Below are 115343 nucleotides of genomic sequence, written 5' to 3' on the forward strand. Positions count from 1 at the left end.
TGGGCGCCTGCCTGACCCAGTTCCGCCAGGCCGCCGAGGTGCTGGTGATCGAGGCCAACGCGGTGTCGGATAACCCGCTGGTATTCGCCGCCGAAGGTGACGTGATCTCCGGCGGCAATTTCCACGCCGAACCGGTGGCCATGGCCGCCGACAACATGGCGTTGGCCATCGCTGAAATCGGCTCCCTGAGCGAGCGGCGTATCTCGCTGATGATGGACAAGCACATGTCGCAGCTGCCGCCGTTCCTGGTGGGCAATGGCGGGGTGAACTCCGGCTTCATGATCGCCCAGGTGACCGCCGCGGCACTCGCCAGCGAAAACAAGGCGCTGGCCCATCCCCACAGCGTCGACAGCCTGCCGACCTCGGCCAACCAGGAAGACCATGTGTCGATGGCTCCGGCTGCGGGCAAGCGTTTGTGGGAAATGGCTGAAAACGTTCGCGGCATTCTGGCCGTGGAATGGCTGGCGGCGTGCCAGGGCCTGGACCTGCGCGAAGGCCTGAAGACCTCGCCGAAGCTGGAAAAAGCACGCGCTACCCTGCGCGGCAAAGTGGCGTTCTACGACAAGGACCGCTTCTTCGCCCCGGACATCATCGCGGCCACTGAACTGCTCGCCAGCCGCTGCCTGAATGAACTGGTGCCGGCCAAGTTGCTGCCGAGCCTTTGAAAAACCCTCCGCCCCTGTAGGAGCGAGCTTGCTCGCGAAGACCCCCCAGGCGCCGCGAGCTATCAGGTAGCACGCGTTATCGTTGAGGTTTTTCGCGAGCAAGCTCGCTCCTACAGGCAACAGCGACCACCTTGGGAGGTATTGATGAAAGTCCTTTGGCAACACTGCCACATCGCAACCATGGCCCACGGCAACTACTCGATCATTGAGGACGCCGCCCTGGTCACTGTCGGTTCGCTGATCGGGTGGATCGGCCCGCGCAGCGAAGTGCCGACGGCGGATTACGCCCAGGTGCATGACCTGCAAGGCGCGTGGGTCACCCCCGGGCTGATCGACTGCCACACCCACACGGTGTTCGGCGGCAATCGCAGCGGTGAGTTTGAACAACGCCTCGAAGGCGTCAGCTACGCCGACATCGCCGCCCAGGGCGGCGGTATTGCCAGCACCGTGCGCGCCACCCGCGCCGCCAGCGAGGATGAACTGTTCGAAAGCGCCCACAAGCGCCTGCGCAGTTTGCTGCGCGACGGCGTGACCACGGTGGAGATCAAATCCGGCTACGGCCTCGACCTGGCCAGCGAGCGCAAGTTGCTGCGGGTGATTCGTCGCCTCGGTGGCGCGCTGCCGGTCAGCGTGCGCGCCACTTGCCTGGCCGCCCACGCCTTGCCGCCGGAGTACAAGGACCGCGCCGACGCCTACATCGATCACATCTGCGGCGAAATGCTCCCGGCCCTGGCCGCGGAAGGGCTGGTGGATGCGGTGGATGCGTTCTGCGAATACCTGGCGTTCTCTCCGGAACAGGTGGAGCGCGTGTTTAAAGTCGCCCGACAACTCGGCCTGCCGGTGAAGCTGCACGCCGAGCAACTGTCGTCGCTGCACGGTTCCAGCCTGGCCGCGCGTTACCAGGCGCTGTCGGCGGATCACCTGGAATTCATGACCGAAGAAGACGCCATCGCCATGGCCGCTGCCGGCACCGTCGCGGTATTGCTGCCGGGCGCGTTCTACTTCCTGCGCGAAACCCAATTGCCGCCGATGGACGCCCTGCGCAAGCACGGCGTGAAAATCGCCATCGCCAGCGACCTCAACCCCGGCACCTCGCCGGCCTTGTCGGTGCGCCTGATGCTGAACATGGCCTGCACCCTGTTCCGCATGACCCCGGAAGAAGCCCTGGCCGGCGCCACCCAACATGCCGCCACCGCCCTGGGCATGGGCGCCACCCATGGGTCGCTGGAAGTGGGCAAGGTCGCCGACTTTGTCGCCTGGCAGATCGATCGTCCCGCCGACCTGGCCTACTGGCTGGGCGGCGAGCTGGATAAACGCGTCGTGCGCCACGGCGTCGATGTCACTGTTTAAGGAGTCGCGCTGTGGATAAGGTTCTGAGTTTCAAACAAGGCCGCGTACCGCTGCTGATCAGCATGCCCCACGCCGGCCTGCGCCTGACGCCTGCCGTGCAGGCCGGGTTGGTCCCCGAGGCACAAAGCCTGCCGGACACCGACTGGCACATCCCCACACTGTATGACTTTGCCGAAGCCCTCGGCGCCAGCACCCTGGCGGCGGAGTACTCGCGGTTTGTCATCGACCTGAACCGGCCGTCCGACGATAAACCCTTGTACGTCGGCGCCACCACCGGCCTGTACCCCGCGATCCTGTTCGACGGCGTGCCGTTGTTCCGCGACGGCCTGGAACCGTCCAAAGAAGAGCGCGCCACCTACTTGGAACACATCTGGACGCCATACCACCGCACCTTGCAAGACGAACTGGCACGGCTCAAGGCCGAATTCGGCTACGCGCTGTTGTTCGATGCACATTCGATCCGCTCGGTGATCCCGCACCTGTTCGACGGCAAGCTGCCGGACTTCAACCTCGGCACCTTCAACAACACCGCCTGCGACCCCGGGCTGGCCAGCCAATTGGAAGCCATCTGCGCCGCGCATCCGCAGTACACCCATGTGCTCAACGGGCGCTTCAAGGGCGGGCACATCACCCGGCATTACGGCAACCCGGCGCAGGACATTCACGCCGTGCAGTTGGAGTTGTGCCAGAGCACGTATATGGAAGAGTTCGAGCCGTTTCGTTATCGCGAGGATCTGGCGGGGCCGACGCGGGGGGTGTTGAAGCAGTTGTTGGACGGTTTTCTGGGGTGGGGGCAGAAGCGTTACTGCTGAAGCAGGTGGTCAGTTGGGGCATTCGCCCACGATCGCCTGCCATGATCCCGCTAGGTGGAACGGTTTTTTGAGAGAACCTGTAGTTGTACTTATTCCTCGTCGACATCTTCCTCATCAATCAGCCCCTGAACGAATCTGAGGAAATTTGAGCAAATGGGTTTTTCGGATTCAGCATGGTTTTCTTCAGAGCTGAGGTCGCTATCAAACGTATCAGTTGTGAAATAACTGACTGTCCCGGTATCGAGATTCAGGCAAAAAAAGTTGCCGCCCCAATCGTTCGCGAAAGGTAGGAGGTGTGCAGGAATAACCTTTTTTTCCAACATTAACTGATAAGTGGATAGCACCGTGGATTCGCCATCCGAAATCGGCTTGAAAACGGACACTTCTACGGGCTCTTCAAAGTCTTCATCTTGCCAATAAGTTCGTTCAGGGGTGCCGCCGTTGTATTTGAGGTAGTGATTTCGGAAGGGCGGCGGCAGCGTCTTGCCGATAGCAGACTCCAGGTGGTCCAAGTCTGCTGCGGTGATAGCTGAGCTACTACCTGAGAATTTGTTTTCGATCATCATTATCTCCAATCATGAGCAGCGCCCAGGTTTGAGTTTGTTTTTGGGGATTTTGTTCGCCAGCCAACCCTTTTTGGAGGCCGCAAGGACTGCTTCGCCTTTGTCGTAGTTAACCTTGAAGTGTTTTTCGAACTGCGCGACCGATCCGCCATGCGGGAACGTGGCTTCATGGGCAGAGGTTTTGACCAACTGCATGGTCGTTGTACCCGTTTTGGGGTTGAAGTCATCAACATGGTGCCAGGTGTAGCCCGTTGCAGCGCTTTTGGGAATGCCTGCCTCTTTGAAGGCTTGCGTGAAATCTCGCGTTCTGCGGCCTTGCATCTTGATGGTAACGATATTTCGTTGTAAGCCTGTGGTTGGGAAAAGGTCACTGCCGCCAGTAAAGTCCACCCTTGCATACGCCCAGCCCCATGGATCGGCCCATCCAATTGGGTTTGGCGCGTATTGGTATAGGTTCAGACCGCCCGCCAGACCAATCGGATCCGGCGTCGTAAACCGCCCCACATCCGGGTCATAAAACCTGAACGTATTGAAGTGCAGCCCCGTCTCCCGGTCCAGATACTGTCCCTGAAACCGCAGGTTCTGCTCTTCAATGTAATAAGGCTCACGCACCTCTTCTACCGTGTTTCCCCACACCCGATAAGTCGCCCGCCACACCGTTTTCCCATCAGCTTCCGTCAGTTGCTCCGGCAAGCCATTCAAGTCGTTGTGGTAATAGCGCACGCTCTGGTGTTCGCCCACGTCATCAATCCGTGTGGTTCCGGCTTGTAGGTCATTGTTAAATAAATCTGTCCCGTTTCTCGTCCGTTTGCTATTAAGTAATATTCATTTTGCTGTCTCTGTCGCTTTATACAGAGACTGTCTTCAGTCTAGACTTGTTTTTCTGTGTACATGTAAAATACATCTTCCGAGCAGTAGAATACTTTTCTCTTTTGATGTGCTTGGGTTGGAGAAATTAATAACTCCCTCAATTCATCTGAATCTATGGCCTCAAAAATAAAATTCAACAAGTCGTCCTTTTTTGCTTTATACAGCCTTCCTTTGAAGATTGTTTTTTTTCCTTTGCGTGCGGTTAAATTATGTGCCACGTAGTAGCAGTCCGAATTTAAATATGACTTCATATCTGCAAGCGAGTCGAAAATTTTTACCATATCCCCGTACAGTATCGGATTTTGCATCATTGAGTAGATATCTTCCCTACTTTCGGTTGGGCCCAATTCCGACTTTATAAGTTTTTCAAAGCGATAGCTGTTTTTCATTTTAGTTTGGGATGTCATAAAAAATATGACCATCCCCTCCATTTTTATACCACTTGATGTGAGGTGTATCCCCGAAGCCGCCCTCTGGAGCCATATGCTGCTCGTAACCTTTTGGGTATTTTGCTACACCGTCGGCGCGGGCGCTTTGGGTATGAGCCTTGTAACGGTTCATATTACCTTGCGATTCTTTCAAGAAAAATTTTGCATCTGAGCTTGATTTCACCTTAACTTGAAACTTCCCCCCATTTGCCATAGCCATCTTGCTATCTGCAACCGCTTGCTTCCACTCTTTTGAACCTTTAGTTAGTGCGTGCATCTGCGATGCTTTTTGATTCAGTTTTCCCTTGTAGGTACTGCACGCCAATCCTTTGGGATCGACCCACCCGAAAGGGTTCGGAGCATATTGATATAGATTCAATCCGCCCGCTAACCCTATCGGGTCAGGCGTGGTGAATCGTCCGATATCCGGATCATAAAACCTGAACGTATTGAAATGCAGCCCCGTCTCCCGATCCAGATACTGCCCCTGAAACCGCAGGTTCTGCTCTTCAATGTAGTAAGGCTCACGCACCTCTTCTACCGTGTTTCCCCACACCCGATAAGTCGTCCGCCACACCGTTTTCCCATCAGCTTCCGTCAGTTGCTCCGGCAGCCCATTCAAGTCGTTGTGGTAATAGCGCACGCTCTGGTGTTCGCCCACGCCATCAACCCGGGCCAGCGGTGTATAGCCATCGTCCTCATAGAGATACAGGCTGGTTTGACTATGCCGATGCTCCTGCAGCAGGCGCAGGCCATCCCAGGTGAAGCGGGTTTCTCCCAGCGCATAACCCCGGCTGTCGTGTTCGGTTTTAGTGATGCGTCGACCGAGCGGGTCGTAGGTCATGTTCACGACCGTTTCTCGCTCGCCTTTTTGGCTGCGCACTTGGATCAAGCGGTGTTCAGCGTCGTAGGCGAAATGCTGCACACCTCGTGCGGCGCTGCGTTTTTCGATCATTCGGCCGAAGCCGTCGTAGCGGTAACGCTTGTCCTGATAGGTCAGCAGTTTGTTATGCACCACCAGCCCGGCGCCGGGTTGTGGGCCGTCGAGCAGGTTGGCGGCGGCGTCGTAGGCGAAGGTTTCGCGTTGGCCTTGTACGTTGTCCTGGGTCGCGATGATGCGGCCGGTGGCGTCGTAGTGCAGCAGTTCGCGGTGTTCGTCTTCCCGGCGGCCGATCAGGTTGTCGGCGGGGTCGTACTCGAAGTGCTTTTGCGCCGCTGCCGGCATCAACGAGGGCTGGCTGGCGTGGCGGCGCTGGCGGGCGCGCAGGCGGCCGCTGCGGTCGTATTCGCTGCGGGTGGTGATCTGGCCTTGGGTGCGCAGCACTTCGCGGTGTAGACGGTCGCGTTCGAAGTCGCTGATGACGTGGCCGTCGAGGTTGAGTTGGTGCAGGTGGCCGCTGCCGTAGTACAGGCGATTGAGCCAGCGGCCGTCGGGTAGTTGGGTTTGGATCAGGTTGCCGAGTTCGTCGTAGTGATGATTCAGGCTGCCAGCGGCGCTTTGTTCGGTAAGCAGTTGGCCCAGCGGGTCGTAGGCGAAGGCCAGCGCCTGCGTAGTCTCATCGTTGCCGGTGAAAGTGACGGCGGTGAGTTGGTCCAACGGGTTGTAGGCGTATTCGGTACGACCGTCGTCGGTTACTTTCGCCAGCAAGCGCCCGACGGCATCGCGCTCCAGGCGATGCACTATGGAAGACGCATTATTCAAGGGCGCGTATTCGACGGCGGTCAGGTTATCCAGGGCGTCATAGGTATAGCGCCGCGCACTGCCGTCAAGGTCTTGTTGCTCGGTCAACCGATCCCCGGCATCCCAGGCAAACCGATAACGTTCGCCGTTCTCGTTGGTCAGCGCTTGCAGTCGCCCGTAGCGGTCATACCCGAATTGCACCTGCCGGCCATGGGCGTCGGTGCGCTGGCGTACCTGGCCGCGCCGGTTGTGCTGGTAGAACGTGGTGTGGCCGGCGGGGTCGGTATAGCCCACCAACTGACCGCTGGCATCACGCTGATATTGCTCGGTGCGCCCGTCCGGCAGTTGGCTGCTGAGTAAGCGTCCTTGAGCGTCGTAGCTCAATTGAGTGCGCTCGCCGAGGGCGTCGGTGATGACCTGCAAATAGCCGCGCTCGTCGTAGCGAAAGTTCGTGGGGTGGCCTGAGCAATCGACATGCTCGACCAGTTGCCCGAACGGGTTCCAGCGCAGCTTTTTACTTTTGCCGGTGGCATCGATGATTTCCACTGCTTGGCCGAAGCGGTCGTACCGATAGCGCGTGGTCTGACCAAGTGGATCGATTTCGCTGACGCAGTTGCCGCGCGGGTCGTACCGGTATTGCCAAGCCTGTCCGGCGGCATCGGTCTCTACCAATGGCAGCGACCAATGCTGCAGCCACACGGTGGATTCGATCCGGCCCAGCGGATCTTGCGTCTCGCACAGGTTGCCGGACTCGTCGTAACCGAACTTCCACTGACCGCCCAGGGGATCGGTAGCGCTCAGCAACTGGCGCTCGTCATTCCATTCGAATTGCCACATTTGGCCGAGGTTGTCGGTGTATTCGGTGATCTGGTACTGCGGGTTCCATTGGCGGGTGCTGACCCGTTGCAAGCCATCGGTAATCCGCGTGATCCCGGCGTGTAGGTCATAGTCGAACTGGTAGTCGTCGCCTTCGTTGGTCCAGTGTCGGACTACGCGCCATTCGGCGTCGTCCACACAGGCCCATTGGTAATAGCAGCGCAGCCCGGTAGGTCGTTGGTGCTCGACCATGCGTTGGCCGCTGTCGTAGGCAAAGCGGCGCTGTAGATGCCCGGCAGCATCGCGAACTTCGGCCAGATCGCCATGAGCGTCATAGGCATAGCTGACGAGGGTTTCGCGGCTTTGATCGGGGAACAGCCGTTCGATCTGCTCGACCCGACCGAGTTTGTAGCTCAGTTCAATTCGCACATCATCGAAGGAATCGTGTAACCGGCTCAGCCGACCTTGGGCGTCATAGTCGAGGAGGATGCGGTTGTCGTTGCGGTCCCCTAACTGGCTCAGGCGCAGGTGCGACGGGTTGCCGGGCGTAGGCTCAAACAACCTGTAGAGCCCATCGACGCTCTCGATCAGCACCTGCCCGTCGGCATGGCGCCGCACGCTCAGGCCTTCGCCCGCGCTGAACACCGCGCCGCCCAGGGGGATCACGCCCATGTCGATCGGCCGGGCCTGTTCGTCGGTGTAGATCAGACGCTCGCCGCCCTCAGGATGCCGCCCCAGCTCGACGAAGACGTCGTAGATCACACTCCAACCGGCGCCGAACAGGCCATCGCGGCGTTCGTCCCGGCTGCTGTAGTAGCGCTGCCACTCGATAGGCAACAGGCCTGGCAGGGCGAAGTCCAAGTCGTCTTCACCGTCGAGAACTTTCGCGCCCGTGGCGCTGTGTACCGGGTTGGGCGAACCTGCGACCGCAGCGGTCAACGCATGGCTCACCTGGCCGCTGCCCCACGACACCAGCCCGCCCACGGCCATGCACGGCAGCGTGCTGAAGAACTTCGCGCCACCGCCGCGCAAGGTCAGCAGTGCCGTCACCGCCAGCCCGACACCGGGCGTCTTGCCGCTACGGATTTCGCGAACCACCACGGGTGGGCCGCCGATAAACACATTCGGCGAAATCTGTACCGTCCCAACCTTGGCCTCGCAGGTGCTGCGATCCCCACTGCGCACGGCGGGCTGGCCATTGATAAAGACGCGACTGGAACCCTCGGCCATGTATTGCTCTGGCATCGGCGGGTGTTTATGGCAGTCGACTTTATCGCCAGGACAAGGCACGGCGCCCAAGGCCGGCGTAGCGACTGTCGGGCGCCATAGCTGAGCGAAAAAGCCTTCAGCAATATCCAGATAAGTAGGCTCACCCTCTGACGCTGCGATTACATCCGAGATTTTGCCGGCGGCGCGCGCCGCGGGTTTACCGTTGATGAATACGTTGGGCGAACCGCTGCTGATGAAGGCGTCGATGACGGGAGGAAACAGGGCATTGGCGAAGTACTCACATAAGCGTGAGAGGCCTTTATCCGCGCCGGTTTTGCTCATGCCGACGCCGACCACCGCCCCCACCACGGCGCCGAGTACCACGCAGCCGAGGCCGCCAGTCGCCACGGTGACACCCGCCGCCGCAACCACCGCCGCTGTGGCCAAGGCGGTCACGGCCACATTGGCGGCAATCTCCAGGACGCCGCCTAAAACGTCGGCCAGCATTGAACTGTGCAGAAGCGCATCGCCCTCGCGGGCAGCCCAAGGCGTGTCGGTCATGCGTAACGATCCGTGTCTGAAAAAGACCCGGATCAAATCACGCAGTGGCGGTATTGATCAGGTGAGACTTTCCGATGCGCTTGTAGGAATGCTCCTGAGGTTGATCGGCCAAACTCTCCACTCGTATGCCAGGCACCTGCACGCGACGGGCGTGAACGCGCTGCTGTACTGCGGCCAAAGTCTGGTCCATGGCTGTTTGCGGGCGCAGAGCGAGGTGGAGGAGGGCGACCGGCACTGATAGCTGGCTGTTGGCTTACCTGGGTAGCGAACTGCTGACACAGGTCTAAGTGCTCAAGGACATGCTCATTGCACAATTCGGGTTTATAGTGCCAGACGGCAGAATAAAAGACGTCCCCCCAGGGATGAACCCGACCCCCTACGGAGCGCGCAATGCAGACTTGGTACCCGCAGATCAAACCCTACGCCCGGCACGATCTGGCCGTCGATGACACCCACACCCTGTATGTCGATGAAAGTGGCTCCCCCGAAGGCTTGCCCGTCGTATTCATCCATGGTGGCCCTGGCTCCGGTTGCGACGCCAACAGCCGCTGCTATTTCGATCCGAACCTGTACCACATCATCACCTTTGACCAGCGTGGCTGCGGGCGTTCCACCCCCCGCGCCAGCCTGGAAAACAACACCACCTGGGACCTGGTCGCCGACCTTGAGCGCATTCGCGAGCACCTGGGCATCGACAAATGGGTGTTGTTCGGTGGCTCCTGGGGTTCGACCCTGGCGCTGGCCTACGCGCAAACCCATCCCGAGCGCGTGCATGGTTTGATCGTGCGCGGGATTTTCCTGGCCCGGCCCCAGGACATCCGCTGGTTTTACCAGGAAGGCGCCAGCCGCCTGTTTCCGGATTACTGGCAGGATTACCTTGCGCCGATCCCTCAGGACGAGCGCCACGACCTGCTCACCGCGTACCACAAGCGCCTGACCGGCAACGACCAGATTGCCCAGATGCACGCCGCCAAGGCCTGGTCCACCTGGGAAGGGCGCATGTTGGGCCTGTGCCCGAACCCGCAGTTGATCGAGCGTTTCGCCGAGCCCCAGCGTGCGCTGTCGATTGCTCGCATCGAGTGCCACTACTTCACCAATAATTCCTTCCTGGAACCCAACCAGCTGATTCGCGACATGCACAAGATCGCCCATCTGCCTGGCGTAATCATCCACGGCCGCTACGATATGATCTGTCCGCTGGATAACGCGTGGGAGCTGCATCAGGCCTGGCCGAACAGTGAACTGCAGGTGATCCGCGAGGCGGGCCATGCGGCGTCCGAGCCCGGCATCACCGATGCCTTGGTGCGCGCGACCGGCGAGATGGCGCGCCGCCTGCTGGACCTGCCGCCTGAAGAAGCATGAAGGGCCTGTTGCAACGGGTGCGTGGCGCCCGGGTCGAGGTCGCGGGCGAAATCGTCGGCGCGATCGACCAGGGTTTGCTGGTGCTGGTGGCCGTGGAACCTGCGGATACCGTCGAGAGCGCCGACAAGCTGCTGCATAAGCTGCTTAACTATCGGGTGTTCAGCGACGACGACGGCAAGATGAACCTGTCGCTCAAGGATATCGGCGGCGGTTTGCTGCTGGTGTCGCAGTTCACGCTGGCGGCGGATACCAAAAGCGGGCTGCGGCCAAGTTTCTCCACCGCCGCGCCGCCGGCCCTGGGCGCAGCACTTTTTGAACACTTGCTGTTACAAGCGCAACAATTGCATGGCAAGGTGGCGTCAGGGCGTTTTGGTGCGGATATGCAGGTACATTTGGTCAATGATGGCCCTGTGACCTTCCTCTTGCAGACATGAATGTATTAAAAACGACGTTAATGCCTAAAAACGCAGGGTTTCGCTACAAATACTTCGTTGTCCCTGATGCGTTGTCTCGCGGGCTACTAGATAATCGCGCGCTACGGGGATCAGCGTTGTTTGGTCCATTTTTGACTTAGGTAGAGACTTGTCCGACAGCCTCAGGGGAATCATTTTGTCCCAGGGGAGTCGGAACAATGCTCGCCAACCTGGCATATAGATAGCTGGCCGTTGGTTTTTTGATCTGTTTTCGGCGAGGGTTGCTCGTGATTGTTAGTCCCTGTAATGCACCAAAATTGTCTGCCAAACGGTTACGAAACGCACTGGTGACGGGCTCCGCCCTGTTTTGCCTGTTCGGCGCGGGTCAACTGTGGGCATTCAGTCTGGATGATGTGTCGGCCAAGGCAAAAGAGCTGGCCGGGCAGAAATACGAAGCTCCGCGCAGCAATCTGCCGAACGAATTCCGCGAAATGAAATTCGCTGACTATCAGAAGATTCGTTTCCGTAACGAAAAAGCCGAGTGGGCCGATCAGAATACCCCGTTCAAGCTGTCCTTCTATCACCAGGGTATGCACTTCGATACACCGGTGAAAATCAACGAAGTCACCGCCGACAGCGTCCAGGAAATCAAATACGACCCGACGCGCTTCGATTTCGGCGACGTCAAATTTGATCCCAAGTCCACCGAGCAGTTGGGTTATGCCGGTTTCCGTGTGCTGTTCCCGATCAACAAGGGCGACAAGCAAGACGAAATCCTGACCATGCTCGGCGCCAGCTATTTCCGCGTTGTGGGCAAGGACCAGGTGTATGGCCTGTCCGCCCGTGGCATGGCGATCGATACCGCGCTGCCGTCCGGCGAAGAGTTCCCGCGTTTCACCGAGTTCTGGATCGAGCGTCCAAAGCCGGGTGACAAGCACCTGGTGATCTTCGCCCTGCTGGATTCGCCGCGCGCCACCGGTGCCTATCGCCTGATCCTGCGTCCGGGCACCGACACCGTGGTCGACGTCAAGTCCCAGATGTTCCTGCGCGACAAGGTCAGCAAGCTGGGCGTTGCCCCGTTGACCAGCATGTTCCTGTTCGGCGCGAACCAGCCGTCCAAGGTCCTCAACTACCGTCGCGAGCTGCATGATTCCAGCGGCCTGTCGATCCATGCCGGTAATGGCGAGTGGATCTGGCGCCCACTGAACAACCCTAAACACCTGTCGGTCAGCAACTTCACCGTAGAGAACCCGCGTGGTTTCGGCCTGCTGCAACGCGGTCGCAACTTCAGCCACTACGAAGACCTGGACGACAATTACGACAAGCGCCCAAGCGCCTGGATCGAGCCTGAAGGCGACTGGGGCAAGGGTTCCGTCGACCTGGTGGAGATCCCGACCGCCGATGAAACCAACGACAACATCGTTGCCTTCTGGAGCCCGGAAAAACTGCCGGAAGTCGGCCAGCCGCTGGAGGTCGCCTATCGCCTGCACTGGACCCTGGACGACGCTGCGTTCCATTCGCCGGACAGCGCCTGGGTCAAGCAGACCCTGCGTTCCACCGGCGACGTGAAGCAATCCAACCTGATCCGTCAGCCGGATGGCAGCGTGGCGTACCTGGTGGACTTCGAGGGTCCGGCCCTGAAGAAACTGCTGCCGGACGCGCCGGTTCGCAGCCAGGTGAGCGTGGGTGACAACGCTGAGTTGGTCGAAAACAGCGTGCGTTACAACGCGCACACCAAAGGCTGGCGCCTGACCTTGCGCATGAAGATCAAGGACGCAGGCAAACCGACTGAAATGCGTGCGGCCCTGGTCCAGGACATCGTGCAGCCTGAGCCCGAGAAGGTGTCGACCCAAGTACTCAAAGCCGACAAAGTGCTGGCCAAACAGCATGAGAAACAGGCCAAGAAAGACAAGGAAGCCAAGCAGCCAGAAGCTGCCCCAGCCACACCGGAGCCGATCAAGACCGAGCAAGTCCTGACCGAAACCTGGAGCTATCAGTTGCCTGCCGATGAGTAATTCTCAAGTCCAGCCAGAGACTCTGTCCGAGTACCTGGCGCACCTGCCGATGACCGCAGAGCAGCGCGCCGAACTGGCGGGCTGTACATCCTTCAGCGAACTGCACGAACGTTTGTCGTCCAAGGCGTTCGATGCCCCGGTCGACGCCGCCCAAGCGTCGGTTGGCCGGCGGTTGACCCTCAGCACGGCTGAAGAACTGCAGGACGCCGAAATGCTGGCGCTCGACGCCAGCGGCCGTGTGTGCCTCAAGGCCACCCCGCCGATTCGTCGGACCAAGGTTGTGCCTGAGCCGTGGCGCACCAATATCCTGGTGCGCGGCTGGCGCCGGCTGACCGGTCGCACCAACCCGCCGACGCCGCCGAAAGACGAACGTGTGCTGCCGGCAGCGCGCTGGCGCACCGTCGGTTCGATCCGTCGCTACATCCTGCTGGTGCTGATGCTCGGCCAGACCATCGTGGCTGGCTGGTACATGAAAGGCATCATGCCGTATCAGGGTTGGTCGCTGGTCGACTTCGACGAGATCCGCAACCAGACCCTGCTGCAAACCGCTACCCAGGTACTGCCTTACGCGCTGCAAACCAGCATCCTGATCATGTTCGGGATCTTGTTCTGCTGGGTGTCGGCGGGTTTCTGGACCGCGTTGATGGGCTTCCTCGAACTGCTGACCGGCCACGATAAATACCGGATCTCCGGTAAAAGTGCTGGCAACGAGCCGATTCCGAAGAGTGCGCGTACCGCGCTGGTGATGCCGATCTGTAACGAAGACGTGCCCCGCGTATTCGCTGGCCTGCGCGCGACGTTCGAGTCGGTCGCGGCGACCGGTGACCTGGACCGCTTCGACTTCTTCGTGCTCAGCGACAGTAACGACGCCGACATCTGCATCGCCGAACAGCAAGCCTGGCTCGACGTGTGCCGCGAAGCCGGTGGCTTCGGCAAGATCTTCTATCGCCGCCGTCGCCGTCGCGTCAAACGCAAGAGCGGCAACCTCGACGACTTCTGCCGTCGCTGGGGCGGTGACTACAAGTACATGGTCGTTCTCGACGCCGACAGCGTGATGAGCGGCGAATGCCTGACCAGCCTGGTGCGCCTGATGGAAGCCACGCCGGATGCCGGGATTATCCAGACCGCGCCACGGGCGTCGGGCATGGACACCCTGTATGCGCGCATGCAGCAGTTCGCCACCCGCGTGTACGGCCCGCTGTTTACCGCCGGCCTGCACTTCTGGCAGTTGGGTGAATCCCACTACTGGGGTCACAACGCAATCATCCGTATGAAGCCGTTTATCGAGCACTGCGCCCTGGCGCCGTTGCCGGGTAAAGGCGCGTTCGCCGGTGCGATCCTGTCCCACGACTTCGTTGAAGCCGCGCTGATGCGCCGTGCCGGCTGGGGCGTGTGGATTGCCTACGACCTGCCGGGCAGCTACGAAGAACTGCCGCCGAACCTGCTGGACGAACTCAAGCGCGACCGTCGCTGGTGCCACGGCAACCTGATGAACTTCCGCCTGTTCCTAGTCAAGGGCATGCACCCGGTTCACCGTGCGGTGTTCCTTACCGGCGTGATGTCTTACCTGTCGGCACCGTTGTGGTTCTTCTTCCTGGTGCTGTCCACCGCGTTGCTGGCGGTGAACACCTTGATGGAGCCGCAGTACTTCATGGCGCCGCGCCAGTTGTACCCGCTGTGGCCGCAATGGCATCCGGACAAGGCGGTGGCGCTGTTCTCCACCACCGTCGTGCTGCTGTTCCTGCCGAAGTTGCTGAGCGTCATCCTGATCTGGGCCAAGGGCGCGAAAGAGTTCGGTGGCAAGTTCAAGGTGACAATGTCGATGCTGCTGGAGATGTTGTTCTCCATGCTGCTGGCGCCGGTGCGGATGATCTTCCACACCCGCTTCGTCCTCGCCGCGTTCCTCGGTTGGGCCGCGACCTGGAACTCGCCGCAGCGTGACGACGACTCCACCCCATGGGGTGAAGCGGTCAAGCGCCACGGTCCGCAAACCCTGCTCGGCTTCCTCTGGGCGCTGTTGGTGGTGTGGTTGAACCCGAGCTTCCTGTGGTGGCTGATCCCGATCGTCGGTTCGCTGATGCTGTCGATCCCGGTGTCGGTGATTTCCAGTCGGGTCAAGCTGGGTCTCAAGTCCCGTGACGAGAGCCTGTTCCTGATCCCTGAGGAATACAATCCGCCGCAAGCGCTGCTGTCGACCGAGAAGTACACCCACGAAAACCGTTGGCACGCCCTCAACGACGGGTTTGTGCGTTCGGTGGTCGACCCGCAGCAGAACGCCCTGGCCTGCGCCCTGGCGACCTCGCGTCACCGTGAGGCGGAGCCGATCGAGTACCTGCGTGGCGAGCGCGTGCGTTATGCGTTGAAAGTCGGCCCTGCCGGCCTCACCAACGCCGAACGCCTGGCCTTGCTCAGTGACCCGGTGGCCCTGGCCCGCTTGCACGAGCAGGTCTGGAGCGAAGGGCATGCCGAGTGGTTGGGTGCCTGGCGCGAGTCGATCAAGTCCGATCCGCATGCGCCATTGCTGCCGTTGCAACCGCTGTCGTCCCAGGCTCAACCGGCCTGATTCAGACGCCCCCGAGGGTTCTCCTCGGGGGCATCTCAAGCGCTGGTCCTACAGCGTTTACCGCGTCTTCCTTTGTGCCCTAACTCCTTGTTATTTCGAAACAAAAGTCCCTGGTTCGAGGCGTATTGCCGTGCCTGTGTCTGAGTTAGCATCGCCCCCCGAAATTTGACTCGACCACAGGGGGATTCATGATCAAAAGGTATTGTTCGGCATTGCTGATGGGCGCTGTCGCATTGATTCACGGTGGTCTGGTGCAGGCCGGCGCGCTGGACGACGCCGTTCGGCGTGGCGTGCTGAAAGTGGGGACCACGCCCACCTACGTGCCGTTCGAGATGACCGATAAACAGGGGCGTATCGTCGGTTTTGAAGTCGATTTGCTCCAGGCGATGAGCCGCGCCCTGGGGGTTGAGCTTGAACTGGTGGCGGTGCCGTACACCGAGTTGCTGTCGGGGCTGATGGCGAGGAAGTTCGATCTGATTGGCAGCGGCATGACGGTCACGCAGGAGCGCAACCTCAAGCTGAACTTCAGCGACTCGTTTATCGTGGTCGGCCAAACGGTGTTGCTGCATCCGCGCCTCGCCGGCAAGGTTGCCAGCATCGAGGACCTGGACGACGCCGGCTACCGCATCGCCACCACTGAAGGCACTACCGCAGAGGCTGCGGCGCAACGATTCCTCGGGGCTGCTCGGCTAAGCAGTTTCGCGACGCCGGAGGAAGGGGTGCGCCAGGTGGTGATCGGTGCGGCCGATGCGTTCATCCATGACGCGCCCTACAACCTGATCGCGATGACTCGGCCGGAAAACCAGGCATTGCTGGTGCTGGAGCAACCCTTCACCTACGAGCCCCTGGCGTTCGGCCTGAAAAAGGGCGATTACGACAGCCTGAACTGGATCAACCATTTCCTCAACCAAGTGGCGCAGGACGGTACCTACGATCGCCTGTACGACAAGTGGTTCAAGGACACCGATTGGATGGCGGAGGTCGACTGAAAGTCATAAGTGCTTACACATCAACCCATTGCCTGAGCCGGGCGATAAGGTGTCTATCCCTGCGCTTCTGCGTGGTGTTGTAGGGTTTTTCCGACATACCTCGACAACTATTACCCGTGAAACCTTTGTGCCGGGCAGCGAGTGGGTTAGGATCGCACCCCGAAATGGTGCAGCCCTTTTGCGCGCCGACCTCATAAGAATCGTTCAGGGGACTTGATGATGAAAAAGTATCTTTCGATGCTGCTGCTCGGCGTCACCGCGCTGGTCGCGGCCAATGCGGCTCAGGCCGGTGCCATCGACGATGCGGTCAAGCGCGGCACGCTGAAAGTCGGCATGGACCCGACCTACATGCCGTTCGAAATGACCGACAAGCGCGGTGAAATCATCGGCTTCGAAGTCGACATCCTCAAGGCCATGGCCAAGTCCATGGGCGTCAAACTGGAACTGGTGTCCACTGGCTACGACGGCATCATCCCGGCCTTCCTCACCGGTAAGTTCGACATGATCGGCAGCGGCATGACCCTGACCCAGGAACGCAACCTGCGCCTGAACTTCAGCGAACCGTTCATCGTGGTTGGCCAGACCCTGCTGATCCGCAAGGACCTGGAAGGCACCATCAAGTCCTACAAAGACCTGAACGACGAGAAATACCGCCTGACCTCCAAGCTCGGCACCACCGGCGAGATGGTCGCCAAGAAGCTGATCTCCAAGGCCAAGTACCACGGCTACGACAACGAACAGGAAGGCGTGCTGGACGTGGTCAACGGCAAGGCCGATGCCTTTGTGTATGACGCGCCGTACAACGTCGTCGCCGAGAAGAAAGTCGGTAACGGCAAGCTGGTGTTCCTTGAAGAACCCTTCACTTTCGAGCCGTTGGCCTTCGGCCTGAAGAAAGGCGACTACGACAGCATCAACTACATCAACAACTTCCTGCACCAGATCAGGAACGACGGCACCTACGATCGCATCCATGACAAGTGGTTCAAGAGTTCCGAGTGGCTCAAGGACATGGAATAACGCCGGCTCCTATGGCTCCTGCTTTCTGTAGGAGCGAGCTTGCTCGCGAAGGCCGTCAACGATAACGCGGGCTTACTGAATAAACGCGGTGTCTTTGAGTTTTTCGCGAGCAAGCTCGCTCCTACAAAATGCCTTGACTGAATGGCATTAGGGCAAGCCCGCCCGCCACAAAGGTGGGGCTTACCCGACCCTTTTGGATGTTGAGTAATGAAACAGAAAAAAGCCCAATGGCCCTGGCACCTGCTGACCGTGGTCGTGCTGGTCGGCCTGGCTGGCGCCTTGTACTACGCCACGTCGCTGATGTCCTACGAATGGCGCTGGAACCGCGTGCCGCAATATTTCGCCTATCAGGCCGAAACGTCCCTGCGCGCGGCGGATGTGTCCACCGTTGTCGAGTTGGTGCGCAAAGGCGATGTGGCCGAAGTCACCCTGCGCAACGACGCGGGCACCGAGCAAAAACTCACCGTGGCCGACAACAGCCTGCAAGTGGCACGTGGCGATGACGTGGCGGAAGGCGATGTAGTGGGCGTGACCCGGCAGTGGGCGCTGGGACCATTGATGTGGGGCTTGTGGACCACCTTGTGGCTGTCCGTGGTGTCCGGGGTCCTGGGCTTGGCGATCGGCCTGGCGACGGGTTTGTGCCGGCTGTCCAGCAACCCGACCTTGCGCGATCTGTCGACGATCTACGTCGAACTGGTGCGCGGCACCCCGCTATTGGTGCAGATCTTCATTTTCTATTTCTTTATCGGTACGGTGCTCAACCTGTCCCGGGAGTTTGCCGCGATCGCTGCGCTGTCGCTGTTCACCGGGGCCTACGTGGCGGAAATTGTCCGAGGCGGTGTGCAGTCGATCGCCCGAGGCCAGAACGAAGCCGCGCGCTCGCTGGGCTTGAGTGCCAGCCAGTCGATGCGCCATGTGGTGCTGCCGCAGGCGCTCAAACGCGTGCTACCGCCCCTGGCCGGGCAATTTATCAGCCTGGTGAAAGACACCTCGCTGGTATCGGTGATCGCGATTACCGAGCTGCTCAAGAGCGGCCGCGAAGTCATCACCACCTCGTTTTCGCCGTTTGAAATTCTGTTCTGCGTGGCAGGCCTGTACCTGTTGATCAACCTGCCGCTGTCGAAAATGGCCAGCCGGCTTGAGCGGAGGCTCGCGCAAAGTGATTGAAGTCCGCGATCTGGTAAAAGTCTTCGACACCCGTGGCCATGTGGTGCGCGCGGTGGACCACGTCACCACCCAGGTCGCCAAAGGCGAAGTGCTGGTGGTGATCGGCCCGTCTGGCTCGGGCAAGTCGACCTTCCTGCGCTGCCTCAATGGCCTGGAAGCGTTCGATTCGGGTTCGGTGAGCATCGACGGCTTGCAACTGGCTGATCCGAAAACCGACGTGAACGCCTATCGCCGCGAAGTCGGCATGGTGTTCCAGCACTTCAACCTGTTCCCCCACATGACCGTGCTGGAGAACCTGTGCCTGGCGCAAAAAGTCGTGCGCAAGCGTGGCAAGAAAGAGCGTGAAGCCAAGGCCCTGGCGTTGCTGGAAAAGGTCGGCATTGCGCAAAAGGCCAACGAGTTTCCCTCGCGGCTGTCCGGCGGCCAGCAGCAGCGGGTGGCGATTGCCCGTGCGCTGGCGATGGAACCCAAGGTGATGCTGTTCGACGAGCCCACCTCGGCCCTCGACCCGGAAATGGTCGGCGAAGTGCTCGACGTCATGAAAACCCTGGCCCTGGAAGGCATGACCATGGTCTGTGTCACCCACGAAATGGGCTTTGCCCGTGAAGTGGCGGACCGAGTGCTGTTCTTCGACCATGGCAAGCTGCTCGAAGACGCGGCCCCGGCCGCGTTCTTCGACGCGCCGAAAGACCCGCGCGCCCAGGCCTTCCTGCGCCAGGTGCTGTGAGCCTCAGAGCCTGAACTTGCCGACCAGTGTCTGCAAATCCAGGCTCAACTGGCTCAATTGAGCGCTCGCTGCCGCCGTTTCTTCACCGGCGGCGGCGGTTTGCTCGGACACATCGCGCACCTTCAATACACTGCGATTGATCTCCTCGGCCACCGCGCTTTGTTCCTCGGCGGCGGCGGCAATCTGCGGGTTCATTTCCTGGATGACCGACACCGTGCGCGCAATGGCCGCCAGGGCGTCGCCGGCGTCGCGGGTCAGGCTGACGCTGTTGTCCGTCAGGCTGCGACTGCTGTCCATGATGTCCGCCACCTGCTGGGTGCCGGTATGCAGGCGCAGGATCAGTCCTTCAATTTCCTCGGCCGATTCCTGCGTGCGCTGGGCCAGGCTGCGCACTTCATCGGCGACCACCGCGAAACCTTCCCCGGCACTGCCCGCACGCGCCGCTTCGATGGCGGCGTTCAGGGCCAGCAGGTTGGTCTGCTGGGAGACTGACTTGATCACGTCGAGTACGCTGCCGATCTGTTGGCTCTCCTGCTGCAGCGCCAGCATCGCCCGGCTGGAGAGTGCCATTTCACTGGCCAGGTGGCCGATCTGCTCCACCGCCTGCGCAACCACTTTGTCGCCAAGGTGGGTCTGTTGGTCGGCTTCGCGCGCCGCGATCGACGCCTGCTCGGCATGCCGGGCGACCTCTTGGGCGGTGGCGAGCATTTCATTCATGGCCGTGGCCACCTGATCGGTTTCGTCCTTTTGATTGTTGACCCCGGCGCGGGTTTGTTCGGTGACGGTGGATAACTGTGTGGCCGCGCTGGCGATTTGCCGGGCGCTGTCGCCGATGCCGCTGATCAGGCCACGCAGGTTGCGGGTCATCTGCGCCATGCTCTGCTGCAACTGGCCCAGTTCGTCGCGGCGCTCCACGACGGGTTTTTCGCTTAAGTCGCCCGAGGCAATGCGGTTGGCGGCGGCCAAGGCGTCGCGCAACGGCAGGGCGATCTGCCGGGCGATCCACCAGGCCGCCAAGGCCCCCAGTAGCAGGGCGGCAAGGGTGACGCTGATCAGCCGTGTTTGGGTTTGCTCGGCTTCCCGGTCGCGCTTGACGATTTGCCCCTGGCTGACCAGGTCGCTTTGCTCCAGCAGTTGATCGAGTTGTTGTTCAAAGCGTATTTGCACGGTTTCGGTGTCGAGTTGCGCCTGCTTGAGCGTGGTCAGCAGCGCGCGGTATTGCGCGAGGTCGGTTTTGAGCAGGGCGGAGTCCACGGGCAGGCTGGTGACGGCGGCTTGAGCGACGTCCAGAGCGTCGAGGGCCTTGCCCACCGTTTCGACATAGGCCTGCAACGACTCGGCGGCCCAGGCGGGGCTGCGGACACGATCTTCGGCCTGCTCCATGGCCTGGCGCAGATCTTCGACGGCATCGAGCGCCTTCTGGTCGTCCTGGTCCGGCAGTTCGCTGGCCAGTTGCGCGAGGGTGTCGCTGGCTTGCAGGGCGATTTTTTGCAGCGGCGGCCGGGTGTTTTCCCGTTGTTCGATCAGCGGCGGCAATTCCACCAGTACCGCTTTGAAGCTGGCCACCAGACGTTCGGCCTCCTCAAGGCGCTGCAGGTCGGTCGGATCTTTCAAGTGTTTTGACAGGTAGTCGAGGTGCTGGTCGATTTTTTCGATCTGCCGCGTCATTTTGCCCAGGCTGGCCGTGTCGGTGAGCGTTCGGTACACGATGCGGTCGGCGCGCATGGCCTCCGCGTCGGCGGCCAGTTGGCCCAGCACCGTCAGGTTGCTGGAGCGGAACAGGGCGGCATTCAAAGCCTGCCAGCCGGTCATGGCGATGATGAAACTGAGGACCAGCACCTGGCCAAACCCCAGGGCGAGTTTGAGTCGGACGCTGGCGTTGACCAGCAAGCGGGTCAGCCGAGGAAACATGATGCACCTCCAAATCTGAAAAAGCGCTGTGCGACAAGGCAAACGCTAAAACGATTTGGGGTGAGGGAGGGCTGATAAGTGCGTAGGAAATTTCACAAGTTGCTGAAGTGCGGCGACCCGGATGGCTCGCCGCCCAGCGCCGGTCAGATGCGGAAGCGCCCGACCAGGGTTTGCAGGTAGATGCCCAGGCGCGCCAGTTCAGCGCTGGAGGCGGCGGTCTCTTCACTGGCCGAGGACGTTTGCTCCGACACATCGCGCACGTTCAGTACGCTGCGGTTGATCTCTTCGGCCACGGCGCTTTGTTGCTCGGCGGCGGTGGCAATCTGCGAGTTCATCGCCTGGATCGTCGATACGGTACGAGTGATGTTCGCCAGGGCGCTGCCGGCGCGGCGCGTCAACTCGACGCTGCTGTCGGTCAGCCCGCGGCTGTTGTCCATGATGGTCGCCACCTGCTGGGTGCCGGCTTGCAGGCCGACGATCAGTTCTTCGATCTCTTCCGTGGATTTTTGCGTGCGCTGGGCCAGGCTGCGCACTTCATCGGCCACCACCGCGAAGCCACGCCCGGCTTCACCGGCTCGCGCTGCTTCAATCGCGGCGTTCAGCGCCAGCAGGTTGGTTTGTTGGGCCACCGACTTGATCACGTCGAGCACGCTGCCGATCTTGTCGCTTTCGCGCTTGAGATGGCCCATGGCCTCGGTGGAGTTGCCGACCTCAGTGGCCAGGCGTTCGATCTGGACGATGGCTTCACCGACCACCTTGTCGCCTTCGCGGGCCTGCTGGTCGGCCGCTACGGCGGCTTCGGAGGCTTCCTCGGCGTTGCGCGCAACTTCCTGCACGGTCGCGGCCATTTCATTCATGGCCGTGGCGACTTGGTCGGTCTCGATTTTCTGATTGTTGACCCCGGCGCTGGTCTGCTCGGTGACCGACGACAATTGCTCGGCGGCGCTGGCGATCTGGGTGACGCCGTCGCTGATGCCGCCGATCAGTTCGCGCAGGCCCACGGTCATGCTTTGCATGGCACGTTGCAGTTGGCCCAGTTCGTCCTGGCGCGTGGACGTCAGGTCGTGGCTCAGGTCGCCCGAGGCAACGCGCTCGGCCACCTTGAGGGTCTGATTCAGTGGGGTGACGATCTGGCGCGTAATCACCCAGGCGGCCACCAGGCCAAAGATCAATGCCAGTACGGTGGCGAGCAGCAGCAGGTACTTGGCCTGGGCGGCATCGGTGTCGCGCACTGCGGTCTGGGAAATCGTGAGCTTATCACTGCGGGTTAGCAGGATATCGCCTTGCGCGGCCATGGTTTTGAGTGCGATGGCGGTGGCCGCCTGGGAGTCGCGGAACTGGCTGACGGCGGCGCGATAGGCTTGCAGCGAGACACTGGCCTGCTGCAGCTCGGCCTGGTATTGCGCCGGCAATGCGCCTTGCAGTTCAGTGATCTTCTTCAGGGCGTTGTCGATGGCGTCGAGCGCAGGTTGCTCAGCCTCGACCTTGCCGCTGTAGGTGTAGCCGCGGACCTGGAAGCGCGCTTGCTGGATCAGCTTGCTCAGTTCGACCACGCTATTGAATGGGGTGACGCTGTCGCCTTGCAGCAGGGACTTCTCGACTTCATTCACCTTGAGCACGGCATTGTCGGCGGTATTGCCCAGCTTGCTGCGCGCATCTTCGCGGTTGGCGCCGGCTTGCGCCATATCGCTGAATGCGAGCTTGTATTGGTCCACGGCGGCCAATTGCTCATCGATCAGGGCGATGTCCGTGGGATTTTCGATCAGCGTGCGGGCGGTCTTCATGCCGCTGTCCAGCCGGTTCAGCAGGTCGCTGACGGCTGCCGTGCCTTGTTCGCCATGGCGCATTTCATAGTCCAGGCGGGCGATACGCAGGTCTTTGGTCAAGACATTGAGGCTGGAGATATACCCCAGTTTGTCGCCACGGCTGCTCACATCGCCCAGGCCGGTCCAGCCGGTGAAGGTGATCAACAAGGTAAGGAGCAACACCAGGCCAAAGCCTACGCCCAGCTTGTGGTTGACGCTGACATTCCCCAGCTTTTCGGCTAACCAACGATACATGTTGCGAACTCCCGTGGAACAAGGCTTGAACTTATTCGACGGTTATCGGCAGCGCAGCAAGAATCTGTAGGAATAGGGTGGCTAGAACAGCCGGGCGAGCAGGGCGGTGACGGCGGTCTCAACCCGCAGGATGCGTGCGCCCAGTTGCACCGGTTGCAAGCCGGCCTTGGTCAGCAGGTCGACCTCGTAGGGAATCCAGCCGCCTTCCGGGCCGATGGCCAAGGTCACCGGCTCATCCAGCCCGCGCGGGCAGGGTGGGTAATCGCCGGGATGGCCGATCAGGCCGAGGGTGCCTGCGGTCAGAGCGGGCAGGCGGTCTTCGACGAAGGGCTTGAAGCGTTTTTCGATGATGATCTCGGGTAACACCGTGTCCCGCGCCTGCTCCAGGCCGAGGATCAATTGCTCGCGAATCGCCTCGGGCTCCAGGAAGGGGGTTTGCCAGAAGCTCTTTTCCACGCGGTAGCTGTTGAGCAGCACTACCTTCGGCACGCCCATGGCGGCGACGGTTTGCAGCACCCGGCGGAGCATTTTCGGGCGGGGCAGGGCCAGCAACAGGGTCAGCGGCAGTTTGGCCGGCGGCGGCAGGTCGAAGGCCACTTGCAGCTCGGCTTCGCGGGCTTCCAGGCGCAGCAATTGGGCATTGCCCATCAGCCCGCCGATGCGCCCGACCCGCAGGTTGTCGCCCACCGTCGCGCGGTGGACGTCCTGCATATGCACCAGGCGCCGGTCACGCAGGACCACCCGGTCGGCCGCGATAAAGTCGGCCTCTTCAAGCAGCAGCAGGTTCACGGCTGGGTCGCTGGCGGCTGGTCGTTGTCGTCGGCGGCTTGGTCGTCGGGGTGTTCGCCACGCTTGGTGATCAGGCTGCTGAACAGGATGCCGATCTCGAACAGCATCCACATCGGCACGGCCAGCAGGGTCTGGGAGAAGATGTCCGGCGGGGTCAGGATCATGCCGACCACGAAGCAGCCGATGATCACGTAGGGGCGGACCTTCTTCAGGTATTGCACGTTGACCACGCCGATCCATACCAGCAACACCACGGCCACCGGGATTTCGAAGGCTACGCCGAAGGCGAAGAACAGCGTCATCACGAAGTCGAGGTAGCTGGTGATGTCGGTCATCATCTCCACGCCGGCCGGGGTGGCGGCGGCGAAGAACTTGAAGATCAGCGGGAACACCAGGAAGTAAGCGAACGCCATGCCGGTGTAGAACAGCAGGATGCTCGACACCAACAACGGCACCGCGATGCGCTTCTCATGCTTGTACAGGCCGGGGGCGATAAAGCCCCAGATCTGGTGCAGGATCACCGGGATCGCCAGGAACAGCGAGACCATCATCGTCAGCTTCAATGGCGTGAGGAACGGCGACGACACGTCGGTGGCGATCATCGTCGCGCCGGCCGGCAGGTAATGGCGCAGGGGCGTGGAGACGAAGGTGTAGATCTGCTGGGTAAAGGCGAACAGCCCGGCAAAGATCACGAAGATCGCCGCCACGCAACGCAGCAGGCGGGTACGCAGCTCGGTGAGGTGCGAGACCAGCGGCATGTGCTGGTCGTTTTCCGGTTTATCAGCGCTCATGGGGCTCGCGGCGGCAATGTAGGGTCATGGGGAGCGGGCGCCGCGATGGGCGCCGGCGCTGGCTCGGTTGGAGTGGCGGGCGTTGCTTCAACAGCGGGCGTCGGCGCGATGCTGTGCTCGGCCACGGGCGCCACCGGCTTGGCCTGCTCCTGCACCGGCGTCAGAATATTGCGCGCCTCTTGCTCCAACGACAGGATGTGCTCGTTGTGCAGTTGGCGGCGGATTTCGTCGGCGCCGATTTCCCGTTCAACTTCCTGTTTGATGGCGTTGAAACTGCGTTTCAGGCGCCCGATCCACAGGCCAGCCGTGCGCGCGGCACCGGGCAGGCGTTCCGGCCCCAGTACCAGCAAGGCCACGAGGCCGACGAGCAGCAGTTCAGAGAAGCTGATACCAAACATTAGTCAGTGCTCACGAGTCTTTGCGGATCGGCTCTTCGACTTTTTCAGCCTGCACGTCGAAGGTACGACGCTCGGTGATCGGCTGGGCTGCCTGCGTGTGGACAGGCTGGGTCGGTGGCACCGGGGTGGCGGCGGGTTCGGCCGGCTTTTCGTCGTCGTTCATGGCCTTGCGAAAGCCCTTGATCGACTCGCCCACGTCGGTGCCGAGGTTTTTCAGTTTCTTGGTGCCAAATACCAGAACGACTACTACCAGAATGACGATCCAGTGTTTCCAGTCAAAAATGCCCATGCTGCAATTCCTCTATAAAAGTTATTCAGGCGGACGGGCGCGAGGCCTTTTCGACATGCCCGGACAAGCCGAAGCGACGGTCCAGTTCATCCAGCACGGCCTGCGGATGCTGCCCCAGTTGGGCGAGCATGACCAGGCTGTGGAACCACAGGTCGGCGGTTTCGTAGATCACATCGCTGCAGTCACCGCTGATCTCGGCATCCTTGGCGGCAATGATGGTCTCGACGGATTCTTCGCCGAGCTTTTCCAGGATCTTGTTCAGGCCTTTGTGGTACAGGCTGGCGACGTAGGAGCTTTCGGCATCCGCGCCTTTGCGGTCTTCCAGCACCTGGGCCACACGGTTCAGGGTATCGCTCATGTTCAGTGTCCTGCCGAGTAAATGGCGCGCGGGTCTTTGAGTACCGGCTCCACAACCTTCCACTCGCCGTTCTCGAACACGCGATAGAAGCAGCTGTGGCGGCCGGTGTGGCAGGCGATACCGCCGATCTGCTCGACCTTGAGGATCACCACGTCGGCGTCGCAGTCGAGGCGTATTTCGTGCAGGGTTTGTACGTGCCCGGACTCTTCGCCCTTGCGCCACAGTTTGCCACGTGAACGTGACCAGTAAATGGCGCGCTGCTCAGCGGCGGTGAGGCTCAGGGCCTCGCGGTTCATCCAGGCCATCATCAGCACGCGCCCGGTCTTGTAGTCCTGGGCAATGGCCGGCACCAGGCCGTCACTGTCCCACTTGATCTCGTCCAGCCAGTCTTTCATCTTCGGCTCCGGCAATTTGCGACAGTGTATAACCGGATTGGCTACCGACGCACGATCAGATAAACACCCACGGCGACCATGATACCGGCCGGCCAGTGGCCCAGTTGATTCAGCGGCCCGCCGATGGCCAGCATCACCCCGCCGACCAGATGCGCGGCGCCCAGCAGGCGCAGGAACCAGTCGTCCTTGCGCGTGTGCCACGGCGTCGTCGGGTCCTTGGCGTGGGGCTGGGACATGCGTTCCAGCAGGTCGCGGGTCATGTTGGCCAGGTGCGGCAGTTGCTCCACCTGGCTCTGCAGGTTGCCCAGCAGGGTTTTCGGGCTGACCCGCTCGCGCATCCAGCGTTCGAGGAACGGCTGGGCGGTGTTCCACAGGTCGAGATCGGGGTACAGCTGGCGGCCCAGGCCTTCAATGTTCAGCAGGGTTTTCTGCAGCAACACCAACTGCGGCTGCACTTCCATATTGAAGCGCCGCGCGGTCTGGAACAGGCGCATCAGTACCTGGCCGAAGGAAATATCTTTTAGCGGTTTTTCAAAGATCGGCTCGCACACGGTGCGGATCGCCGCTTCGAATTCATTGAGCTTGGTTTCTGCGGGCACCCAACCCGAATCGATGTGCAACTGCGCCACGCGACGGTAGTCACGCTTGAAGAAGGCGAACAGGTTGCGCGCCAGGTAGTCCTGGTCTTCGGGGGTCAGGCTGCCGACGATGCCGCAGTCGATCGCAATGTACTGCGGGCTCCACGGGTTGATGGTGCTGACGAAGATATTGCCGGGGTGCATGTCGGCGTGGAAGAAACTGTCGCGGAACACCTGGGTGAAGAAGATCTCGACACCGCGCTCGGCGAGCATCTTCATGTCGGTGCGCTGGTCGGTCAGGGTCGCGAGGTCGGTGACCTGCACGCCGTAGATGCGCTCCATCACCAACACTTTAGGGCGGCACCAGTCCCAGTACACTTGCGGCACGTACAGCAGCGGTGAGCCTTCAAAGTTGCGCTTGAGCTGGCTGGCGTTGGCCGCTTCGCGCAGCAGGTCGAGTTCGTCGTAGATGGTTTTTTCGTAGTCGGCGACCACGTCCACCGGGTGCAGCAGGCGCGCGTCGGCGGAGAAGCGTTCGGCGGCGCGGGCGAGAATGAACAGCCACGCCAGGTCCTGGCCGATGATCGCCTTGAGGCCTGGGCGAATCACCTTCACCACCACTTCTTCGCCGGTCTTGAGCTGCGCCGCATGCACTTGCGCCACCGAGGCCGAAGCCAGGGGCTCGACGTCGAAACGGCTGAACACGTCGCTGATCTTCTTGCCCAACTGCTCTTCGATCAGCTTCATCGATTGCTGCGAATCGAACGGCGGCACGCGGTCCTGCAGCAGCATCAGCTCGTCGGCGATGTCTTCGGGCAACAGGTCGCGACGGGTCGAGAGGATCTGCCCGAACTTGATAAAGATCGGCCCCAGATCCTGCAAGGCCAGGCGCAGGCGCGCGCCACGGCTCAGGTCCAACGGCTTGCGTGGGAACCAGCGCCACGGCAGCACGTAACGCACGGCCAGCAGGAACCACGGCAAGGGCAGGGCGAACAGCAGGTCATCGAGGCGGTAGCGGATGACGACGCGCTGGATACGGAACAAACGGCGGACGGCGAGCAGCTTCATGCGTTATCGCTTGGATCAAGGGAACGGCTCAGGCGCTCGAAGCGGGCCTCGAGGCGTTCCAGGTCGATTTTGGCCTTGTCGAGTTCACGAAAGCGCGCTTGCGCTTCCCGTTGTCCGACCAGGGTGCGCGATTCTTCGCTCAGGTATTCGGCGAGGTTCTGGTTGAGGCTGGCGAACCCCTGCTGGTACCAGCGCGTGCGGCTGCGCAGGTGACCGCTGATCAATTGGGTGGGCACGGGGCCGATCCAGCGCGACAGTTCGTATTCCCAGTCCAGTTCCAGGTCTTGCAGCACGGCGGCCAGGTCCATCAGCGCCGCGCTGTCGCCTTCCAGCGCCACTTCGGGGCCGTGGAGGATAGCGGTCTTGTTGCGGCTCAGCGCCAGGTGCAACAGGCTCGAGGCCGGCGCACGCAGGGTGCAGTCGGCCTCGGCGGCCCACTGGGTCGCGAGCAACAGGCCTTCATCGCTGGGCAGGATAAACAGCTGCAAGGCCGGGCTCGTGCAGTCGACGGCGATGATCTTGCCGTTCAAATGCGCGAGCCGCGCCAGGGCGGTGCTGTCCAGGCGCAGCACCCGGTTGACACCGTGTTCGACGCTGGCGAGCAGGCCTTGGAACAGCATCAGGGCTTGATGCCGCGGTGCAGGGCGACGATGCCCGAGGTCATGTTGTGGTAGGTCACGCGGTCGAAACCGGCGTCCACCATCATCGACTTCAGGGTTTCCTGGTCGGGGTGCATGCGGATCGACTCGGCCAGGTAGCGATAGCTCTCGGCGTCATTGGTGATCAGCTTGCCCATCAACGGCATGAAGGCGAACGAGTAGGTGTCGTAGACCTTGGACATCAGCGCGTTGGTCGGTTTGGAGAACTCCAGCACCAGCAGGCGGCCACCGGGCTTGAGCACGCGCAGCATCGAGCGGATCGCGTCTTCCTTGTGGGTCACGTTGCGCAGGCCGAAGGCGATGGTCACGCAGTCGAAATGGTTGTCGGGGAACGGCAGCTTTTCTGCATCGGCCTGGACGAATTCGATATTGCCGGCCACGCCTTTGTCGAGCAGGCGATCGCGGCCGACCTTGAGCATCGAGCCGTTGATATCCGCCAGCACCACCTGGCCGGTCGGGCCGACGAGCTTGGAGAACTTGGCCGCCAGGTCGCCCGTGCCACCGGCGATGTCCAGCACGCGGTTGCCGGTACGCACGCCCGACAGCTCGATGGTGAAGCGCTTCCACAGGCGGTGCATGCCGCCGGACAGCACGTCGTTCATCAGGTCGTACTTGGCCGCAACGGAGTGGAACACTTCAGCGACTTTCTGCGCTTTCTGGCTTTCCGGGACGTTCTTGAAGCCGAAGTGAGTGGTGGGTTCGGCATCGCTGCCTTTGCGCTGATCAGTCATATCGCTGTCACCAAAATTGAATGCGGGACATGATAATCCCCAAGGCCTGCTTTGTCTTGGCAAGGCTGAAGGTAAGATAGGTGCTCACCGAGACCTTTTGCCGCATGGCAGGTGTTCAAGTCGTTATAAAGAGGAGTCATTGCAATGGCCCGTATCACTGTTGAACGTGCGCATTCCCTGGGTAAAGAAGGCGCACGGGCGAAGGCCGAGAAGCTGGCACAGAAACTCCAGGATCAATATGGCCTGCAGCCTTCATGGTCTGGCGATACGTTGAACCTCAAGCGTTCGGGGGTTAAAGGCACGGTGTTGGTCGCCGATGATCTGTTGCGTATTGATGTGGAACTGGGCCTGTTGATGTCGGCCATGAGTGGCACGATCAAGACTGAAATCGAGAAAGCCCTGGATAAAGCCTTGGCCTGATCCTGCTGTTCTTAGGGTGCCGATTCTAATTTTTCTGCCTACTTTGTGCCCACGCCCTCAACTTCTGCGGGCCGTTCCTCCACCCTTTTTACGTGAGGTGCATCATGGCCAAAGTTATCCTGAAGAAAAAAATCGACGCCCCGAGCCGCGCCCTGGACGACGTTAAAACCTATGCCCGCAAGATCTGGCTGGCAGGCCTGGGCGCCTATGCCAAGGTCGGAAGCGAGGGCGGCGAGTACTTCAAAGAGCTGGTTAAGACCGGCCAACATGTTGAAAGTAAAGGTAAAAAAGTTGCGGTTGAACAACTTGATGCGGCCAACAGTCAGATTGACCAAGTAAAGAGTAATCTCTCCAGCGTCAAAGGCCGGGTGGAAGTTCAACTGGATAAAGTTGAAAAAGCTTTTGACAGTCGTGTTGCAAGTGCCTTGAATCGAATCGGCATTGCGTCTAAACATGACGTTGAGACACTCTCTGCTAAGCTCGAAGAGCTGACGGCATTGCTCGAACGTGTCGCGCGTAAACACTAAGGAGACATCGGGATGGCTGTTAAAAAGACTACTCAGAAAGAAGGCAGCTCGTGGGTCGGGAAAGTTGAAGAATATTCCCGCAAGATCTGGCTGGCTGGTTTAGGCGTTTACTCGAAGATCGACAGTGACGGCAGTAAACTCTTCGAGACATTGGTTAAAGACGGCGAGAAGGCCGAGAAGTTGACCAAGAGCACCGTCGGCAAACAAGTGGACGCTGCCAAAGCGACTGCGGGTTCGGCCAAGTCGAAACTCAGTGACAAATGGGGCGAACTGGAAGGGGCTTTCGATAAGCGTCTGCACAGTGCCATTTCACGACTGGGTGTACCTAGCCGTAGTGAAGTGAAGGCCCTGCACAGCAAGGTTGACACGCTGACCAAACAGATCGAAAAACTCACCGGTGCCAAAGTCGCCCCGGTGAAGGCCGCTGCGGCCAAGCCTGCGGCTAAAACCGCTGCCGCCAAACCGGCTGCGAAAACGGCCGCCAAGCCATTGGTCAAAGCCGCTGCCAAGCCGGCTGCAAAACCCGCGGCCAAAGCGCCAGCCAAAGCGGTGGCTAAACCTGCGGCCAAGCCGGCGGCGAAAGTGGCAGCGGCTAAACCTGCCGCTAAACCAGTGGCCGCTAAAGCCGCCGCCAAGCCTGCTGCTAAACCTGCCGCCAAGGCCGCAGCCAAACCCGCTGCCAAGCCCGCCGTAGCCAAACCTGCCGCCGCGAAGAAGCCGGTTGCAGCGAAAAAGCCAGCCGCCGCGAAGCTGGCCATGGCCGCCAAGCCTGCGACCCCGGCGCCCGCCGCTTCCAGCGCCAACTCGGCAGCCGCGCCGACCGCTGCGCCGGCACCGGCTGCCGCATCGGTAGCCCCGACGCCATCCAGTCAGTCCTGATCTTTTCGGGGCACCTGAAAAAGCGCCCGGCCTGTGAAGGTCGGGCGTTTTTTTGTCTGCGTAAACAGGCTGCTCAGTTGTAGGTGATCGACACCGTCACCGCGCTGGCCAAGGTCCCTTGGGTGACCGCCTCGCCGGTTTTATGGTACGCCGCTGTGAGCGGCAACACCGCCTTGTTGCTGCTGGTCTCCACCGTGCGGCTGCGCTGGGCGTCGGTGCCGTTGGCGGGGATGGTGTAGCCGGGTGTCGTGCGGTGTAACAGCCAAAGGGCCGTGCCGCCTGAGGTTCCCGTATTGGCAAACAGCACGGCGTTGCCGCTGGAGGCGCTGCCGGCGAACAGGAACGTGACGTTGCGGATGTCCGATTCGCAGTCGGCCGAGATCTCGAAATCGAACCCCCCGGTGGAGGGCGTGGCATCAAAGTCGGAAATCTTGATGGTCGGCAATGTGACGGTGCGGTTCAGATCGCCGGCCGCCAGGTTGCAGGTGCCGGCGTTGACCTGGCCGACAAAGGTCAGGGTGCCCGTGGTCGCGGCCTGGGCCGCATGGGCGGCGAGGCCAGCAGTGATTGCCAGCAGTCGCGGCAGCGTGCGGATGTTCATTGGGTAATCTCCGGCGTTTCAGTTATAGGTAATGTTGACGGTGGCGGTACTGGCGAGCGTGCCTTGGCTGACCGCGCCGTTTTTGTGATAGGCGGCGCCGAGCGGCAAGACCGCACGGTTGTCGGAAACCACCAGCGTGCGGCTGCTATCCGTGCCGTTGGCGGTAATCGTCTGGGCCACCCCGTTGATTCGCGAATACAGCCACAGCCCGATGCCACCGGCGCTGCCGGTGTTGGCGAAGAGCGCGTCGTGCCCAGGGGCGGGCGTACCGGCAAAGCGAAAGGTGACGCTGGTGGCGTCGCTGCAGTTCGCCGTCAACTCGAAGTCGCGCGCGCCTGCGCTGACGGTGCTTTGGAAGGTGCTGACTTGCACCGGGTCAAGCGAGATCGTGCGGTTGACGTCACCGGCCGCCAGGTCGCAGGTGGCGGCGGGTCTGACGAAACGTACCGAGTTGTTGATCCGCAGGCTGAAGCGGCCTAAGTAACCCCAGGGGCCGTGCAGTCTGTATTCAAAGAGGGTTCCGGCAGGCACGACCCCGTCTGTTACCGGCCCGATTTTGTAAAGGATCACCTCCGCGCTCGTGAAGGAGGGGTGCCTTCCGGGGAGCACGACGGCGTCGGTAAAACTCTCGATGGCATAGGCGTTGGTCGATGGGCGGGCGTCGGTGATGAGCAGCCGCATGCCAACCCCGGGTGCCTCGGTCGGATAGGACCAGGTTATCGGGTCCAAGGGCTTTGCATAGCGCCCGAAGGCCGAAGCTGGGGTGCCGGTGCGGCAATTGTAGAAGAGGGCAGGCACAGAGCCGCTGAATGCTTGTTGGGCGATCACACTTCCCAGCGGCAGGCTGTCGGGGACGGTAATCACGGCCGGGAGGGAGAGGCCAAGCTCGGCGTCAGGAGGATAGCTCTCGCACGCGGCTTGAGCCGCGATTGGCAAGCCAAGCACGAGCAGTATTGAAACGAGGTTTGTGGAGTGTTTCATCTTCAGTTCCGCCATGAAAAGGAGGGCGCTTGCCTGCGCCGGATCAACCGCCTGCATTGCCTTTGCAGGCGCCCGCGTTCAGATGGCGCAGGCGGTTAGCGCCTTTAGCCGCCGATTTCGTACCCAGGTCGTAGTCCAGCTGGCATATGCCCCCGGCGTCCGTCCCCCACTTGACCGTCAACCGCCCCTGCGGGCGCGCCACACGCACAAATGCCTTACCGCCCTGCCCGACAATGCCGACGCTGGCACCCTGTTCATCGAAGACATCCGCACCGAAGGGCAAGGGGCTACCCTCCTCGCGCAGAGCGGTGATCAACAAGGCCTGGCCGCTGACTGTCTCGAATTGCAGCTTCACCACCGACCCGGCGCGGGGCGCGACGTTTTGCGCGGCGGTCTTGAGCTCCACATCGACGGAAAGGTCCTTGGGGTCCAGCTCGACGACGTTGCGGCGGTACGGCGTGAGGTGGGGCACCACGGCATAACCGCGCTTGCCGACTTGTGCGCTGTGGTTGCCGTTGATCCGTGCGCCCTCGGCGTCGGGCGCCTGGACGATGCCGACGGTATCGCCCAACTCCGGCGCGAAGGTCACACCGCCGGCATGCGCGACAATGCCGCCGGTCATGCCGAACGAGGCCGAGCGGTAGGCGCTGCTCTGGCCAACGCCGGCGGACAGCACACCGTGGGCGGTCTGGTATTTCATGTCGGCACTGGTGGCGTTGCCTCTGCCGTGCGTCTGGCTGGCGCCGAGGCCGTAGCTGAATTCGCTGCGCTCGCCCAGGCTGCCGCCGAGGGTCACGCGCTCACCGCTGCTTTGATCGCCGCGATAGGCCGTGGTGGTCAAGGTGGGCGAGCGTGGGCCGCTGCCCAGGGGCAGGCTGAGGGTCAAGTCCACTTGCTTGTCGACGCGTTCACTCAGCAAGTCACGGCTGCGCTGGGCGCTGACGGTGTAGTGAATGCCCTTCCAGGCGCCGCTGTAACCGGCGGTGAAGGTCAGGTTGCCGCTTTTGCGGTTCCAGTAGTTTTGTGAGGAGCCGGTCAGGTACACCGTGCCGACGCCCAGGCTCTGGTTGAGGCTGATATCCATCCGGTCACGCAGCCGCGACAGGCTGTCGACGCGCAGCCCGTCGATGGCGAGGTCACGCACGCGCGCCGCATCGGTCACGCTCAGGAAGCCTTCGGTGGAATACCGGTAGGCGCCGAGCGCAAAGTGGGTGCCGGTGTCCGCGAAGTTCTTGCTGTAGCGAACCTGCAGGCTTTGCCCATCCCGCGACCCGTGGCCTTTCACGCGCGCATTGGACTGGGTCAGGTCCAAAGACAGCGCGCCCAGCGAGGTATTGAACGCCGCGCCCACCAGTTGCGAGTGGTAGTCGTCGGCCAGCACTGCGCCGGTGTAGGCGCTCAACAGGTTGCTGAGGCCATGCTGGTAGGTGGCCTGCAGCAGTCTGGGAGGGTGGCGCACGCCGATTTCATCCAGTTGGCCGATGCTCAACGCGTAGCGCTTATAGCCGGCACGCAGCAGGTTGGCGTTGGCGGCGAACGGCACGATGAACTCACGCCGGCGCCCGTCGGCTTCGGTGATCGTGACGTTCAGGTCGCCGCCATAGCCGGTTGGGAACAAGTCATTGAGCACGAACGGGCCGGGGGCCACCGAGACCTCGTCCAATAACACGCCGCGCTGGCGCACGCTGACCCGTGCGTTGGTCTCGGCCACGCCACGCACGACGGGCGCAAAGCCGGTCTGCGAGTCCGGCAGCATGCGGTCGTCACTGAACAGGCTTGCGCCGCGCAGGCGCACGCTGTCGAACAACTCGCCCGCGGTGTAGATCTCGCCCACCATCAACTGTGACTGCAACGGGCTGACATCGCGCTGCACGTAGGTGGCGTTGCTTTGATAACCCGAGGCGCTGTCGGTTCGGCTGTAGCTGCCGTTGTGGCGCCAATGCCAGTCGCCCAGGTTAAGCCCGGTATTGAGGCCCAGATACTGGGAACTGAGCGCGCGGCCGTTGGTGCGGGTCGCAAAGGTATTGACGTTGTAGCGCACAAAGGCGGCATCGATGCCGCTGTCCCACTGGCGCGGGTCGACATAACCGCGTGCCTGGCGTGCCAGGTAGATCTGCGGGATCTGCAGGTCCAGGCGGTTTTCGCCGGCGTCGAAGGCGCTGCTGGCGCCCGGCAGGTAGGTGGTGATATCGGCGCAGTCGGCGAACGGAGCAGCGGCTGCGAGACCGGCTTGGGCGGATTGCCGGTCGACCGCGTCCAGGTCGATGCCGAACCTGAGCAGCGCCTCACGCGCCAGGCACAACTGCGCGCTGTGCTGGCCGTCGACCGCCACGAAGGACACGGTTTCGCGCCCGATCCACTGGCCGTTGAGGTGGACGTCGGTGCGGTAGCTGCCGGGCAGCACAACGTTGCCCTGGCTGAATTTTGAAATATCGACCTGTAGGCCGCCCGGGCCATTCGGAAAGAAGGCCGGGTTGAATGCGACATGCTCCACCGCGTGGGCATTCAAGGCATGGGCGCTGCATAGGAGTAACAGGCTTTGTGCCGTCAGCCGCAATCGATGGTGTGTCAGGCGCCCGTGGCTTGGCCTGGCGGGCATGTTCAAACGCATGGTGACCGTTCCCAGAAAATAGGTGCTGTCCGAATTCGGGCATGGGGAAGCCCTGCCCCGAAAAAAGGGCATCAACCGAACGTGTGGAATGACGTGAGTGAGGTGGCCAGCCTGCCTGCGCAGGGGCTGGCGAACGTATTTAGGCTGTCATGGCGAGACCTTGGTGCTGTGCGAGACCTTGGCCCCGAAATCGTCGAGGGTGTGGAACTCTACGGTGGCCGCAGCACCTGGCGGCGTTTTCAGGGTGGGTAGCGCGAAGCGCTGGCGAGCGCCGGGTGTCACCATGTTTTCGGCGCCTGATGTGGCGGCCTGGCGGGCATGACGCCGCCCCGACTCCAGCAGGTCGATCTGTTCGAAGGTCACGTGATATGGGCTCGGGTTGTAGACCTCCAGCGCCTGGCCTTGCGCGTTCGAAACGCGGCGCCATTGCAGTTTTCCGGGCGCGGACTCGACCGCGTAAGGCAGGTTCTGCGGACGGAAAAACAGCTTGATCCGCGAGCGGAAGGCGAGCTGCAACTGATTGCCCTGTTGGGTGCCAGGCGTTTGCGCGGGCACTTCCAGCACGTTGAACCAGAACAGGCTTTCCTCGGCCGACGGCAAGCTGTCGCCGGTATAGGCCAGGCGCACCACCTGTTGTTTGCCCGGCTCCATGCGAAAGATCGGTGGCGTGGCGACAAAGGGCGCTGCGGCGAGGTCCGGCGTCGAGCGTTCGTCGCCGGTGTCCAGCCATGCCTGGATCAGCACCGGCGCCTGGTTCTTGCTTTCGAGCCGGACCGTCACCTCCTTGGCCTGCTGCGGGTAGACGATGCGCGTGCTGTTGATCACCACGCTGGCCTGCACGACGGCGGCGCCGAACAACGCCCACGTCAACAGCAGGCACTTGGCTGGCCGGTGTGAAAGGGAAGTGGTGTTCATAGCGTCAGTCACTGGGTGGCGGCGGGGGTAAGGCCAGCCGTATGGCGCACGCGGGCGCCGAAGTCGCTGACCGTCGTGAACTCAACCTGGGGCGCGCCACTGGGGCGTTCGCGCAGCAGCGGCAGCACAAAGCGTTTCACATCACCGGCCGGCATCAGCAGGCTGTCGTTGGCGGCCTTGTTCGGCGCTTTGCTGAAGCGTTTGCCGTCGCTCAGCAAATCAATCGAGGTGAGGGAAATATGGTAAGGCGTCGGATTGGTTGCCTGTAGGGCAAAACCCTGGTCGTGGCGCACCAGTTGCCATTGCAGTTTTGCCGGGGCGCTGCTGACCGGGTAGGGCAGTGCCTGCGGTCGCAGGAATACCCGCAAGCGGGTACGGAACGCGAGTTCGATCTGGTTATTCTGCGCGGCATCGGCGGCCAGCGGCGGGACTTCGAGCACGTTCAGCCAGTACAGGCGTTCACGGTCGCCGGGGGCTGATTCGCCGGCATAGCGCAGGCGCACCGCCTGTTGCTGATGGGGCTCGATGCGGAAGATCGGCGGCGACAGGCTGAACGGCGTTTGCGCCGTCGCGGGTGTCGAGCGCACGTCGCCGGCATCCAGCCAGGTCTGCACCAGCGCCGGGCGGTCGCCCTTGTTCTCCAGGCGTACAACTACCTCTTGCCGGTCGGCTGGGTAGATCACGCGTGTGCCATAGATAATCACGCCCGCGTGGGCGCTGGATGCTTGCAGCAAGAACCCTCCGACAGCACAGCAGGCAAGGGCAAGGCGGGCGATTGTTTTCATCATCTGAATGCTCTTTGAATCAGCGGGCAGGCCCTGCGCGATGGCACTGGTCCAGGGTGCGCAAGGCCAGCCCGCTGGCCCCTTAATCGGCGTACTCGATCATAAAACCGACCCGGGTTCGCACCGTTCCTTCGGTGGCGGCGCCGCTGGCGTACATTTGCGCGGCCAGCGGGATGACGGCCTGGTTGTCGGCGATCACCACGCCCGCCGATTTCTCGGTGTAGACGTTAATGGGAGAACCATCGCGGTTCGTCACTTCGATCTGTACGTTCTTGGCGTTGGTGGTGTCGGCCGGGTCGTTGTAGCCGTCGATGTTCAAGCGCCCGGTCGCCACGTCGATGGCCGGGCTGGTTGGGTCGAAGGCCACCATCGCAGTGCGGCCGTTGGCGCAACTGCCTTCGCCCGGTCCACCGATGCGAATGGTGAAACCGGTCAGGTTGGCGCGATCACCCGGGTTCGCCAGGCGCGCAGCGGCGACGCCTCCCAGGTTGACGTCCTTGACCACGGCGCCCGTACCCGGCGCCGAGCCTTCGACGGTGCAGGTCACGTCGTTGACCAACCCACTGAAATTGAGGGTGCCATCCGTTGCCGCGAGCGCGGGTTGCGATGCGGCGGCGGCCACGACAAGCATGGCCGCAACGGTGGATAGAGCGTTGTTGTTCATAGTGTTCCCGATCATAGATTAGCGGTAGGCCCCGCCACTTCCTCAAACGCAGAACGGAAGTGGCTCTTTAAAGTGGCTGGGACGGTGTAATTGTTCGTTGAAACCTGTGGTTTTCCTATAGAGAAGTAACTAAATTTGTCTCGTGATTGTTCGAAAAAACAATCGGCGCTTATTCGGGTTTTTTCTAAATAACGGTGTCGCAATTTTTCTGTAAGAAGTAACTGTCAGAGACTACTTAAAGAACAGTTCTTAGTGTGTTTATGTATTGCTCAGTGGTGTGGGCTGGGATATACCGAGCTTGTAATGGCGAGAGTCTGTTTGTCATGAGCTGAATCCACTTATGCAGGTTTCGTGATGACTACTTCACTTTCCGACACCTATGCGGTCATGTTGCTCGATGACCATGAGATGGTTCGACAGGGGATCGAATTGGGGCTGGGCAAAGAGGCCGACCTCAAGGTGATTGGCTCCTTCGGGACCAGCAGGGAGTTGTTGGCAGCGCTCGCTCAGCGGGTGGCGGATATCGTGGTGATGGACTTTATCCTGGGGCCCTCGGACATGGACGGCCTCAGCCTGATCCAGGCGCTGAACCGACGTTTCAGCCAGTGCAGGGCGATCGTTGTTTCGTCGCACTACACACCCGCAACGGTTTCACTGGCCTTGAAAGCCGGAAGTTGGGGCGTGTTGGGCAAAACTCAGAATCTGATTGAGTTGATCACGGCGATTCGCACGGTCGCCCAGGGCCGGATTTACTTGCAGCCTTGTATGTTGCCGACCCTGCGGGGTATACCGCCGATTCGTGATATTGCAACCACCGGATCGAAAATAGAGTTATCGATTCCGCAGCGCTTGCACGCTTGCCTCACGCCCAAGGAACAGGAAGTACTGCGTTGTTTTCTGGATGGCATGTCGGTCAATTCGATTGCGACAAAGTTCTCGCGCAGTGCGAGTACGATCAGCACGCAAAAACAATCGGCGTATCGAAAGTTGGGGATCAGGAATGATTGTGAACTGTTCAAGTTCTCGCAACAGTTCGGTGAGCCTCAATGACGCAGTGCCTGTAAGGCGGACAGTTAAACCGGATCGTCCATATAGCGCAGCGCCAAGCGCTCCGTCGCTTCCCGCGCCGCCGGCAACAGGTGCGGCGCGACCAGCATCATGATCTGGTACACCACCACCTGCACTTCGCCTTCGCGGTCGAGAATGCGCTGGTAGTCCAGGGAAAACAGCAGGGTCAGGGTGATCTGCTCCACCAGTTGGCCCAGTGCCTGGGTGCTGCTGACCAACTGCCCCGCCGCCTGCAACCGTGCGAGTAATGAAGCCAGGGTGCGCTTGAGCGCCGTGAGCAGGTGGCGAATGCCCCTGGCCAGCTTCGGCAGGCGCCCCGCCAGGTTCGACAGGTCCTGGAACAGAAACCGGTAATGGGCCATGCGCTCGACGATCAGGTGCAGGAACAGCCAGTAGTCCTGGGCCTCCAGTTGCGCGCCCGGCGGTGGGTCGAGCAGGGGCGCCAGCTCACTCTGGAACCGCTCGAACAGCCCGAGCACCAGCGGCTCCTTGCCATGGAAGTGGTAGTAGAGGTTGCCGGGGCTGATCCCCATTTCATTGGCCACCTCCATGGTCGACACGTTCGGTTCGCCCTTGTGGTTGAACAACAGCAGGGCACATTCAAGGATACGGTCGCGGGTTTTCATCCGGTCTTCTTAAATAGGATCGTTGAGCTCAGCGGACCCGCACGTAAGTGCCTGGCGCTGCTTCCATCGGTGGGTAATTCTGGTTGCCCAGGGCGGTGAGGGTTTCGCGTTGTACGCCCGAGCGCTGTTGAATCCACGCCAGCCACTGTGGCCACCAACTGCCTTCGACGTGGCTGGCGTCGTAGTACCAGGCGCGTGGGTCGCTGCTCAGTTTGAGGTTTTCGACGTAGTTGGCCTTGGGGTTGCCCGGCGGGTTGAGGATGCTCTGGATATGCCCGCTGTTGGACAACACGAAGCGCCGCTCACCGCCCAGCAACTGCGTGGAGCGGTACACCGCGTCCCATGGCGTGATGTGATCGTTGATCCCGGCCACGCTGAAGCTGTCCACCGTGACCTTTTGCAGGTCGATGGGCGTGCCGCACACCTCCAGGCCACCGGGATGGCTCAGCGGGTTGTGCTTGAAGAAGTCCAGCAGGTCGCCGTGCAGGGCGGCGGGCAGGCGCGTGTTGTCGTTGTTCCAGTACAGGATGTCGAAGGCCGGCGGTTCCTTGCCCAGCAGGTAGTTGTTGATCCAGTAGTTCCAGATCAGGTCGTTGGGGCGCATCCAGGCAAACACCTTGGCCATGTCGCGACCATCCAACACACCCTGCTGGTAGGAGCGGCGCTTGGCGGCTTCCAGGGTTTGCTCGTCGACGAACAGGGTGGCGGGGCTGTCGATCTGGCTGTCGAGCAGGCTCACCAGATAGCTGGCGCTGGAGACGCGGCGCAGTTGGCGCTTGGCTTGCAGGTGGCCTTGCAGGGCGGCGATGGTCAGGCCGCCGGCACAGGCGCCCATCAGGTTGACCTCGCGCGCGCCGGTGATTGCGCGGCAGACGTTGAGTGCCTCCTCCAGCGCGGCCACATAGGTGGACAGGCCCCATTCGCGGTGGCGCACATCCGGGTTGCGCCAGCTGACCATGAAGGTCTGCAGGCCGTTTTTCAGGGCGTATTGCACGAAACTGTTGGCCGGGCTCAGGTCGAAGATGTAGTACTTGTTGATTTGCGGCGGCACGATCAGCAGCGGTTTGGCGTACTGTTTTTCGCTCATGGGCTTGTACTGGATCAGCTCCAGCAGCTCATTGCGAAACACCACCGAGCCTGGGGTGGTGGCGACGGTCTTGCCCACTTCAAAGGCGTGCTTGCTGACCTGGCGCGGCAGGCCGTTGTTGTGCAGCAAGTCTTCGAACAGGTTGCTCACGCCGCGCACCACGCTGTTGCCGCCGGAGTTGAGCAACTCCTTGACGGCCAGCGGGTTGAGCAGGGTGTTGGAGGGCGATACCGCATCGTTGATCAGGGTGAACGCGAAGTGCGCACGGGCGCGGTCATCGGCGTTCAGGGTGCTGTCATCGATCCAGTGGCGGGTCTGTTTCTGCCAGCTCAAATACGCCTGCAGGCTACGCCGATACAGCGGGTTGAGGGCCCAGGTCGGGTCGATGAAGCGGCTGTCGTGAGGGTTGGGTTCATGCACCGTTTCGCCGAGCAGCACACGCCCCAGTTGGCCGCCGAGGGCCAGGGCATGACGGGCGGTATGCACCGGGTTGCGCAAACTGTGGGCTGCGACGCTACGCAGGGTCGACAGCAAGTCCCGGCCGCGCAGGCCGGTGATCGCATTTTGCGCGTTGATGAACACGGCAGGGGTGGGCGCCGGGTTCGTCACGGGTCTTTCTCGCATGAGCCAACACTCCTTCGTCAAGTCATCAACAGGCATGCCAATTCAGAACCATAGTCGGTTCTCGGCAAGTTGCGCGGCGGTGTGGTCCTTACACCGCCGGACGGGGATGAATCACCGCCCGCAGGCGTTCCTCCTCGAGAAATTTCATGATGATCGGCGCCACGGCTTCGGCGCGGGTGATCAGGAACAGGTGGCCATCATCGATGATGTGCAACTGTGCGTTGGGAATACGCCAGGCGAGCATGCGCATGTTGATCAGCGGGATCAGCGGGTCGTCGTCCCCGGCCAGCACCAGGGTCGGCTGACGGATCTTGTGCAGCCAGTGGATGCTGGTCCAGCCCAGCCCGGCGAACAGTTGCCAGTAGTAACCCAGCTTGCCGGCCGAGCGCACTTTGCTGGCGTGTTCGGCGGCCAGTTTCGAATCGCGACGGAACGAGCCGCCATAAATCATCGGCGCAATGCGCACCACGTGGGACGGCTGGATATAGCGCCGCGGGCTCGCCATCAGCCACAGCACTTTCGGCTTGCCTGGCACCATCACCGCACCGGCGGCGGTCGCGGCGAGAATCAGCTTCTTGCAGCGCTCCGGGTAGTCGTAGGCAAACTGCTGCGCCAGCGCGCCGCCCCAGGACACGCCCACTACATTCACCTGGCCGTAGTCCAGGTAATCGAGCATGCGCGCGGTGAGTTTGGCCAGGCCGGGAAAGCGATACGGCCGCTTGGGCGTGGAGGAACCGCCGACGCCCGGTACATCGAAGGCGATCACTTCCAGGTCCGGGTCCAGCGCCTGGACGAACGGAAACACCAGCTCGAGGTTGGCGCCGATGCCGTTGAAGATCAGCAGCGGCGTCAAGTGCGGCTTGCCCGGGCGTACCGCCGTGCGGATGGTTTGGCCATCCAGGTCGATGGTGCGGAAGATGAACGGTTGCGGCATGCTCAAGCCCTGTGAAGTGTTACCGCTAGAATGCACTCCAAATGTGGGAGGGGGCTTGCTCCCGACAGCATCACTGCGGTGTAACAGATGCACCGCGCCGCCTGCATCGGGGGCAAGCCCCCTCCCACATTTGATCCCATTTCAATCCCAAAAAAAGTGTGCTCTAGCGTTCATGCACATAGGTACCCGGTGCGGCTTCGGCTGCGGCGTAGGTTTTGTTACCCAAACTCGTCGGTGCCTTCTTCAGCTTGCCCGCACGTTCTGCCTGCCACACTTGCCAATGCAACCACCAGGAATCCGTGTGCTTGGTCGCATTTTCCTGCCACTCCAGCGGTTTTCCCGCCAGGCTGTCGCTGGTCTGGTAGCGCGCCTTGGGGTTGCCCGGCGGGTTAAGGATGCTCTGGATATGCCCGCTGCTGGACAGCACAAACTCCACCTTGCCGCCAAACAGTTGCGCCGACTTGTAGCAGGATTGCCACGGCGTGATGTGGTCGTTGGTGCCGGCCAATGAGTAGATATCGGCTGTGACCTGCTTGAGGTCGATCGGCGTGCCGCACACCTCCAGGGCGTTGGCGCGCACCAGCGGGTTGTTCTTGAACAGCTCGATCAGGTCGCCGTGGAAGGCCGCCGGCAAGCGCGTGGTGTCGTTGTTCCAGAACAGGATGTCGAACACCGGCGGCTCGTTGCCCAGCAGGTAGTTGTTGACCCAGTAGTTCCAGATCAGGTCGTTGGGGCGCATCCAGGCAAATACCTTGGCCATGTCGCGGCCTTCCAGTACGCCGGCCTGGTAGGAATGGCGCTTGGCCGCTTCCAGCGTCTGTTCATCCACAAACAGCGCCACCTGAGTGTCCAGCGTGGTGTCGAGCACGCTCACCAGCAGGGTCAGGGCGTTGACCTTCTTCTCCCCCAGCGCCGCGTAGTGGCCGAGCAGGGCGGTGCAGGTGATGCCGCCGGAGCAGGCGCCGAGCATGTTGACGTCTTTGCTGCCGGTAATCGCGGTGACCACGTCGACCGCTTCCTTGAGCGCCTCGATATACGTCGACAGGCCCCACTCGCGCTGGGCCTTGGTCGGGTTACGCCAACTGACGATAAACGTCTGCTGGCCGTTGCGCAGGCAGAAACGCGCCAGGCTCTTATCCGGGCTCAGGTCGAAGACATAGAATTTGTTGATCTGCGGCGGCACCACCAACAGCGGGCGTTCGTGGACCTGTTCGGTGATTGGCTTGTACTGGATCAGCTCCAGCACGTCATTGCGAAACACCACCGCGCCTTCGGTGGTGCCCAGGGACTTGCCCACTTCAAAGGCGCCCATGTTGACCTGGCTCGGCATGCCGCCGTTATGCACCATGTCCTTGGCCAGGTGGGACAGGCCGTCCAGCAGGCTTTTGCCGCCGGTTTCAAAGAAGCGTTTGACCGCCGCCGGGTTGGCCGCCGTGTTGGAGGGGGCCATGGCTTCGGTCATCAGGTTGATCACGAAGTGACCACGGCTGATGTCCTGTTCTGACAGGTTGCTGTCGCCGATCCAGTCGTGCAGTTCCTTGCGCCACGCCAGGTAGGTTTGCAGGTAACGCTTGTAGAGTGGGTTCTGGCTCCAGGCCGGGTCGTGAAAGCGACGGTCATCGCTTTCGGGCACCAGCGCGGACTTGCCGAACATCACATTTTTCAATTCGACGCCAAAGTGGGCGACATGCTTGACGCTGTGCAACGGTTGTCTGATGGCTTGGCTCAGCACCATCTTCGCTGAGGCCAATAAGTCCTTTTTACGTAACGCGATGATCGGGTTCAGCCCCAAGGTGTTTTCCGAGGCCTGGCGTTTCAAGTCATCGTTATTCTTGTTACTCATCTACGACGCTCCATTGTCCGAAAGACGAGTACCGGGTACCGCTGCGCACCACCTTTCGATACACAACACAAGCCAGGTACTGCGACTCGGGTGACCGTTGATACCGCATCGTCAAATGCAGGGAACTTGCCAGTTCCATTGGTTACCCGAGTTTATTTTTTTTCGCAAGTGGGCCAATCATTGGCCACAGGAGTGGGCATTCAAGCAGATGGAATTAGAAAATGCCCTCTAAAGAGCAAGAAGCCTGGGCTAGAGCATCAGCCGCACGACCGACTGATCCGGGTCGCGGGTTTTTCCGGCCGCTTTGAGTTCGGCGAGGTAATCGATCCACAGCGCGTCCTGACGCACGGCCAATTGATAGAGGTAGTCCCAGGTGAACAATCCGCTGTCGTGCCCGTCGTCGAAGATCAATTTCAGTGCGTATTGACCGGCCGGTTCGATCTTGTTCAAGCGCACGTTGAGCTTGCCGAATTGCAGGATCGGTTTGCCGTGGCCCTGGACTTCGGCGGAAGGCGAATGTACCCGTAGGAATTCGGCGGGCAACTGGTAGACCTCGTCGGCGCCGTAGGTGAGTCCGAGGGTGTTTGAGGTTTTGTGCAGGTTTACAGCAGTAGGAAATTTCGACATTGATGAGGGTCCTGAATAAACCGGCTTCAAAATGTGGGAGGGGGTAAGCCCCCTCCCACATTGAAGCAAAGCAGCGCTGTGTGAGGTTTACAGGATATAGCGAGACAGATCTTCGTTCTGCGCCAATTCGCCCAGGTGGCTGTTGACGTAGTCGGCGTCGATCTGGATCGCTTCGCCATTCTGCGCACCGGCCAGGTCGCCGGCGCTGAAGGACACTTCCTCGAGCAGGCGCTCCAGCAAGGTATGCAGGCGACGGGCACCGATGTTCTCGGTCTTCTCGTTGACCTGCCAGGCGATTTCCGCCAGGCGCTTGATGCCGTCCGGCAGGAACTCGATGGCGAGGCCTTCGGTTTTCAGCAGCTCACGGTATTGCTCGGTGAGCGAGGCGTGCGGCTCGCTGAGGATGCGTTCGAAGTCGCCCGGGGTCAGCGCCTTGAGCTCCACACGAATCGGCAGGCGGCCTTGCAGTTCCGGCACCAGGTCGCTTGGCTTGCTCAGGTGGAATGCACCGGAGGCGATAAACAGGATGTGGTCGGTCTTGACCATGCCCAGCTTGGTGTTGACGGTGCAGCCTTCGATCAGCGGCAGCAGGTCGCGCTGTACGCCCTCGCGGGACACATCGACGCCGCCGGAGTTGCCGCGCTTGGCCACCTTGTCGATCTCATCGATAAACACGATGCCATGCTGCTCGACCGCTTCCAGGGCCTTGGCCTTGAGTTCTTCCTCGTTGACCAGACGCCCGGCTTCTTCGTCGCGCACCAGTTTCAGCGCTTCCTTCACCTTGAGCTTGCGGCTTTTTTTCTTGCCCTTGCCCATGTTGGCGAACAGGTTTTGTAACTGGCTGGTCATTTCTTCCATGCCAGGCGGCGCGGAGATGTCGACGCCGGACATTTCGGCGACTTCGATCTCGATTTCCTTGTCGTCCAACTGGCCTTCACGCAGGCGCTTGCGGAACAGCTGGCGGGTGTTGGAATCCGAGGCCGGTGCGGCGTCTTCGTTGAAACCCATGCGGGCCGGTGGCAGCAGGGCGTCGAGGATACGTTCCTCGGCGGCGTCTTCGGCGCGGTGGCTGACCTTGGTCATTTCCTGTTCGCGCAGCAGTTTCAGGGCGGCGTCGGCCAGGTCACGAATGATCGACTCGACGTCGCGGCCCACGTAGCCGACTTCGGTGAACTTGGTCGCTTCGACCTTGATGAACGGGGCATTGGCCAGCTTGGCCAGGCGCCGGGCGATCTCGGTTTTACCGACGCCGGTCGGGCCGATCATCAGGATGTTCTTCGGCGTTACTTCAACGCGCAGTTCTTCCGGCAGTTGCATCCGGCGCCAGCGGTTACGCAGCGCAATGGCAACGGCGCGCTTGGCATCGTCCTGGCCGATGATATGGCGATTGAGTTCATGGACGATTTCGCGGGGAGTCATGGACATAATGTTTGCGGTCCTCAAGCGGGAATAAGCCTACGGCTTACTCGGCGAGGTCCTGCTCCTCAATGGTGAAGTTGTGGTTGGTGAACACGCAGATATCGCCGGCGATACCGAGGGCGGTCTCGACGATTTCGCGGGCCGACAGGTCGGTTTTCTTCAACAGTGCGCTGGCCGCCGCTTGGGCGAAGCCACCGCCGGAGCCCATGGCGATCAGGCCGTGTTCAGGCTCAACCACATCGCCGTTACCGGTGATGATCAGGGACGCGTCTTTGTTGGCGACGGCCAGCATGGCTTCGAGGCGGCTGAGGGAGCGGTCGGTGCGCCATTCTTTGGCGAGTTCGACGGCGGCGCGAACCAGATGGCCCTGGTGTTTTTCCAGTTGGCCTTCGAAACGCTCGAACAGGGTGAAGGCGTCGGCGGTAGCGCCGGCAAAGCCCGCGAGCACCTGGCCATGGTACAGGAGGCGCACTTTTTTCGCGTTGCCTTTCATCACGGTATTGCCAAGGGAAACCTGGCCGTCGCCGCCCATGACGACTTTGCCGTGGCGACGTACTGAAACGATGGTGGTCAAGAGGAGAGTCTCCACGCAGCGGGGCGAAAATGCCCTGGTGGGAACTGATATGGGGGTAGCGGGGATGATTTCAACCTTGGGAGGTTGGTACGGACGAATGGTGTCTATTGATCTGACACACTTTCGAGAACCGCCTAAAACCCAATGTGGGAGGGGGCTTGCCCCCGATAGCAGTAGATCAGTCAATATTTTCGGCGACTGATACACCGCTATCGGGGGCAAGCCCCCTCCCACATTTTGATTGGTGTTGGCTTTAGGTCAGCGGCTCTGGCGCTGTTGTAATAACAGGTTGCTAAAGCCCGCGCCGGCCAATTGTTTCTGCGCCACGGTCAGTTGTTCACGGTTGCTGAATGGCCCCACCAACACGCGATACCAGGTCGCATCCTTCACTGTGCCGGATTCCACCGTGACCGCCTGGCCCAGCAGGATGATCTGCGCACGCACGCGATCGGCGTCCGCCTGTTTCGGGAACGAGCCCGCCTGCAGGAAGAACTTGGTCACCGGCGCGGCCTTGGTGGTCGCAACCGGTGGCGGTGGTGGCGGGGTGATCCCGGCCAGCGCGGCCTGGGCTCGTGCCGTGTCGATTTTGGCCGCTTCCGCCGGGGTGACCGGCGTGGTCGGTACTTGCGGCGTCGGCAGGGTTTTCTCCGGCACGGCGTCGGGCGGCACGATCACTTCCGATTCCGGCAGCAGGGTGTAGAAGTCGTACTTGGGCTTCACCGGCGCGGTCGGGCTTGGGGCGGTCTTGTTGGCTTCGGCCATTTTCGTGGCTTTTTGCTGCTCCTGTTTGACCCGTTTGACGTCATCGCCCTGGCCTGGGTCCAGCTTCATCAAAAATACGATAAACGCGCCGACCGTGAGGCCGATGGCCATCCACAGCCAGCCCGGAATAGGCTGCTTCGCCGGTGCCTGGTAGCGGCTGGCGCCGCGCTTGGGTGCAGGTTTTTTCTTGGCAGCCAACTTACATACGCTCCAGAGTTTCCAGGCCCAACAGTTCCAGGCCTTGCTTGAGGGTCCGTCCAGCCAGTGCGGCGAGGCGCAGGCGACTTTGCTTGTGGGCTTCGTCGTCGGCGGTGAGGATCGGGCAGTTCTCGTAGAAGCTGGAGAACAGCCCGGCGACTTCGTACAGGTAAGTGCAGAGGATATGCGGCGTACCTTTCTCGCCGACGCTGTTCAGCACTTCAGCGAACTGCGCCAGCTTGGCGCCCAGTTCCTGTTCCTGGGGCGCTTCCAGCACGATCTGCCCCTGCACTTCGCTGAAGTCCTTGCCCAGCTTGCGGAACACCCCGGCCACGCGGGTATAGGCGTACAGCAGGTACGGCGCGGTGTTGCCTTCGAAGTTGAGCATCAGCTCGAAGTTGAAGCTGTAGTCGCTGGTGCGGTGCTTGGACAGGTCGGCGTATTTCACCGCGCCAATGCCCACCACGCGAGCGATGTTGCGCAGGTCGGCGTCCGCCAGCTCCGGGTTCTTTTCCTTCACCAGGTTGTAGGCACGTTCCTGGGCTTCGTTCAGCAGGTCGATCAGCTTCACGGTGCCGCCGTCACGGGTCTTGAACGGGCGGCCGTCGGCGCCGTTCATGGTGCCGAACCCCATGTGTTCCATGTGCATCGGGTGCGTGACGAAACCGGCGCGGCGCGCCACTTCGAACACCTGCTGGAAGTGCAGGGCCTGGCGCTGGTCGACGAAATACAGCGCACGGTCGGCCTTGAGCACGCCACTGCGGTAGCGCACGGCGGCCAGGTCGGTGGTGGCATAGAGGTAGCCGCCATCGGCCTTGACGATGATCACCGGCAGCGGCTCGCCCTCGGCGGTCTTGAATTCTTCGAGGAACACGCACTGCGCGCCGTTACTTTCCACCAGCAGGCCTTTGGCCTTGAGGTCGTTGACCACGTTGATCAGGTCGTCGTTGTAGGCGCTTTCGCCCATGACGTCGGCCATGGTCAGCTTGACGTTGAGCAGTTCGTAGATTTTCTGGCAGTGCGCCAGCGAGATCTCGCGAAAGCGCGACCACAGCGCCAGGCATTCCTTGTCACCGGCCTGCAGCTTGACCACCAGGCCACGGGCGCGGTCGGCGAAGGCTTCGGATTCGTCGAAACGCTTCTTCGCGGCGCGGTAGAAGTTTTCCAGGTCCGACAGCTCGTTGCTGGTGATCGGGTTTTCCTGCAGGTAAGCCATCAGCATGCCGAACTGGGTGCCCCAGTCGCCCACGTGGTTCTGACGGATCACGGTGTCGCCGAGAAACTCCAGCACCCGCGCCACGCCGTCGCCGATGATGGTCGAGCGCAGGTGGCCGACGTGCATCTCTTTGGCCAGGTTGGGCGCCGACAGGTCGATGGCCACGCGCTCGGCAGGGCCGGCCTTGCGCACGCCGATTTTGGCGTCGGCCAGGGCGGCGTCGAGGCGTGAAGCCAGGGCCTCGGTGTTCTGGAAGAGATTGATAAAGCCCGGGCCGGCGATTTCGGCCTTGCTCACCTGCGGATCGGCCGGCAGCGCGGCGATGATTTTCTCCGCCAGGTCGCGCGGCTTCATGCCGGCCGGCTTGGCCAGCATCATCGCGATGTTGCTGGCGAAGTCACCGTGGGTCTTGTCGCGGGTGTTTTCCACCTGGATCGCCGGCGTCAGGCCTTCAGGCAACACACCTTCGTTGACGAGTTGGGTGAGGGCTTGTTGGATCAGCTGGCGAATGGTGTCTTTCATGGTGTTCTCTTTCGACCGCAAGCGGTGGCGCGCGATGCGCAGGTGGAAAAACTGGGCATTATCCGTGGCGAGGGCGGGCTTGCCAACCGTTCCAGACCTGCGGGGCTTTTTAAGGGCATCCTGCCCACTGTAGGAGCGAGCTTGCTCGCGAAAATCGTCAACGATAACGCGGATATTCGGGTTTACGCGGTGCTCTCGGGTTTTTCGCGAGCAAGCTCGCTCCTACAGGGTTAGTACAAATCGACCGGGTCCACATCCATTGACCATCGCACCTGGCGCCCGCTGGGCATTTGCTCCAGCGCAAGTAACCAGCTACTTAATAGCCGATGCAGCGGCGCGCGGGACGTCGCCTGCAAGAGTAGCTGAGCGCGATACCGTCCGGCGCGGCGCTCCATGGGCGCGGGCACCGGGCCGAGCAATTCGATGCCGCTCAGGCCCAGCTCTGCGAGCAGACGTTCGGCGGCGCTGCAGGCTTCATCGAGAAACCCCTCCGCCTGCCCCGGCTTGTGCGCCTCGGCACGCAGCAGCGCGAGGTGGGCAAAGGGCGGCAGGCCGGCGGCGCGGCGTTCGCTCAAGGCCTGCTCGGCAAACGCGAAGTAACCTTGCTCGGTCAGTTGAATCAGCAGCGGATGGTCAGCCAGGTGGGTCTGGATGATCACCTTGCCCGGCTCCTCGGCACGCCCGGCACGCCCGGCGACTTGCACGATCAACTGCGCCATGCGCTCGCTGGCGCGGAAGTCGCCGGAGAACAAGCCGCCGTCGGCATCCAGGATCGACACCAGGGTCACCCGGGGAAAGTGATGCCCCTTGGCCAGCATCTGCGTGCCGACCAGGATGCACGGTTGGCCCTTCTGGATGGTGGCGAACAGCTGGTTCATCGCGTCCTTGCGCGAGGTGCTGTCGCGATCGACCCGCAGCACCGGGTAGTCCGGGAACAGAATGCCCAGGCGTTCTTCGGCGCGTTCGGTGCCCGCGCCAACCGGTCGCAGGTCGACTTTGCCGCATTGCGGGCAATGGCGCGGTACACGTTCCACATGGCCGCAGTGATGGCAGCGCAACTCGCCATGGCGCTGGTGGACGGTCATGCGCGCATCGCAGCGCTCGCATTCGGACATCCAGCCGCAGTCATGGCACAACAAGGTCGGTGCGAAGCCGCGACGGTTGAGAAACACCAGGACTTGCTGGCCGGCGGCGAGGGTCTGGCCGATGGCTTGTTGCATCGGCCCGGAAATGCCGCTGTCCAGTGGTCGGCTTTTTACATCCAGGCGTAGGAAGCGCGGTTGCTTGGCGCCGCCTGCTCGCTCATTCAGGCGCAGCAGGCCATAGCGGCCGGTGTAGGCGTTATGCAGGCTTTCCAGGGAAGGGGTGGCCGAACCCAGCACGATCGGGATGTCTTCCTGGCGTGCGCGCACCAGGGCCAGGTCGCGGGCGTGGTAGCGCAGGCCCTCCTGTTGTTTGTACGAACCGTCGTGTTCTTCGTCGATGATGATCAGCCCGGGGTTTTTCATCGGGGTGAACAGCGCCGAGCGGGTGCCGATAATAATGTCGGCCTCGCCGTCCCGCGCTGCCAGCCACGACTCCAGGCGTTCACGGTCGTTGACCGCCGAATGCACCAGGGCGATGCGTGCGTTGAAGCGCTGTTCGAAACGCGCCAGGGTTTGCGGGCCTAGGTTGATCTCGGGGATCAGCACCAGCGCCTGTTTGCCGGCCTGCAGGGTTTCGCGGATCAACTGCAGATAGACTTCGGTCTTGCCGCTGCCGGTCACGCCAGCCAGCAGGAACGCGTGAAAGCTGTCAAAACCTGCGCGAATGGCTTCATAGGCCGCACGCTGTTCGGGGTTCAGCGGCAATTCCGGTTGGGCCAGCCAGTGTTCATGGCGCGGGTCCGGGGCGTGCTTGCGGATCTCGACTTGCACCAGGCCTTTGGCGAGCAGCAGGTCGAGGCTGTCTTTGCTCAGCATCAGCTTGCTCAAGAGCTGATGGGCCACGCCATGGGGGTGCTGGGCCAGTGTCGCCAGGGCCTCGCGCTGACGCGGAGCGCGGGCGATGCGCGGGTCGTCGAGGCGTGCGCCGGGCACCGTCGACCAGAAGCGCTCCTGGCGTGCTTCGGCCAACTCGCCCTGGCGCAGCAGCACCGGCAGCGCCCAGCTCAAGGTGTCGCCCAGGCTGTGCTGGTAATACTGGGCAGTCCACAGGCACAGCTTGAACAGCGCGGGCGGTAGCGGCGGCGTGGTGTCGAGGATGGCCACGGCGGGTTTGAGCTTTTCTGCCGGGACTTCGCTGTGATCGGCCACTTCTACCAGGATGCCGATCATTTCCCTTCGGCCAAACGGCACCCGTACCCGCATGCCCGGCTGCAACTGCTCCCGCAGCACGCCGGCCGGGGCCCGGTAGTCGAACAGGCGGCGCAGGGGCGAGGGCAGGGCTAGGCGCAAAATGGCGTCGGGCACGCAGGGGTTCTCTATAAAGGAGGGTGATGACGAAGGGCGGGAGCCTAGCAGACGAGGGATGCGTTGGGTATGCCGCGGTTTTCGGATGAAAGGGGCTTTGGTGTGCTGAATCGATGCAGAGCGGCGCTTGCGCGTTTAAAAAGGTCTGGTAGAATCCGCGGCCTAATTACGTGCGGTATTCGACAATGGTGTCGAGTGGCGGCACGCTAGCCTGAGGAAGTCACCATGAAAGCCGGTATCCATCCAGCGTACGAAACCATCGAAGTCACCTGCAGCTGCGGCAACAAGTTCGAAACCCGTTCGAACCTGTGCAAGCCACTGGGCACTGACGTATGCAACGAGTGCCACCCGTTCTACACCGGTAAGCAGAAAACTCTGGACACTGGCGGCCGTGTACAGCGCTTCGCAGATCGCTTTGGTGCTTTCGGCAAGAAGCCTGCTGCTACTCCAGCAGAGTAAGGCTCAAAAGCCCTATGGGCTTTTGCCAGCTGTTGAAAAAGGCGCCCCTTGTGGGCGCCTTTTTTGTGCCCGCGATTTGGCTGTTGGCGGCCAGACAAGAACTCCAACGCGATTGCGCTTGTTGAAATCGATATTGGAAGAAAAATTGTAGACATTTTTTAGGTGGATTGTGAGCAGTTCGCTCCTTGTATCCCGCAGCTCTTGGCCAAAAGTCGTAGTGCATAGCCCTTGACACCACTGACTGTCCAGTCTTGTAGGGGCTTTACGACACGAGTATCCTCGGCGGTCCGTCGACCAACAGTAAAAGCGGAATGCCGATATGTCTGATTTGAAAACTGCCGCTCTCGAATATCATGCCCATCCTCGTCCAGGAAAGCTGAGTGTAGAGCTCACCAAAGCCACTGCCACCGCCCGTGACCTGTCGCTGGCCTACAGCCCTGGCGTTGCCGAGCCTGTACGTGAAATCGCCCGTGACCCTGAGTTGGCGTACAAATACACCGGCAAAGGCAACCTGGTTGCAGTGATTTCCGATGGCACCGCGATTCTCGGCCTGGGTAACCTCGGCCCATTGGCTTCCAAGCCAGTCATGGAAGGTAAAGGCGTGCTGTTCAAGCGCTTTGCCGGCATCGATGTGTTCGACATCGAAGTCGATTCCGAGAGCCCGCAGGCTTTCATCGACACCGTCAAGCGCATTTCCATCACCTTCGGTGGCATCAACCTGGAAGACATCAAGGCACCTGAGTGCTTCGAGATCGAAAAGGCCCTGATCGAGCAGTGCGACATTCCGGTATTCCACGATGACCAGCACGGCACCGCGATCGTTACTGCGGCCGGCATGATCAACGCCCTGGAAATCGCTGGCAAAACCCTGGCTGACGCCAAGATCGTCTGCCTGGGCGCCGGTGCTGCGGCCATCTCGTGCATGAAGCTGATCGTCAGCATGGGCGCCAAGCTGGAAAACATCTACATGGTCGACAGCAAGGGCGTGATCCAGTCCGAGCGTACCGACCTGAACCAGTACAAGGCGATGTTTGCGCATCCGTCCTCCAAGCGCACCCTGGCTGAGGCCCTCGACGGTGCTGACGTATTCGTCGGCCTGTCCGGTCCGAACCTGCTAAGCGCTGAAGGCCTGAAGGCCATGGCGGCCAACCCGATCGTGTTCGCCTGCTCCAACCCGGACCCAGAAATCGCGCCGGAACTGGCACACGCCACCCGCGACGACGTGATCATGGCCACCGGCCGTTCGGACTACCCGAACCAGGTCAACAACGTACTGGGCTTCCCGTTCATCTTCCGTGGTGCCCTGGACGTTCGCGCCAAGCGCATCAACGAAGAAATGAAAGTGGCTGCCGCCAACGCCCTGCGTGAACTGGCCAAGCTGCCGGTGCCTCAGGATGTGTGCGATGCCTACGGCGGCGCCAAGCTGGAATTCGGTCGTGAATACATCATTCCGAAACCAATGGACAAGCGCCTGATCACCCTGATCTCCGACGCCGTGGCCAAAGCCGCGATCGAGACCGGTGTGGCCACCCTGCCGTATCCGAAAAACTACCCGCTGCAAAGCGTGGATGATGTGTTCAACGGCTAAGCCGTTGTAGCGCACCCACAAAAAGCCCCGGCTCTCGCGAGTCGGGGCTTTTTGCTGTGTGGCTATAAACCCAAGGCCTGGGCAGAACCAAATGTGGGAGGGGGCTTGCCCCCGATAGCGGTGTGTCAGTCACCTGATGAGTTGACTGGTCCACTGCTATCGGGGGCAAGCCCCCTCCCACATTGGATCTGTGTTCAAACACAGACTCCGTCAGAACAGGTCGATCGGTGCCGCCTCATCCGCCGGCAGCGGGCTGCCCGGCGCCACGCCATTGCCCAGTTCGTTGATCGACGGCGGCGTGTCTTCGCTCTTGAACAGCTCGAAGTACGCATTCGGCGTGCTCGGCGATGCCGCGCGGCCACTGACCGGGTCGATCCGCAGGCTGAGGATGCCTTCCGGTTCTGGCTGGGTATGCAGCGGCTTGTCTTTCAGGGCCGCGCCCATGTAGCTCATCCAGATCGGCAGCGCGACGGTGCCGCCGAACTCGCGGCGACCGAGGCTTTCCGGCTGGTCGTAGCCGGTCCACACGGTGGTCACGTAGTCGGCGTTGTAGCCGGAGAACCAGGCGTCCTTGGATTCGTTGGTGGTACCGGTCTTGCCTGCAATGTCCGCGCGGCCCAGGGCCAGTGCGCGGCGGCCGGTGCCTTTCTTGATCACGTCTTCCAGGATGCTGTTGAGGATGTAGGTGGTGCGGCCATCCACCACGCGCTCGGCCACCGCCGGCGCTTGCGGTTCAGGTGCGGCCGCCGGGTTGGCCACGGGCGTTGCGCCTGGGGTCGGCTCGATGGTGATACCGCCGTTGCTTGGTGCGGCCAAGCCATCGCTGGCGGCCACGCCGTTGACCACATCACCCGGCACTCGTGGCGGGTTGGCGGTGAACAGGGTGTCGCCATTGCGGCTGTCGATCTTGTCGATCAGGTACGGCGTGATCTTGTAGCCGCCGTTGGCAAATGTGCTCCAGCCGGTGGCGATTTCCATCGGCGTGAGGGTCGCCGTCCCCAGGGCCAGGGACAGGTTTGGCGGCAGATCTGCCTTGTTGAAGCCAAAGCGCGTGATGTAGTCGATGGTCTTGTTCACGCCCATCGCCTGCAGCAAGCGGATCGACACCAGGTTGCGCGACTTGTACAGCGCCTCGCGGATGCGGATCGGGCCGAGGAAGGTGTTGGTGTCGTTCTTCGGACGCCAGACCTTGTCCAGGTACTCGTCGACAAACACGATCGGGGCATCGTTGACCAGGCTGGCGGCGGTGTAGCCGTTGTCCAGGGCGGCACTGTAGACGAACGGCTTGAAGCTCGAGCCGGGTTGGCGCTTGGCCTGGGTGGCACGGTTGTAGTTGCTCTGCTCGAACGCGAAGCCGCCGACCAGGGCGCGGATCGCACCGTTCTGCGGGTCGAGGGAAACCAGCGCGCCTTGTGCGACTGGCACCTGGCTGAATTTCAGGCTGTCGTCTTTCTGGCGTTGCACGCGGATCAAGTCACCCACCTGCGCCACGTCCGACGGCTGCTTGGGCATCGGGCCCATGCTGTTGGTGTTCAGGAATGGGCGCGCCCATTTCATGCTGTCCCACGCCACATGCGCTTCGCCGGTGCGGGTCAGTACCTGCACGCCGTCCTTCTTCACCTGGGTGACGATGGCCGGTTCCAGGCCGCTGATCGTGCGCTGTTTGCCGAGTTCGGTGGTCCAGGCGCTCAGGGTCTTGCCCGGCAGGCGCGATTCTGGGCCGCGGTAGCCGTGGCGCTGGTCGTAGGTGATCAGGCCTTCATGCACCGCGTTGTTGGCGATTTCCTGCAAGTCGCTCGGAACGGTCGTGGTCACGCGAAAGCCTTCGGTGTAAGCCTCGCTGCCATAACGGCCGACCATCTCGGCACGCGCCATTTCCGCGATATAAGGGGCGTTCACTTCCGGGGTCGGTACGTGGTAACTGGCGTTCAACGGCTCGGCCACCGCGCTTTCATAGGCGCTCTGGCTGATTTTGCCCAGCTTGTACATGCGCCCCAGAATCCAGTCGCGCCGCTCTTTGCTGCGCGCCGGGTTGGCCAGCGGGTTGAAGCGCGAGGGCGCCTTGGGCAGGCCGGCAATCATCGCCATCTGCGCCAGGCTGGCGTCACGAATCGACTTGCCGTAGTAGACCTGGGACGCGGCTTCGATGCCGTAGGCGCGGTTGCCCAGGTAGATCTTGTTGACGTACAGCTCAAGGATCTCGTCCTTGGTCAGCTGCCGCTCGATCTGCAGTGCCAGCAGGATCTCGGTGGCTTTGCGTGAAAAGCTGCGTTCGCTGGTGAGGAAGAAGTTCTTCGCCACTTGCATGGTGATCGTGCTGCCGCCGGATTGAATGTGTCCGCTTTTTACCAACTGCGTGGCGGCCCGTACCAGGCTGCTGGGGTCGACGCCGTAGTGGTTGGCGAAATTATCGTCCTCGGCCGACAGCAGGGCGTTGATGAAATTGGGCGGAATATCCGCGAAACGGATCGGGGTGCGGCGCATTTCGCCGAACTCCGCGATCAGCTTTTCATCGCTGCTGTAGACCCGCAAAGGAATCTGCAACTGGATGCTTCTCAGGGCCTCTACGGAGGGCAAACCCGGACTAAGGTAGAGGTAGGCGCCGCTGAGGACGAGCAGCAGCCCGCAAACGATGGCGACAATGGAGTACCCGAAAAACTTCAGCAGACGAATCAAGGCTTTTGGATTTCCAGAGAAAAGAATGGGTTAGGCGCCGGGGCATGCATGGCAAACGATGAATCGACCCGAGCTGCAGATAAAAAGCGGGAAAAAACGCTGGGCATTAAAGCATTTTTCAGCTTGGGGCGTCATTCGCGCCTCGCAAACAAGGCGATCGAATGCACGGTGCCCCGCGCCAATCAGGCGGTATGACAGGGAAAGTTTTAGGGAGTTTTATGGGAAAGGGATTTTTCAGGCAAAAAGTCGATACCGTCCTGGGTGTCGACATTCAGGACACGGGCATCCGGCTGATCGAACTCGGCCGCTCGCCCACTGGCTACAGCGTACAAAGCTATGCCACTCAGGCACTACCGGCCCAAGCCGTGGTCGATAGCAGCATGCTCGACCTCGACGGCGTCGGGCAGGCGTTGTCCCAGGCGTTGGCCCGGTTGCGCACCTCGGCCCGCCAAGCGGCCGTGGCCGTGTCGGGCCCTTCGGTTATTACGCGGGTGATCGAGTTGGAGGCGGGGCTCAGTGAGGAAGAAATGACCTGGATGATCCAGATGGAGGCCGACCAGTATATCCCGTACCCGCTGGATGAGATGGCCTTGGATTTCCAGGTTCGCGGGCCATCGGCCCAGAATGGGGCGCGGGTTGATGTATTGCTCGTCGCGTGCCATAAGGCCCAGGTAGAGGCTCGCGTCGCGGTTTTGAGCCTGGCTGGGCTGGTGCCGAAGGTGGTGGATGTGGAAGCATTTGCATTGGCGCGCGCTTGCGGTCAGGATTTCGGCAGCTTCACGCCGGGCCATCGAGTCGATGGCGCACAATGGGCCGTGGATGCCCACGGGATGGGAATTGCTTGCGGGTTGGCCCTGAGGAGTTTCGCTTGATGACACGAATCAACCTTTTGCCCTGGCGCCAGGCGCTGGCGGAACGGCGGCGCAAATACTTCCTGGTGCTGCTGCTGGCGTTTGCCTGTGTGGCGCTTGCTGCCGTGTGGCTGGCCGATCAAGTGATCGACCAGGCGATTGACCGACAAGTGACGCGTAATAACCATCTGGACAAGGACGTTGCCATCCTTGACTCGCGCATCAAGACCATCGATGACCTGCAGGAGCAAAGCCAGCAATTGGCGGAGCGCATGAAGGTCGTGCAGGACTTGAGCGAAGCCCGTTCGGCCGGTGCCCAGCTCTTGGATCAGTTGGCCCGCGCGATGCCAGACGGCGTGCATTTGCATGAAGTGGTGGCGAAGGGCGATACCGTCAGTATCCGCGGCAGCGCCGATTCCAGCCAGGACATCGCCCAACTGATGCGCCGCCTGCAAGCCTCCGAAGGCGCCCACGCCACTCGACTGCAACGTGTGCGGATGGAAGATGACCAGGGCGGCAACGAGTTTCAATTGACGGTGCGCCAGGGAGAGTCCGTCGAGGCCCAGCCGTGAGCCTGCCCAGGCTCGACTTTTCCGCTCTCACCCACAACGCTGCGAAATGGCCCTTGCCCGCCAAGGCCGTGCTCGGCTGCGCGCTCGCCGGCCTGGTGCTGTGGGTGGGCGATGGGATGTACCTGAGCCCGTCGCGGGAGCGGTTGCAGGGGATCGAGGCGCAGGGCGTCGTCTTGCAGCGCCAGGTCGCCGAAAAGGCGGGCCTTGCCGCCAGTCTTGAGGCGCGCAGCCTGCAGTTTCAGGCGATGCAGGCGCGCTTTACCGGGCTGTTGCAGCAGTTGCCTGGCGCGTCCGGGGTACCCGCTTTGCTCGAAGATATTGCCCGGCTGGGCGCGGCCAATGCGGTGCTCGTCGACGAGATCGTGCTGTTGGATGAGCAGCCCCGGCCACTCTATATCGAGCAGCCGTTACACCTGCGCGTCACCGGGGCTTATCACGACCTGGCGATGTTTGTGAGCGCCTTGGGCGGCTTGCCGCGCATCGTCACGGTGCATGATGTCGCGCTGCGAGTGGATGGGGCGGCATTGCGCCTGGAGTTGCTGGCCAAGACGTATCGCAATCCGTCACCGGGCGCTCAGCCGGGCCAGGCCTTTGAGCCTGGGCCGCGCTTTGTCTATGACGCGCTTGCCTTGCGCAATCCGTTCCAGCCACGCGCCTTGCAGGTCGATCACGTGCCTGGCCGGCCCGCGTTCGCGCCAGACCCCGACCGCGCCCGCGGAGCCCTGGAAGGTATCGCCGTCGACCAGTTCGAAATGGTCGGCACGCTGTCCCGAGGCATGCAAACCTTCGCCCTGCTACGTGCCGCGGCCACCGTCCACAGGCTGGCAGTCGGCGATTACCTGGGGCCGGACCACGGTCGGGTCACGGCCATTGCTGAAGGCTATGTCGAATTGGTCGAGTTGTTTCCCGACGAACAGGGCGCATGGCTGGAGCGCCCGCGAACCCTCGTGCTAAGCGTCAACTCATAACGGAATCAAACAATGAAAAGGACTTTCTCGTCCTTCGGTGTGGCGCTATGGATAGCGTTCACGGCACCGATGGCTGCTGCTGTGCCCAATCGTGTGGATCTGATCCAACTGCCGCCTCCCGGCAGTGCGGCATCAGGCACCTATACCGGCGACAAGCTGAACCTCAACTTCCAGAACATCGAGCTGCGCGCTGTGTTGCAGCAGATTGCCGATGTGGCGGGCCTGAACCTGGTCGCCAGCGACGATGTGCAAGGTTCGATCACCCTGCGACTCAAGGGCGTGCCTTGGGATCAGGCGCTGGACCTGGTGTTGCAAAGCAAGGGGCTGGACAAGCGAATAAAGGCCGGCGTGCTGTTGGTGGCGCCCGCCGAAGAGTTGGCCGCGCGCGAACTGCTGACGCTGGAGGCGCGCAAGCAGATGGCCGAACTGGCGCCATTGCGTCGCGAGCTGCTGCAGGTCAATTACGCCAAGGCTGCGGACCTGGCCAAGTTGTTCCAGTCGGTGACCGGCCTGGAGGGCACCACCGATGAGCGCGGGTCGGTGGCGGTGGATGACCGCACCAATAACATCATTGCCTACCAGACCGGCGAGCGCCTGGAAGAGCTGCGGCGCATCGTGGCGCAGTTGGACATTCCGGTGCGCCAGGTGATGATTGAAGCGCGGATTGTCGAGGCCAATGTCGACTACGACAAAAGCCTGGGCGTGCGCTGGGGAGGGCAGGTCAATCGCGGCAACTGGGGCGCCGGTGGTATCCAGCAACCTCCGGCGCCGGGGGCGGAGCCTGTGGACAATCCACCCAGTGCGCCCTTCGTCGACTTGGGTGCGCTCACCGGCACCTCCGGCTTGGGTATCGCGTTTATCACCGACAACCTGCTGCTGGACCTGGAACTGACCGCCATGGAGAAAACCGGCAACGGCGAGATCGTCTCGCAGCCCAAGGTGGTCACGTCCGACAAGGAAACTGCGCGCATCCTCAAGGGCACTGAGATTCCCTACCAGGAATCCAGCTCCAGCGGCGCCACCTCGGTGTCGTTCAAGGAGGCTTCGCTGTCCCTGGAGGTCACCCCGCAAATCACGCCTGACGACCGCGTGATCATGGAGGTGAAAGTCACCAAGGATGAGCCGGATTATCTGAACAAACTCAACGACGTACCGCCGATCAAGAAAAACGAGGTCAACGCCAAGGTGCTGGTCAGGGACGGCGAGACCATCGTCATTGGCGGGGTTTTCTCCAATACCCAAAGCAAAGTGGTAGATAAAGTGCCATTTTTGGGCGATGTGCCGTATCTTGGCCGCCTTTTCCGGCGCGATGTGCTGGCGGAGAAAAAATCCGAGCTGCTGGTATTCCTGACTCCGCGTATTATGAATAACCAGGCGATTGCTGTGAGTCGTTGATTCTGTGCGAAATTTGATTCTTGTAGGACCGATGGGCGCTGGAAAAAGCACCATCGGCCGTTTGCTGGCCAAAGAGCTGCGCCTGCCATTCAAAGACTCCGATAAGGAAATTGAATTGCGCACGGGTGCCAATATCCCGTGGATCTTCGATAAGGAAGGCGAGCTGGGCTTTCGTGATCGTGAGCAGGCGATGATTGCCGAGCTGTGCGGCTGCGACGGCGTGGTCTTGGCGACTGGCGGCGGTGCCGTGATGCGCGAGGAGAACCGCCGGGCACTGCATGCCGGTGGTCGGGTGGTCTATCTGCATGCGTCGGTCGAGCAGCAGGTGGGGCGCACCGCGCGCGATCGCAATCGCCCACTGCTGCGCACCGCCGACCCGGCGAAAACCCTGCGGGATCTGCTGGCGCTGCGCGATCCGCTGTATCGGGAAATCGCCGATCTGGTGGTGGAAACCGATGAGCGGCCACCTCGGATGGTGGTGCTCGACATTCTTGAGCGCCTGCAACGGCTGCCACCCCGTTAAAGCCAGGCCCGAAATGCGCTATTCTCGGCGGCGCGCTATCACCCTGTGGGGTGTGGCGTAGAGCCATCAGGCGACGTCGGATCGCGACGTTGCCGGTCGTTAATACATCTTCAACGCGGGGACACATGCAGACACTTAAGGTCGATCTAGGCGAGCGCAGCTATCCGATCCATATTGGCGAAGGTCTGCTGGACCAACCCGAGTTGCTCGCACCGCATATTGCCGGGCGGCAAGTGGCGATCATCTCCAATGAAACGGTCGCGCCGCTGTATCTTGAGCGTCTGAGCCGCAGCCTGGCGGCGTACTCGGTGATCTCCGTGGTGCTGCCCGACGGCGAAGCCCATAAGAACTGGGAAACCCTGCAACTGATCTTCGATGGCTTGCTGAGCGCACGCCATGATCGGCGCACCACCGTGGTCGCCCTCGGTGGCGGCGTGATTGGCGACATGGCCGGTTTTGCAGCCGCCTGCTATCAGCGCGGCGTGGATTTCATCCAGGTGCCGACCACCCTGCTGTCCCAGGTCGATTCGTCGGTGGGCGGCAAGACCGGCATCAACCATCCGCTGGGCAAAAACATGGTGGGCGCGTTCTACCAGCCTCAGGCCGTGCTGATCGACACCGCGACCCTCAACACCTTGCCACCGCGCGAACTGTCGGCGGGCCTGGCGGAAGTCATCAAGTACGGGCTGATCTGTGACGAACCGTTCCTGACCTGGCTGGAAGAACATGTCGACGCCCTGCGCGCGCTCGACCAAGTGGCGCTGACCGAGGCGATCTCGCGTTCCTGCGCCGCCAAGGCGCTGGTGGTGAATGCCGACGAACGGGAGTCCGGTGTTCGGGCCACCTTGAACCTGGGCCACACCTTCGGCCATGCGATCGAAACGCACATGGGCTATGGTGTGTGGTTGCATGGGGAAGCCGTAGCGGCTGGCACAGTGATGGCATTGGAGATGTCGCAACGCCTGGGCTGGATCAGCGCCCAGGAGCGGGATCGGGGCATCCGCCTGTTCCTGCGCGCCGGGTTGCCGGTGATCCCGCCCGAGGAGATGAGTGAGGCGGATTTCCTCGAACATATGGCGATAGACAAGAAAGTGATCGACGGTCGACTGCGACTGGTGCTGCTGCGCCGCATGGGCGAAGCGGTGGTGACCGACGATTATCCGAAAGAGATTTTACAGGCCACGCTGGGAGCGGATTACCGCGCCCTGGCCCAGCTTAAAGGTTAATAAGAGCCCGATGACTAGTTTGCATGCCGACGAGGCGTTCCTCGGCCATTACCAGTTAAGCCACGACCCCTTCGCTCCACGGGTGCCTGGTTTCAAATTCTTCCCTGCGCAGCGCAAACCGGTGCTCGGGCAGTTGCATCACCTGGCGCGCTACAGCCAGTTGTTGCTGGTCGTCACCGGCCCGCTGGGCAGCGGCAAGACCTTGCTGCGCCAGGCGCTGGTCGCCAGCACCAACAAGCAATCGGTGCAAAGCGTGGTGGTGTCGGCCCGTGGCGCCGGTGATGCGGCCGGCGTGCTGCGCCAGGTGGCCCAGGCCCTGGACGTTGCCAGCGCCGAGCCGAATGCGATTCTAAAGCAAGTGGTGCAACTGGGCCTGACCGGCCAGGAAGTCTACCTGCTGGTGGACGACGCCGAACAGCTTGACGAGTCGGCCCTCGAGGCGCTGCTGGCGCTGGCAGCGGGTACGCCGGAAGGCCGTCCGCATGTGTTCCTGTTCGGTGAATCGTCCCTGATCGCCGCTCTGGAGCAGATCAGCGGCGAGCAGGAGCTGTTCCACGTCATCGAATTGCAGCCGTATGAAGAGGAAGAAACCCGCGAATACCTGGCGCAACGTCTCGAAGGCGCCGGGCAGGGCATCGAACTTTTTTCCGCTCAGCAGATCTCTGATATTCACGAAAGCTCCGACGGCTGGCCTGGCACCATTAATCAGGTCGCCCGGGATGCCATGATTGAAGCCATGATTGCCAGCCGCTCTGCGGTCAAGCGTCCAAAGATGGGGTTCACTATGCCTAAGAAGCACGTATTGGCTATTTCCGCCGTTGTCGTGGTCGCTGTCGCCGCCGCCTGGTTGATCCCGGGTCGCAGCAAGGCACCGACCACTGCCGGCGCGCCAACCGAACAGGCGCAGTTGCCACTGGGTAAACCGACGCCAAATGTCGAATTCGCCAACTCCGGCCAACCGACCAGCCTGCCGATGGTCGGCCAGCCTGTCATGCGCGGCCCGCTCGCCGAAGAAGCAGGCGGTATCTCCGAAGGCGACGACGGCGTGCCGGTGGAAGGCTCCAGTGCCACACCGCCGACCGTGACCACCACTGCGCCACCTGCGGGCGTCCCCGCCGGCCAACCGGCGGCAAAACCAACGCCTGCGCCTACGGTCGCGACTGCCAAGCCGGCGCCCGTCACCAAGCCGGTCGCGCCAGCGCCTGTCGCCAAGCCAGCTCCGGCCCCGGCCACCAAACCGGCGGAAAAACCGGTGACTGTCGCCAAGGCCGGCGCCACCGGTAGCAGTTGGTACACCAGCCAGCCTAGCGGTAACTTCGTGGTGCAGATCCTCGGCACCAGCTCCGAAGCCAACGCTCAAGCCTTCGTCAAAGAGCAGGGCGGCGAGTACCGTTATTTCAAGAAAGTGCTCAACGGCAAGCCTCTTTACGTGATCACTTACGGCAGCTTCTCAAGCCGTGCCGCCGCCGATACCGCTATCAAAGCCTTGCCAGCGAAGGTTCAGGCTGGTAAACCTTGGCCTCGCACTGTTGCCAGCGTTCAACAAGAACTGGCAGCAACTCGCTGAAGATCCGGCGGCCTTACCCAGGCCGCCCTCCCGGCACCTCAAAAAAAACCGCAAGTGCGTGCAGCCCTCAAGGCCGCGCGCGTTGTGGTGTCTGCGTCACAGTGGCTTTTGAGTCGTAGCGGTCAAAATTAAAAAAGTTTTGACTAGCACAGCATATCGCTTTAAACCTTTCATAAATGCGACATAGATTTGCGACATCTCGTCGCTAAATTTGTGAGCGTCTGTGTCGGTGTGTACAATGACCTCCCTTTTGCCCCTGCAAAGCCGACGAACGTTCGGCGTAGAAGGTAACTGGTTGAATTGAAAAGAAATTTGCCTCGATATAAGAGGCAGCCTGGTGAGAAAGCGTCTATGAAAGCAGGTCTGTACCAACCCGATGAATTCAAGGATAACTGCGGTTTCGGCCTGATTGCCCATATGCAGGGCGAGCCCAGTCATACCCTTTTGCAAACGGCCATCGAGGCCCTGACCTGCATGACCCACCGTGGTGGGATCAACGCCGACGGCAAGACCGGTGACGGGTGTGGCTTGCTCATTCAAAAGCCCGACCTGTTCCTGCGCGCTGTCGCCAAAGAACATTTCGCGGCCGATCTGCCCAAGCAGTACGCCGTGGGCATGGTGTTCTTCAACCAGGACCCGGTCAAAGCCGAAGCCGCTCGCGAGAACATGAACCGCGAAATCCTCGCGGCCGGCCTGCAACTCGTCGGCTGGCGCAAAGTGCCGATCGACACCAGCGTGCTCGGTCGCCTGGCCTTGGAGCGCCTGCCGCAGATCGAACAAGTGTTCATCGCGGGCGACGGCCTGAGCGACCAGGACATGGCGATCAAGCTGTTCACCTCGCGTCGTCGCTCGTCCGTGTCCAATGCCGCCGACACCGACCACTACATCTGCAGCTTTTCGCACAAGACCATCATTTATAAAGGCCTGATGATGCCGGCGGACTTGACCGCCTTCTATCCGGACCTGAGCGATGAGCGCCTGCAAACCGCAATCTGCGTGTTCCACCAGCGCTTCTCCACCAACACCCTGCCGAAATGGCCGCTGGCCCAGCCATTCCGCTTCCTCGCCCACAACGGCGAGATCAACACCATCACCGGCAACCGCAACTGGGCCGTGGCCCGTCGCACCAAGTTCGCCAACGATTTGATGGACCTGGAAGAACTCGGCCCGCTGGTCAACCGCGTCGGCTCCGACTCCTCCAGCATGGACAACATGCTCGAACTGATGGTCACTGGCGGCATCGACCTGTTCCGTGGCGTGCGCATGATCATTCCGCCTGCGTGGCAGAACGTCGAGACCATGGACCCCGATCTGCGGGCGTTCTATGAGTACAACTCGATGCACATGGAACCGTGGGACGGCCCGGCCGGTGTGGTCATGACCGACGGCCGCTACGCGGTGTGCCTGCTCGACCGTAACGGTCTGCGCCCAGCGCGTTGGGTGACCACCACCAACGGTTTCATCACCCTGGCGTCGGAAATCGGCGTGTGGAACTACCAGCCGCAAGACGTGATCGCCAAAGGCCGCGTCGGCCCTGGCCAGATCCTCGCCGTGGACACCGAAACCGGGCAGATCCTCGACACCGATGCGATCGACAACCGCTTGAAGTCCCGTCACCCGTACAAGCAATGGCTGCGCAAGAACGCCCTGCGCATCCAGGCGACCATGGAAGACAACGACCACGGTTCGGCGTTCTACGACATCGACCAGCTCAAGCAGTACATGAAGATGTACCAGGTCACGTTCGAAGAGCGCGACCAGGTGCTGCGTCCGCTCGGCGAGCAAGGCTACGAGGCGGTCGGCTCGATGGGCGACGACACGCCGATGGCCGTGCTGTCCCAGCGCGTGCGCACGCCATACGACTACTTCCGCCAGCAGTTCGCCCAGGTGACCAACCCACCGATCGACCCGCTGCGTGAAGCCATCGTGATGTCCCTGGAAGTCTGCCTCGGCGCCGAGCGCAACATCTTCCAGGAATCGCCTGAGCACGCCTCCCGCGTGATCCTCAGCTCGCCGGTCATTTCCCCGGCCAAGTGGCGCTCGCTGATGACCCTGGAGCGCCCAGGCTTCGACCGTCAGATCATCGACCTGAACTACGACGAGAGCCTCGGCCTTGAAGCTGCGGTGCGCAATGTCGCGGACCAGGCCGAAGAAGCCGTGCGCGCCGGGCGTACCCAGATTGTGCTGACCGACCGTCACATTGCACCGGGCAAGCTGCCGATCCACGCCTCCCTGGCCACCGGCGCGGTCCATCACCGCCTGACCGAAAAAGGCCTGCGCTGCGACTCCAACATCCTCGTGGAAACCGCCACCGCCCGCGACCCGCACCATTTCGCGGTGCTGATCGGTTTCGGCGCCTCGGCGGTGTACCCGTTCCTCGCCTACGAAGTGCTCGGTGATCTGATCCGTACCGGTGAAGTCCTGGGCGACCTCTACGAGGTGTTCAAGAACTACCGCAAAGGCATCACCAAGGGCCTGCTGAAGATCCTGTCGAAGATGGGCATCTCCACCGTCACTTCCTACCGTGGCGCGCAGTTGTTCGAGGCCATTGGTCTGTCGGAAGAAGTCTGCGACCTAAGCTTCCGTGGCGTACCGAGTCGCATCAAGGGTGCGCGTTTCGTCGACATCGAAGCCGAACAGAAAGCCCTGGCAGCCGAAGCCTGGAGCGCGCGCAAGCCGATCCAGCAAGGCGGCCTGCTCAAGTTCGTACACGGTGGCGAGTACCACGCCTACAACCCGGACGTGGTCAGCACCCTGCAAGCCGCCGTGCAGCAGGGCGACTACGCCAAGTTCAAGGAATACACCGCGCTGGTGGATAACCGCCCGGTGTCGATGATCCGCGACATGTTCAAGGTGAAAACCCTGGATACGCCGCTGGACATCAGCGAAATCGAACCGCTGGAATCGGTCCTCAAGCGCTTCGACTCCGCCGGTATTTCCCTGGGCGCCTTGTCGCCCGAGGCCCACGAAGCCCTGGCCGAAGCCATGAACCGCCTGGGTGCGCGTTCCAACTCCGGCGAAGGCGGCGAAGACCCGGCGCGCTACGGCACCATCAAGAGCTCGAAAATCAAGCAAGTGGCGACTGGCCGTTTCGGTGTAACCCCCGAATACCTGGTCAACGCCGAAGTGCTGCAGATCAAAGTCGCTCAGGGTGCCAAGCCCGGTGAGGGCGGCCAACTGCCAGGCGGCAAGGTCAACGGTCTGATCGCCAAGCTGCGTTATGCGGTACCGGGCGTGACCCTGATTTCGCCGCCGCCGCACCACGACATCTACTCGATCGAAGACTTGTCGCAGCTGATTTTCGACCTTAAACAAGTCAACCCGCAGGCTCTGGTCTCGGTGAAACTGGTCGCGGAAGCCGGCGTGGGCACCATCGCCGCCGGTGTGGCCAAGGCCTATGCCGACCTGATCACCATCTCCGGCTACGACGGCGGCACCGGCGCTTCGCCGCTGACCTCGATCAAGTACGCTGGCGCACCGTGGGAGCTCGGCCTGGCCGAGACGCACCAGACCCTGCGCGGCAACGACCTGCGCGGCAAAGTCCGCGTGCAGACCGACGGTGGCCTGAAAACCGGCCTCGACGTGATCAAGGCCGCCATCCTCGGCGCCGAAAGTTTCGGCTTCGGCACCGCGCCGATGATCGCCCTGGGCTGCAAATACCTGCGCATCTGCCACCTGAACAACTGCGCCACCGGCGTCGCCACTCAGAACGAGAAGCTGCGCAAGGATCACTACATCGGCACCGTCGACATGGTGGTGAATTTCTTCACCTACGTCGCCGAAGAAACCCGTGAGTGGCTGGCCAGGCTGGGCGTGCGCTCCCTCGAAGAGCTGATCGGCCGCACCGATCTGCTGGACATCCTCGAAGGCCAGACCGCCAAGCAACAACACCTGGACCTGACGCCGCTGTTGGGCAGCGATCACATCCCGGCAGACAAGCCACAATTCTGCCAGGTGGACCGCAACCCACCGTTCGACAAAGGCCTGCTGGCCGAGAAGATGGTCGAGATGGCCGCTTCGTCGATCAACGACGCCAGCGGTGGCGAATTCAGCATGGACATTTGCAACTGCGACCGCTCCATCGGCGCACGCATCTCCGGCGAAATCGCGCGCAAGCACGGCAACCAGGGCATGGCCAAGGCGCCGATCACCTTCCGCTTCACCGGCACCGCGGGCCAGAGCTTCGGCGTGTGGAACGCCGGCGGCCTGCACATGTACCTGGAAGGTGACGCCAACGACTACGTGGGCAAGGGCATGACCGGCGGCAAGCTGGTGATCGTTCCGCCTAAAGGCAGCGTCTACAAGACCCAGGACAGTGCCATCATCGGCAACACCTGCTTGTACGGCGCCACGGGCGGCAAGCTGTTCGCCGCCGGTACGGCCGGTGAGCGTTTCGCCGTGCGTAACTCCGGCGCCCACACCGTGGTGGAAGGCACTGGCGATCACTGCTGCGAGTACATGACCGGGGGCTTTGTCGCGGTACTGGGCAAGACCGGTTACAACTTCGGTTCGGGCATGACCGGCGGTTTCGCCTACGTGCTGGACCAGGACAACACCTTCGTCGACCGGGTCAACCACGAGTTGGTCGAGATCCAGCGGATCAGCGGCGAAGCGATGGAATCCCACCGTAACCACTTGCAGCACGTGCTGGACGAGTACGTCGAGGAAACCGGCAGCGAATGGGGTCGTAACCTCGCCGAGAACCTTGATGATTACCTGCGTCGTTTCTGGCTGGTCAAGCCCAAGGCTGCCAACCTGAAATCGTTGCTTTCCAGCATCCGTGCCAACCCGCAGTGATATGCGCCTGAAGAGTTTGATGAGGTTTTAACATGGCTGAACGTCTGAATAACGACTTCCAGTTCATCGATGTCGGGCGCAAAGATCCGAAGAAGAAACTGTTGCGTCAACGCAAGAAAGAGTTCGTGGAAATCTACGAACCCTTCAAACCCCAGCAGTCGGCCGACCAGGCCCACCGCTGCCTGGGGTGCGGTAACCCGTATTGCGAATGGAAGTGCCCGGTGCACAACTTCATTCCCAACTGGCTGAAACTGGTGGCCGAGGGCAACATCCTCGCCGCCGCCGAGCTGTCGCACCAGACCAACACCCTGCCGGAAGTCTGCGGCCGGGTGTGCCCGCAGGACCGTCTGTGCGAGGGTGCCTGCACCCTCAACGACGGCTTCGGCGCGGTGACCATCGGTTCGGTGGAGAAGTACATCACCGACACCGCCTTCGCCATGGGCTGGCGCCCGGACATGTCCAAGGTCAAGCCGAACGGCAAGCGCGTCGCGATCATCGGCGCGGGCCCGGCGGGCCTGGGCTGTGCCGACGTGCTGGTGCGTGGCGGCGTGACCCCGGTGGTGTTCGACAAGAACCCGGAAATCGGCGGCCTGCTGACCTTCGGCATCCCCGAGTTCAAGCTGGAAAAAACCGTGCTGAGCCATCGGCGTGAAGTGTTCACCGGCATGGGCATCGAGTTCCGCCTGAACACCGAAGTCGGCAAAGACGTGACCATGGAGCAACTGCTCGCCGAATACGATGCCGTATTCATGGGCATGGGCACCTACACCTACATGAAAGGCGGCTTTGCCGGTGAAGACCTGCCGGGTGTGTACGACGCGCTCGACTTCCTGATCGCCAACGTCAACCGCAACCTGGGCTTTGAAAAGTCGCCGGAAGACTTCGTCGACATGAAAGGCAAGAAGGTCGTGGTGCTGGGCGGTGGCGACACCGCGATGGACTGCAACCGCACCTCGATCCGCCAGGGCGCCAAGTCGGTGACCTGTGCGTATCGTCGTGACGAAGCGAACATGCCGGGCTCGCGCAAAGAGGTGAAGAACGCCAAGGAAGAAGGCGTGAAATTCCTCTACAACCGCCAGCCGATCGCGATTGTCGGTGAAGACCGCGTCGAAGGCGTGAAGGTGGTCGAGACCCGTCTCGGCGAACCGGACGCCCGTGGCCGTCGCAGCCCCGAGCCGATCCCGGGTTCCGAAGAGATCATCCCGGCCGACGCCGTGGTCATCGCCTTCGGCTTCCGCCCAAGCCCGGCGCCGTGGTTCGAGCAGTTCCAGATCCAGACCGACAGCCAGGGCCGCGTCGTCGCCCCGGAACAAGGCCAGTACAAGCACCAGACCAGCAACCCGAAAATCTTCGCCGGTGGCGACATGGTGCGCGGCTCCGACCTGGTAGTAACGGCGATCTTCGAAGGCCGCAATGCCGCCGAAGGCATCCTGGACTACCTGCAGGTCTAACCCATTTCACCTTTGAAATGTGGCCAAAATGTGGGAGGGGGCTTGCCCCCGATAGCGGTGGCCCAGTTAAAGATACTTAGACTGACACACTGCAATCGGGGGCAAGCCCCCTCCCACATTTGGTGTTGATGTGCCCAAGAGATTGTCGTAAATCAACCCGATAGATAAAAGGCACGGCTCATCCCGTGCCTTTTGCGTCGCGCTCTGAGAAAATGCCCGTACTTTTTTTGCGGATGCCGACATGACTGCCCTCAAGAACGACCGTTTCCTTCGTGCCCTGCTCAAGCAGCCCGTTGACGTCACCCCTGTGTGGATGATGCGTCAAGCCGGTCGCTACCTGCCGGAATACCGCGCCAGCCGCGCCAACGCCGGCGACTTCATGAGCCTGTGCATGAACCCGGAGTTCGCCTGCGAAGTCACGATGCAGCCGTTGGACCGCTACCCGGAACTGGATGCGGCCATCCTCTTCTCCGATATCCTCACCATCCCTGACGCCATGGGCCAAGGCCTGTACTTCGAGACCGGCGAAGGCCCGCGGTTCAAGAAAGTCATCAGCACCCTGGCCGACATCGAAGCGCTGCCGATCCCGGACCCGCACAAAGACCTCGGTTACGTGATGGACGCCGTCAGCACCATCCGCCGCGAGCTCAATGGCCGCGTGCCGCTGATCGGCTTCTCCGGCAGCCCCTGGACCCTGGCGACCTACATGGTCGAAGGCGGTTCGTCGAAAGACTTCCGCAAGACCAAGGCCATGCTCTACGACAACCCACAGGCCATGCACCTGCTGCTGGACAAGCTGGCGCAGTCGGTCATCTCGTACCTCAACGGCCAGATCATGGCCGGTGCGCAAGCGGTGCAGATCTTCGACACCTGGGGCGGCAACCTGTCGTCGGCGGCGTACCAGGAGTTCTCCCTGGCCTACATGCGCAAGATCGTCAGCGGCCTGATCCGTGAACACGAAGGCCGTAAAGTGCCGGTGATCCTGTTCACCAAGGGCGGCGGCCTGTGGCTGGAAAGCATCGCCGATGCCGGCGCGGATGCCCTGGGCCTGGACTGGACCTGCGACATCGGCGAAGCCCGCCGCCGCGTCGGCAATCAGGTCGCGCTGCAAGGCAACATGGACCCGACCGTGCTGTACGCCAAGCCGGAAGCCATCTGCACCGAAGTCGGGCGCATCCTGGCCAGCTACGGCAAGGGCAGCGGGCATGTGTTCAACCTGGGTCACGGCATTACGCCGGAAGTGAACCCGGAACATGCCGGTGCGTTCCTGCGTGCGGTGCATGAGTTGTCGGCGCAGTATCACGAGTGATCGGCGCGCAATGAAACACGCCCGGCTTATGCCGGGCGTTTTTGTTTGTCAGGCCGTTTGCAGCGGCGCCAGTTTCGCCAACTTCAACGCCACCAGCAACGCGCCGATCAACAGTGCGACGATAAACCCACCAATCCCGTTCCACCCGGCGAAGTGCCAGAAGAACCCACCCGCAGTGCCGGCAACGCTCGACCCCGCGTAGTAGCAGAACAGGTACAACGACGACGCCTGCCCCTTGGCTTTCACCGCGCGGCGGCCGATCCAACTGCTGGCCACCGAGTGGGCGCCGAAGAAGCCGAACGTGAACACCAGCATGCCGGGGATCACCAGCCACAGCGGAGTGAACAGGGTCAGGGCGATGCCGGCAAGCATCGACACGATGGTCGCCCACAGCACGCGGCGGCGGCCGAGGCGGTCGGCCAGGGAGCCGATTTTCGCCGAGCTGTAGATGCCCGAGAGGTACACCAGCGACAGCAGGCCGACCACGGCCTGGCTCAGGTCATACGGGTCGGCCAGCAAGCGGTAGCCGATGTAGTTGAACATCGTCACGAACGCGCCCATCAGCAGGAAGGCCTCGAGGAACAGCCACGGCAGGCCCGCGTCCTTGAAGTGCATGACAAAGCCGTCCACCAGGCTGCGCGGCTTGAGGCTACTGGCGCGGAAGTTGCGCGATTCGGGGAGGATCTTCCAGAACACCGTCGCCGCGATCAGGGCCAGGGCGCCGATGATCAGCATTGCCGTGTGCCAACTGACGAAGTCGATCAACACGCCGATGATCAGCCGCCCGCTCATGCCGCCGATGGCGTTGCCGCCGATGTACAGGCCCATGGCGAGGCCGATGTGCTGGGGGTGGATCTCTTCGCTCAGGTAGGTCATCGCCACGGCGGCCAGGCCACTCAGCGACAGGCCCACCAGCGCGCGCATCAGTAGAATCCCTTCCCAACTCGGCATCAGGCCGCTGGCGATGGTGGCCAGCGCGGCGCAGAACAACGCGGCGACCATCACCGGCTTGCGCCCCAGCGTGTCGGAAATCGGCCCGGTGATCAGCAGGCCCAGGGCGAGCATCGCCGTGGACACCGACAGCACCAGGCTGCTTTGCGCCGCGTTGATGGAAAATTCGTGGGACAACGCCGGCATCATCGGCTGCACGCAATACAGCAGGGCAAACGTCGCGAAACCGCCCGAGAACAGCGCCAGCACGGTGCGCATGAACATCGGTGTGCCTTTTTCGATGTACGTGTCAGTGAGCTGCTCCACCCTTTTATCCAGGGCAGTCGGCGGGACTTCTTGAGCGAATGGAGCGACAGCAGATTTCACGGGGACCTCGGGGAGCAAAAGCCTGCCAGGACCGGCAATGCAAAAAAGAATATAGCTGCCTAATGATTCTTTCCAATATATTGTTCGACCTGTTTGATAGCTTTAACGACCTAATGAGGCTGCTATGGAATTACGTCACCTGCGCTACTTCATCGCCGTCGCCGAAGAGCTGCATTTTGGCCGGGCGGCGCAGGTCCTCGGGATCTCGCAACCGCCTCTGAGCCAGCAGATCCAGGCGCTGGAGCACGAGGTGGGCGCGCGTTTGTTCGAGCGCACCAACCGTCGGGTCGAACTGAGCGAAGCCGGGCGGTTGTTCCTGCACGAGGCGCGACTGGTGCTGGCGCAAGTCGATAAGGCCGCGGATGTGGCACGCCGGGCGCAGTTGGGTGAGCTGGGCGAACTGAAGATCGGTTTCACGTCGTCGGCGCCGTTCAATTCGAGCATCCCCCAGGCGATCTTTGCGTTTCGCCAGGCGTTCCCGGCGGTCCACCTGAATTTGCAGGAAATGAGCAGCGCCGTAGTCGCCGAATCGCTGGTGGATGAGTCGATCCAGGTTGGCCTGATGCGCCCGCTGCCGTTGCCGGATTCGCTAAGTGTGGTGGAGTTGATGCGCGAACCCTTGGTGGCGGTGCTCAACGCCGGTCATCCCTTGGTGCAAGGCAGCGAGCGGGGCTTGCACCTGGCGCAGTTGGCCGAGGAGCCGTTCGTGTTTTTCCCGCGCAGCTACGGCAGCGGTCTCTACGCGCAACTGCTCAACCTGGCCCGCGACGCCGGCTTCAGCCCGCACTTTGCCCAGGAAGCCGGGGAGGCGATGACGATCATCGGGTTGGTCGCGGCGGGGTTGGGCGTGTCGGTGCTGCCGGCGTCCTACCAGCGCATCCGCATCGATGGCGTGGTCTATCGCACCCTGCTCGACCAGGAGGCGGTGACGGCGGTGTGGCTGGTGCAGCGCAAGGGCGTGCAAACGCCGATGGCGCAGGCGTTTGTGGAGTTGTTGACGCGTAAGGCGGTGCAATAGGCGTGCTGAACTGGCTTTATGTGGCGAGGGAGCAAGCTCCCTCGCCATAGAGTTGGAACGATTTCAGTTCTGCGGCGCCGTATTCGCTTCATTCACACCATAGTTGCGCAACCCCGCCATGATGTCCCGATCCAGCATGCTCACCCAACGGTTGTAGTTGCGATGGATCTTGCCGTCCTTGTAGCCCAGGTCGCGGCTGTCGCGGTAGGTGATCGCGTAACTGTTGCGGGTGTAGCGGATGTCGATGGCGGCGTAGAACTGATTGCGCACGGTGATCTCAGCCTGCACCAGTTGCGGGCTCAGGCGTTGCACGGTCCATTCGCGTTTTTGCAGGGCGGCGACGATCGCCTGTTTGACTTTTTCTTCGCTGACCTGGGCATTCGCCGGCAGGTCGTGCTGGGTGTTGAGCACCGGTTTGCTGGTGCAACCGGCGCTGCTCAGCAGGGCCAGGGTGATCAGGGTGGCGCGTAGCAAGGAAGACATTCCGTTTTCTCCAGTCGATTAAAAGTCAGGGCCAGCGGCGGAAGATCAACGAGGTGTTGACGCCGCCGAAGGCAAAGTTGTTGTTCATCACGTAGTCGTGGTGCATCTCGCGAAACTCACCTTGCAGGTAATCCAGCTCGCCACACTGCGGGTCGACGGAATCCAGGTTGAAGGTGTGGACGTACTGGTCGCGGTTCATCATCTCGATGCTGAACCACGACTCCAGCGCCCCGCACGCGCCCAGGGTGTGGCCGAGGAAGCTCTTCTGCGAACTGATGGGCATGCGGCTGCCGAACAGGCTGTGGGTGGCCAGGGTCTCGGCGATGTCGCCCTGGTCGGTGGCGGTGCCATGGCCGTTCACATAGCCGATGGCCGAGGGCTCAAGCCCGGCGTCTTCCAGGGCCAGCTCCATGGCGCGGCGCATGGTTTTCTGTTCCGGGCGGGTGGTGTGCTGGCCGTCGGCGTTGCTGCCGAAACCGACAATTTCGGCGTGGATATGCGCGCCACGGGCCAGGGCGTGTTCGAGTTCTTCAAGCACCAGCATGCCGCCGCCTTCGCCGATCACCAGGCCGTCGCGGCCGCTGTCGTAGGGGCGCGGGCTGGTCTGTGGCGCGTCGTTCTTCAGGCTGGTGGCGTAGAGTGCGTCGAACACCATGGCTTCGGTGGGGCACAGCTCTTCGGCGCCGCCGGCGAGCATCAGCGGCAGGCGTCCGAACTTGATCGCCTCATAGGCATAGCCGATGCCCTGGCTGCCGCTGGTGCAGGCGCTGGACGTGGGGATCAAGCGCCCGGTGAGGCCGAAGAAGATGCTGATATTCGCCGCCGTGGTATGGGGCATCATGCGCACATAGGAGTTGGCGTTCAGCCCCTCGGCCACCGAGTTGAGCAGCATGTTGCCGAACGCCTTGATCTCGTCGGTGCTGCCGGTGGACGAGCCGCAGGCCACGCCCATGCGCCCGTCCTTGATCGACTCGTCACCGAGCAAGCCGGCGTCTTTCAGCGCCTGCTCCGCCGCCCACACCGCCAGGCGCGATACGCGGCCCATGCTGCGCAGTTGTTTGCGCGTCCAGTGCGCGGGCACGACGAAGTCGTCGATCGGCCCGGCCAGGCGCGTGTTCAACTCGCTGAAGCGGTCCCACTCGTCCATGCGCCGGATGCCGCTGCGGTTGGCGCGAAAGTTGGCGGCGATGGTGTCCCAGTCGCTGCCCAGGGAGGTGATGCCGGCCATGCCGGTTACGACCACGCGCTTCATCAGCACAGACCTCCGTTCACGGCCAAGACCTGGCGGGTGATATAGCCCGCTTCGGCCGACATCAGGAAATTCACCGCGCCGGCGACTTCTTCCGGCGTGCCCATGCGCTGCGCCGGGATCATCTTCATCAGCTCTTCCACCGGTACGTTTTCATCGAGCATCGCGGTGTCGATCAAGCCCGGTGCGACGCAGTTGACGGTGATCTTGCGCTTGCCCAACTCGATGGCCAGGGCCTTGGCCGCGCCGATCAGGCCGGCCTTGGAGGCGCTGTAGTTGACCTGGCCGCGATTGCCGATCAGCCCGGACACCGAGGTGATACACACGATACGCCCGGCTGCGCGCCGACGGATCATCGGCATCATCACCGGGTGCAGCACGTTGTAGAAACCGTCGAGGTTGGTGCGCATCACCACGTCCCAATCGTCTTCCGACAAGGCCGGGAACGCGCCGTCGCGGGTCAGGCCTGCGTTGAGCACCACGCCATAATACGCGCCATGTTGCTCCACGTCGGCTTCGAGGATTGCCTTGCACTCGGCACGCTCGGAAACGTCGAATTGCAGCACCCGCGCCTTGCGGCCCAGGGCCTCGATCTCGACCTGCACCGCGTCGGCTTCTGCTCGACCGCTGCGGCAATGCAGCACGATGTCGTGCCCGGCCTGGGCCAGGCGCAAGGCAATGGCGCGGCCGATGCCACGGCTGGAGCCGGTGACCAGTACGGATTCAGTCATGGCGTTTCGTCCTTCGATTCATCTAAATAGGTGGCCGCCTGGGGCGGTCTAAATACGTTCAAGCGGGCGCTGGCGTGGATGCCGTCGCCGGTGAGGTGGCATTCGAACACACCCATGCCGTTGTCGTCTTCCAGGGACCGCAGGCCGTGGATGGTCAGCTCGGTACCGGCCGGGAAGTGCTCGACGTTGCACTCGAACTTACGTGTGCCCAACAGGAAGCCCAGTTCTACCGCCTGGCCGTTCTGGCGCGCGCGGCAACCGGCGTAGGCCGCGACGCTTTGCGCCATCAGCTCGATACCGACCCAGGCCGGCAGGCTGCCGTCCGGGCGATTGAACAAGCCACCAGGCTTGACGGTGAGGCGGGTGTGAATCTGCTCTTCATCGAACGACAGCACCTGGTCAATCAGGATCATGTCGCCCGCATGGGGCAGCAGTGTGGCGAGTGGCCAATCGATCATGGGGCCTCTCCGATAATCAGGCTGACGTTGTTGCCGCCGAACGCAAACGAGTTGCTCATCAGGCAGCGTTTTTCCAGGGCGGCGCCGCTGCGTGCCCACTGCAAGGCGGGCAGCGCCGGGTCGCCCTGGCCGTCCCAGACGTGGGGCGGCAGCCGGCCGTGGGCCAGGCTCAGCCAGCAGAACGCCGCTTCCAGCGCGCCGGCCGCGCCCAGGGTGTGGCCGCTCATCGGTTTGGTCGATGAACAGGCCACGCCGTCGGGAAACAGGCTGGCGACGGCCAGGCTTTCCATGGCGTCGTTGTGTTGGGTGGCGGTGCCGTGCAGGTTCAGGTAGCCGATCTGCTCAGGCGTTAAGCGAGCGCTGGCCAGGGCCTTGCGCATTGCCTGCAACGCGCCTTTACCGCTGGGCTCCGGCGCGGAAATATGATGCGCATCGCAACTCGCGCCACTGCCCAGCAGCGCGATGGGGGCCGGCTCGCGAGTCATCAAAAATAACACCGCTGCTTCGCCGATGTTGATGCCGTTGCGGTTCACCGAAAACGGGTTGCAACGTTCGTTCGAGACCGCCTCCAGCGCGGTAAAACCGTTGAGGGTCAGCTTGCACAGGCTGTCGACGCCGCCGCAGATCACCGCATCGCACAGCCCCAGCTCCAGCAGGCGCCGAGCGCTCATCAAGGCGCGGGCGCTGGAGGTGCAGGCGGTGGAAATCACATAGGCCGGGCCGCTCAGTTGCAGCCAGTCGGCGAGGAAGTTCGCCGGGGCGCTGAGTTCCTGTTGTTGGTAGTCATAGTCGTCGGGGAACTGGTGATCGCGCAGGTAATGGGCAATGCCGCGACTGGCTTCGTCGATGCCCGAGGTGCTGGTGCCGAGCACAATGCCGACCCGCGCCGCGCCGTAGCGTTCGATCGCCTGGCGGATCTGGCCTTCGATCTGCAACGCGGCTTCCAGCAGCAACTGGTTATTGCGGCTGCTCTGCTGGCCCAACTCGGGCGGGATGGTCGCCAGTTCGCCCGGCACACCGCCAACCGGCAGCACCCGCTCGGGCACCCAGCCGCTTTCGGCGCGCATGCCGGAGCAGTCGCCGGCAAACAGGCTGCGGCTGACGTCGGTCTGGCCGCGCCCGAGGGCGCAGATCACGCCGAGGGCATTGAGGTAGGCGGTCATCGCGCCATTCCCAGCGGGGTGATGCGATAGCTCAGCGGTTGCCCGCGCATGCGAACGCTGAACACCTCGGATGACTGATAGACGATTTGCCAATGACCCGGCAGGGTGCGCGTCAGGTCCATCGCTTGGGCGTTCGGGTAAAGCGCGCGGAGGTCATCCGCCGAGGTCAGGGCAAACAGCAACGCGGCGAACAGCTCGCGCGCTTGCGGATTGGGCGGCAGCAACCCGTCGGCCTGCCACGTTCCGTCGATCAGTTTTTGCCGGGCCTGGGGGATGCCCAGCGGGTCCATCATCGACCAGCGGATCGCAGCGCCTTCGCGCTGGATCACCAGCAACCAGTCCTGGCTCTGACCGTCCGCCAGGCGCTGCACGTGCAGTTGCATCGGCAAGGCGAGTGCCGGGGTTCTTTCCGGCAATGGCGGTTGACTGGCGCAGGCGCTCAGCAGCAACAGGCAGCCGATCAGCAGCAAACGCATCATGGTGCCGCGCTCGCCAAGGGCTTGCGTGCCACGCAGTTGACCAGGGTTTCTTCGCGCTGGCCCACCGGCGGTGCCTTGCGCAGGCCCCAGCGTTCCAGCAGGCCGAAATCACTGGCCCGGCTCCACCACAAGTAGGGGTACGAGACGTTCTGCGTGCCGAACTCAAAGCCCTGTTCGTGCAGCATCTGCAGGTACTCTTCGGCGCTTTTCTGCACCTGCATGGGGTGGCGGAACAGCCAGCGAATCACCCAGGTGTCGATATAGGCTTCGGTGGACTCGGCAAACAGCAAATAGCCGCCGGGCTTGAGCACCCGATAGAACTCTTTCAGTGCGCGATGCTGCTCAACCAGATGATGGAAGGTCTGGTGGCAAAACAGGATATCGACGCTGGCGTCCGCGACGTTGAGGGTGGCGCAGTCGCTGCCGATCAGCTCGACGTTCAGCCCTTGGCGCGCGGCCTCCGCCTTGCTCAGTTCCAGGCTGTGCGGGTCGGCATCCAGCCCGATCAGGCGCGACGGCTCGAACACCTGCTGCAGCAGCTTGAAGGATTTGCCCTGGCCGCAGCCGGCGTCCAGCAATACCGGCGCCACCGGCAGCGGCTCGCTGAACAGGCGGCGCAGGTCGTTGATCGCCACGCGCAACACGTGGTGCTGCCAGGTGTGGCTGCGCAGGAACCAGAAGCCGAATTTGGTTTCCTCGACGTAGTTCTTACTTAAGTACTGACTGCTCACACGGCATCCCCTGCACAAATTTCCGACAACATCCGTAACCGCCGTTTGGGCTCGCTGACAAACGGGTTGCGCTCGTCCCAGGCGTAGCCGGCGAGGATCGAACTGATCATCCGGCGAATCTCCGGCGAGCTGCCGGGGTGAAAAATAACATCCTGGAACGTCCCGGCGTACCAGCCTTCGACGTAGCAGCGGAAGGTGTCGACGCCGCGCTTCAACGGCTCGGCAAACTCGCGCTGCCAGTCCACGGCTTCGCCGTTGAGCTGACGATGCAGCACGCCGGCCGCCATGCTCGCCGAGCGCATGGCGATGGTCACGCCGGAGGAGAACACCGGGTCGAGGAATTCCGCCGCGTTGCCCAGCAGTGCAAAGCCCGGGCCGTGCAAGGTTTTGACGTTGGCCGAGTAGCCGCCGATGGTGCGCGCGGGGGTGTCCCACACGGCGTTTTGCAGCACGCCGGACAGGCTCGGGGTTTCGTCGATGAACCCGCGCAGGCAGGCGTCGAGATCGGCGTCACGGCCGGCAAAATGCTCCTTGGCCGCCACCACACCGACCGAGCAACGGCCGTTGCTGAACGGGATGGTCCAGAACCAGATGTCGCGTTGGGTCGGGTGGGTTGTCACGAGGATCTTGGTGCGGTCGAAGCCTGGGTGTTCGATGCGGTCCTCGACATGGGTGAACACCGCCTGGCGCAGCGGGAAGTCCGACGGCGCTTCGAGGTCCAACAGGCGCGGCAGTACGCGGCCATAGCCGCTGGCATCGAGCACGAATTTGGCTTTGACGTGATACTCGCTGCCGTTCTCCCGGCGCACATGCAGGTAGTGGGTTTCACCGCTGAAATCCACGCCGACGATGGTTTCGCCGTAACGGATGTCGACGCCTTGCAGCGCCGCCTGATCGGCCAGCAACTTGTCGAACTCGCCGCGCTGCACCTGGAAGGTGGTCGGCTTGCCGTGGCTGAACGTGTCAGCGAAATCAAACGCGCTGTAACGCTCGCCCCAGGCGAACGCGGCACCGGTTTTTACCTGGAAGCCGGCCGCCTGCACGGCGTCGAGCATGCCGGCTTCTTCGATAAAGTCGATGCAGTGCGACAGCAGGCTTTCACCAATCGAAAAGCGCGGGAAATGCTGGCGCTCGATAATCAGCACATCATGCCCTTTACGCTTTAACAGCGCGGCGGCGATGGCACCGGACGGGCCGGCACCGATCACCACCACCTGGCGACGTTCCATTTCAACTATGGGCACGAGGGCTCCTTGCCACTTTGGCGATAATCACATTCATGAGGCATGCTTCTGGCGGCCGGCCCAGGGCGCCAGCATAAAGCTGAAGGCCAGGCCCAGGCTGACCGACAGGCCGAAATTACTCACCGCAGGCGTACTCGACACCGCCAGCAGGCCGAACGACAACCACGTCGTCAGCGCCGCCAGCAGCGTCCCCAAAAGGCTCACCGCCGGGCCGCCGATCTGCTCACGCATCAGGATCGCGTAGTCGACACTGATGGCGGTGACCAGCAGCAGGCCGAACAGGCTGAACAGCGTCAGCGGCTGGCCCAGCCAACCGAAGCTGGCCAGGCTGCACAGCGCGGCCAGCAACGGCAGGGCGACAATGCGCAGTGCGCCGCCAAAGCCGAAGGGCACGATCAGCAACAGCACGATCAGCCCGCAGGACATCAGTTTCAATTCAGCCGCGCTGATCTGCGTGGCGGCGAACACCCGGTTCAAATCCCCCAGGCGATCCACCAGTTGCACTCCCGGCAGATCCACGGCCTGCACCTGCAGCAGCGCCGGGTTGTTCAAGCCTTGCAGGCTGACCATGGCCGCTACGCCGCCGTCGACCGGGCCCAGCCACAGCGTGCGCCAGGGTTCGCCCAGCGGCCCGAGCAGCGCGGCGTCGATGTCTTCGGTGGGCAGCGCTTGCAGTTGAGCGACTTCGGCTTGCAGCGCGCTGACGGGCACGCCGAGGTCGAGCAGCGGCTGCCAGTGCGCGGGAAGTGCATTCAGTGCCTCGCGCAGCCGTTGTTGCTCGGCGGGCAGGTTGACCAGTTGATTGAGCGCCAGATAACCCTGGAGCTTGTCCATATTCACCAACTGCTCCAGGCGCTGGCCCAGGGCGGCCTGGCGTTCCAGCAACTGCTGCTGATTGTCGGCGCGCACTAGGAAGAACTGGCTGGTGGGTTGGAACCCGGTGATCCGCGCCACGGCCTGGGCTTCCTGTAGCAATTGCGGCGGGGCGCCGATCCACTGGCGCAGATCGTTTTTACTGTTCAACTGCCACAAGCCGCCGGCACAAAACAGCAGCACCCACACCAGCAGCACTGCGCTCGGCACGCGTTTGATCAACCCGCTACGCATCAGCCACAGGCTTTCGGCGATGCGCAGCGGCCATTGCGCCGGGCGCAGTTCGACGCCGTTGAGCAGCGCTGGCAGCAGGCATACGGCGGACAGGTACGCGCCGACCAGGCCTGCGGCGGAGAACACGGCGATCTGGGTCAGCGCCGGGAACGGCGTCCAGGCCAGCGCCAGGTAGCCGATGCAACTGGTCGCCAGGCTCAGGCTCAGGCCCGGCAGGGTCAGGCGCAACGCCGGCCAACTGCGCCACGGCTGCAGGCTCCAGCTTTTCGACAAGTAGTGCAGCGGGTAATCCACCGCCACGCCGATCAGGCTGGAGCCGAGCACCAGCGTCATCACATGCATATGCCCGAACAGCGCCACACAGGCCACCGCGCCGAACAGCATGCCCACCAGCACCGGCACGAAGGCCAGCAGCACGCGCCAGCGCCGGAACGCGAGGAGCAACAGCAGCAGAATGCCGACGGTCGCGCCGCCGCCGACCCAGGTGATTTCGCGGGTGGCTTGCTGTTGCCCGGCGGCGGCGTAGAGCAAACCGCTGGCCGCGAGCAGTTGCGCGCCGTGCTCGGCGGCCTGGGCGCGGCTGGCCTGGAGCAAATCGGCGACTTGCAGCGGCAGTTTCATATCGAAGGCATTGCCGGTGGTGCGCGCGCGCAGCATCACCCAGCTCTTGCCGTCGGCATCGGCGACCAACGTGCCGCTGCCGATATCCAATTGCACCGCGCCGCGCTGCGGCTGGCTGTTCTGAATGCGCCCGGTCAGGCCCAGCCAGTCGTCCTGGCTCGGCACCAGGCTGAACCCGGTGAACGGGTCGAACAGCGCTTGCACACGCTGCTGGATGAACGCGTCGGGGTGGTCGATCAGTTGTTCGCGGTCCTTGGCCGCGAGCATCGACAAGCGCCCGCGCAACAATTGCTCGCGCAGCGCCGGCAGGTCGGCTTGCAGGTTCCATTGGACTTTTTCAAACAGGCCGCTGGCTTGCCAGCGCTCACCCAATTGCTCGGCTACGTTGACCGCTTGCTGGCGGTCTGCGTGCCCCACCAGAACCAGCATTTCGCGGTTCAGCGGTTCCTGCATGCGCTGTTCGGCTTGCAGTTCGAGGGCGTCCGGCGTGCTACCCGGCACCAGTTCCATCAGGTTGGCCGACAACGGCGCGCCATGGCGCCATTGCCAGCCGGCCAGGGCCAGCACGGCCACCAGCAGGATCAGGAACAGGCGCGGCAATAAACGCTCACTGGGCAAAGTCGTGTTGCTCCGCATCGCTCAGGGGAAGGTCGGCGCTGCTGTCTTGCATGCGCAGCACGGTGCTGTCGCCCTGGGTTTCCAGCAGTTCGATGGTGTGGACCAGCGTGCCGCCGTCGATATTGATCTGATTGAACACTTGCTTGAGCAGCAGCGAGCGCGGGGTCAGCGTCAGCTTCCACTGCTCGGCTTCACCCTGTAGTTGCAGGTCGAAGTCACGCTGCAAGCCGCTGCTGTCGCCCTGGAGCACGGCGAGGAACAGGCGGTTCTGTTCGGCCCCGGCGCTCTTGTTCGGCAGCGTTTGCCAGCCATTGGCATCCCGCCGCGCAATGCCTTGGGCGCTGATGCGGTAATCCTGTTGCAGTGGGGTTTTGAGCAGCCACAGCAGGCCGTGGTCCTTGGCCAGGACGAAGGTGCCTTTGCTGACCAAGGGTTGCGGCAGGGCGCGCAGGTGTTTTTCCTGGATAAAGCTGCCGTGGATCACGCTGGGTTTGGCCAACTGATCGCTGAGTTGCTGCAGGTCGAAGGCCTGGGCCGCCGCCGAAAAACCAAACAACGCGAACACTGTAGGAGCGAGCTTGCTCGCGAAAAACCGGAGGGCACCACGGGGTGTCAGGTGACCAGCGTTATCGTTGACGATCTTCGCGAGCAAGCTCGCTCCTACAGGGCTCAGCATTTCAGGGCCTTTTCGACGGCGTGGGTGAAGACGGTGGGTGAGGCCAGTTGCATCTCGCGGCTGGCGATGTCGACCGCCACTTGCACCGTGCTGGCGCGGGTCAGGCGTTCGCCGCTGGCGCGGTCGGTGATCAGGTAGTTGACCTTCAAACGGTTCTCCCATTCCACCAGGCTGGCGCGCACGTTGATCGTCTGGCCGAAGGTAGCGCCGCGCACATAGCGCAGTTGCAGGTCGATCACCGGCCAGGCGTAGCCGGATTCGAGCATCGCCGTGTAGTTGTGGCCGATCTTGTCGAGCAAGGCGCAGCGGGCGATTTCCAGGTACTTCACGTAGTGCCCGTGCCAGACCACGTTCATGGTATCGATGTCGAAAAACGGCACGAGGATTTCAGTGTCGCAATGCAGCACGCCCTGACTACGCATGCAGCCTCCAGTGTTGCTCGGCGATGCGTTGCAGGCACAGGCGCAGTTCGCCTTCGAGGGCGCGGTCTTCGATCACTGGCGGGAAGTCTTTGGCCAGCTCGCTGTGCATCGCCGCCAACGCCGGCGGCAGTGGGCGCGCCTCGGCGGCCTGGGCGCGCAGCCACACGCCTTGGTTGGCAGCGAGCAGGGTGGCGGCGGCGACCTGTTCGGTCAGCTCCAGCACGCGGATCGCATCACGGGCGGCGATGGTGCCCATGCTCACTTTGTCCTGGTTGTGGCACTCGGTGGAGCGCGAGAACACGCTGGCCGGCATGGTGTTTTTCAGCGCTTCGGCGGTCCAGGCGCTGGTGCCGATCTGCACCGCTTTGAAGCCATGGTTGATCATCGCGCGATCGGCCGGGGCGCCCGACAGGTTGCTCGGCAGGCCGTGGTTGTAACGCACGTCGACCAGCAGCGCGAGCTGGCGGTCGAGCAGGTCGGCGACGTTGGCCACCAGGGTCTTGAGGCTGTCCATGGCGAAGGCGATGTGCCCGCCATAGAAGTGCCCGCCGTGCAGCACGCGCTCTTCTTCGGCGTCGATGATCGGGTTGTCGTTGGCGCTGTTGAGTTCGATCTCGATGAACGAGCGCAGCCAGTTCAGGCTGTCGGCCAGCACGCCGAGGACGTGGGGCGCGCAGCGCAACGAGTAGCGATCCTGCAAACGGTGCAGCGGCGCAGTCGGCGCATCAATCGCCAGATCCTTGCGCAACCACGCGGCGACTTGCATCTGCCCCGGGTGCGGCTTGGCGGCGAACAGGCGCTCGTCGAAGTGTTCCGGGTTGCCTTGCAGCGCCACCACGTTCAGCGCGGTGATGCGCGTGGCCAGTTGCAGCAGGTAGTCGGCGCGGGCGAAGGCCAGGCAGGCGAGGCCGGTCATCACGGCGGTGCCGTTCATCAGCGCGAGGGCTTCCTTGGGGCGCAGTACCAGCGGTTCCCAGCCCAGTTCGCGGTGCACGTCGATGGCCTGGCGGCGTTCGCCACGGAACAGCACGTCGCGTTCGCCGGACAGCGTCGCGGCCACGTAGGACAGCGGCGTCAGGTCGCCGCTGGCGCCCACCGAGCCTTCTTCCGGGATCAGCGGCAGCACATCGTGTTCGAGGAACGCGTGCAGGCGTTCGAGCAGTTCCACGCGCACCCCGGACACGCCGTGGCACAGCGACTGCAAGCGCGCCGCGAGCACGGCACGGGTGGCTTGGGCGTCGAGCAACTTGCCCAGGCCGCAACCGTGGAAGGTGTACAGGTGACGCGGCAGGGCTTCGACGTGCTGCAACGGCACGGCCACCACGCACGAGTCGCCATAACCGGTGGTCACGCCGTAGATCACGCCTTCCTTGTCCAGCAGCGAGTCGAGGAACTGCGCGCCCTTGGCGATGCGCTGGCGATAGGCGGCATCGTCCTGCAAGTGCGTGGGCGCCTGACGGTTGGCCAGGGCCAATACGTCTTCAATGCGCAAAGCGCGTTCGCCAAACGTTACCGGCTCAAGATGCGTCGTCATCGGTCTTCCAGAAAGGGTAAAAGTTGAACCATTGTTGGGGCGCTTCCAGGCAGAACTGGCCCAGGCGTGCGGCGTAGCGCGCGGTCCACAGGGCTATGACCTGCTCGCGGGTGCTGCGTTTCCATTCGATCAGTTGGGTAAACGGTTCGATGGTCAGGCGATAGCGGCCCTGGTGCTTGAGGCACATCAGCAGGTTGACCGGGCATTTCAGCAGCCCGGCCAGCAGCCACGGGCCTTGGGGGAAGGCGGCATCGTGGCCGAGGAAGTCCACGCGCACCGTGCGCCCGCCGTGCAGCGGCACGCGGTCACCGGCGATGGCCAGCCATTCGCCGTCGTCCAGGCGCTGGCTGAGCAGCAGCATGGTGGCCGGGTCCAGCTCGCTGACCTGGATCAGGCGCAAATGGGTCGCGCCGGCTTCGCCCAGCAGACGGTTGAAGCGTTCGGCGTGCTTGGTGTGGACCAGCACGTTCATGGTGACTTTTTCGCCAATCTCCGCGAGCGCGCGGCACACTTCGAGGTTGCCCAGGTGCGCGCCCACCAGCATCTGCCCGCGTTGGCCGCGCAGTTGGCCGCGCAATTGCGCCGGGTCGTTGATTTCGATCTGCTCGATGCGCAGCTTGCCGTTCCATACGTCGAGCTTGTCCAGCAGCGCATCGGCAAACGCCATGAACTGGCCGAAGACTTTGCGCAGGGTCGGGCGCAGCTCATCACGGCCGCTCCATTGCGCCAGGCGCTGCTGGTAATGCCAGGCGCTCTGGCGCGCGGTGCGGCCGAACAAGAAGAAGTACAACACGATGCCGTACAACAGCGGGCTCAACAGTCGGCGCCCGAGCAGCTTGGCGGCGACAGCGGTGAGTTTCATCAGCCAGAAACTGCCGCGCTCTTCGCGGTCGGCCCAGTGTTTGCCGCTGTCGCTCATGCCTGCCACCGTCGCCACAGAATCATCGGTGCGCGCACCAACATGCCGAAGAACAGCCGGGTGTGCATGGCCGAGATGCGCACGTTGTCGCGGAACAGGCGGAAGTGCGACAGGCCGTCGGCGGGGTAATGCACCTTCGTCGGCAGCCAGCGCATCGGCTGGTTGCGCCAGGCCAGGCGCACCAGGATGTCCGAGTCGAAATCCATGTGGGTGCCGATGTAGGCCGAGTCCATCAGGGCCAGGGTCGGTGCCAGCGGGTACACGCGAAAGCCGCACATCGAATCGCGAATCTGCAGCGACAGGGTGTTGATCCACACCCACACGTGGGTCAGGTAACGCGCGTACAGGCGGCCCTTGGGCACGCTGTCGTCGTATTCGGGGTAGCCGCAGATCACCGCCGTGGGGTGTCGGCGCGAGGTGTCGATAAAGTGCTCGACTTCGCGCAGGTCATGTTGGCCGTCGGCGTCCACTTGCAGGGCATGGGTAAAGCCCAGGCGCGCCGCTTCGCGGAAACCCGCCATCACGGCGCTGCCCTTGCCTTGGTTGGTGGGCAGGGTGAGCAGGCTGACGTTGTCGAGGCTCGCCAATTGCGCCAGCACCGCCGCGCATGCCGGGCTGCTGCCATCGTCCACCAGCAGGCACGGCAGGCCGCTGTCGAGCAGGCTGTGGACCACGGCCGGTACGGCGGCTTCATGGTTGTAGACCGGGATCAGGGCGCAGGGGTTATGCATGCGCAGGTTCCAGTTGAATCCGGCCACTGGAGCAGGCCGCGACGCCGTTACGGTAGGCGAAATACAGCTTGCTGCGTTCCGGGTCGAAGCGCAGGTGCAGTTCGATCTGGTCGCCGGGGCGCACCAGTTGCTGGAACTTGAGCACTTCCATGCCGGCAAAGGTTGCCGGCAGGTCGAGCAGTTGCTGGCCGAAGTTGAACGCCCACTCCACCTGCACCACGCCCGGCAGCACTGGCGTCACCGGGAAGTGGCCGCTGAAGTAGGCCAGGTCCGGCGGGATGCTCAGTTGCAGGGTCCATTCGCCGTCGATTTCGACTTGTTCCAGCACGTCCGGTGCTTTTGGCCGGGGCGCGAGTAGCAGTGCTTCGATGTCGGCCTGGGGCAGCTTGCCTTGGCTGTTCAGGGGCAAGTGCCGCAGTAGACGCCAGCGACGCGGCAGGGCCAGGGCTTCGCAGTGTTGGCTGAGGTGTTGGCGCAGGGTTTGCGTGACGGTACGCCGGCCCTGGTTGCGCAGGGCATGCAGGCCATCGGCGCTCAGCACCACGAGAGCCCCGAGGCTGGCGCGGTTTTCCTGGACCACGCCCAGGCGGGTGTCGGCGACCCAGGGGTGCGCCATCAGGGCCTGTTCGAGCATGGGCAGGGAGATACGTTTTTCTTCCAGTTTGACGATGCGATCCAGGCGGCCCAGCAGTTCGAAGCGGCCATCGGCATGCAGGCGGGCGGCGTCGGCGGTCTGTTCGATATGCCCGACGGGCAGGTACGGTGAGGCGATGCACAGGGCGCCGTCGGCGTCCTGGCTCAGTTTTACGTCGGCGAACGGTTGCCACGGTTGCGCGCCCTGGCGCCAGGCAATGCCGCCGGTTTCCGAGCTGCCGAGGATTTCCGTCGGCCATTGCTGCAAGCGCTCGTACAGGCTGGCGGCCGCGTCGATGGGCAAGGCGCCGCCGGAGGAGAACACCCGCGACACTTGGCTCAGGGCCGGCCAGTCGAGGTTGTCGCCCATCCGCTTGAGCAGCGCCGGGCTGGCGACCCAGGCGAACTGTGGGTGCTCGCGGCTGGCGCGCTGCAAATCCTCCGGGAAGGCCAGTTGGCGGCGCACGAAGGTACGGCCGGCGCATAACGGCCACAGCACGCGGAACAACAAACCGTAGATGTGCTGGGTGGCGACGCTGCCGATGATGCACGCGTCTTTAAGGTCTGCGCCCCACAGCGCTTCCAGGGCCTGCACCTCGTTGGCCAGTTGGCGCAGGGTCTTGTCGATGCGCTTGGGTTCGCCGCTGGAGCCGGAGGTACACAGGCTCAATTGGCACGCATCCAAATCGAGGGCGGCAGGGCTCAACGGCGCTTGATACAGCGCGTCCAGATCGGCGGCTTCGGTCAGCCAGGCGTCGACGGCATCGGCCCAGCGTTGGCGGGTCTGCGGTTGCAGATCGGCGGGCAGCAGCACGCCGACGCCGGCGCGCCAGGCACCCAGCAGGGCGATCGCCAGCAGGCCGGCGTCTTCCAGATGCACGGCCACGCGCTGAATGCCGCGTGCGTACAGGCCTGCCGCCAGGCGCAGGGATTGTTCCCACAGTTGGGCGTGATTCATCGCAGGCTCGGTGGTGACCCAGCGCTGTTCCAGCGGCTCAAGCAGCAAGTGCTCAAGTTTCAACCCATTCATACGCGGCCTCGAACCCTTTGTCGTACCAGCCATTCCACGGCAAACAACAGCCCCATCAGCCCGTAGGCGATCAGGCCGTTGTACAACGTCCACCAGCTCAGCGGCGCCCACAGGGTGAGGGCGGCGGCGAGCAGGCCATTACACAGAAAAAACACGCTCCACACCACGGTGACCTTGCGCGTATACACAATGGCTTTCGGCGGCAATTGCGGGTCGGTCATGCGTGCCAGGCGTTCGGCCATCGGCGGGCCGTATTTCAGGCTCAGGCCGAACAGCGTCAACATGAACGCACTGACCAGGCTCGGGTACCAGCGCAGCAGGTGCGGGTTATCGAACCAGGCCAGGCCTAAGCAAAACACGATGATCGCCATTGCCATCCAGCGGCTGCCGGGGCGCCTTGCACCCGTGAGCGCGCGCAGCAACCACAGGCCGCCGAGCAGCAGGCCGAATTGCCAAGGTGCAAAGTGTTCGGTGCCGTAATACACCGCAAAGGGGTACAGCAGCCCCGCCAGCAACAGGCCAAGGCCGATCAGCCGGCTCATGCGGCAGGCGCGACCAGACGGTACACCGCCTCAACCACGTCATTCACGGTGCGCACGGCCTTGAACTCTTCGGCAGCGATCTTCTTGCCGGTCTGGCGCTTGATATGGTCGATCAGGTCCACCGCGTCGATGCTGTCGATTTCCAGGTCCTGGTACAGGTTGGCGTCGAGGGTGATGCGTTCAGGTTCCAGTTCAAACAGTTCCACCAAGGCAGCGCGCAGGGTGTTGAAAATATCGTCACGAGTTTGCATGGTACGGTCTCAAGCTGCCTTTCTGGCCGTGACGAACGCCGCAAGGCTGGCCACGTTGGTGAAGTGATTGCGGGTGTCCTTGGCGTCGGCATCTATCTTGATGCCGTACTTTTTCTGGATCGCCAGGCCCAGTTCCAGGGCATCGACTGAGTCCAGGCCCAGGCCTTCGCCGAACAGGGGATCTTCGCTTTTGATGTCGTCGACGCTGATGTCTTCCAGGCCCAGGGCCTCGATGATCAGCGTCTTTATGTCGTGCTCAAGGCTGTTTGGGTTGCTCATCTTCGGCGAGCTCCTTAATGAAATAGTGATGCAGGTAATCGTTGAGCTTGCGTGAAGCCTGGGGCGCGGGCCCGAGTGCGGCGAACGCCTGTGGTTCTATATCGGCACCCACCCGTAAACTGAAGTGAAAGCGGCGTTTAGGAATGCGATACCAGGGTTCGGCCTTGGTCAGGGTGGTCGGGCTGACCTTGATCACCACGGGGGTGATGATTGTCGCACCGCGCAACGCAATCGCGGCGGCGCCGCGATGAAAGGCAGGCACCGCGCCGGGTGTGGTGCGGGTGCCTTCTGGAAAGATGATCAGGGTCTGACCTTCGCGCAGGGCATCGGCGGCGGCGTCGAGCATGTCCGCGCTGCCGTCGTTGCTGATGTAGCCGGCATCGCGCACCGGCCCACGGGTGAACGGGTTTTGAAACAGGCTCTGCTTGACCACGCAGTTGGTCTGGCGCATCAGGCCGATCAGGAACACCACGTCGATCAGTGACGGGTGGTTGGCGACGATCATCTGGCCGGGGCGCCCGAGTTTGTCGGCGCCGTCGACGCTGAACGTCAGAATGCCCAAACGCTGCATCATCCGAATGAACAACCAGAACAGGCGACTGATGGTGTGGCGCGCACGCCGTTGGTGCTGCTTGGCAGTCCCCGGCAGGCAACCGAGCAACGGAAATACCAACAAACGCAGGCACAGGCCGCCGACGCCAAACAGCGTGAAGCTGGTGGCGGTGGCGAACAGGCGCCAATAGTAGGCGTCCCGTGGCTTATCGTTCAGGGTTTGCGTTGCCAGTTCCATACGCGGTTCTTCCAGGCATGTTGGCAGGCGCCCTGTTCAGTCAACAGGGTGCGCAGCAGGTTCAGGGCGTGGGGCCACTGGGTGTGAGTGGGTTGGACAGTGCCGCTGGTGAGTTCCAGTTGCCACTCGTCGCCTGGTGTCAGCAGCAGGCCGAGGGCGTAGGGGAAGGGCACATCCATGATCCAACTGGCGTAGGCCTCGGGGGGGCGCTCCTCGGTGATCACCAGCAGTACCGCCGGGGCGCCTTCGTTGAGCAGCGCGGCCGCTTCGAGCATGCCGTGTTCCAGGCCATCGCCGGCGGCGGCAAGGGCGGTCATTTCGCTGGTTTCATTGCGCAGGATCGACCACAAGCCAATCACCGCGTTATGCACCGACAGGCTGAACTGGGTCGGGGACAGCGGCTGGTCGTTGGCCAGGTCGCTGAGGATGTCGAGGGTGCGCGGGGTTTCGCCGTGGCGGGAAATGAACACCAGTGGCAGGTCTTGCAAACCCTCGGCCATCGGCCAGCCTACGCTGAATGCCATGCGCGCCAGGCGGCTCAGACGGCGGCGCTGCATGGCCGGTAAAAACGAGACGTCGGGGGAGGCTTCGCTGGCGGGCAGCAACACGGGGGCCTTGCACCAGGCGCGCCAGTCGTCCGCACTTTCGAGGCCCGGGGCCCAGGCGCGCCATTGGGCGATATTGAAATTGATCACTGAGAAGTTATCCCGCCCCTGCGGGCTTCCATGTGCGGCCACTGGCCCCGAATACCGGGACAGGGAGCAACAGCCGAATGGCGCGCATTATCCCGGTGCTGCGGGGTTCTAGCAAACTTTGGTAAAGATTTGTTCACGGCTGATTACAATTTGCTGGGGAAGATTTACAGATTGTCCTTCACCGAGAGCCGAGTTGGATTGTCGGACTGTTCCTTTTCATTTGTATGTTGAATGCTGCATCCGGGCATTAATGCAGCAGTGCATGGATGAACGAGGTAGCTAACAGGCGCTTTTGCCCTCTACACTCGGGCATTCATTGATACACGGAGGTTTTTCCATGCGGCGCGTGGTGTTCAATCAAAAAGGCGGGGTTGGCAAGTCCAGCATCGCCTGTAACCTGGCGGCGGTCAGCGCCAGTGAAGGCTATCGAACCCTGTTGGTGGACCTCGATGCACAAGCCAACTCCACTCAGTACCTCACTGGGCTGACTGGCGACGATATACCGATGGGTATTGCCGAGTTCTTCAAGCAAACCCTGTCTTCCGGGCCGTTCGCCAAGAAAAACCGGGTGGATATCTACGAAACGCCCTTCGACAACCTGCACGTGATCACCGCCACCGCTGAGCTGGCGGACTTGCAGCCCAAGCTCGAAGCCAAGCACAAGATCAACAAGCTGCGAAAGCTGCTGGATGAACTGAGCGAAGACTACGACCGGATTTACCTGGATACCCCGCCGGCGTTGAATTTTTATGCGGTTTCTGCGCTGATTGCCGCTGATCGTGTATTGATCCCCTTCGATTGCGACAGCTTCTCGCGCCAGGCTCTGTATGGCGTGCTGGCGGAAATCGAAGAATTGAAGGAAGACCACAACGAAGGCCTGGAAGTGGAAGGCATCGTGGTCAACCAGTTCCAGGCGCGGGCGAGCCTGCCGCAGCAGATGCTCGATGAGTTGATTGCCGAAGGCTTGCCGGTGCTGCCGGTGTACCTGGCAAGTTCGGTACGCATGCGTGAGTCGCACCAGCAGAACAAACCACTGATCCACCTGGACCCGCGGCACAAGCTGACGCAGCAGTTTGTGGAGTTGCATAACCTGCTGGAAAACGCCTGACCTAAAGCACCACACTGGCCTGCGTTGTGCTCAAGGTCGAGTCAAACCCCCTGGCTACGCAGCCAGCTCATCAACTGCGGTAACGGAAACGCCCCACTCTGGCGCGCCACTTCGCGGCCGTTCTTGAACAGAATCAAGCTGGGAATCGAGCGAATCCCCAACTGCGCCGACAACTGCTGATTGGCCTCGCTGTCCAGCTTGGCCAGCCGGCACTTGCCTTCCAACTGCGCAGCGGCCTGTTCGAAGATGGGCGCGAACGATTTGCACGGCCCACACCAATCGGCCCACACATCCACCAGCAATGGCAGGTCGCCCTTGATCTGACTGGCGTAGTCGCCCTGTTTCAGCTCAAAAGGCTTGTTCAACAACACCGGTTGCTTGCAGCGCCCGCACTTCGGCGTGTCAGCCAGGCGTTCGCCGGGGATGCGGTTGAGACCGTTGCAGTGCGGGCAGGGGATGACGAGAGGGTCGGACATGGTGGCGCTCCTTGGATATGGCCAATGGCGTGTATTTGGAGTCAGGTCTGGGGTTTATCAAGGCGTGGGAGCGGAGACTCATCCGTTCACAGTTTCGCCATGTCGATGTGAGGCCGCTTATCTAGGCTGTTGGAGCTTGTTCTGTTTTGCGCCATCTGTCTGTTTGCGGTTATAGCAAATTGCGATAGCTTGGGTTCGGGTTTAACCTTCATAGCAAGATGCGATAAGGATGTTGCATGCGAGTGATTAGTGAGAAAAGGATCTGGGAAGCAAAGGAGAAGTGGCCACGCTCAGCGAGTGCTCTGGATGAGTGGTACCGACGGATAAAGCGCAATAACCCGGGAGATTTCGCGTCAATGAAAGGCATTTTTCCCGCGACTGATAAAGTCGGGCAGTTCCATGTGTTCGACATCGGTGGCAATAAACTGAGGTTAATTGCTTTCGTGCGGTACCCAACACAACGAATTTACATCAAACATCTGCTCGATCATCGCGAATATGAGCAAGACAAGTGGAAGGAGGCAATCAGATGAGCGCACTCATTCAGCTCGCCGCTGAACATTGGCAATTTGTTTCACCATTACTGCGCAAGCCAAAAAACGAGGCGGATTACGATGCACTGGTTGCTGCCCTCGACGAGCTGCTGGACTTGGTCGGGGAGGACGAATCAAATCCGCTTATGAGTCTGGTAGATATTCTCAGTGACTGGATCGAAGCCTACGATCAGGCACATCGTCCGATGCCCATCGCCAGTGGTGTTGACGTGTTGCGCGCGATGATGCGCGAACACGGTTTGAGTCAAAGTGATCTGCCAGGCTTGGGCACACAGTCAGTTGTTTCCGAGATACTGAGCGGTAAGCGCAAGCTCAATCTGCGGCAGATTAAATGGTTGGCCGAACGCTTTGGTGTGTCCGTGGAGACGTTCATTTAACTGACTCTACGAAGAGCAACTAATCTCCAAATGCTTGCCCCAATCCGGCGGCCGCTGCGCGTACTGCTCCATCCCCGGCTGTTCCTCGAACGGCTTGCTCAACACCTCGTGCAACCGTCGCACTTCGCTGTAATCCCCCGACTCGGCAGCGGTGATGGCGTTCTGTGCGAGGTAATTGCGCAGGATGTACAGCGGGTTCACCGCATGCATCCGCGCACGGCGCTGTGCTTCGCTGTACTCGCCATCGCGCGCCACGCGGGCCTTGTACGCGTCCGCCCAGGCATCGAAGCCGTTCCTGTCGACAAACTCGTCGCGCAACCGCGCCACTGCGAGCGCCGCCGGTTCATCGCCCAGGCGGCGGAAGAACAGCGTGTAGTCCACGCCGCTGTTCTGCATCAATTGCAGCAGGCGCTCCAGCAGTTTCTGGTCATCGTCTTCGGCGCTGGTCAGCCCCAGCCGGCGGCGCATCAGGTCCAGGTAGTGCGCCTGGTACAGCGGCAGGTACAGGCCGAGGGTTTCCTTCAAGGCGTCGACGCTGATAAACGGCGTGAGCGCCTGTGCCAGCGCACTGAGGTTCCACTGCCCGATCGGCACCTGATTGCTGAAGGAGTAGCGCCCTTCATGATCGGAGTGGTTGCAGACGAAGTGCGCGTCAAAGTCGTCGAGAAACGCAAACGGCCCGAAGTCGAAGGTGATGCCGAGGATCGACATGTTGTCGGTGTTCATCACCCCGTGGCAGAAGCCATAGGCCTGCCATTTGGCGATCAGTTCGGCGTTGCGCTCGACGACTTCGCGGAACATCGCCAGGTACGGTTCGGGCTGTTCCTGGCACTCGGGGAAGTGCAGCTTCAATACATGTTCCGCCAGTTCCGCCTGCTGCTCGGGCTTCTTGGTGTAGTAGAAGTATTCGAAATGGCCGAAGCGGATATGGCTATGGGCCAGGCGTAGCACCATCGCCCCACGTTCCTGCTTCTCACGCCAAACCGGCGTGCTGGAGCCGATCACGCACAGTGCGCGGCTGCTGGGGATGCCCAGTGCGTGCAGCGCTTCTGACGCCAGAAACTCCCGAATCGACGAGCGCAGCACTGCGCGGCCATCGCCCATGCGCGAGTAGGGCGTCTGCCCGGCGCCCTTGAGGTGCAGGTCCCAGTGTTCGCCGGCGCGGTTATACACCTCGCCGAGCAGCAAGCCACGGCCATCGCCCAGTTGCGGGTTGTAGGAGCCGAACTGATGCCCGGAATACACCATCGCGCGCGGTTCGGCTTCGGCCCACAACTTATGGCCGCCGAACAGCTCGGCGAATACTGGCGTTTCTGCAACTGCCGGGTCGAGGTCGAGCAGGGCCATGGCGGCGTCGCTCGCCACGACCAGGCGCGGTTCGTCGAGGGGTTCGGGCAGGACGTGGGTTGAGAACGCGTCGCCCAGGCGTGCGAAGCGGTTGTCGAAGGTCAGTTCGTCGAGGGCTTTCACCGGCCATCTCCAGCAGAATGTCCGAGCATTCTGCTGGGGATAGGCGCTTTAGTCGAGCGTGGAGGGCGGCGGCTCGGGTGCGTCGACCACTTTGCCTGGCGGTGGCTGCGGTGCGTCTGGGGCCTTGGCCGGGTTGGCGATGGCGTGGTTCTCGTCTTCCACCGGCACCAGCTTGTACTCCTGGCCGTGCAGGTTTTTCAGGTAAACCTCCATCTGCCGGAACGAGATGTTGATATGGTTGTTCTTGAACTCGCGGTTGATAAAACGGTTCACCTCGTCGATCACCGGGTTGCGGTCACCGAGGTCGCGCACGTGCATGCGCAGTTCGTGGTCGAGGGTGCTTTCGCCGAAGTTGAGGAAGTACACGAGGGGTTCGGGCTCTTTCAGGACCCGTGGGTTTTCCCGTGCGGCCTGAAGCAGCAGGGCCTTCACCAGGTCGAGGTCGGAGCCGTAGTCCACGCCGAGTTTGAGGGTGACCCGGGTAATGGTGTCGGTCAGCGACCAGTTGATCAGTTGCCCGGTGATGAAGGTTTTGTTCGGGACAATGATGTCCTTGCGGTCGAAGTCGGTGATGGTGGTGGCGCGGATGCGGATCTTGCTCACCGTGCCCGACAGGTTGCCGATGGTGATGGTGTCGCCGATCCGCACCGGGCGCTCGAACAGGATCATGATGCCGGAGATAAAGTTGGCGAAGATCTCCTGCATGCCGAAGCCCAGGCCCACCGACAGCGCCGCCACCAGCCATTGCAGCTTGTCCCAGCTTACGCCGAGGGTCGACAGGGTCGAGACAAACCCCACGCCGGCAATTACATAGGACAGCAACGTGGTGGTGGCGTAGGCGCTGCCCTGGGCCAGGTCCAGCTTGGACAGCACCAGCACCTCGAGCAAACCGGGCAGGTTGCGCGCCAGGGCGAAGGTGATGCCGATGATGATCAGCGCGCCGAGCATGTCGCCGATGCTGATCGGCACCATGCTGATATTGGCCCCGGTGCCGCTGGTGTATTCGTAGAGGGTGATGTTGTCCAGGTAGGAAAACACCGAGATCAAGTCCGACCACACCCAGTACAGCGCCGCGATGAAGCCGCCGAGCAGGGCCAGGCGGATCAGGCGCATGGATTGTTCGTTGACCTGTTCGATGTCCAGGGTCGGCTCTTCGATCACCGCTTCGCCGTCGCCGGCTTCTTTGGCGGCCTGGCGTTTTGCTAGCGCCCGCGAATAGGCCAGGCGCCGGGCCGCGACACCCAGGCCGCGGACGAAGGTGGCTTCGATCACCAGCCAGAACATCAGCAGGTACAGGGTGTTGATCAACCGATCGCTGAGCTTCAGGGCGGTGTAGTAATAGCCAAAGCACACCGCGATAAACAGCGCGATGGGCAGCGCGGTAAACAACAGGCCTGCGCCTTTGCGGAACAGTGAGGCTTTCTCGTGGGTCGTGCTGTGCAACAGCAGGCGGCCCAACAGCCAGGCCATCAGCGCGTAGCAGGTCAGCACCACGCCGATGCCGAGCACGTCGTCGGCCAGTGCCGCCGGCTGATGCTCAGCAATGGCCACCACGGCCACCAGCGCCAGTACCACCAGCCCGAGCTTGCGCACCCAGCCTTGCAGGAATTCGACCTGCGGACGTTCCCAGCGAAAGTGCAATTCGGCTACGCCGCCCGGCGCGAGGATTCGGTAGGCGGTGTAAAACACCATCCACGCCTGGGCGATCTGCAACAGCGCAGCGCCCAGGTTGGCGTTCTGCCCGCGGGCGTCGATCTGCAACGCATAACCGCATAACGCCAGGCCCAGGGCCACGGGCATGGCCAGCAGGATATTCACCAGGATCGCCTGGGGCGTGTGCCATTGGCTGTCACGCTTGAAGTGGCCGATGTCCAGGTGGACCTTTTTCAGGCGTGCGTACAAGGCGTTGCGCCGCCACAGCAGCGCGCCGATCAACAGCAGCAACGGCAGGAACAGCAGCGGGCGTTGGGTCAGGCCGTCGTACAGTTCGCTGACGCTGGAGGCCCAGGGCAGGGAGGTGACTTGCTTGCTCAGGTGATCCGGAACGGTTTCCAGCCACTCGGTATCCAGCGGCTTGTTGCTGGGAATCCAGAACATCTGCTCATCGAGGGTCGCACGCAGGGTGGTGGCGGTGCTGAGCAGTTGTTTCTGGTTCAGTTGCAGGGTGATCGATTCATTGAGCAGCGCACTCAACTCGCGGCTCAGGCGCTCGAGCAGGTCGCTGCGGGTGATCGCCAGTTCCAGCAGGGTGCGCCGCAATTGCGGGGTGATCTCATCCGGCGGCTGGTTGGCCAGCAGGTTATCCACATAGGTGCTGGGCGAGCTGATCAGTTCGCGTTGCTGGTTGACCTCGAACTGGTACAGGCGAATGTTGGCGATATTGTCTGCCAGATCGCGGTCGACCGTCAGACGCGGCAATGCCTGCTTCTGTTTGTACAGAATCTTCGACAGCAGCAGGCTGCCCTTGAGCACGTTGATCTGTTCTTCCAGCGCCGAGTCGCTCTGGGTCACGGCGTCCAGTTGCTGCTTGGTCTGCAGGTTTTTCTGGGTCAGGTCGTTGAGGCGGTCGGTGCTTTTGAGCAGGTAGTCGGACAGTTTCAGGTTGGTCGCGCTTTCCGTGGCCAACAGGCTGCTGCCGCCGGCTTTCTGCGCTTCGATGGACTGTTGGGTCACCGTCTGCTGGGACTGGGCCAGGCGTTTCTGGTTGATCAGGGTTTGCAGGTCCTGGATCTCTTGTTCCAGGCGCGCGGTTTTTTCCACTACCAGGTCATGCTGGCTGTTGCCCAGGTCTTGCAGTTGGCTGTTGCCGGCCAGTTCCTGGCGGCGCAGCGGGATCAGTGCATTCAGCGACGCCAGTTCGGCGTTCAACTGGTTGCGCTGGTCGGCGCTGAGGGTTTTGCCGTTGTCCTTGCCGGTCTTGAGGATCGCATTGATCTGCTGGATGCGCGTCTGGCTGCTGCTGATTTCGGTCTGGGCGCGCTCGGGGCGAGTTTGGGCGGCGATGGTCAGGCTGTTGGCTTCGGCCAGGTCTTTTTGCAGGTCGCCTTGCTGGGTGGTGCGCTGCACCAGCAGTTGTTCCAGTTGCGGCACCGGCAAGGTGGCGTAGCGTTGGGCCACCGGGACGATTTTAGTCGCCTTGAGCCGGGTCAATTCGCGCTGGTTTTCGCTGGTCAGGCGCGGGGCGTCTTGCAACTGGCGCTTGAGATCGGCCAGGCGCTGCTCGTAATCCTGCTTGTTGCCCAGGTAGGTCAACGTCTGCTGCAGGATCGCCTGCAGCGCCTTCATGTCGGCGTCGGGCAGCTTGCGATCGGGCAGCTTGTCCAGGGTTTGCTGGATAGCGTCGGCGCTGGGCGGGTCGGCGGCGTGTACGTTGCCGACACAAAGGGTCAGGCCCAGCAGGGCAGTGGCGAGAAAAGTGCGCAGGGTTGGCATAGAGACCGGTCGAGCAAGGTGAAGAAACGGGGCAGCGTTGCCCCGCAGTTTAGAGGAAGAGTCCGGGGCCCGGGCGACTTCCTTCGGGGAATCTGACGCCGACTTTGCCAATCTTGTTCCCGTCCATGACCGCGACGGTCCAGATCGTGTTGTTCCACTCCACCTGGTCGCCGACCACCGGCGCGCCGCCGACTTTCTGGGTGATGAAGTGGCTCAATGGCATGTCCGGGTCGATGCCTTCGAGTTGCAGGCCATACAGCGCCGACACCGCGCCGAGCTGGGCGTCGCCTTCGAGGACGAAGTCGCCGAAGAAGCGCAAATCCAAGCCGCGTTGCGGCGCCTGGCTGAACAGTTTGCCCAGGGCTGGCAGGTTGTGTTCGTGACCGATCACGCAGAGCAAGTCGTCGGCTTCCAGCACCGTGCTACCCGACGGATGGAGCAGTTGCTGGCCACGGAACAGCGCTGCGATGCGCGTGCCTTCGGGCATTCTCAGTTCGCGCAGGGCTGCGCCGATGCACCATTTTTCCGCGCCCAGGCGGTAGACGAACAGCTCCCACTCGCTGGTGACGTGGACTTCCAGGGCGGCGCGGGAAATCGGCGCCGGCTCCGGTGGTACGGTTACTTTCAGCAGCTTGGCCACCCACGGCAGGCTGGTGCCTTGCACCAGCAGCGAGACCAGCACGATAAAGAACGCCAGGTTGAAGTACAGCTGCGCATGGGGCAGGCCGGCCATCAGCGGGAACACCGCAAGAATGATCGGCACCGCGCCGCGCAAACCGACCCAGGCGATAAAGGCTTTTTCACGGTCGTGGAACGCCTTGAACGGCAGCAGGCCAACGATCACCGACAGTGGCCGCGCAAACAGGATCATCCACAGCGCCAGGCCCAGGGCGGGCAGCGCAATCGGCAGCAGATCGTGGGGCGTGACCAGCAGGCCCAGCACCAGGAACATGCCGATCTGGGCGAGCCAGGCCATGCCGTCGAGCATATGCAAAATGCCATGACGGCTGCGCACCGGGCGGTTGCCGATCACCAGGCCGCACAGGTACACGGCGAGGAAGCCGCTGCCGTGCAGGGCGTTGGTCAGGGCGAAAACGAACAGGCCGCCGGCGATCACCAGGATCGGGTACAGGCCGTTGGCCAGGTTGATCCGGTTGACCATCTGCAGCATCAGCCAGCCGCCGCCCAGGCCGATGAGGCCGCCGATGCCGAACTCGCGCACCAGGTGAATCAGCAGGCTCCAGTGCAGGCCGGTCTGGCCGCTGGCGAGCATGTCGATCAGGGTGACGGTCAGGAACACCGCCATCGGGTCGTTGCTGCCGGATTCGATTTCCAGGCTGGCGGAAACCCGTTCGTTGAGCCCCTTGCCGCCGAGCAGCGAGAACACCGCGGCGGCGTCGGTGGAGCCGACAATCGCGCCGATCAGCAAACCTTGAATGATATTGAGGTCGAACAGCCAGGCTGCGGCCATGCCGGTGAGACCGGTGGTAATCAACACCCCCACCGTGGCCAGCGACAACGCCGGCCAGAGTGCCACGCGAAAACTCGCCACCCGTGTGCGTAAGCCGCCGTCGAGCAGGATCACGGCCAGGGCGAGGTTGCCCACCAGGTAGGCGGTGGGGTAGTTATCGAAGATGATGCCGCCGCCGTCGACGCCGGCGACCATGCCCACGGCCAGGATGATCACCAGGATCGGGATGCCCAGGCGGGACGAAAGAGAGCTCACCAGAATGCTCGCACTCACCAGCAACGCGCCGATCAAGAACAGGCTGTTGATGGTCGTCGCATTCAAAGGCAGTACTCCATGGGCAAAATAAAACGGGGCGCACTCTGACCATGCAGTCTGCGTGCCAGCGATTCTAACCTGTTGAATTGCCGCGCTGTCAAAAAGGTTTTCGTGATTCACATAGATTCAAATGTGGGAGGGGGCAAGTCGAATCGTCGCACCGCCCCTCCCACATTTTCGACCAAGTGCAGTCAGTCAGAGGCGAAACCGCCCGACCATCCCATTCAAATCCACCGTCAGGCGCGGATTTTGCTCATTTGGTTCAGGGCGAACACACCGAGAAACAACATGAGTGCGCCAATCAGGGCGAAGCCTGGGAAGGCGCGCGGCGCAATATTCATATTACGAAGAGACATGCGGGAATCCTGCGCAGATGCGCGCTCCATGCTGCCTTGAGATGGGCTAAGCATCACCTATCGGCAGTGCGATTAAAGTCTAAAGTGGCATGTGCGTTTATCGCATCTGACGAGGGGCTGGGCCGATTCAGGAACCTGATGGGGGAAATGCAGTCACTAAGGCTCGAAAGTGTGGCCCGGCCCTTAACAATCGGGCTGCGCGCCGGGGATAACCCTGGCATCCGAGGTGAATTTTCTTTATCGTCACCGCCCTTTGAAAAGCCCAGGAAATCAAAATGTTAGAAGCATCCCTCAGCCAACTGGAACAACTGGTCAGCGACCTGGTACAGCAGAATCACGACCTGTTGGGCACCAATGAATCCCTCAAGGCGGAACTGGCCCGCGCCAAGGATGAGAACGACAGCCTGCAACTGAACCTGATGGAGCAGGAAGAAAAGAACGGCGCTACCGCTGCGCGTATCCAGGCGTTGGTTGAGCGTGTGAGCGCAGGTCCTGTCAGCGCATGAACGAAGGGATAAAGGTCGTTTCGATTCTCGGAGAGGATTACTCGATCAAGGCACCGGCCGGAGAAGATCAAACCCTGATGCGCGCCGTGACCCTGCTCAAGGCCTCCCTGGCGACTACCAAGCAAAAGTACCCGACCCTGATCGGTGACAAGCTATTGGTGTTGGCCGCGCTGAACCTGTGCGCCGAGCAGATCGAAATGCAACAGCGTCACCAGCAGGAACTCGACCGTTACCAAGAGCAAGTCAGCGCCACGGTCGAGGTGATTTCCAAGGCTATCGGCCAGCCTTAGAACCACTCATCCTGCATGCCGAGGCACGTATCATCGCGGGCCTCCAGAATCGCCAGTTCATGATGGCAGCCCGGTACTTCCCAGGTCAGGAAGTACCGGGCTGCCTGGAGCTTGCCTTTATAGAAGGCGGTGTCCGCCGCATTGCCCTTGGCCAGGCCTTCTTCGGCGCGAATCGCCTGCTCCAGCCAGCGCCAGCCAATCACCGTGTGTCCGAACACCTTCAGGTACAGCGCCGAATTCGCCAGGCTGCTGTTGACTTTGCCTTGGGCGAGATCCGTCAGCAGGCCGATCGTCACGCTTTGCAGGCGCGCCACCAGGTGTTCCAGCGGTTCTCTCAACGTATTCAGCGAGGGGTATTGCTGCGCCCGTGCGCCCGTTTCGGCGATCAACCGAATCAACTGCTTCAGCCCGGCACCGCCGTTCTGCGCCAGCTTGCGCCCCAACAGGTCCAGGGACTGAATGCCGTGGGTGCCTTCATGGATCGGGTTGAGGCGGTTGTCGCGGTAGTACTGCTCCACCGGGTATTCACGGGTGTAGCCGTGGCCGCCGAGAATCTGGATCGCCAGCTCGTTGGCCTTGAGGCAGAACTCCGAGGGCCAGGATTTGACGATTGGGGTCAGCAGGTCGAGCAGTTCGTGGGCGCGCTTGCGCTCGACGTCGGTTGCCAGGGTGGTGGTGTCGTCGAACAGGCGTGCGGCATACAGGCCGAGGTCGAAGGCGCCTTCGACGTAGGCTTTCTGGGTCAGCAGCATGCGCTTGATGTCGGCGTGCTGGATGATCGACACCGGCGCGGTGCTCGGGTCTTTGCTGTCCGGCAGGCGGCCCTGCGGACGTTCGCGTGCGTATTCCAGGGAATACAGGTAACCGGCGTAACCGAGCATCACCGCGCCCATGCCGACGCCGATGCGCGCTTCGTTCATCATCTGGAACATGCAGCTCAGGCCCTGGTGCGGCTTGCCCACCAGATAGCCGACGCAGTGCCCGTTATCGCCGAAATTCAGCGCCGTGGACGTGGTGCCGCGCCAACCCATCTTGTGGAATAGCCCGGCCAGCAACACATCGTTGCGCGCGCCCAGGCTGCCATCGTCGTTGACCAGGAATTTGGGCACGATAAACAGCGAAATGCCCTTCACCCCGGCCGGTGCGTCCGGCAGCTTGGCCAGCACCATATGCACGATGTTTTCCGACAGCGGGTGGTCGCCGCCGGAGATAAAAATCTTGTTGCCCTTGAGGCGATAGCTGCCGTCCGCCGCAGGCTCGGCGCGGGTCCGAATGTCCGACAGCGACGAGCCGGCATGCGGCTCGGTCAGGGCCATGGTGCCGAAGAAACGCCCCTCGATCATCGGTTGCAGGAAGCGTTGCTTCTGCTCCTCGGAGCCGAAACTTTCGATCAGGTTGGCGGCGCCCATGGTCAGGAACGGGTAGGACGTTGACGCGGCGTTGGCCGACTGGAAGTGCGCGAAGCAGGCCTGGGACAGCAATGTCGGCAACTGCATGCCGCCGGCTTCGAAACTGCGCGCGGCATTGAGAAATCCCGCTTCGAGGAATGCGTCCACCGCCGGTTTGACTTCCGGAATCAGGATGGCCTTGCCGTCCTCGTAGCGCGGTTCGTTTTCGTCGTTCTTGCGGTTATGCGGCGCGAAGTACTTCTCGGCAATGTTCCGGGCGGTACTGATGGCCGCGTCGAAGGTTTCGCGATTGTGTTCGGCAAACCGCTCGCGCTGGGTCAAGCCCTCGGCATCGAGGACTTCGTACAGCTCGAAAGCCAGATTGCGGGAACTGAGTAGCGTCTCGGACATGGCGGCTTACCTGTGTGGGAAGGGGCCTGAGTCTAAGTGCGGGAATGGAGGGCGGCTAGCAAGATTGATCTGGGTGATGGAGGGGCAGAACGCGGACGAGGAGTTGAAATGCGACCGAATGTGGGAGGGGGCTTGCCCCCGATTGCAGTGTGTCAGTCAGTTCAACTGTTACTGATACACCGCCATCGGGGGCAAGCCCCCTCCCACATTTTTTCCGCGTTTCGGCAGTTAGCCGATGGTCATCAGGCTGGCGTTACCGCCGGCTGCTGCGGTGTTGACGCTCAACGCACGCTCGATCACCAAACGCTCCAGGGCGATCGCAGTCTCGCCTTGGGACAAACCATGTACCCCGACAATCGCCCCGCCCCGCTGGGCGACTTGCTGGCAAACCGCGCGCAGTTGATCGGAGTCGCCATGGTGCAGGACCGCGTCGAACACGACTTCGTCCTTGGTCCAGTCGGCCACGCGCTTGATCTTCGCCTGAATCTCCCTCGGCAGGCGTGGGAACAAGGCTTTGGTCAGCTCAGTTTCCGGCCATACCGCCGAACCGCCGACGGCCAATACCGCCGCCAGTTGGGTCAGCAGGTCGCCTTCCACTTCCGCCAGGCACAGTACGTGCTCGCGGGGCAGGATGGCGTAGCTGTTGCGCTCGCCGGTCGGACCGGCCAGCAGGCGGGTGATACCGCTTTGCGATTGCGCGGCGAACCGGCTGCACAGGGCACTCAGTTCGCTGAACGTGTTGCTGTCGGCCCAGGTTTTCAAGGCGGTCAGCGGTTGGCTCATGGCGTCGCGCAGGCGCACGTCCGGTGCGGACAATGCGTCGCCGCGAACGAAGGATTGCTCGATCGCATCAGTAGGACGCGTCGACAGCAGGCGGTACAGGTACAGCGGACCACCGGCTTTCGGGCCGGTGCCCGACAGGCCTTCGCCGCCAAACGGCTGCACGCCGACCACGGCCCCGACAATGTTGCGGTTGACGTAGACGTTACCCGCATGAACGTTGTCGATCACCTTGGCGATGGTCTCGTCGATGCGCGTGTGTACGCCCAGCGTCAGGCCGTAGCCGGAAGCGTTGATCTGGCCGATCAACTGGTCGATTTCTTTACGCTTGTAGCGCACCACGTGCAGCACCGGGCCGAAGATCTCCCGTTGCAGCTCGTCGAAACTTTCCAGTTCGATCAGGGTTGGCATCACGAAGGTGCCGCGCTTGATCTCTTCGCCGTCGGCAATCGCCACCTGGTACACAGTGCGGCCTTTGTCGCGCATGGCCTGGATGTGCTTCTCGATGCCGGCCTTGGCTTCGGCGTCGATCACCGGGCCGATATCCACCGACAGGCGCTCAGGGTTGCCCAAACGGCATTCAGCCATGGCGCCCTTGAGCATTTCGATGACGCGGTCTGCAGAATCTTCCTGCAGGCACAGGACACGCAGGGCCGAGCAACGCTGGCCGGCACTGTCGAAGGCCGACGACACCACGTCGATGACCACTTGTTCGGTCAGGGCCGAGGAGTCGACGATCATCGCGTTCTGACCACCGGTTTCGGCGATCAGCGGAATCGGCCGGCCCTGGGCATCCAGGCGCCCGGCGACATTGCGTTGCAGCAGGCGTGCGACTTCGGTGGAACCGGTGAACATCACGCCTTTGACGCGCTCATCACCGACCAGGCGCGCACCGACGGTTTCGCCCTGGCCCGGCAGCAGTTGCAGCACGCCTTCCGGAATACCGGCTTCGAGCAGGATGCGCACCGCTTGTGCGGCCACCAGCGGGGTTTGCTCGGCAGGCTTGGCCAGTACCGGGTTACCGGCGGCCAGTGCAGCGGCGACTTGCCCACTGAAAATCGCCAGCGGGAAGTTCCATGGGCTGATGCAGACCACCGGGCCTAATGGGCGGTGGGCGTCGTTGGTGAAATCGTGACGCGCCTGCACGGCGTAGTAACGCAGGAAGTCCACGGCTTCACGCACTTCGGCGATGGCGTTGGCGAAGGTCTTGCCGGCTTCACGGGCCAGCAGGCCCATCAGCGGCTGGATCTCGCCTTCCATCAGGTCGGCGGCACGTTCGAGGATCGCGGCACGCTCGGCGGGTGGGGTGGCCTGCCAGATCGGACCGGCGTTGATGGCGCACTGGATCGCGTTGTCGACGTCGTCGACGGTGGCTTCCTGTACGTGGCCGACCACATCACGCAGGTCGGACGGGTTCAGTACCGGCGCAGCGGCTTCATTGCTGGAGGCGCAACCCAGCATCGGCGCGGCTTTCCAGTGGTTGTGCGCGGTGGCCAGCAGGGCGCAGGACAGCGACGCCAAGCGGTGTTCGTTGGCCAGGTCGATACCGGCCGAGTTGGCGCGGTCGCTGCCGTACAGGTCACGTGGCAATGGAATACGCGGGTGCGGCAGGCCGAAGCCGCCTTCCAGCGTCGCCATTTGCTCGATGCTGGCCACTGGATCGGCCACCAGCTCCTGGATCGAGATGGACTGGTCGGCAATGCGGTTGACGAACGAGGTGTTGGCGCCGTTTTCCAACAGACGACGCACCAGGTAGGCCAGCAGGGTTTCGTGGGTGCCGACCGGTGCGTACACGCGGCACGGACGGTTCAGCTTGCCATCGGCAACCTTGCCGACGACCTGCTCGTACAGCGGTTCGCCCATGCCGTGCAGGCATTGGAACTCGTACTGGCCGGGGTAATAGTTCTGACCGGCGATATGGTAGATGGCCGACAGGGTGTGGGCGTTGTGCGTGGCGAACTGCGGGTAGATGACTTCCGGCACCGAGAGCAGTTTGCGTGCGCAGGCAATGTAGGACACGTCGGTGTACACCTTGCGGGTATACACCGGGTAGCCTTCCAGGCCTTCGACCTGGGCGCGCTTGATTTCGCTGTCCCAGTACGCGCCTTTTACCAGGCGGATCATCAGGCGGTGACGGCTGCGGCGCGCCAGGTCGATGACGTAGTCGATCACATACGGGCAACGCTTCTGGTAGGCCTGGATCACGAAACCGATGCCGTTCCAGCCGGTCAGTTGCGGCTCGAAGCACAGGCGTTCGAGCAGGTCCAGGGACAGTTCCAGGCGGTCGGCTTCTTCGGCGTCGATGTTCAGGCCGATGTCGTATTGCTTGGCCAGCAAGGTCAGGGACAGCAGGCGCGGGTACAGCTCGTCCATCACGCGTTCGTACTGGGCGCGGCTGTAACGCGGGTGCAGGGCCGACAGCTTGATGGAAATGCCCGGGCCTTCATAAATCCCACGGCCGTTCGAGGCTTTGCCGATGGAATGAATAGCCTGCTCGTAAGACGCGAGGTACTTCTGCGCATCGTGTTCGGTGAGTGCGGCTTCACCGAGCATGTCGTAGGAATAGCGGAAGCCCTTGGCTTCGAACTTGCTCGCATTGGCGAGGGCTTCGGCGATGGTTTCGCCGGTGACGAACTGCTCGCCCATCAGGCGCATGGCCATGTCGACGCCCTTGCGGATCATCGGCTCGCCGCTCTTGCCGATGATGCGGCTCAGGGACGAGGTCAGGCCGGCTTCGTTATGCGTGGAGACCAGTTTGCCGGTCAGCAGCAAGCCCCAGGTGGCGGCGTTGACGAACAGCGACGGGCTGTTGCCCAGGTGCGGCTGCCAGTTGCCGGTGCTGATCTTGTCGCGGATCAGCGCGTCACGGGTGCCTTTGTCCGGGATACGCAGCAGCGCTTCGGCCAGGCACATCAGTGCCACGCCTTCCTGGGACGACAGGGAGAATTCCTGCAGCAAGCCCTGGACGATGCCGGCACGGCCGCCAGCGCTCTTCTGATTGCGCAGTTTTTCTGCAATCGACGCGGCCAGCTTATTCGTGGCTTCGGCCATCTGGGCCGGCAGGCGAGCCTGTTCGATCAGCATCGGCACCACTTCCGGCTCAGGGCGACGGTAAGCGGCGGTGATCGAGGCGCGCAGGACGGATTGCGGCAGGATGCTCTCGGCGAACTCGAGGAAACACTGATGGGCGTGGTCGGACTGGACCTCGCCGGCGTCATCGGCCTCCTTGCTGCTCAAGCCATTGAGCTCGGTCAGGGTTGCACCACCCTCGAGTTTCTCCAGGTAATTGAAAATCGCCTGCTTGATCAGCCAGTGCGGCGTGCGATCAATGGAGGTCGCGGCCGCCTTCAGGCGCTCGCGGGTCGGGTCGTCGAGTTTGACCCCAAGGGTGGTCGTAGCCATTTTCTTATCCTCATGGGTGCCACTACCGAGTGGCATCAGCTGGCGGCAAGATTAGCTTCGCTCTGGAAGAGGTGCAACCGGGTGCAACCCTTTTTATGCATGAAATTTTCGAGTTTCAATCGGAAAAAATCCGGCCCTCGACCGATTCCGCTTTGATTTGGTGCATTTGCTTCTGAGATCGGCTGTTCTTGCTCCGAAAAGGAGCAAAAACGGGGTGTTTTGAGCAAAACACATCAAGGTGCAACTTATTCGCGAGAAACTGGTTGCACCTTATTTGCTTTGTTGAATAGCATTCGCGGCCAAGGTGCAACCATGCTTAGGGTGTGGTTCATCGGCTGGCGGCTTTCCTGGGGAAACGTCAGTCATAAATGCGCGTGATGCAGGTACGTTTACTCACTGAATCAGTGGGTGGCCGTCTGACAGACCGCCGCTACATAAAAACAAAGCCAGGGCGTCACTTCTATGAGCGTTAGCAATCCAACCCTGATCACGTTCGTGATCTACATCGCAGCAATGGTGCTGATCGGCTTAATGGCCTATCGCTCCACCAACAACCTTTCCGATTACATCCTGGGCGGTCGCAGCCTCGGTAGCGTGGTGACTGCCTTGTCAGCCGGTGCTTCCGATATGAGCGGCTGGTTGTTGATGGGCCTGCCGGGTGCCATTTACATGTCCGGCCTGTCGGAAAGCTGGATCGCCATCGGCCTGATCGTCGGTGCGTACCTCAACTGGCTGTTCGTGGCCGGTCGCCTGCGCGTGCAGACCGAGCACAACGGCGACGCCCTGACGCTGCCGGATTACTTTTCCAGCCGTTTCGAAGATAAAAGCGGCCTGCTGCGGATCATCTCTGCGGTGGTGATCCTGGTGTTCTTCACCATCTATTGCGCTTCCGGCATCGTGGCCGGTGCCCGCCTGTTCGAAAGCACCTTCGGCATGTCCTACGAGACTGCGCTGTGGGCCGGCGCTGCGGCGACGATTGCCTACACCTTCGTCGGTGGTTTCCTGGCCGTGAGCTGGACCGACACCGTACAAGCCACCCTGATGATCTTCGCGCTGATCCTGACGCCGATCATCGTGCTGCTGGCCACCGGCGGTATCGACACCACGTTCCTGGCGATCGAAGCGAAGAACCCCGACAACTTCAACATGCTGAAAAACACCAGCTTCATCGGCATCATCTCGCTGATGGGCTGGGGCCTGGGTTACTTCGGCCAGCCGCATATCCTCGCGCGCTTCATGGCGGCGGATTCGGTGAAGTCGATCGCTAACGCCCGTCGCATCTCCATGACCTGGATGATCCTGTGCCTGGGCGGCACCGTGGCCGTGGGCTTCTTCGGTATTGCCTACTTCTCGGCGCACCCGGAAGTGGCCGGCCCGGTCAACGAGAACCACGAACGTGTGTTCATTGAACTGGCCAAGCTGCTGTTCAACCCATGGATTGCGGGCGTTCTGCTGTCGGCGATTCTGGCGGCGGTCATGAGCACCCTGAGCTGCCAATTGCTGGTGTGCTCCAGCGCCCTGACCGAGGACTTCTACAAGACCTTCCTGCGCAAGAACGCCTCCCAGGTTGAACTGGTGTGGGTCGGCCGCGCCATGGTGCTGCTGGTGGCGTTGATCGCCATCGCCATGGCTGCCAACCCGAACAACCGCGTGTTGGGCCTGGTGAGCTACGCCTGGGCCGGCTTCGGCGCTGCGTTCGGCCCCGTGGTGCTGATCTCGGTGATCTGGAAACAGATGACCCGCAACGGCGCACTGGCTGGCATTCTGGTCGGCGCGATCACCGTGATCGTGTGGAAGCATTTCGAATTGCTGGGCCTGTACGAAATCATCCCAGGCTTCATCTTCGCCAGCCTGGCGATCTACATCGTGAGCAAGCTGGGCGCGCCGACTGCGGGTATGGTTGAGCGGTTTGATGCTGCGGAGAAAGACTACAACCTCAACAAGTAATCGGTAGGTTTTGGCGACTCGTTGAAATGAAACAGGCCCGCATTTTTGAATGTCGGGCCTTTTTTATGAAAACAATGCGTCGCGGGTGGGTGCCTACAGGCTCAATTGGTTACGGAAATGAAAGATCGTTGTGCCTGCAACGCCGAGTAGCCCGATGAATGCTGTTCCATGAAGAGCAAATTTCAGGCGGCTCGGAAACGCCTCAACCTGCTGTAAATCAACGACGCCACGTTTTGCATTCCATCGCGGCAGAGCGATTGCAACATAGACCACACATAGCCTGCCCAACCTGCCGCGTAGGGAGTTGCTCAACAGGTGTTTGTAAGTATTCAAGAGGCTGCACTGATCCAAGTAGCGTTCCATCCTCTCTAATTTTCGATAGGCCAGAAATAGATCGAGAATAACCGCTATGAGCATTGCAGCCGCTGACCCAAGTGCTATTTGGTCTTTTGTTGGTAGATTGAGGAAGTACTCAATATTCATACAGAACCTCTCCCGCCGTAGCACCAATTTCGCTACCCCAGCTCCCAAAAACAGCGCCTCCGACTCCGCCGGCTATCAAAAGACAGCTCAAGGCGACTGGCCCGGTTGTAGGGGCCATTACGGCTACACACAAGCCCATTCCTATCTGACCTCCAAGGATTCCTCCTGCCACGCCGAAGGTTAATTTACCTGCCTCCACATACTTTGCTTTCCTGCACTGTTCCTCTCTCCCAGTGGAACACGCCTCCTTGATCTCCAACGCCGTTGCAGTCGTACTCAGCGCGATGCCCAGCGGCGTGCCTTTTTTCAGCAGTTTTGCCGTCTTCGAAACCCGCGCAATCGTTTCGCTGTACCTCTTTATCTCTCCGCTGTGCAAATAGCTCTTGGTCGAGATTCCCAGCATTTTTTTGATCGAACCTTCATTGCGTAGCCCTGTGCCGTAACGCGCAAAACTACGCATTTGCGCGTCCAGTTTGGCAAACAGGGTTTGGCGTCGAGCGAGGAACTCATCTCGCGCAGCTCCGCCACCCCGACGCAGGAATTGTTTGTGCAGTGCATCAATTTCTTCGAGGGTCTTTGCAATGTTTTGCAAGTGTCGGCTCCAGGCATCACCTGCGGTGCCTATCCCCAGCGAAGCGTAGCCCAGCAGTTTTTTCAGCAAGTCATAGTTGTGCAGTGCAAAGGCATCCCCACCTTCGGCCATCACGCTATGCCGAATATCCCAGGCGGCTCGCATCAAGTGTGACTCTTGCGGGGTGCAGATCGCAGTGGTTTCGTCACCGATGATCACTAACTGCCCTGGCAGTACGACAACATTGCGAATGCGGGTATTGAGGGTGTCGAACTTGGTTTCGGCGTATGGGCTCAAGCGCAAACTTGCCTTGAGCTCCACCGAGGTTTGTTGGCGGTCATTGATGAAGGCATAGGGCTGAGGCATTAGCGACTCCCCAGCCATGGTGATCGGTTCGAAGGGAGGTCATTGCTTGCCATGGGAACAGTCCTTTTTGAATAAGCATGGCTGCGCAATTTAAAGAGCGGTTCGAGCGGTGTCGTGGTTTTGGCGGGGGATTTCTCGGTGGTTTTTGGCTTTTGGGAAAAGGGCTACTGAGTTGCGGTAGGTTTCCGACAGATGCGTGAATTTTCACTGCCTTTACGCCGACGACCTTGCGGCACAAGGTCGCCTGCTTTGCGCACCATGCAAATGCCATGGCGCGCGGGTCGCTTACCTGACCTCAGACGTGCGTTGCAGCCAGCGCCTGTTGCAGATCCTCGATCAAATCTTCAATCGCCTCGATGCCCACCGACAGGCGAATCATCTCCGGCTTCACGCCGGCCTTGGCCTGTTCCTGCTCGTTCATTTGGCGATGGGTGGTGGACGCCGGGTGGCAGGCCAGGGATTTGGCGTCGCCGATGTTCACCAGGCGTTTGAAGATTTGCAGGGCGTCGTAGAAGCGTACACCGGCTTCGTAGCCGCCCTTCAGGCCAAACGACAGGATCGCCGACGGTTTGCCCTGCATGTATTTCTGCGCCAGTGCGTGGTGCGGATGATCGGGCAGGCCGGCGTAGCTGACCCACTCGACTTCGGCGTGATCTTGCAGGAACTGCGCGACCTTCAGGGCGTTCTCGGTATGGCGTTCCATGCGCAGGGCCAGGGTTTCCAAGCCTTGCAGCAGCAGGAAGGCGTTCATCGGCGCCAGTGCTGCGCCGGTGTTGCGCAGCGGCACGGTGCGGGCGCGGGCGATGAAGGCGGCGGGGCCGAATTTTTCGGTGTAGACCACGCCGTGGTAAGCCGGCTCGGGCTGGTTGAGGCCGGGGAATTTTTCCGCGTGTTTCGTCCAGGGGAACGTGCCGCTGTCGACAATTACGCCGCCCAGGGAGTTGCCATGGCCGCCGACGTATTTGGTCACCGAATGCACCACGATATCGGCGCCGAACTGGATCGGTTTGCACAGGATCGGCGTGGCCACGGTGTTGTCCACCATCAGCGGTACGCCACGGGCGTGGGCCACATCGGCCAGGGCTTCGATGTCGATGATATTGCCTGCCGGGTTACCGATGCTCTCGCAATAGACCAGCTTGGTGTTGTCGTCAATCAGTTCGGCGATGGCGGCGGCGGAATCGTCGCGGGCGAAGCGCACATCGACGCCAAAGCTCGGCAGCAGGTGGGCGAACAGGGTGTAGGTGCCGCCGTAGAGCTGCGGCGTGGTGACGACATTGTCACCGGCGCGGGTCAGCGTCTGGATCGCATAGTGAATCGCTGCGCTGCCGGCGGACACGGCCAGCGCGGCGATACCGCCTTCGAGCGCGGCCATGCGCTGTTCCAGCACATCGTTGGTCGGGTTCATGATCCGCGTGTAGATATTGCCGGGCACGTCCAGGTTGAACAGGTCGGCGCCGTGCTGGGCGTTATCGAATTCGAAGGCGACGTTCTGGTAGATCGGCACCGCGACGGCCTTGGTGGTCGGGTCGGACTTGAAGCCGTGGTGCAGGGCGATGGTGGCGTCTTTCATGGTTTTTGTTGACCTCCTTGGTTTTTAAGGGCGCCCCCGGGCAGGGTGGGAGCTGGCTTGGCTGCGATGGCATCATCGCGGAGTGCAGGTAATACCGCGTCGCTTGTGTCGCGGGCAAGCCCGCACATGCTGTAAGGATTAGATTGTTTTCATAAGGACGCCTGTCTTTGCGGCATAAGCACCGCCCGGCATGCGCCCCTGCACCTTTGCCCGTGTAGCAGGTAAACTTCGCCCCCTGCGCAGGAGCAACCATGAATTATCGTCACGCCTTTCACGCCGGCAACCACGCCGATGTCTTCAAACACCTGACCTTGACCCGCCTCATCGCCTTGATGTCGCGCAAGGAGCAGCCGTTCGCCTACCTCGACACCCATGCCGGCATCGGTCTGTACGACTTGCAGGGCGACCAGGCCAACCGCACCGGTGAATACCTGGAGGGCATCGCCCGCCTGTGGGGCAAGAGCGACCTGCCGCCATTGACCGCCGACTATATGCGCGTGCTGCACGAGATGAACCCGGATGGCCAATTGCGCTATTACCCAGGTTCGCCGGAACTGGCACGCCGCCTGACCCGTCCCCAGGACCGCGTGCTGCTCAATGAAAAACACCCGGAAGACGGTGTGCTGCTCAAGGACAACATGAAGGGCGATCGGCGCGTCAAGGTTCACCTGGGCGAAGGCTGGCATGTGCCGCGCGCCATGCTGCCGGTGCAGGAAAAGCGTGCGTTGATGCTGATTGATCCGCCGTTTGAACAGCTCGACGAAATGCAGCGCTGCGCGGCGTCGCTCAAGGAAGCGGTCAGCCGCATGCGCCAGACCGTCGCGGCGATCTGGTACCCGGTGAAGGACCAGCGCATGTTGCGCCGTTTCTACCAGGACCTGGCCGGCACCGGTGCGCCGAAGTTGTTGCGCGTGGAATTGCTGGTGCATCCGCTGGACACACCCAACACCCTGACCGGTTCGGGCCTGGCGATTGCCAACCCGCCGTGGGGTTTGGAAGAGGAATTGCGTGAGCTGTTGCCGTGGCTGTCCAAGCAACTGGGCCAGACCCAGGGCGGGTGGCAGATGGATTGGCTGATTGCCGAGTAACCGAGTCTGGCGCAAATCAAAATGTGGGAGGGGGCAAGTCGAACCGTCGCACCGCCCCTCCCACATTTTTTAGATCGGGCAGGTCACGCCGGTGCCGCCGATCCCACAGTAGCCCTGCGGATTCTTCGCCAGGTATTGCTGGTGATACGCCTCGGCGAAGTACACCGTCGGGGCTTCGTCGATTTCCGTGGTGATGGTGCCCAGGCCGGCCTTGCTCAGCTCTTGCTGATACGCCTTGGCACTGGCCTGCGCCGCCGCCAATTGCTCTGGCGTGGTGGCGTAGATCACTGAACGGTACTGGCTGCCGATGTCATTGCCCTGGCGCATGCCTTGGGTCGGGTTGTGCAGCTCCCAGAACATCTTCAGCAAGTCTTCGTATTTCACCTTGGCCTGGTCATACACCACCAGCACCACTTCGCTATGGCCGGTCAGGCCCGAGCAGACTTCTTCGTAGGTCGGGTGCGGCGTGTAGCCGCCGGCATAACCGACCACGGTGCTGACCACGCCATCGCGCTGCCAGAATTTGCGTTCCGCGCCCCAGAAGCAGCCCAGGCCGAAGATCGCGAAGCCAACGTCTTCGGTGAATGGGCCGAGCAGCGGGTTGCCGTTGACGAAGTGTGTTTCCGGCAGCGTCATCGGGGTTTCGCGGCCAGGCAAAGCTTGTTCTGCAGTAGGAAGCACGTTTTTGTTCACCAGAATTTCCGAGCGCAAGACCATGAGCAGTCCTCTCGTCAGGTTGAGTTAACAGTAAAGAGTCAGACAGCCAGTGTGCCCGAGTGTTACAGCGCTGTCAGGCGATTGGCCCGCGAGGATAGCGTTTAAGCTTCTCGAGCAGCTCTGAACCGGGAATAGGCCGGTCGAACAGATAGCCCTGGCCGACGTCGCAACGGTGCCGACGCAGGAACGCCAACTGATCGGCGGTCTCGATGCCTTCGGCCACGACCTTGAGCTTGAGGTTGTGGGCCATGGCGATCACGGCGGAGGTGATTTCCATGTCGTCCTGGTTGTCCGGGATTTCGTGGATAAAGCTGCGATCGATCTTGATGATGTCGATCGGGAATTTTTTCAAGTAGCTCAGCGACGAGTAACCGGTGCCGAAGTCGTCCATGGCCAGGGTCAGCCCCAGGCGCTTCAACTGGTCCAGTTGCAGGCGGGTGTCCTCGGTGGCTTCCAGCAGCAGGCCCTCCGTCAACTCCAGCTCGAGCAGGTTGGCCGGCAGCTCTTCTTCTTTGAGGATCGCGGTAATCGAGGCCACCAGGTCCGGGTCGGAGAACTGCTTGGGCGACAGGTTGATCGCCACCTGCAGGTCGCCCAGGCCGGCGGCGCTCAGTTGCTTGCTCATGCGGCAGGCCTGGCGGGCGATCCATTTGCCGATGGGGATGATCAGGCCGGTTTCTTCGGCCACGCTGATGAACTGGTCGGGGCGGATCATGCCCTTTTCCGGGTGGTTCCAGCGCAGCAGCGCCTCCATGCCCAGCAAGCGGCCGCTGCGCAGGCACAGCTTGGGCTGGTAGAACACGTCCAGCTCGTTCTGGGTCAGGGCGCGGCGCAGGTTGTTTTCCACGAACAGCTTGTAGCTGGCCTCGGCGTTCAGCGCTTCGGTAAACACTTGCACTTGGTGTTTGCCGTTGGCTTTGGCCTTGTGCAGGGCTAACCCGGCGTTGCGCATCAGGGTTTGCGGGTCGCGGCCATGCAGCGGTGCGCAGGCCAGGCCCACGGAGCCGGTGACGCTGATCAATTGGTTGTCGACGAACATCGGCTTGTCGAGGGTCGCGAGCAGTTGGCTGGCGACGAACTGGCCGCTCTCCAGATCGGTCTCGTCGAGCAATACCGCAAACTCGTTACTGGCAAAGCGCGCCAGGCTGCCGCCGGCGCTGAGGCTGTTGCGCAGGCGCCGGGCCAGGCTGATCAGCAGCTTGTCGCCGGTCTGGTGGCCGAGGCTGTCGTTGATCCGCTTGAAGTTGTCGATGTCCACCAGTAACAGGCAGATCGGGCTGTCGCTGTCGCGGGCAAAGCGTTCGTCGAGGTTGCGGATGAACGCCGGGCGGTTGCCCAGGTTGGTCAGGTTGTCGGTGTAGGCCAGGCGCTCGATGCGCTGCTGCGCCAGCTTGGTCTGGGTGATGTCTTCGTAGATGCCGATGTAGTGGGTCAGCTCGCGATTGTCGCCATAGACCTTGGAGATCGACAGTTGGCCCCAATAGGGTTCCAGGTTCTTGCGCCGGCTTTTGAATTCACCCTGCCAACTGTTGCTCTGGGCCAGGCTCGACGGCGCGTCGAACAGCAGCTCGCTGAGGTTCTCCAGCGCCGG

Annotated in this window: 99 protein-coding genes and 5 pseudogenes (2 of these 104 running past the window's edge); 39 read left to right on the top strand and 65 right to left on the bottom strand. The window is 61.9% G+C overall.

The genetic code is table 11. The annotated features are described in order from the left end of the window. The 3 genes from hutH to hutG all read left to right on the top strand — a co-directional run. Positions 1 to 665, top strand: partial view of a histidine ammonia-lyase gene (gene hutH / locus J2Y83_RS01205; protein ID WP_253392790.1) — the end only. Its footprint begins 874 nt before the window's first position; the window shows 665 of its 1539 coding nt (coding positions 875-1539); its start codon lies beyond the left edge, outside the window; it ends in the stop codon at positions 663 to 665. Positions 666 to 809: 144 nt separating this feature from the next. Then, the gene (hutI, locus tag J2Y83_RS01210; protein ID WP_253392792.1) at positions 810 to 2015 is read left to right on the top strand and encodes an imidazolonepropionase; all 1206 of its coding nucleotides are present in this window, start codon (positions 810 to 812) and stop codon (positions 2013 to 2015) included. An 11-nt stretch (positions 2016 to 2026) separates the two neighbouring features. Further along, positions 2027 to 2827: an N-formylglutamate deformylase gene (gene hutG / locus J2Y83_RS01215; RefSeq protein ID WP_253392800.1), complete on the top strand. Its 801-nt coding sequence runs from the start codon at positions 2027 to 2029 to the stop codon at positions 2825 to 2827. Between the two features lie 89 nt (positions 2828 to 2916). On the opposite strand, the gene J2Y83_RS01220 is transcribed toward hutG, so the two are convergent. The 4 genes and pseudogenes from J2Y83_RS01220 to J2Y83_RS01235 all read right to left on the bottom strand — a co-directional run bounded on the left by J2Y83_RS01220 (position 2917) and on the right by J2Y83_RS01235 (position 8955). Further along, positions 2917 to 3390 carry an SMI1/KNR4 family protein gene (locus J2Y83_RS01220; RefSeq protein WP_253392802.1) on the bottom strand — a complete coding sequence of 158 codons (474 nt, stop codon included), beginning with the start codon at positions 3388 to 3390 and terminating at the stop codon, positions 2917 to 2919. Positions 3391 to 3402: 12 nt separating this feature from the next. Next, positions 3403 to 4119, bottom strand: a pseudogene (locus J2Y83_RS01225) (RHS repeat-associated core domain-containing protein); the annotation flags it as partial. 140 nt (positions 4120 to 4259) lie between these two features. Next, a complete protein-coding gene (locus tag J2Y83_RS01230; protein ID WP_253392804.1) occupies positions 4260 to 4667 on the bottom strand; it encodes a hypothetical protein in 408 nt (135 codons plus the stop codon). After that, positions 4651 to 8955 (bottom strand): RHS repeat-associated core domain-containing protein, encoded by a 4305-nt coding sequence (locus J2Y83_RS01235; protein ID WP_253392806.1) that lies wholly within the window; start codon positions 8953 to 8955, stop codon positions 4651 to 4653. Before J2Y83_RS01235 ends, J2Y83_RS01230 begins: the two co-directional genes overlap by 17 nt. Here J2Y83_RS01235 and J2Y83_RS29725 point away from each other — a divergent pair. The 9 genes and pseudogenes from J2Y83_RS29725 (at position 8954) to J2Y83_RS01280 (ending at position 19208) form a co-directional block, all read left to right on the top strand. Then, on the top strand, positions 8954 to 9193 hold the full coding sequence (locus J2Y83_RS29725) for a hypothetical protein (RefSeq protein WP_373423804.1): 240 nt from the start codon (positions 8954 to 8956) through the stop codon (positions 9191 to 9193). The genes J2Y83_RS01235 and J2Y83_RS29725 overlap by 2 nt on opposite strands. Before the next feature lie 152 nt (positions 9194 to 9345). Next, the gene (pip, locus tag J2Y83_RS01245) at positions 9346 to 10317 is read left to right on the top strand and encodes a prolyl aminopeptidase (RefSeq protein ID WP_247407482.1); all 972 of its coding nucleotides are present in this window, start codon (positions 9346 to 9348) and stop codon (positions 10315 to 10317) included. Then, positions 10314 to 10751: a D-aminoacyl-tRNA deacylase gene (gene dtd, locus J2Y83_RS01250; RefSeq protein WP_247407480.1), complete on the top strand. Its 438-nt coding sequence runs from the start codon at positions 10314 to 10316 to the stop codon at positions 10749 to 10751. Before pip ends, dtd begins: the two co-directional genes overlap by 4 nt. A gap of 266 nt (positions 10752 to 11017) precedes the next feature. Further along, on the top strand, positions 11018 to 12745 hold the full coding sequence (locus J2Y83_RS01255) for a glucan biosynthesis protein G (RefSeq protein WP_307513890.1): 1728 nt from the start codon (positions 11018 to 11020) through the stop codon (positions 12743 to 12745). Continuing rightward, a pseudogene (mdoH, locus tag J2Y83_RS01260) lies at positions 12738 to 15310 on the top strand (glucans biosynthesis glucosyltransferase MdoH); the annotation flags it as partial. The gene J2Y83_RS01255 and the pseudogene mdoH, both read left to right, overlap by 8 nt. A 186-nt stretch (positions 15311 to 15496) precedes the next feature. Then, a complete protein-coding gene (locus tag J2Y83_RS01265; protein WP_253392808.1) occupies positions 15497 to 16297 on the top strand; it encodes a transporter substrate-binding domain-containing protein in 801 nt (266 codons plus the stop codon). A 219-nt stretch (positions 16298 to 16516) separates the two neighbouring features. Beyond that, positions 16517 to 17314, top strand: coding sequence for a transporter substrate-binding domain-containing protein (locus tag J2Y83_RS01270; protein ID WP_105695026.1), 798 nt, complete (start codon positions 16517 to 16519; stop codon positions 17312 to 17314). Between the two features lie 207 nt (positions 17315 to 17521). Further along, a complete protein-coding gene (locus tag J2Y83_RS01275; RefSeq protein ID WP_253392810.1) occupies positions 17522 to 18481 on the top strand; it encodes an amino acid ABC transporter permease in 960 nt (319 codons plus the stop codon). Continuing rightward, positions 18474 to 19208: an amino acid ABC transporter ATP-binding protein gene (locus J2Y83_RS01280; protein WP_253392813.1), complete on the top strand. Its 735-nt coding sequence runs from the start codon at positions 18474 to 18476 to the stop codon at positions 19206 to 19208. The genes J2Y83_RS01275 and J2Y83_RS01280 overlap by 8 nt, the downstream gene beginning before the upstream one ends. Positions 19209 to 19211: 3 nt before the next feature. On the opposite strand, the gene J2Y83_RS01285 is transcribed toward J2Y83_RS01280, so the two are convergent. From J2Y83_RS01285 to ubiE, 12 genes and pseudogenes are all read right to left on the bottom strand, one after another. Further along, the gene (locus J2Y83_RS01285; RefSeq protein ID WP_253392814.1) at positions 19212 to 21119 is read right to left on the bottom strand and encodes a methyl-accepting chemotaxis protein; all 1908 of its coding nucleotides are present in this window, start codon (positions 21117 to 21119) and stop codon (positions 19212 to 19214) included. 143 nt (positions 21120 to 21262) lie between these two features. Beyond that, positions 21263 to 22135: a methyl-accepting chemotaxis protein gene (locus J2Y83_RS29730; protein WP_425262839.1), complete on the bottom strand. Its 873-nt coding sequence runs from the start codon at positions 22133 to 22135 to the stop codon at positions 21263 to 21265. Further along, a pseudogene (locus J2Y83_RS29735) lies at positions 22121 to 23179 on the bottom strand (methyl-accepting chemotaxis protein); the annotation flags it as partial. The pseudogene J2Y83_RS29735 and the gene J2Y83_RS29730, both read right to left, overlap by 15 nt. Positions 23180 to 23260: 81 nt before the next feature. Next, entirely contained in the window at positions 23261 to 23968 is a 708-nt protein-coding gene (locus J2Y83_RS01295; RefSeq protein WP_253392818.1) for a 16S rRNA (uracil(1498)-N(3))-methyltransferase, read from the bottom strand. After that, a complete protein-coding gene (gene tatC / locus J2Y83_RS01300) occupies positions 23965 to 24759 on the bottom strand; it encodes a twin-arginine translocase subunit TatC (protein ID WP_247402944.1) in 795 nt (264 codons plus the stop codon). Before tatC ends, J2Y83_RS01295 begins: the two co-directional genes overlap by 4 nt. After that, complete coding sequence (gene tatB / locus J2Y83_RS01305) at positions 24756 to 25157, bottom strand: Sec-independent protein translocase protein TatB (protein ID WP_253392820.1); 402 nt, start codon at positions 25155 to 25157, stop codon at positions 24756 to 24758. Before tatB ends, tatC begins: the two co-directional genes overlap by 4 nt. A 10-nt stretch (positions 25158 to 25167) precedes the next feature. Continuing rightward, positions 25168 to 25446, bottom strand: coding sequence for a twin-arginine translocase TatA/TatE family subunit (locus J2Y83_RS01310; protein ID WP_253392822.1), 279 nt, complete (start codon positions 25444 to 25446; stop codon positions 25168 to 25170). Positions 25447 to 25471: 25 nt separating this feature from the next. Then, positions 25472 to 25804 carry a phosphoribosyl-ATP diphosphatase gene (locus J2Y83_RS01315; protein WP_253392824.1) on the bottom strand — a complete coding sequence of 111 codons (333 nt, stop codon included), beginning with the start codon at positions 25802 to 25804 and terminating at the stop codon, positions 25472 to 25474. 2 nt (positions 25805 to 25806) lie between these two features. Next, positions 25807 to 26199, bottom strand: coding sequence for a phosphoribosyl-AMP cyclohydrolase (gene hisI, locus J2Y83_RS01320; RefSeq protein ID WP_253392835.1), 393 nt, complete (start codon positions 26197 to 26199; stop codon positions 25807 to 25809). Positions 26200 to 26240: 41 nt separating this feature from the next. Continuing rightward, entirely contained in the window at positions 26241 to 27845 is a 1605-nt protein-coding gene (ubiB, locus tag J2Y83_RS01325) for a ubiquinone biosynthesis regulatory protein kinase UbiB (protein WP_253392846.1), read from the bottom strand. Beyond that, positions 27842 to 28465, bottom strand: a complete 624-nt coding sequence (locus tag J2Y83_RS01330) for a ubiquinone biosynthesis accessory factor UbiJ (RefSeq protein ID WP_253392855.1) — start codon at positions 28463 to 28465, stop codon at positions 27842 to 27844. The genes ubiB and J2Y83_RS01330 overlap by 4 nt, the downstream gene beginning before the upstream one ends. Beyond that, a complete protein-coding gene (ubiE, locus tag J2Y83_RS01335; protein ID WP_017849881.1) occupies positions 28465 to 29235 on the bottom strand; it encodes a bifunctional demethylmenaquinone methyltransferase/2-methoxy-6-polyprenyl-1,4-benzoquinol methylase UbiE in 771 nt (256 codons plus the stop codon). Before ubiE ends, J2Y83_RS01330 begins: the two co-directional genes overlap by 1 nt. A gap of 144 nt (positions 29236 to 29379) precedes the next feature. Here ubiE and J2Y83_RS01340 point away from each other — a divergent pair, with 144 nt between their 5' ends. The 3 genes from J2Y83_RS01340 to J2Y83_RS01350 all read left to right on the top strand — a co-directional run bounded on the left by J2Y83_RS01340 (position 29380) and on the right by J2Y83_RS01350 (position 31061). Next, positions 29380 to 29655: a polyhydroxyalkanoic acid system family protein gene (locus J2Y83_RS01340; protein WP_247397021.1), complete on the top strand. Its 276-nt coding sequence runs from the start codon at positions 29380 to 29382 to the stop codon at positions 29653 to 29655. Between the two features lie 104 nt (positions 29656 to 29759). Continuing rightward, positions 29760 to 30182, top strand: coding sequence for a phasin family protein (locus tag J2Y83_RS01345; RefSeq protein WP_253392857.1), 423 nt, complete (start codon positions 29760 to 29762; stop codon positions 30180 to 30182). A 12-nt stretch (positions 30183 to 30194) separates the two neighbouring features. Next, positions 30195 to 31061: a phasin family protein gene (locus J2Y83_RS01350; RefSeq protein WP_253392860.1), complete on the top strand. Its 867-nt coding sequence runs from the start codon at positions 30195 to 30197 to the stop codon at positions 31059 to 31061. 73 nt (positions 31062 to 31134) lie between these two features. Here J2Y83_RS01350 and J2Y83_RS01355 read toward each other — a convergent pair whose 3' ends face one another. From J2Y83_RS01355 to J2Y83_RS01380, 6 genes are all read right to left on the bottom strand, one after another. After that, positions 31135 to 31662: a fimbrial protein gene (locus J2Y83_RS01355; RefSeq protein ID WP_253392862.1), complete on the bottom strand. Its 528-nt coding sequence runs from the start codon at positions 31660 to 31662 to the stop codon at positions 31135 to 31137. Positions 31663 to 31680: 18 nt separating this feature from the next. Further along, the gene (locus J2Y83_RS01360) at positions 31681 to 32643 is read right to left on the bottom strand and encodes a fimbrial protein (RefSeq protein WP_253400327.1); all 963 of its coding nucleotides are present in this window, start codon (positions 32641 to 32643) and stop codon (positions 31681 to 31683) included. A gap of 43 nt (positions 32644 to 32686) precedes the next feature. After that, positions 32687 to 35254 carry a fimbria/pilus outer membrane usher protein gene (locus J2Y83_RS01365; RefSeq protein ID WP_253392864.1) on the bottom strand — a complete coding sequence of 856 codons (2568 nt, stop codon included), beginning with the start codon at positions 35252 to 35254 and terminating at the stop codon, positions 32687 to 32689. Positions 35255 to 35401: 147 nt separating this feature from the next. After that, the gene (locus J2Y83_RS01370; protein ID WP_253392866.1) at positions 35402 to 36169 is read right to left on the bottom strand and encodes a fimbrial biogenesis chaperone; all 768 of its coding nucleotides are present in this window, start codon (positions 36167 to 36169) and stop codon (positions 35402 to 35404) included. 8 nt (positions 36170 to 36177) lie between these two features. Continuing rightward, entirely contained in the window at positions 36178 to 36954 is a 777-nt protein-coding gene (locus J2Y83_RS01375) for a fimbrial biogenesis chaperone (protein ID WP_253400328.1), read from the bottom strand. An 82-nt stretch (positions 36955 to 37036) separates the two neighbouring features. Then, positions 37037 to 37618 (bottom strand): fimbrial protein, encoded by a 582-nt coding sequence (locus tag J2Y83_RS01380; RefSeq protein WP_253392868.1) that lies wholly within the window; start codon positions 37616 to 37618, stop codon positions 37037 to 37039. A 354-nt stretch (positions 37619 to 37972) separates the two neighbouring features. On the opposite strand from J2Y83_RS01380, the gene J2Y83_RS01385 reads away from it, so the two are divergent. Then, on the top strand, positions 37973 to 38668 hold the full coding sequence (locus J2Y83_RS01385; protein WP_253400329.1) for a response regulator transcription factor: 696 nt from the start codon (positions 37973 to 37975) through the stop codon (positions 38666 to 38668). 23 nt (positions 38669 to 38691) lie between these two features. Here J2Y83_RS01385 and J2Y83_RS01390 read toward each other — a convergent pair whose 3' ends face one another. The 9 genes from J2Y83_RS01390 to argS form a co-directional block, all read right to left on the bottom strand. Continuing rightward, entirely contained in the window at positions 38692 to 39312 is a 621-nt protein-coding gene (locus tag J2Y83_RS01390; protein ID WP_253392870.1) for a TetR/AcrR family transcriptional regulator, read from the bottom strand. Positions 39313 to 39340: 28 nt separating this feature from the next. Next, entirely contained in the window at positions 39341 to 41023 is a 1683-nt protein-coding gene (gene phaC / locus J2Y83_RS01395; RefSeq protein ID WP_253392872.1) for a class II poly(R)-hydroxyalkanoic acid synthase, read from the bottom strand. Between the two features lie 88 nt (positions 41024 to 41111). Then, on the bottom strand, positions 41112 to 41957 hold the full coding sequence (gene phaZ / locus J2Y83_RS01400) for a poly(3-hydroxyalkanoate) depolymerase (protein WP_247399872.1): 846 nt from the start codon (positions 41955 to 41957) through the stop codon (positions 41112 to 41114). Between the two features lie 163 nt (positions 41958 to 42120). Continuing rightward, a complete protein-coding gene (gene phaC, locus J2Y83_RS01405) occupies positions 42121 to 43800 on the bottom strand; it encodes a class II poly(R)-hydroxyalkanoic acid synthase (RefSeq protein ID WP_253392874.1) in 1680 nt (559 codons plus the stop codon). 249 nt (positions 43801 to 44049) lie between these two features. Beyond that, on the bottom strand, positions 44050 to 44427 hold the full coding sequence (locus J2Y83_RS01410; protein ID WP_253392876.1) for a gamma-butyrobetaine hydroxylase-like domain-containing protein: 378 nt from the start codon (positions 44425 to 44427) through the stop codon (positions 44050 to 44052). A gap of 87 nt (positions 44428 to 44514) precedes the next feature. Continuing rightward, the gene (hslU, locus tag J2Y83_RS01415; protein ID WP_247399881.1) at positions 44515 to 45852 is read right to left on the bottom strand and encodes an ATP-dependent protease ATPase subunit HslU; all 1338 of its coding nucleotides are present in this window, start codon (positions 45850 to 45852) and stop codon (positions 44515 to 44517) included. A gap of 37 nt (positions 45853 to 45889) precedes the next feature. Next, entirely contained in the window at positions 45890 to 46420 is a 531-nt protein-coding gene (gene hslV / locus J2Y83_RS01420; protein ID WP_247399883.1) for an ATP-dependent protease subunit HslV, read from the bottom strand. Positions 46421 to 46678: 258 nt separating this feature from the next. Then, positions 46679 to 47380, bottom strand: a complete 702-nt coding sequence (locus J2Y83_RS01425; protein ID WP_253392878.1) for an SPOR domain-containing protein — start codon at positions 47378 to 47380, stop codon at positions 46679 to 46681. A 1-nt stretch (position 47381) separates the two neighbouring features. Next, positions 47382 to 49118, bottom strand: a complete 1737-nt coding sequence (gene argS, locus J2Y83_RS01430; RefSeq protein WP_253392880.1) for an arginine--tRNA ligase — start codon at positions 49116 to 49118, stop codon at positions 47382 to 47384. Between argS and J2Y83_RS01435 the strand changes: the two genes are divergently transcribed. Further along, a complete protein-coding gene (locus tag J2Y83_RS01435) occupies positions 49089 to 49352 on the top strand; it encodes a hypothetical protein (protein WP_253392882.1) in 264 nt (87 codons plus the stop codon). The genes argS and J2Y83_RS01435 overlap by 30 nt on opposite strands. On the opposite strand, the gene J2Y83_RS01440 is transcribed toward J2Y83_RS01435, so the two are convergent. Further along, on the bottom strand, positions 49349 to 51568 hold the full coding sequence (locus tag J2Y83_RS01440) for a primosomal protein N' (RefSeq protein WP_253392884.1): 2220 nt from the start codon (positions 51566 to 51568) through the stop codon (positions 49349 to 49351). The two genes, J2Y83_RS01435 and J2Y83_RS01440, sit on opposite strands and share 4 nt — an antisense overlap. Before the next feature lie 225 nt (positions 51569 to 51793). On the opposite strand from J2Y83_RS01440, the gene rpmE reads away from it, so the two are divergent. The 3 genes and pseudogenes from rpmE (at position 51794) to J2Y83_RS01455 (ending at position 53615) form a co-directional block, all read left to right on the top strand. Continuing rightward, a complete protein-coding gene (rpmE, locus tag J2Y83_RS01445) occupies positions 51794 to 52027 on the top strand; it encodes a 50S ribosomal protein L31 (RefSeq protein ID WP_247406541.1) in 234 nt (77 codons plus the stop codon). A 14-nt stretch (positions 52028 to 52041) separates the two neighbouring features. Next, positions 52042 to 52131: pseudogene (locus J2Y83_RS01450) on the top strand (thermonuclease family protein); the annotation flags it as partial. Positions 52132 to 52346: 215 nt separating this feature from the next. Continuing rightward, positions 52347 to 53615: a malic enzyme-like NAD(P)-binding protein gene (locus J2Y83_RS01455; protein ID WP_253392886.1), complete on the top strand. Its 1269-nt coding sequence runs from the start codon at positions 52347 to 52349 to the stop codon at positions 53613 to 53615. Positions 53616 to 53825: 210 nt separating this feature from the next. Here the strand turns inward: J2Y83_RS01455 and J2Y83_RS01460 are convergent, their stop codons facing one another. Further along, positions 53826 to 56288: a penicillin-binding protein 1A gene (locus J2Y83_RS01460; protein ID WP_373423805.1), complete on the bottom strand. Its 2463-nt coding sequence runs from the start codon at positions 56286 to 56288 to the stop codon at positions 53826 to 53828. Positions 56289 to 56339: 51 nt separating this feature from the next. Here J2Y83_RS01460 and J2Y83_RS01465 point away from each other — a divergent pair, with 51 nt between their 5' ends. The 11 genes and pseudogenes from J2Y83_RS01465 to hemE all read left to right on the top strand — a co-directional run bounded on the left by J2Y83_RS01465 (position 56340) and on the right by hemE (position 70950). Then, positions 56340 to 56486: a hypothetical protein gene (locus J2Y83_RS01465; RefSeq protein WP_253392890.1), complete on the top strand. Its 147-nt coding sequence runs from the start codon at positions 56340 to 56342 to the stop codon at positions 56484 to 56486. A 23-nt stretch (positions 56487 to 56509) separates the two neighbouring features. Continuing rightward, positions 56510 to 57163, top strand: a complete 654-nt coding sequence (gene pilM / locus J2Y83_RS01470) for a type IV pilus biogenesis protein PilM (protein ID WP_253392892.1) — start codon at positions 56510 to 56512, stop codon at positions 57161 to 57163. Next, positions 57163 to 57714 carry a PilN domain-containing protein gene (locus J2Y83_RS01475; protein ID WP_253392894.1) on the top strand — a complete coding sequence of 184 codons (552 nt, stop codon included), beginning with the start codon at positions 57163 to 57165 and terminating at the stop codon, positions 57712 to 57714. Before pilM ends, J2Y83_RS01475 begins: the two co-directional genes overlap by 1 nt. Beyond that, complete coding sequence (locus tag J2Y83_RS01480) at positions 57711 to 58682, top strand: pilus assembly protein PilP (RefSeq protein ID WP_253392896.1); 972 nt, start codon at positions 57711 to 57713, stop codon at positions 58680 to 58682. The genes J2Y83_RS01475 and J2Y83_RS01480 overlap by 4 nt, the downstream gene beginning before the upstream one ends. Positions 58683 to 58823: 141 nt before the next feature. Then, positions 58824 to 60077 (top strand): annotated as a pseudogene (locus J2Y83_RS01485) (type IV pilus secretin PilQ); the annotation flags it as partial. Between the two features lie 4 nt (positions 60078 to 60081). Further along, entirely contained in the window at positions 60082 to 60600 is a 519-nt protein-coding gene (aroK, locus tag J2Y83_RS01490) for a shikimate kinase AroK (protein WP_024072964.1), read from the top strand. 125 nt (positions 60601 to 60725) lie between these two features. Beyond that, on the top strand, positions 60726 to 61826 hold the full coding sequence (aroB, locus tag J2Y83_RS01495) for a 3-dehydroquinate synthase (RefSeq protein ID WP_253392898.1): 1101 nt from the start codon (positions 60726 to 60728) through the stop codon (positions 61824 to 61826). A gap of 10 nt (positions 61827 to 61836) precedes the next feature. Further along, positions 61837 to 63393, top strand: a complete 1557-nt coding sequence (locus J2Y83_RS01500; protein ID WP_253392900.1) for an SPOR domain-containing protein — start codon at positions 61837 to 61839, stop codon at positions 63391 to 63393. Positions 63394 to 63744: 351 nt separating this feature from the next. Continuing rightward, the gene (gene gltB, locus J2Y83_RS01505; RefSeq protein WP_253392902.1) at positions 63745 to 68190 is read left to right on the top strand and encodes a glutamate synthase large subunit; all 4446 of its coding nucleotides are present in this window, start codon (positions 63745 to 63747) and stop codon (positions 68188 to 68190) included. Between the two features lie 32 nt (positions 68191 to 68222). After that, positions 68223 to 69641, top strand: coding sequence for an FAD-dependent oxidoreductase (locus J2Y83_RS01510; RefSeq protein ID WP_253392904.1), 1419 nt, complete (start codon positions 68223 to 68225; stop codon positions 69639 to 69641). Positions 69642 to 69882: 241 nt separating this feature from the next. Then, positions 69883 to 70950 (top strand): uroporphyrinogen decarboxylase, encoded by a 1068-nt coding sequence (hemE, locus tag J2Y83_RS01515; RefSeq protein ID WP_253392906.1) that lies wholly within the window; start codon positions 69883 to 69885, stop codon positions 70948 to 70950. Between the two features lie 48 nt (positions 70951 to 70998). Here hemE and J2Y83_RS01520 read toward each other — a convergent pair whose 3' ends face one another. Then, positions 70999 to 72267: an MFS transporter gene (locus J2Y83_RS01520; RefSeq protein WP_253392908.1), complete on the bottom strand. Its 1269-nt coding sequence runs from the start codon at positions 72265 to 72267 to the stop codon at positions 70999 to 71001. Between the two features lie 124 nt (positions 72268 to 72391). On the opposite strand from J2Y83_RS01520, the gene J2Y83_RS01525 reads away from it, so the two are divergent. After that, positions 72392 to 73285, top strand: coding sequence for a LysR family transcriptional regulator (locus tag J2Y83_RS01525; protein ID WP_253392910.1), 894 nt, complete (start codon positions 72392 to 72394; stop codon positions 73283 to 73285). 63 nt (positions 73286 to 73348) lie between these two features. On the opposite strand, the gene J2Y83_RS01530 is transcribed toward J2Y83_RS01525, so the two are convergent. The 20 genes from J2Y83_RS01530 to J2Y83_RS01625 are packed head-to-tail and all read right to left on the bottom strand — an operon-like array spanning position 73349 to position 90671. Continuing rightward, a complete protein-coding gene (locus J2Y83_RS01530) occupies positions 73349 to 73768 on the bottom strand; it encodes a hypothetical protein (RefSeq protein WP_253392912.1) in 420 nt (139 codons plus the stop codon). Between the two features lie 25 nt (positions 73769 to 73793). Further along, positions 73794 to 75020, bottom strand: a complete 1227-nt coding sequence (locus J2Y83_RS01535; protein ID WP_253392915.1) for a beta-ketoacyl-ACP synthase — start codon at positions 75018 to 75020, stop codon at positions 73794 to 73796. Next, positions 75020 to 75748, bottom strand: coding sequence for a 3-oxoacyl-ACP reductase FabG (gene fabG, locus J2Y83_RS01540; protein ID WP_057003639.1), 729 nt, complete (start codon positions 75746 to 75748; stop codon positions 75020 to 75022). Before fabG ends, J2Y83_RS01535 begins: the two co-directional genes overlap by 1 nt. Next, positions 75745 to 76206 (bottom strand): hotdog family protein, encoded by a 462-nt coding sequence (locus tag J2Y83_RS01545; protein WP_247402200.1) that lies wholly within the window; start codon positions 76204 to 76206, stop codon positions 75745 to 75747. Before J2Y83_RS01545 ends, fabG begins: the two co-directional genes overlap by 4 nt. Further along, a complete protein-coding gene (locus J2Y83_RS01550; RefSeq protein ID WP_253392917.1) occupies positions 76203 to 77369 on the bottom strand; it encodes a beta-ketoacyl-[acyl-carrier-protein] synthase family protein in 1167 nt (388 codons plus the stop codon). Before J2Y83_RS01550 ends, J2Y83_RS01545 begins: the two co-directional genes overlap by 4 nt. Then, positions 77366 to 77848 (bottom strand): hypothetical protein, encoded by a 483-nt coding sequence (locus J2Y83_RS01555; protein WP_253392919.1) that lies wholly within the window; start codon positions 77846 to 77848, stop codon positions 77366 to 77368. The genes J2Y83_RS01550 and J2Y83_RS01555 overlap by 4 nt, the downstream gene beginning before the upstream one ends. Continuing rightward, the gene (locus J2Y83_RS01560) at positions 77845 to 78579 is read right to left on the bottom strand and encodes a class I SAM-dependent methyltransferase (protein WP_253392921.1); all 735 of its coding nucleotides are present in this window, start codon (positions 78577 to 78579) and stop codon (positions 77845 to 77847) included. The genes J2Y83_RS01555 and J2Y83_RS01560 overlap by 4 nt, the downstream gene beginning before the upstream one ends. Next, on the bottom strand, positions 78576 to 79823 hold the full coding sequence (locus tag J2Y83_RS01565) for an NAD(P)/FAD-dependent oxidoreductase (RefSeq protein WP_253392929.1): 1248 nt from the start codon (positions 79821 to 79823) through the stop codon (positions 78576 to 78578). Before J2Y83_RS01565 ends, J2Y83_RS01560 begins: the two co-directional genes overlap by 4 nt. Before the next feature lie 33 nt (positions 79824 to 79856). Then, a complete protein-coding gene (locus tag J2Y83_RS01570; RefSeq protein ID WP_253392931.1) occupies positions 79857 to 82187 on the bottom strand; it encodes an MMPL family transporter in 2331 nt (776 codons plus the stop codon). Further along, positions 82159 to 82845, bottom strand: coding sequence for an outer membrane lipoprotein carrier protein LolA (locus tag J2Y83_RS01575; RefSeq protein WP_253392933.1), 687 nt, complete (start codon positions 82843 to 82845; stop codon positions 82159 to 82161). Before J2Y83_RS01575 ends, J2Y83_RS01570 begins: the two co-directional genes overlap by 29 nt. Beyond that, positions 82839 to 83267, bottom strand: a complete 429-nt coding sequence (locus tag J2Y83_RS01580; protein ID WP_253392940.1) for an acyl-CoA thioesterase — start codon at positions 83265 to 83267, stop codon at positions 82839 to 82841. Before J2Y83_RS01580 ends, J2Y83_RS01575 begins: the two co-directional genes overlap by 7 nt. Beyond that, entirely contained in the window at positions 83260 to 84801 is a 1542-nt protein-coding gene (locus J2Y83_RS01585; protein WP_253392943.1) for an HAL/PAL/TAL family ammonia-lyase, read from the bottom strand. Before J2Y83_RS01585 ends, J2Y83_RS01580 begins: the two co-directional genes overlap by 8 nt. Next, a complete protein-coding gene (locus J2Y83_RS01590; RefSeq protein WP_253392945.1) occupies positions 84785 to 85720 on the bottom strand; it encodes an LpxL/LpxP family acyltransferase in 936 nt (311 codons plus the stop codon). Before J2Y83_RS01590 ends, J2Y83_RS01585 begins: the two co-directional genes overlap by 17 nt. After that, complete coding sequence (locus J2Y83_RS01595) at positions 85717 to 86451, bottom strand: glycosyltransferase family 2 protein (RefSeq protein WP_253392947.1); 735 nt, start codon at positions 86449 to 86451, stop codon at positions 85717 to 85719. Before J2Y83_RS01595 ends, J2Y83_RS01590 begins: the two co-directional genes overlap by 4 nt. Then, positions 86444 to 88114 (bottom strand): acyl-CoA synthetase family protein, encoded by a 1671-nt coding sequence (locus tag J2Y83_RS01600; protein ID WP_253392949.1) that lies wholly within the window; start codon positions 88112 to 88114, stop codon positions 86444 to 86446. The genes J2Y83_RS01595 and J2Y83_RS01600 overlap by 8 nt, the downstream gene beginning before the upstream one ends. Next, on the bottom strand, positions 88111 to 88656 hold the full coding sequence (locus J2Y83_RS01605; RefSeq protein ID WP_253392951.1) for a hypothetical protein: 546 nt from the start codon (positions 88654 to 88656) through the stop codon (positions 88111 to 88113). Before J2Y83_RS01605 ends, J2Y83_RS01600 begins: the two co-directional genes overlap by 4 nt. Then, the gene (locus tag J2Y83_RS01610) at positions 88653 to 88907 is read right to left on the bottom strand and encodes an acyl carrier protein (RefSeq protein ID WP_247397222.1); all 255 of its coding nucleotides are present in this window, start codon (positions 88905 to 88907) and stop codon (positions 88653 to 88655) included. The genes J2Y83_RS01605 and J2Y83_RS01610 overlap by 4 nt, the downstream gene beginning before the upstream one ends. A 9-nt stretch (positions 88908 to 88916) precedes the next feature. After that, the gene (locus J2Y83_RS01615; RefSeq protein WP_247397227.1) at positions 88917 to 89186 is read right to left on the bottom strand and encodes a phosphopantetheine-binding protein; all 270 of its coding nucleotides are present in this window, start codon (positions 89184 to 89186) and stop codon (positions 88917 to 88919) included. Next, positions 89164 to 89976, bottom strand: a complete 813-nt coding sequence (locus J2Y83_RS01620; protein WP_253392953.1) for a lysophospholipid acyltransferase family protein — start codon at positions 89974 to 89976, stop codon at positions 89164 to 89166. The genes J2Y83_RS01615 and J2Y83_RS01620 overlap by 23 nt, the downstream gene beginning before the upstream one ends. Next, the gene (locus J2Y83_RS01625; RefSeq protein WP_253392954.1) at positions 89952 to 90671 is read right to left on the bottom strand and encodes a beta-ketoacyl synthase chain length factor; all 720 of its coding nucleotides are present in this window, start codon (positions 90669 to 90671) and stop codon (positions 89952 to 89954) included. Before J2Y83_RS01625 ends, J2Y83_RS01620 begins: the two co-directional genes overlap by 25 nt. 337 nt (positions 90672 to 91008) lie before the next feature. Here J2Y83_RS01625 and J2Y83_RS01630 point away from each other — a divergent pair, with 337 nt between their 5' ends. Then, a complete protein-coding gene (locus J2Y83_RS01630) occupies positions 91009 to 91779 on the top strand; it encodes a ParA family protein (protein ID WP_247397237.1) in 771 nt (256 codons plus the stop codon). Between the two features lie 41 nt (positions 91780 to 91820). Here the strand turns inward: J2Y83_RS01630 and trxC are convergent, their stop codons facing one another. Then, positions 91821 to 92255 carry a thioredoxin TrxC gene (gene trxC, locus J2Y83_RS01635; protein ID WP_253392956.1) on the bottom strand — a complete coding sequence of 145 codons (435 nt, stop codon included), beginning with the start codon at positions 92253 to 92255 and terminating at the stop codon, positions 91821 to 91823. Between the two features lie 236 nt (positions 92256 to 92491). Here trxC and J2Y83_RS01640 point away from each other — a divergent pair, with 236 nt between their 5' ends. Together J2Y83_RS01640 and J2Y83_RS01645 are read left to right on the top strand one after the other, a co-directional pair. Next, positions 92492 to 92788, top strand: a complete 297-nt coding sequence (locus J2Y83_RS01640; RefSeq protein WP_253392958.1) for a type II toxin-antitoxin system HigB family toxin — start codon at positions 92492 to 92494, stop codon at positions 92786 to 92788. After that, positions 92785 to 93186 carry a helix-turn-helix domain-containing protein gene (locus J2Y83_RS01645; RefSeq protein ID WP_253392960.1) on the top strand — a complete coding sequence of 134 codons (402 nt, stop codon included), beginning with the start codon at positions 92785 to 92787 and terminating at the stop codon, positions 93184 to 93186. Before J2Y83_RS01640 ends, J2Y83_RS01645 begins: the two co-directional genes overlap by 4 nt. A gap of 6 nt (positions 93187 to 93192) precedes the next feature. Here the strand turns inward: J2Y83_RS01645 and selO are convergent, their stop codons facing one another. From selO to J2Y83_RS01660, 3 genes are read right to left on the bottom strand one after another with little or no spacing between them, the layout of a single operon-like run. Next, on the bottom strand, positions 93193 to 94656 hold the full coding sequence (gene selO / locus J2Y83_RS01650) for a protein adenylyltransferase SelO (protein ID WP_253392962.1): 1464 nt from the start codon (positions 94654 to 94656) through the stop codon (positions 93193 to 93195). A 48-nt stretch (positions 94657 to 94704) separates the two neighbouring features. Further along, positions 94705 to 98088, bottom strand: coding sequence for a mechanosensitive channel MscK (mscK, locus tag J2Y83_RS01655; RefSeq protein ID WP_253392964.1), 3384 nt, complete (start codon positions 98086 to 98088; stop codon positions 94705 to 94707). Between the two features lie 49 nt (positions 98089 to 98137). Beyond that, positions 98138 to 99880 carry a potassium/proton antiporter gene (locus tag J2Y83_RS01660; protein ID WP_253392965.1) on the bottom strand — a complete coding sequence of 581 codons (1743 nt, stop codon included), beginning with the start codon at positions 99878 to 99880 and terminating at the stop codon, positions 98138 to 98140. Positions 99881 to 100505: 625 nt separating this feature from the next. On the opposite strand from J2Y83_RS01660, the gene J2Y83_RS01665 reads away from it, so the two are divergent. Together J2Y83_RS01665 and J2Y83_RS01670 are read left to right on the top strand one after the other, a co-directional pair. Continuing rightward, entirely contained in the window at positions 100506 to 100736 is a 231-nt protein-coding gene (locus tag J2Y83_RS01665) for a hypothetical protein (RefSeq protein WP_247397258.1), read from the top strand. Beyond that, entirely contained in the window at positions 100733 to 101026 is a 294-nt protein-coding gene (locus J2Y83_RS01670) for a cell division protein ZapA (protein WP_253392967.1), read from the top strand. The genes J2Y83_RS01665 and J2Y83_RS01670 overlap by 4 nt, the downstream gene beginning before the upstream one ends. On the opposite strand, the gene J2Y83_RS01675 is transcribed toward J2Y83_RS01670, so the two are convergent. Then, positions 101023 to 102825, bottom strand: coding sequence for an acyl-CoA dehydrogenase (locus tag J2Y83_RS01675; protein ID WP_253392969.1), 1803 nt, complete (start codon positions 102823 to 102825; stop codon positions 101023 to 101025). The genes J2Y83_RS01670 and J2Y83_RS01675 overlap by 4 nt on opposite strands. A gap of 228 nt (positions 102826 to 103053) precedes the next feature. Continuing rightward, positions 103054 to 107007: a trifunctional transcriptional regulator/proline dehydrogenase/L-glutamate gamma-semialdehyde dehydrogenase gene (putA, locus tag J2Y83_RS01680; protein ID WP_253392971.1), complete on the bottom strand. Its 3954-nt coding sequence runs from the start codon at positions 107005 to 107007 to the stop codon at positions 103054 to 103056. Positions 107008 to 107469: 462 nt separating this feature from the next. Here putA and putP point away from each other — a divergent pair, with 462 nt between their 5' ends. Next, positions 107470 to 108954 (top strand): sodium/proline symporter PutP, encoded by a 1485-nt coding sequence (gene putP / locus J2Y83_RS01685; protein ID WP_253392973.1) that lies wholly within the window; start codon positions 107470 to 107472, stop codon positions 108952 to 108954. A 93-nt stretch (positions 108955 to 109047) separates the two neighbouring features. Here putP and J2Y83_RS01690 read toward each other — a convergent pair whose 3' ends face one another. The 3 genes from J2Y83_RS01690 to J2Y83_RS01700 form a co-directional block, all read right to left on the bottom strand. Then, positions 109048 to 109437, bottom strand: coding sequence for a hypothetical protein (locus J2Y83_RS01690; protein WP_253392975.1), 390 nt, complete (start codon positions 109435 to 109437; stop codon positions 109048 to 109050). Next, positions 109427 to 110374, bottom strand: coding sequence for a hypothetical protein (locus J2Y83_RS01695; RefSeq protein ID WP_253392982.1), 948 nt, complete (start codon positions 110372 to 110374; stop codon positions 109427 to 109429). The genes J2Y83_RS01690 and J2Y83_RS01695 overlap by 11 nt, the downstream gene beginning before the upstream one ends. A 295-nt stretch (positions 110375 to 110669) precedes the next feature. Beyond that, a complete protein-coding gene (locus J2Y83_RS01700) occupies positions 110670 to 111947 on the bottom strand; it encodes an O-acetylhomoserine aminocarboxypropyltransferase/cysteine synthase family protein (RefSeq protein ID WP_253392984.1) in 1278 nt (425 codons plus the stop codon). Between the two features lie 251 nt (positions 111948 to 112198). Between J2Y83_RS01700 and J2Y83_RS01705 the strand changes: the two genes are divergently transcribed. After that, positions 112199 to 113035: a 23S rRNA (adenine(2030)-N(6))-methyltransferase RlmJ gene (locus J2Y83_RS01705; protein ID WP_247397281.1), complete on the top strand. Its 837-nt coding sequence runs from the start codon at positions 112199 to 112201 to the stop codon at positions 113033 to 113035. A gap of 69 nt (positions 113036 to 113104) precedes the next feature. On the opposite strand, the gene msrA is transcribed toward J2Y83_RS01705, so the two are convergent. Beyond that, the gene (gene msrA, locus J2Y83_RS01710; RefSeq protein WP_253392986.1) at positions 113105 to 113752 is read right to left on the bottom strand and encodes a peptide-methionine (S)-S-oxide reductase MsrA; all 648 of its coding nucleotides are present in this window, start codon (positions 113750 to 113752) and stop codon (positions 113105 to 113107) included. Positions 113753 to 113825: 73 nt separating this feature from the next. Then, positions 113826 to 115343 carry the 3' portion of a putative bifunctional diguanylate cyclase/phosphodiesterase gene (locus tag J2Y83_RS01715; RefSeq protein ID WP_253392988.1) on the bottom strand. Its footprint extends 1176 nt past the window's final position, so the window shows 1518 of its 2694 coding nt (coding positions 1177-2694); its start codon lies off the right edge, out of view — the gene reads right to left on this strand; the stop codon is at positions 113826 to 113828.

The sequence above is a fragment of the Pseudomonas marginalis genome (assembly GCF_024169655.1).
Lineage (GTDB): Bacteria > Pseudomonadota > Gammaproteobacteria > Pseudomonadales > Pseudomonadaceae > Aquipseudomonas > Aquipseudomonas paraveronii.

Coding starts and splice junctions, on each gene's coding strand:
- J2Y83_RS01570 (WP_253392931.1), bottom strand. CDS start 82,187: ATGCGGAGCAACACGACTTTGCCCAGTGAGCGTTTATTGCCGCGCCTG.
- putA (WP_253392971.1), bottom strand. CDS start 107,007: ATGGCTACGACCACCCTTGGGGTCAAACTCGACGACCCGACCCGCGAG.
- J2Y83_RS01610 (WP_247397222.1), bottom strand. CDS start 88,907: ATGCAAACTCGTGACGATATTTTCAACACCCTGCGCGCTGCCTTGGTG.
- J2Y83_RS01620 (WP_253392953.1), bottom strand. CDS start 89,976: ATGGAACTGGCAACGCAAACCCTGAACGATAAGCCACGGGACGCCTAC.
- dtd (WP_247407480.1), top strand. CDS start 10,314: ATGAAGGGCCTGTTGCAACGGGTGCGTGGCGCCCGGGTCGAGGTCGCG.
- J2Y83_RS01340 (WP_247397021.1), top strand. CDS start 29,380: ATGGCCCGTATCACTGTTGAACGTGCGCATTCCCTGGGTAAAGAAGGC.
- J2Y83_RS01585 (WP_253392943.1), bottom strand. CDS start 84,801: ATGACGACGCATCTTGAGCCGGTAACGTTTGGCGAACGCGCTTTGCGC.
- J2Y83_RS01345 (WP_253392857.1), top strand. CDS start 29,760: ATGGCCAAAGTTATCCTGAAGAAAAAAATCGACGCCCCGAGCCGCGCC.
- J2Y83_RS01555 (WP_253392919.1), bottom strand. CDS start 77,848: ATGATGCGTTTGCTGCTGATCGGCTGCCTGTTGCTGCTGAGCGCCTGC.
- J2Y83_RS01370 (WP_253392866.1), bottom strand. CDS start 36,169: ATGAACACCACTTCCCTTTCACACCGGCCAGCCAAGTGCCTGCTGTTG.
- fabG (WP_057003639.1), bottom strand. CDS start 75,748: ATGACTGAATCCGTACTGGTCACCGGCTCCAGCCGTGGCATCGGCCGC.
- pilM (WP_253392892.1), top strand. CDS start 56,510: ATGGGAAAGGGATTTTTCAGGCAAAAAGTCGATACCGTCCTGGGTGTC.
- trxC (WP_253392956.1), bottom strand. CDS start 92,255: ATGTCCGACCCTCTCGTCATCCCCTGCCCGCACTGCAACGGTCTCAAC.
- hutI (WP_253392792.1), top strand. CDS start 810: ATGAAAGTCCTTTGGCAACACTGCCACATCGCAACCATGGCCCACGGC.
- J2Y83_RS01275 (WP_253392810.1), top strand. CDS start 17,522: ATGAAACAGAAAAAAGCCCAATGGCCCTGGCACCTGCTGACCGTGGTC.
- argS (WP_253392880.1), bottom strand. CDS start 49,118: ATGAAAGACACCATTCGCCAGCTGATCCAACAAGCCCTCACCCAACTC.
- pip (WP_247407482.1), top strand. CDS start 9,346: ATGCAGACTTGGTACCCGCAGATCAAACCCTACGCCCGGCACGATCTG.
- ubiE (WP_017849881.1), bottom strand. CDS start 29,235: ATGACTGATCAGCGCAAAGGCAGCGATGCCGAACCCACCACTCACTTC.
- J2Y83_RS01530 (WP_253392912.1), bottom strand. CDS start 73,768: ATGTCTTCCTTGCTACGCGCCACCCTGATCACCCTGGCCCTGCTGAGC.
- J2Y83_RS01645 (WP_253392960.1), top strand. CDS start 92,785: ATGAGCGCACTCATTCAGCTCGCCGCTGAACATTGGCAATTTGTTTCA.
- J2Y83_RS01590 (WP_253392945.1), bottom strand. CDS start 85,720: ATGAGCGACAGCGGCAAACACTGGGCCGACCGCGAAGAGCGCGGCAGT.
- J2Y83_RS01380 (WP_253392868.1), bottom strand. CDS start 37,618: ATGAACAACAACGCTCTATCCACCGTTGCGGCCATGCTTGTCGTGGCC.
- J2Y83_RS01455 (WP_253392886.1), top strand. CDS start 52,347: ATGTCTGATTTGAAAACTGCCGCTCTCGAATATCATGCCCATCCTCGT.
- J2Y83_RS01310 (WP_253392822.1), bottom strand. CDS start 25,446: ATGGGCATTTTTGACTGGAAACACTGGATCGTCATTCTGGTAGTAGTC.
- J2Y83_RS29725 (WP_373423804.1), top strand. CDS start 8,954: ATGCGTAACGATCCGTGTCTGAAAAAGACCCGGATCAAATCACGCAGT.
- hemE (WP_253392906.1), top strand. CDS start 69,883: ATGACTGCCCTCAAGAACGACCGTTTCCTTCGTGCCCTGCTCAAGCAG.
- J2Y83_RS01270 (WP_105695026.1), top strand. CDS start 16,517: ATGAAAAAGTATCTTTCGATGCTGCTGCTCGGCGTCACCGCGCTGGTC.
- J2Y83_RS01500 (WP_253392900.1), top strand. CDS start 61,837: ATGACTAGTTTGCATGCCGACGAGGCGTTCCTCGGCCATTACCAGTTA.
- hisI (WP_253392835.1), bottom strand. CDS start 26,199: ATGAAAGACTGGCTGGACGAGATCAAGTGGGACAGTGACGGCCTGGTG.
- phaC (WP_253392874.1), bottom strand. CDS start 43,800: ATGAGTAACAAGAATAACGATGACTTGAAACGCCAGGCCTCGGAAAAC.
- J2Y83_RS01700 (WP_253392984.1), bottom strand. CDS start 111,947: ATGAAAGACGCCACCATCGCCCTGCACCACGGCTTCAAGTCCGACCCG.
- J2Y83_RS01220 (WP_253392802.1), bottom strand. CDS start 3,390: ATGATCGAAAACAAATTCTCAGGTAGTAGCTCAGCTATCACCGCAGCA.
- J2Y83_RS01705 (WP_247397281.1), top strand. CDS start 112,199: ATGAATTATCGTCACGCCTTTCACGCCGGCAACCACGCCGATGTCTTC.
- J2Y83_RS01350 (WP_253392860.1), top strand. CDS start 30,195: ATGGCTGTTAAAAAGACTACTCAGAAAGAAGGCAGCTCGTGGGTCGGG.
- gltB (WP_253392902.1), top strand. CDS start 63,745: ATGAAAGCAGGTCTGTACCAACCCGATGAATTCAAGGATAACTGCGGT.
- J2Y83_RS01410 (WP_253392876.1), bottom strand. CDS start 44,427: ATGTCGAAATTTCCTACTGCTGTAAACCTGCACAAAACCTCAAACACC.
- J2Y83_RS01605 (WP_253392951.1), bottom strand. CDS start 88,656: ATGAGCCGGCTGATCGGCCTTGGCCTGTTGCTGGCGGGGCTGCTGTAC.
- J2Y83_RS01580 (WP_253392940.1), bottom strand. CDS start 83,267: ATGCGTAGTCAGGGCGTGCTGCATTGCGACACTGAAATCCTCGTGCCG.
- hslU (WP_247399881.1), bottom strand. CDS start 45,852: ATGTCCATGACTCCCCGCGAAATCGTCCATGAACTCAATCGCCATATC.
- putP (WP_253392973.1), top strand. CDS start 107,470: ATGAGCGTTAGCAATCCAACCCTGATCACGTTCGTGATCTACATCGCA.
- J2Y83_RS01475 (WP_253392894.1), top strand. CDS start 57,163: ATGACACGAATCAACCTTTTGCCCTGGCGCCAGGCGCTGGCGGAACGG.
- J2Y83_RS01390 (WP_253392870.1), bottom strand. CDS start 39,312: ATGAAAACCCGCGACCGTATCCTTGAATGTGCCCTGCTGTTGTTCAAC.
- J2Y83_RS01550 (WP_253392917.1), bottom strand. CDS start 77,369: ATGACCGCCTACCTCAATGCCCTCGGCGTGATCTGCGCCCTCGGGCGC.
- J2Y83_RS01675 (WP_253392969.1), bottom strand. CDS start 102,825: ATGTCCGAGACGCTACTCAGTTCCCGCAATCTGGCTTTCGAGCTGTAC.
- J2Y83_RS01640 (WP_253392958.1), top strand. CDS start 92,492: ATGCGAGTGATTAGTGAGAAAAGGATCTGGGAAGCAAAGGAGAAGTGG.
- J2Y83_RS01465 (WP_253392890.1), top strand. CDS start 56,340: ATGGCAAACGATGAATCGACCCGAGCTGCAGATAAAAAGCGGGAAAAA.
- J2Y83_RS01360 (WP_253400327.1), bottom strand. CDS start 32,643: ATGAAACACTCCACAAACCTCGTTTCAATACTGCTCGTGCTTGGCTTG.
- phaZ (WP_247399872.1), bottom strand. CDS start 41,957: ATGCCGCAACCGTTCATCTTCCGCACCATCGACCTGGATGGCCAAACC.
- J2Y83_RS01510 (WP_253392904.1), top strand. CDS start 68,223: ATGGCTGAACGTCTGAATAACGACTTCCAGTTCATCGATGTCGGGCGC.
- J2Y83_RS01525 (WP_253392910.1), top strand. CDS start 72,392: ATGGAATTACGTCACCTGCGCTACTTCATCGCCGTCGCCGAAGAGCTG.
- J2Y83_RS01595 (WP_253392947.1), bottom strand. CDS start 86,451: ATGCATAACCCCTGCGCCCTGATCCCGGTCTACAACCATGAAGCCGCC.
- J2Y83_RS01690 (WP_253392975.1), bottom strand. CDS start 109,437: ATGAATATTGAGTACTTCCTCAATCTACCAACAAAAGACCAAATAGCA.
- J2Y83_RS01315 (WP_253392824.1), bottom strand. CDS start 25,804: ATGAGCGATACCCTGAACCGTGTGGCCCAGGTGCTGGAAGACCGCAAA.
- phaC (WP_253392872.1), bottom strand. CDS start 41,023: ATGCGAGAAAGACCCGTGACGAACCCGGCGCCCACCCCTGCCGTGTTC.
- J2Y83_RS01330 (WP_253392855.1), bottom strand. CDS start 28,465: ATGCTGTTCCAAGGCCTGCTCGCCAGCGTCGAACACGGTGTCAACCGG.
- aroB (WP_253392898.1), top strand. CDS start 60,726: ATGCAGACACTTAAGGTCGATCTAGGCGAGCGCAGCTATCCGATCCAT.
- J2Y83_RS01285 (WP_253392814.1), bottom strand. CDS start 21,119: ATGTTTCCTCGGCTGACCCGCTTGCTGGTCAACGCCAGCGTCCGACTC.
- J2Y83_RS01630 (WP_247397237.1), top strand. CDS start 91,009: ATGCGGCGCGTGGTGTTCAATCAAAAAGGCGGGGTTGGCAAGTCCAGC.
- ubiB (WP_253392846.1), bottom strand. CDS start 27,845: ATGAAGCTGCTCGCCGTCCGCCGTTTGTTCCGTATCCAGCGCGTCGTC.
- J2Y83_RS01575 (WP_253392933.1), bottom strand. CDS start 82,845: ATGCTGAGCCCTGTAGGAGCGAGCTTGCTCGCGAAGATCGTCAACGAT.
- J2Y83_RS01695 (WP_253392982.1), bottom strand. CDS start 110,374: ATGCCTCAGCCCTATGCCTTCATCAATGACCGCCAACAAACCTCGGTG.
- mscK (WP_253392964.1), bottom strand. CDS start 98,088: ATGCCAACCCTGCGCACTTTTCTCGCCACTGCCCTGCTGGGCCTGACC.
- J2Y83_RS01230 (WP_253392804.1), bottom strand. CDS start 4,667: ATGACATCCCAAACTAAAATGAAAAACAGCTATCGCTTTGAAAAACTT.
- J2Y83_RS29730 (WP_425262839.1), bottom strand. CDS start 22,135: ATGCAAAGCATGACCGTGGGCCTGCGCGAACTGATCGGCGGCATCAGC.
- J2Y83_RS01385 (WP_253400329.1), top strand. CDS start 37,973: ATGACTACTTCACTTTCCGACACCTATGCGGTCATGTTGCTCGATGAC.
- rpmE (WP_247406541.1), top strand. CDS start 51,794: ATGAAAGCCGGTATCCATCCAGCGTACGAAACCATCGAAGTCACCTGC.
- J2Y83_RS01365 (WP_253392864.1), bottom strand. CDS start 35,254: ATGCGTTTGAACATGCCCGCCAGGCCAAGCCACGGGCGCCTGACACAC.
- tatC (WP_247402944.1), bottom strand. CDS start 24,759: ATGAGCGCTGATAAACCGGAAAACGACCAGCACATGCCGCTGGTCTCG.
- J2Y83_RS01600 (WP_253392949.1), bottom strand. CDS start 88,114: ATGAATGGGTTGAAACTTGAGCACTTGCTGCTTGAGCCGCTGGAACAG.
- J2Y83_RS01355 (WP_253392862.1), bottom strand. CDS start 31,662: ATGAACATCCGCACGCTGCCGCGACTGCTGGCAATCACTGCTGGCCTC.
- J2Y83_RS01375 (WP_253400328.1), bottom strand. CDS start 36,954: ATGAAAACAATCGCCCGCCTTGCCCTTGCCTGCTGTGCTGTCGGAGGG.
- J2Y83_RS01235 (WP_253392806.1), bottom strand. CDS start 8,955: ATGACCGACACGCCTTGGGCTGCCCGCGAGGGCGATGCGCTTCTGCAC.
- J2Y83_RS01535 (WP_253392915.1), bottom strand. CDS start 75,020: ATGAAGCGCGTGGTCGTAACCGGCATGGCCGGCATCACCTCCCTGGGC.
- J2Y83_RS01615 (WP_247397227.1), bottom strand. CDS start 89,186: ATGAGCAACCCAAACAGCCTTGAGCACGACATAAAGACGCTGATCATC.
- J2Y83_RS01545 (WP_247402200.1), bottom strand. CDS start 76,206: ATGATCGATTGGCCACTCGCCACACTGCTGCCCCATGCGGGCGACATG.
- J2Y83_RS01265 (WP_253392808.1), top strand. CDS start 15,497: ATGATCAAAAGGTATTGTTCGGCATTGCTGATGGGCGCTGTCGCATTG.
- J2Y83_RS01665 (WP_247397258.1), top strand. CDS start 100,506: ATGTTAGAAGCATCCCTCAGCCAACTGGAACAACTGGTCAGCGACCTG.
- msrA (WP_253392986.1), bottom strand. CDS start 113,752: ATGGTCTTGCGCTCGGAAATTCTGGTGAACAAAAACGTGCTTCCTACT.
- J2Y83_RS01670 (WP_253392967.1), top strand. CDS start 100,733: ATGAACGAAGGGATAAAGGTCGTTTCGATTCTCGGAGAGGATTACTCG.
- tatB (WP_253392820.1), bottom strand. CDS start 25,157: ATGTTTGGTATCAGCTTCTCTGAACTGCTGCTCGTCGGCCTCGTGGCC.